This is a genomic window from Humidesulfovibrio idahonensis (genome assembly GCF_054657715.1).
The window spans coordinates 1,255,775-1,368,459 of the sequence record NZ_BAAHYE010000003.1 but is presented as its reverse complement, the minus strand read 5'-3'; the positions used below and the strand labels follow the sequence as shown (position 1 = coordinate 1,368,459).

Genomic DNA, 112,685 nt, shown 5'->3' with positions numbered 1-112,685 from the left:
CAAACGGCACCCCTTTCTAGCCCTTGACTTGACCGAACCGCTTATGTAACACACAATCTCTTTTTACGCCGGGCCAACCCGCACCGCGAAAGCGGGTCGGGGGGCTTGGACCCTTTTTGTCTGGAGCGTAGCACGTGTTCGACAGCCTTACCGATCGCCTCTCTGAAGCCTTCCGCAATCTGCGCGGTCAGGCCCGTTTGGATGAAAAGAACATCCAGGACGGCCTGCGCGAGGTGCGCCTGGCTTTGCTCGAAGCCGACGTCCACTTCAAGGTGGTCAAGGACTTCGTGGACCGTGTGCGCGAGAAGGCCCTGGGCGCGGATGTCCTGAAGAGCCTCACCCCCGGCCAGCAGGTGGTCAAGATCGTCCACGACGAGCTGGTGGAGCTGCTTGGCGGCGAACAGACGGGGCTCAACCTCAAGCACAAGCCCGTCATCATCATGATGGTTGGCCTGCAAGGCTCCGGCAAAACCACCACGGCGAGCAAGCTTGCCAATCTTTTGCGCGCCAAGCACAAGATGAAGCCGTACCTGGTCCCGGCGGACGTGTACCGCCCGGCGGCCATTGAGCAGCTGCACGTGCTGGCCAAGCAGCTGGGCGTGCCCGCCTACCCCAGCACCACGGACATGAATCCCGTGGACATTTGCGCCGACGCCCTCAAGAAGGCCGCCGAGGCCGGCTGCGACGCCGTCCTGTTCGACACGGCCGGCCGCCTGCACCTGGACGAGACCCTCATGGAGGAGCTCTCGGCCATCAAGGCGCGCTGCAAGCCGACCGAGATCCTCTTCGTCGCCGACGCCATGACCGGCCAGGACGCCGTCACCGTGGCCGAGGCCTTTGACAAGCGGCTCGACATTTCCGGCGTGGTGCTGACCAAGATGGACGGCGATGCGCGCGGCGGCGCGGCCCTGTCCATCAAGAGCGTCACGGGCAAGGCGCTCAAGTTCGTGGGCATGGGCGAAAAGCTCTCCGACCTGGAGGTTTTCCACCCGGACCGCGCGGCCCAGCGCATTCTCGGCATGGGCGACGTCATGACGCTCATCGAGAAGGCCCAGGACACCATGGAGACGGCCGAGGCTGAAAAGCTCGCGGTCAAGATGCAGCAGGCCAAGTTCGATCTGGAGGACTTCCTCACCCAGATGCGGCGCATGCGCAAGATCGGCTCCCTGGAGAGCATCCTGAAGCTCATCCCCGGCATGGGCGGCATGATGAAGAAGCTGGGCGACATGCAGGTGCCGGAGAAGGAGATCGACAAGGCCGAGGCGATCATCAACTCCATGACCAAGAAGGAGCGCCGCGAGCCCGCCATCATCGATCAGAGCCGGCGCATGCGCATCGCCAAGGGCTGCGGCATGACCGTGGGCGAGGTGAACGCGCTCATCAAGAATTTCGAGCAGATGAACAAGATGATGCAGCAGATGCTGGGCGGCGGGGGCAAGGCTCCCAAAATGCCGAAGATTCCCGGCATGCCCGCCGGCTACACCATGCCCGGAACCAAGCCGCAGCCCAAGCTTTCGGCCGGGGCGATGCAGAACGGCATGGCCCCCGGCATGGGCGGATTTCCCGGCATGGAGGGCATGGGCGGCTTTCCCGGCATGCCCGAGATGCCCGGCGGCGGAGAAGGGAAAAAGCAGCTTTCCAAGAAGACTTTGGCCGAACGCAAGAAGAAGAAGTTGAACAAGAAGCAGCGTCAAAAGCGCTGAGGCATGGGCGCGGCATTGCGCCAAAAAACGGCTTGCGGCAGCGCCGCTTGCCATTTGAACCAAAACCGAATAACAACCAATTCAGGGGGAAAGACAACATGGCTCTTACTATCCGACTGACCCGCATGGGCTCCAAAAAGCGTCCTTTCTATCGTGTGGTCGTGCTCGAGCGCGCCAGCCGCCGCGACGGCCGTCCTTTGGAGTTCCTGGGCCACTACAATCCCATGGTTGATCCCGCCGAGGTCGTCCTCGACCAGGCCAACTACGACAAGTGGATCAAGCTCGGCGCCACGCCCAGCGACACCGTCCGCACCCTCGTCGCCAAAAAAGGCGCGTAAGTCAGGTTTGCGCCCTTCGGGGCGCGCAGCGGCAGGGGTTCACAGCACGATCTCCCGCGCACATTCATTTATGGGGGTTCCGCCATGCTCAGAGACATGATCGAGTACATCGCCAAGTCGCTCGTGGACTGCCCGGACGAGGTCAAGGTCACGGAGATCGAGGGCGAGCAGACAGCCGTGCTGGAACTCAAGGTCGCCAAGGAAGACCTGGGCAAGGTCATCGGCAAGCAGGGCCGCACGGCGAGAGCCATGCGCACCCTCTTGGGCGCTGCTTCGGCCAAGGCCAAGCGGCGCGCCGTGCTCGAGATCATCGAATAGCGCCATGCCGGGCACAGCGGGTACGGACCGGCGCGGACTGGTCGCCGTGGCCCGCGTGGCCAAGGCGCACGGCATCCGCGGGGAGCTCTGCATGGACAGCCATGCCGACTCCCCGCTGTTGTTTTCTCCCGGGGCCACGCTGTACCTTGAGCCCGCCGCGCAGCCGGGCAAGGGCAAGGCCCGGCCCAGGCCCTATGTCATCACGTCCGCGCGCGACAACAACGGCCGGTTCATCGTGACACTTGAAGGCGTGGCCGACCGCAACGCGGCCGAGGCCCTGCGCGGGTTCGAGGTGCTCATCCCCGAGGCGGACCTGCCGCCGCCGGACGAGGGCGAGGAGTACCTGCACAAGCTGCTGGGCGCGCGCGTGCTGCTGGGCGACGAAACCGAGGTGGGCGTGTTCACGGCCATCCTGGAGACGCCGGGCCAGCTTACCTGGGTCATAACGGCCAAAGGCGGCGCGGAGATCCTGTTTCCCGCCGTGCCGGAGTTTTTGCTGGGGCTCGACGCCGAGGCCGGACTGATCCACATCGACCCGCCGCCGGGTTTGCTGGAGCTGTATCTGGGCGCGTTGGACAAGCCGGAAACCCCGGACGACGGCCTTGAAGAGGCGCAAGCGGACGGGGAAGCCGGGGAGCCCGTCGCAGCGCTGCCTCGTGTCAAAAAAGGCGCGAAGCGCGGCGCTCGCCGCCGCACGGGGAAATAGCCGTGCGCTTCACCGTGGTCACGCTGTTTCCAGAGTTTTTCGCCGGCCCGCTGACCTGCGCGCAGATGGCGCGCGCCCGCGAGGCCAAGCTCATTGACATAGACCTTGTGAACCCGCGGGATTTTTCGACCAACCGCCACCAGCACGTGGACGACAGGCCCTACGGCGGCGGGCCGGGCATGGTCATGATGGCCGAGCCCTTGGCCAGCGCCCTTGAGAGCGTGCGGGAGCCGGGCCGTAGAATCGTGCTCACGCCCTCTGGCGCGCCCCTGACCCAGGCCCTGGCGCGCGAGCTGGCGCAGGAGCCCGCCCTGACGCTGGTGTGCGGCCGGTACGAGGGCATCGACGAACGTTTGCTGGAGTCCGAGGGCCTTGAACCCGTGTGTGTGGGCCAGGCCGTGCTGAACGGCGGCGAGGCCGCCGCCCTGTGCCTCATGGAGGCCGTGGCGCGCCTTGTGCCGGGGTTCATGGGCAAGGAGGAGAGCGGCGACGACGAGAGCTTCTCCGACGGGCTCATCGAGTATCCGCACTACACCCGGCCCGAGTCGTACCTGGGGCGCGAGGTGCCCGAGACCCTGCGCGGCGGATCGCACGCCAAGATCGCCAAATGGCGGCGCGAGGCATCGCTGCTGCGCACCTTGACGCGGCGGCCGGAGCTCTTGCAGGAGGCGCCCCTCGGCGGCGAGGACTATAATTTTTTGCGAAACGCGGAAAAACCGGCAGCCCTTGGGCGCAGCCTGTTTCTCTGCCTTTTGCATCATCCGGTGCTCGATAAAGCGGGAAAACCTGGCACGGTTTCTTTGACAAACCTCGACATCCACGATATGTGCCGCGTTTCCCGCACATACGAATTGGCAGGGGTCCTTTTGGCCACTCCGCTCGAGGATCAGCGGGAACTGGGACAGCGCCTTTTGTCGCATTGGACAGACGGCGCCGGGGGACGCACCAACCCCGACCGGGCACAGGCTTTGCGCCTGGGGCACATGGTGACGGGGCTGGACGAGGCCGTTGAGTGGGTGACCGGGCAGGCCGGGCAAGCGCCCAAGATCGTGGCCACCTGCGCGCGGACGAGCTTTCGCCCTGCGCGGGGCCGCAAGGACCGCATGATCTCTTTCACGCCGCCAAGCACCGTGCGCGGCTGGCTGAGGGAGACTCCGGTGCTCCTGGTGCTCGGCACCGGGCATGGCCTGGCCCCGGAAGTGTTGCTGCGGGCCGACGCCATCGTCTCGCCCGTGCGTGGATTTTCGGCGTATAACCACCTTCCGGTGCGCGCCGCCGCGGCCATCCTTGTGGACAGGCTGCTGGGCGATGCGCAGTAACCCGGCGGGGATTTGCATAACGACAGTTTTCCAGAAAAGGAGTCGACATATGGACATCATGAAGCAGATTGAACGCGAACACATGCGCATGGACATGCCCGAGTTCCGCGCCGGTGACACCGTCAAGGTGCACACCCGCATCATCGAGGGCGACAAAGAGCGCATCCAGATCTTCCAGGGTGTGGTTCTGCGCGTCAGCCGCGGCACCACCGACGCCACCTTCACCGTGCGCAAGGTTTCCGACGGTGTCGGCGTGGAGCGCATCTTCCCCATGCACACCCCGTCCATCGACCGCGTGGAAGTGGTTTCGCAGGGCAAGGTCCGCCGCGCGCGCATCTACTACCTGCGCGATCTGGCCGGCAAGGCCGCTCGCGTCAAGTCCCGCCAGGCCTGGGATTAATCCTCCCGGTCCGAACATGGACAATGGCGTCCCCGGCTGGCCCGCATATCGGGTCGGCCGGGGACGTTTTCGGCTTTGCGAAAGGGGACGCGCATGACCCGACGCCCCGAACCGATGGCGCAATTCACCCTGGGTGATCTGCCCGCAGGCCCTGTGGCCGGCGTGGACGAGGCCGGGCGCGGCTGCCTGGCCGGGCCTGTGGTTGCCGCCGCCTGCATCCTGCCGGACTCCTTCGACCTGCCCGGACTGACGGACTCCAAGGCCTTGACCGCGAAAAAACGCGAGGCCCTGGCGCTGGCCATCCGCTCCCAGGCTGTGGCCTGGGCCCTGGGCCTTTCCTGGCCGGGCGAAATCGACCGCATCAATATTTTGCAGGCCAGCCTGCGCAGCATGGAGCGGGCCGTCTGCCGCCTGCGCCTTGCGCCGGCCCTGCTGCTCATCGACGGCAACCAGCCCTGCCGTGCGGCCATTCCCCAGCGCACGGTCATCGGCGGCGACGCCCTGGTTCCGGCCATCTCCGCCGCCAGCATCCTGGCCAAGACCTACCGCGACCATCTTCTCGGCGTGCTGGACCGCATGCACCCCGGCTATGGCCTGGCCATACACAAGGGCTATGGCACGGCCGTGCACATGGAGGCCTTGCAACGGCTCGGGCCTTCGCCCGCGCACCGGCTCACCTTTCGCGGCGTGCGCCCGGAAGACGGCGCGGCAACGGACAAGAAAGCGGAGCGCCAGCCGTGCCTGCCCGGCATCTTGATGTAGGACGCATAGGCGAGGACGCCGCGGCCGGCCACCTGGAGGCCAAGGGGCTGCGCGTTCTGGAGCGCAACGTCGTGCTGGGCCGCCTGGAGCTTGATCTGGTGTGCGAGGACGGCGACACGCTGGTGTTCGTGGAGGTCAAGACCCGCGCCGAGGGCTCCCTTGCGACTCCGGCCGAGGGACTCACCGCGCAGAAGCGCGGACGCCTGCTGCGCGCCGCCCAGAGTTATCTTTCCAAGCACGACCTCTGGCAACGCCCTTGCCGCTTCGATCTCGTGAGCGTGCTGTTCCGCGCGGGCAAGGTGGCCAGCCTGGAGCACGTGGAGGACGCCATGCGCGCCGACGAGCCCGTGGGCAAGCGCACCAGCGGCTGGCAGCCCTGGTAAGGCCGGTTCGCGGCTGTGCCGCTGGATGATGTTTATTCCAGCGTTCGCGCACGGCGCTTTCGTCCAGCCCCTTGTCGCATTGCGCCCTCGGAAGCCTTCACGTCTCTTTCTCTCGCCTTGCTCCGCCCCGCGGTTCGACAACGCCTATGCCGCACCTCGTCTTGGCGCATGCACTCCGCCAGCGCAATATTGCCGCGTCATCAGACACCAGGGCTCTTTGCCTCCGGTGCTTCCCTGCGCTGCCGACTTCATGCTCTGCTTCGCGAGGCTCCGGCCCTTATGGGGTATGGCAGCCCCTCGGATCAGTGTTTGCGGCTGGCGCTTGACCATGGACGCAAAAAAAGCCCGCCACGGTTTTCCGCAGCGGGCTTTTGCATGGGCTGATGTCTGTGTGAAGCTTAGGGCTTCTTCGCTTCGGCGGGCTTGGCGGCCGGAGCCGGGGCAGCGGCCGGGGCGGCGGCGTCGACCTTGGGGGCGTCGGCCTTGGCGGCCTCGGGCTTGGCCTCGGGCTTGGCGTTCAGGTCGATGGTCGTCTTGTTGATCTCTTCGATGACCTTGTTGGTGATGTCGGAGGACTCGTCGTACGAGAGGACCACGTCCTTGGCCAGAATCACGTCGACCTTGTTGTCCTTGCGGTACTTCTCAAGAATCTTGTTGAACTGGTCCTGCAGCAGGCCGACCACACGCTGCTGTTCGGCGCCCATGGTGGTCTGGTACTTGGTGACGGCCTCCTGGAAGGCGGCGGCGTTCTCCTGGGTCTGTTTGGCCTGGACCTTCTCCTGAGCGGCCTTGGCTTCGGCCTGGAGGTCGGTGCTCTTGGTGCGCAGATAGGCCATGGCTTCCTGACCGGGCTTGGACTCGCGGAAGACCTTGGCGCCGTCGACCACGACGATCTTGTTGCTGTTGTTGCAGGCGGCGAGCACGCTGACCAGGGCGGCCAGGAGCAGGAGTGCGCAGAGCTTCTTCATGGGTGCGATACCTCTTTAGAGTGTTGTGTCGGTGTTGTCCTGCGCGGCCGTTGGGGCCTTACGCAACAGGCGGTGGACAGTAACGCGCTTCTTTTGGGTTTGCAAGAGGGCCAAGGCCCCCGCGGCCCTTTATCGCGGGGTGATTTATGCGCTGCGGCGGGGATTGGCGGCAAGGTGCGGGCAGAATGACAGCGCTTGCGGGGTCAGGGCGCCGTCCGGCTGGTAGAGCACCAGGGGACGCTCCAGGGCGAGGCCCTGGCCGCCGCCCTTCACGGCCGCGATGAGCGCCAGGCGCGGGTCGCTGTCGGCCCGGCCCTGCACCGGCAGCAGGCGGCGCGTGCGCAGGCCCGCCTCGGCCAGGTCCGCCATGAGTTCCGGCAGGCGCTCGGCCAGGTGCACAAGAAAGAGCGTGCCGCCCCGGCGGAGGTTCCGGCCCGCGCAGCGGGCAAAGGCGGCAAAGCCTCCTGGCCCCTCGAAGCGCGCGCGGTCCTTGTCCGCATCCGGGCAGGCGCGGCCAGTGCCGGGAACGCGGAAGGGCGGGTTGGCCAGGGCGAAATCGAAGAGTGCGGGCGAACGGTAGTCCTGCGCATCGGCCAGCAGCGGGGCGAAGTGTCCGGCCAGGTCCAGGTCGTTTGCGTTCTGGCTCGCGGCGGCGATCATCTCCGGGCCGGTGTCTATGCCCGTGAGGCGCAGGGGCGCTTCCGGCCGCAGCAGCAAAAGCCCGATGGACGCCGCGCCGCTGCCCGTGCCCAGGTCAAGCCCGGCGAGGGGCTTGCCGGGTTTGAGCCAGCGCGCGGCAAAGGCGGCCAGCAGCAGGGTGTCCGCGCCGAAGCGGAACCCGGACCGGGGTTGCTTGAGCCCGCGCGGAAAGTGCGCGCGGCGTTGCGTCGCGTTGGCGGCGGCTTGTTGTGCGGTCATGGCCGCTGCATCGTTCACGCGGCGGTCAGACCACGTCGGCCTTAATGGGGGTGCCCATGCCCGCGGCCGAGGCGGACTGTCCGTCGATGAAGATGAGGTTCACCACCCGCGCGGCTTCTTCCACGTTGATCTGCGTGTTGTGCTGGGGCGCGGTGGAGAAGTCGGCGTTGACCGTGCGCGAGTAGTCGATGTTCATGTTCGACTCGTGGTTCTGCGGCTGGCTGATGGTGATGCTCTTGTTCTGGGAGCTGTCCAGGGTCACGCTGCGCTCGTCCACGGTGCGGGAGTTATACTCCACGCTGCGCGAGGTGCCGAAGTCCTGCGTCGTGTTTTCGTTGGTCACCTGGGTGAGCTGCATGGTGCCGGAGGCGCCGGCGGTGTTGTCCACCACGGACTTGGGGCCGGGCTTCTCGTCCGGAAAGACCACGTGCGGCAGTTCGAAAAGATTCATGTCGACCCGGCCGCTGGGCAGGGGGGCCAGGTTGGCGTCCACCTTGGTGGGGCCGGGCCACACATAGGCGGCCTGATAGCCCTGCCAGGCTTCGCTGATGAGCTTGTGGTTGAAGACGTGCACCGGGCTGTGGCTGATGTTGGGCGATGCGTGGCCATGGAAGCGTGCGGCCTGCGGGGCCTGCACGTGTCCGGCCGGGCCGCCCGCCGTGTGCCCTGCCGGGCCCGGGTTGGCGGTTTGGGCCGCCGCCCCGACGGATTGGCCGCCGCCGTGCACTTCCACCGGGGGCATGCCCGGACCGGAAGAAACCATGTAGCTGACGCCGGTGCCGCCGCCAGGCGCCACAAGGGTGCTTGGTCCGCTGAACACGCCGCCGCCGCCGCCGCCCGAAGATCCGCCGCCGCCGCCAACGGCTGTGCCGCCGCCAGCGCCGCCTGTGGTGGCGAACCCGCCGCCGCTGGAGCTTGCGCCGCCGCCGCCGCCGCTGATGCCACCTCCCCCTGCCGCCGCGCCGATGCCGCCGCCGCCCGCCGCGCCGACGCTGGCGCCTCCGCCTCCGGAAACGCCGCCGCCACCAGCGGCTCCGCTGCCGCCAGTCCCGGCGCCGCCGGGCATGAAGCTGCTTGCGCCGCCCACGGTCATTCCTGCGCCGCCGAGGATGCTGCCGCCGAAGCTGTATGCTGCGCCGCCAACCATGGCGCTGCCCGTGCCCGCGATGGACACCTGCTGGCTGCTTCCGGCCACGGAAAAGGATTGGGTCGCGGAGGGCGCCACAACGGAGCTGCCGCTTGAGGACAGGGAGACGTGGCCTCCGGGTTCGACGGTGATGTGCGCGCCCTGGTCGGTGATGGTGCGGCCGCCCGGCTCGGTAAGGACGTGACCGCCGGGTTCGGTGAGGACATGCCCGCCGGGTTCGACGGCGGAGCCGCCCACGGGGCCCACAGTGGAGCTGCCCGCCTGGCCGATCATGATGCTTCCAGCGGGCGCGGCCTCGATGTGGCCGGCTGGCCCGGCTTCAATGTGGCCCGCTGGTCCGGCGATGATGTTGTCGGTCAGTCCGTACATGGCGCTCCCCCTTGTTCGGGGTTGGGGGTTCGGCCGCGCGGCGAAAGCTCCGCAATGGTCCTCCGGCGCGTGCCGCAGACCCAGGCGCAAAGCCGAAAACCCAAGAGATGCCACATTACGCCCGGCGTTCCGATTCCGTCAAGTGGTTGCCCGCACCCCTTGCCAGGGGCCAAGCAATGCTTACCTGCAGCAAATGTCAGAAAAAGCCGCCAAGACCCCGGCCACACCCTCTGCGGATCGGGGCGTCATCCACATCGAAGGGGCCCGTCACCACAACCTCAAGAACCTGAGCCTCGACATCCCGCGCGAAAAGCTCGTGGTGGTCTGCGGGCCATCGGGCTCCGGCAAGAGCACCCTCGCCTTCGACATCGTCTATGCCGAAGGCCAGCGCCGCTACGTGGAGTCGCTCTCGGCCTACGCCCGGCAGTTCTTGCCGCAGATGGACAAGCCCCAGGTGGACAAGGTGGAGGGGCTTTCCCCGGCCATCAGCCTGGAGCAGCAGTCCACCTCGCGCAACCCGCGCTCCACCGTGGGCACGGTGACGGAGGTGTACGACTTTCTGCGCGTGTTCTTCGCCCGGCTGGGCACCTTCTTTTGTCCCAAGTGCGGCCAGGCCATCGCCGCCCAAAGCGGCGACGAGATCTTGTCCGCCATCATGGCCATGCCCGAAGGCGCGCGCATTCTGCTCTTGGCGCCCCTGGTGGAGCACCAGAAGGGCACGCACAAGGATCTCTTCGCCAAACTGCGCAAGGAGGGCTTTGCCCGCGCCCGCGTGAACGGCGAGGTCTATCCGCTGGACGAGGTGCCGGAGCTGGACAAGCTCAAGAAGCACACCATCGAGCTCGTGGTGGACCGTCTGGCCATCAAGCCCGATATCCGCCCGCGCCTGGGCGATTCCGTGGAGCTGGCCCTGCGCCAGGGCAAGGGCAGCCTCATCGTCAACGAGCACGGCAAAAAGGGCAAGGGAGCCGACCGCTTCTTCAGCACCTCCAGCACCTGCGCCACCTGCGGCATCTCCATGCCCGCGCTGGCCCCGGCGCTGTTCTCCTTCAACAGTCCCCAGGGCGCCTGCCCGGAATGCTCCGGCCTGGGCACCGTGGATTCCTTCGAATTCGACCTGCTGGCGCCGAACAAGGGCCTTTCGCTCAAAGAGGGCGGGCTTTTGCCCTGGCGCAACCCGCGGCTTTTCGCCCGGCACGAGGACGACCTGAAGCGCCTGGGCAAGCGCCACGGCTTCACCCTGGACACCCCCCTGGCCGAGTTCAGCGCCAAGGCCCGCGTGGCCCTGGTCGACGGCGACGGCGCGTGCGACTGGCCCGGCGTGGCCCCGCTGCTTGAGCAGGGCTTCTCCATGGGGCCGGTCTGGCGCGACGAGCTTTCCCGCTACCGCCAGAGCCGCCCTTGCCCGGTCTGCCAGGGGGCGCGGCTCAAGCCCGAGGTGCTGGCAGTGCGCGTGCCCGCCACGCCGGAGGGGCTGAACATCCACCAGTTCTGCTCGCTCTCCATCTCCCGCGCGCTGGACTGGCTGAACGCCCAGGATTTTTCCGGCGCGCACACGCTCATCGCCGGGCCGCTGCTCAAGGAGCTGACGCACCGCCTGGGCTTCATGAAGGGCGTGGGGCTCGATTACATCAGCCTGGGGCGCAACATGAGCACCCTCTCCGGCGGCGAGGCCCAGCGCATACGCCTGGCCAGCCAGCTGGGCTCCGGCCTGGTGGGCGTCACCTACGTGCTCGACGAGCCGTCCATAGGCCTGCACCCGCGCGACAACGAACGCCTGCTCAAGACCCTGCGCAGCCTGCAGGCCCGCGGCAACACCGTGCTGGTGGTGGAGCACGACGAACCCACCATCATGAGCGCGGACCACGTCATCGAGCTCGGTCCCGGCTCGGGCGAGCTCGGCGGCGAAATCGTGTTTCAGGGCAATGTGGACAAGCTGATGAACGAGAGCGAGTCCCTCACCGCCAAGTATCTGCGCGGCGACCTGCGCTCCTGGCGGCCGGACGAGCGCCGTCAGCCCCTGCCCATCGGCGGGCGCACCCACCTGGGCATACGCGGCGCGCGCGCCAATAATCTGAAGGGCCTCGACCTCGACATCCCCCTCGGCGTGCTCGTGTGCTTCACCGGCGTTTCCGGCTCCGGCAAAAGCTCGCTGGTGGTCGACACCCTGTACAAGCACCTCGCCCTTTCCCAGGGCATCAAGGTGGACCAGCCCGGCCCGGTGGACTCCTTTGTGGGCGCGGAGGTCATCGAAAAAATCATCGCCATCGACCAGACGCCCATCGGCCGCACGCCGCGCTCCAACCCGGCCACCTACACCAAGGCCTTTGACGAGATCCGCACCATCTTCGCGGGCTCCAAGGATGCCAAGATGCGCGGCTACCAGCCGGGCCGCTTCAGCTTCAACGTCAAGGGCGGCCGCTGCGAGGCCTGCCAGGGCGACGGCCAGGTGCGTGTGGAGATGCACTTTTTGCCCGATGTCTTCGTCACCTGCGAGGTGTGCAAGGGCATGCGCTACAACGCCCAGACCCTGGAGGTGCGCCACAAGGGCAAGAACATCGCCGAGGTGCTGGACATGACCGTGGCCGAGGCGCGGGAATTCTTCGGCGCGCACACCGCCCTCTCCCGCCGGCTGGAAGTCCTCGAACAGGTCGGCCTGTCCTATCTGCGGCTCGGCCAGCCCGCCACCACCCTTTCCGGCGGCGAGGCCCAGCGCATCAAGATCAGCCGCGAGCTGGGCAAACGCAACCTGCCCGGCGCGCTGTACATCCTCGACGAGCCCACCACGGGCCTGCACATGCACGAGGTGGGCAAGCTCATCCGCGTGCTGCACCGCCTGGTGGACAAGGGCGCCAGCGTCATCGTCATCGAGCACAACGCCGACGTGGTCCTCGCGTCCGACTACGTGTTCGACCTCGGCCCCGGCGGCGGCGAAAACGGCGGGCAGATCGTGGCTCAGGGCACGCCCGAAGAAATCATGGCCAACCCGCAGTCAGTCACCGGCAGATTCTTGGGCGACGAGGCCAAATAGCGGCCACGCGCCTGGCCTCTGTCCCTTGGTCTGGGAGCGGCGCCCCCTGCGTCCGCCGAGGGCATGATGTCCCCCCGGATCCCCTCATGGCAGTGAAAAGCCCTTGGAATGCGTTGCATTTCAAGGGCTTTTATTATGGCGTGGCTGCGGCAGAGACCGTGAAGGCAGGCCTCCCCTATACCTTTTCCGCTGTGTGTCCGGCCCGAAACTCCATGCTATGCTTGCGTCATTTGCGCCGGACACCTTGCCCGGCGCGCAAACGCAAGGAGCGCCTATGCCCATCCCATTTCTTTCATTGCGGCGCGATGCCCAAAACCCCCGAAGGGGGCGCATCGCAGAACGCACTCTGAACCTCGGCGGAGAGGCCGAAACCCGGCGCTACGCCTATGATTCCGCCGGACGCTTGGCCCGCGTCACCGATGGCTCGGGCAGCCTGCTGGAGTCCTACCAGTACGATCACGAGGGTCGCCGCCTCGCCGACATCAACCCGCAGCGTTTTCGCGGTGAGCGGCGCTACAGCTACAGCCTGGGCGACCGGCTGGGGCAGGCGGGAGGCGTCCAGTACGGCCACGACAAGGCGGGCTTCCGCAACCTGAAAATTGAGGGCGACCGCGAGACGCGCTACAAGTACGAGCCTTCTGGCTTGCTGCTGGCGGTTGACCTGCCCGACGGCAGGCGCATCGACTACGCCTACGACGCCAACGGGTTGCGGCGCGAGAAGCGCATCGACAGCCGCGTGGTCGAGACCTATCGCTGGCTCGACCCGCTGCGGCTCTCGGAATTCCACGACGGCCGCGAGTGGTGGCGGCTGGCGTACCTCAAAGGCCGGACGCCCGTTGGCGTGACCAACGGCGACGACTCGTACCTGCTGCTCGGCGACCAAGTCGGCACGCCGCTGGCCCTTGCCACAGTGGATGGCCATATTGTATAGGCGATGCAATACGACAGCTTCGGCATGCTGTTGCAGGTTCGGGGCAATGCGGTGCGCCTGCCGCTGGGCTTCGCGGGCGGACTCTTTGACGCCGACACCGGCCTGACGCGTTTTGTCTGGCGCGACTACGACGCCGACACCGGGCGCTTCACTGCCCTGGACCCTATGGGCGCAAAGGGTGGCGACAAGGACTGGTACGGCTACTGCGTCGACGATCCGGTGAACCGGGTGGATGCGTGGGGGCTGTGGTCTCTCTTCGGCTTCGGGGCCGAGGAGCAAAAATCAGGCGAAGAAAACACGGAACAGAGCAGAACCGGCTGCGACGACAATCCCTACTGCAAGGTCTATCCGTGCGATGACAACGGGACCATGCAGGGGGATTACAAGCCGATTGACATTCATCCGGGCGCCAAGCCGTTTTTGCTGGATTTTTCAGTTCCTGTCCCGAAATCATTCACTGATTTTTTGGGCATGACCAGCAAGGACGACACCAAGGAAATCCGAGTGCCCCTTCTCCCTGACCCGTTGGTGTATCCGTTTGAAAAGATTTATGAGCGGAACAAGGAGGCTCAAGGTGACGGCAAATGAACGCACAGCAAAGGCCGGTCTTCGATGAAAGAAGCCTTGTATGTCGTCGAGACGTTTTGCGCGTTCGCCATCTACAGGGCTGTCGTCGGCATCCTCGCCGCCGGTGATGCCACCGTGCTTCTTGCGGGGCAGCTGCTTTCCCTGTTGCTGACGCTCGTCCTCACGGCGTTGTCGTTGCTCGGACGGCCACTTGCCCGGCGACTCCTTGCAGCGCTCATCGTTGGGAACACGGTGTATCTTGGCTACCTCTACCCCATGACCGACGCAATCCCGGCACCACTCCTGGCGATCACCCTACTGTTCGCCATCTATCTCTGCGTGGGCGCCGTCAAACTCTGGCGCATGGCGGACGTTCAATCGCAAGGAGGAAGCCATGCGTGAGGCGTGGTTCGTTGTCGAGGCATACTGCGCAACGCACGTTCTTCTCGGCATGCTGATGCTCCGGGCGCTTCTGGAGCATCCACAGTCGGCCGCCAGGTTCCTATGCTCCCTCATGGTCACACTGTTTCTGGCTTTCCTGACCTTCAAGGGCGTACGCATTGCCAGCCGGGCGCTGGCGGCCGTGGTCGCAATCATCCCGACATCCCTTGTTTGGGTATCGTTCACCTCTTCCGGGGAATTCACCGTATACATGGCGTATGGACTGGTGATCGCGGCCTATTTCGTCATCGGATCGGTGAAGCTCTGGCGCATCATGGAGTTGCCCACGCGCTTCACCGATCCGCCGACGGAAGAGCAGGCGCACCACTGAGGCCTAAGGCAACCGCCAAATGAAAACGGGGCGGGGAGCGCACAAACTCCCCGCCCCGCCGTCGTTTTGGGACACGCCCGGCCTGGGTGTTCCATTCTTCCCTTGACCGGGGAGCGGGGGGTGGAGCCCCTGGCTTCTTCAGGCGACGCCGATGGGGAGCATGGAGATGCCTCCGGCGGCTGGGGGCTAGCCCCCCCCCGGACCCGGCGCAATGGGGAGCGGAATTGTTTCCTGAACCGAAGTGCGGAGGCGGCGTCTGTGGGTTCTCTTCCCTACTTCTCCACCCTGTCGGGCGCGAGGAGCGCGGCCAGGGCATACAGCCCCAGGGACGCGCCGAAGACGATGGTGTAGCCGAAGCTGACGGCCAGGATGTTGGCCAGGGGCGTGGCCACCACGGAGAGCGCGCCGTTGACGCTCCAGGCCCAGGGGATGAAGGCGCTGGTGGCCCCCCGGTAGGTGGAGAGCGCCAGGGGGAAGGGCATGCCCATGAAGAAGCCCAGGGGAGCGGCCACGGCGATGACCAGGGCGGCCTTGGCCGGGTCGGGCCAGGCCAGGGCGAGGTCGAGCAGGCGCGGCAGGAACAGCAGCAGGATTGCGGCGAGGGTGGCGGCGCAGGCGCAGGCGAGGCGTATGCCCGCGCGCGGCCGGGGCACGAAGCGCGAGGAAAAGGCGCTGCCCAGCCCGCTGGAGATGAGCATGGCCGAAAGCACCAGGGCGAAGGCCCGGGCCGGGTCGTTCAGGAAGAAGGTGAAGCGCTCGATGAGCACGATCTCCACGAACAGAAAGCCCAGGCCGAGGCACATGAAGTAGCCGAAGCCGGAGAGGACGCGGCTGGCGGAGATGTCGCCCAGGCCGCGCCGGCGCGCCAGGGGCAGCAGGAACACGATGAGGGCGAAGGCCGCGGCCTGGGCCAGCACGGCCACGTTGACGAGGTAGCCTATCTCCTGGCGCGGCAAAAGCTCTATGCGCGCCAAGACCTCGGGAATGCGGTCCAGGCGGATGATCTCGTGGAAGAACGGCCGGTCCTGGGTGCTGGGCGCGAGGTTGAAGAAGCGGAAGCTGGAGGAGTTGGTCTTGCCGTCGCGCAGGTAGGCCACAAGGTCGTCCATGAGGGCGTCGCGCGCGGTCCCGCTGTCTTCGCCGGCCACGGCGTCGCTGGTGACGGACTCGAAGGACACGGGCGGCAGGTCGTTGAAGACTTCCTCCTTGGTCGGGTCGATGCCGGGGAAGTAGGCCGTGTCGAAGCTGCGCTCGGCCGCGAAGGCTCGGACCGCCTTGATGTCCGCCGGGGTGAAGGGGCTGCGGCTGGCGATGATGCGCGCGGTGAAGGCGCTGCGCACGATGATGATGTGTTGCGCGGGGTCGCTGACGCCCGCGAGCAGAAGCCCGGCGCGCACGGTGGCGGCGGCCTTGAGCGCATAGACCGGCAGCTCGCTTATGCCCATGGGCAGGGAGAGCAGCCCGTTGGCGTCCAGGGCCCGCACCAGCCGGGCGATGCCCTCTGCCGTGAGCACGTACTTGTTGGCCTGGCCCTGGTCCAGGAACTCCGGCGAGATGTCGATGAGGCTGTAAGGCTTGGCGATGTTCTGCGCCAGGGCCAGGGGCGAGCCCAGCACCGGGGTGGAGGCGTGCCCGGCCGGGGCGTCGCGCCCGGCGGCGAAGGCGGCCTTGGGCACAGGCGGCAGCTTGGGCGGCGCGGCCTTGGCCGTCTTTGCAGGCGCAGGCTTGCCCTGTTTGTGTGTGGCAGTCTGATCGGGCTTGTGCGCCGGGGCCTTGCCGGGTTTGCCTTTGGCGGCCTTGGCCGGCGCGGTTTTCGCCGTGTGCGGGGCCGTGGCGGTTGCATTGCTGGCGATGGCCAGCGCCGCGTTTTCCGCCGTGGCGTTGTCGCTGGCGAGGGTTTCGCCTGTGGCGTTTTCCGCCGTGGCGTTGTCGCCCGCGACTGTGTCCAGCGGCGGGGTGTCCGTCAGGGGCAGGCGCATGGAATAGCCCGTGGGCGGCGCGCTGGGGGCGTGGGTGAGCAGCAGCTGGTGCAGCACGGGGTCGCTTTCCACCGTGTCCACCTGCCCCGCGCCAAGCTCCAGGGCCTCGCGCAGGCGGAAGCCGCCGCGCCCGCCCGCCAGCAGCACGCGCGCGGGCTTGTGCAGCAGGTAGGGCAGCGTGTCGAGCGCGGCCTTGAGGTAGCCGGTGTCGTAGGCTTCCTCGCGCGGGAGTGCGGCCAGGCGCTCGCCGTCGCGGTATAGGCCCAGGGCCGCGGGCGGTCCGCCCGCTCCCAGCAGCTCGTAGTTGTTGGAAAGATCCGCGTCGTGCCGCTCCATGTAGTTTTCCAGCAGCATGTAGTAGCCGCGCGGGCTCTTTATCTCGCGCACAAGGCGGTTGTCCTCCACGTTCATGGCGGCGGAAACGGGCTTGTACTGGCTGAAGGCGGCGTTGTTGTGCGTCACGATGACGAAGCCCGCGGCCGTGCCGACCAAGAGCGTCAAGAGCCCAAGGCCGATGCGGGTTGCGGCCTTTTTGCCCGGCAGGCTGGTGAGGGCGGCCAGGGTCAGCGGCGGCAGCAGCAAGAGCGGCGCAAGAAAGGGCGGCACATAGGCCAGGGCCGCAAGCAGCGCGGCGGCGCCCAGACCCGCGCCGATGAGATCGGCCATGTAGATCTTGGGGATGTCCTCCTGCTTGGCCAAAAACGACAGGCCCACATAGAGCCCGGAGGCGAAGAAGAAGGGGAACAGCGCGAGGTAGTATTTGCCGATGTTCAGCAGCTGCTCGGTGAAGAGCACCTCGTTCTGCAACTCCAGCGGATTGAAGGGGATGAGGCCCAGGGCGGCGTAGCCCAGGGCGCACAGCAGCATCATGGCCGTGGGCAGGGCGTGGAACAGCGCGGCCTGGCGGCGCTCGAAGCTCTTGCCGAACAGACAGAGCACCACGCCGCTGACGGAATAGCCGGCCATGGCCATGGAGATGACCCAGTAGCCGTACTCGCTCCAGTTGGTGATGGCGAAATGGCGCACGAGAAAGATCTCGAACGCGATGGAGGCGAGACAGACGAGAAATATGCCGAAATAACGCATGGAACCCCACACCGTGCCCCGGCCATGAACCGGTCCTTGAACGGCGAAAAAATATGCGCCTGCGTACCCCATCCGCGCCGGGGAGGCAAGAACGCGGCGGCGGGTTTCGGGATCAGCCGGACTTGGCGGGCAGGAAGCTCAGGCTCAGGGTGAAGGTGCTGCCCACGCCGGGCGCGCTTTGCAGCTCCAGGCTGCCGCCCATGCGCGCGGCCAGCTCGCTGGCGATGGCCAGACCGAGCCCAGCGCCCGCGTAGCTTTTGGTCAACGGGGCCTCGCCCTGCACAAAGGGCTTGAACACATGGGAGAGGACCTCCGGCGCAATGCCTATGCCCGTGTCCTTCACCTCCATGCGCAGGGTGCAGGTGGCGGCATCGCGGCAGGCCACCTGGGCGGAAAGCCGCACCCCGCCCGCGTTGGTGAACTTGACGGCGTTGTCCAGAATCTGACGCAGGATTGTGGCCAGGTGCCCGGGGTCGCCCATGAGCGGCTGCTCCAAAAGTCCCGGTGCGACGTTGAGGCCGAACTCCAGGCCCTTGTCCTGGGCCAGCGCCGCGTACACGGTCTCCAGGGGGGCCAGCACCTCCGCCAGGCGGAAGGGCCGGTGCTCGATGCGGGTCTCGCCCGCGCCAAGGGCCGCGTAGTCCAAAATGTCGTTCACCAGCCGGGTTATTTGCTGGGCCGACTGCGTGGCCCAGGCGAGGTATTCGCCGCGCTGCTCCTCGGACTTCTCCACCCGCAGCAGTTCGAGCATGCCCAGCAGGCCGTTCAGCGGCGTGCGCAGCTCGTGGCTCATGTTGGACAAGAAGGCGCTCTTGGCCTGGCTGGCGGTTTCCGCGGCCTCCTTGGCGGCGGTCAGGGCGCGCTCGGCCAGCTTGCGCTCGGTGATGTCGCGCGAGAAGCTGGCGATCTGCACGATCTCGCCCGCCTCGTTGTGCACCGGGTGCAGGCGGATGGCGTAGGTGCGGCCGTCGCGCTCCTCCTCGAAGCGCAGGGCCCGGCCCGTGCGCACCACGTCCTCGAAGCGGGAGCGGCGGCCGTCGCGCACATAGCTGGGGATGAGGTCGAGGATGTTGGCTCCGGCGAGCTCCTGCGGGGTCTTGCCGCGTCGCTGGGCCGCGCTTTCGTTCATGGCCAGCACGTGGCCGTCTGGCACCAGCAGCAGCATGCCGTCGCTGGAGGCGTTGAAGATGGCCCGCAGCCTTTCCTCGCTTTCAAAGAGCGCTCGGCGCGCGGCCTCCTGCTCCTCTTTGTGGCGCATGAGCGCAGCGGCCATGTGGTCGATGGACCCGGCCAGTTCGCCAAACTCCCCGGGCAGGCCGGCTATGCCCGTGCGCGCGCTGAAGTCGCCGGCGTCCAGGGCGCGCACGGTCTCCATGAGCCGGGCCGAGGGGCCGAGGATGCTGCGCCGCGCCCACAGGCGCGCAAGCACCAGCGCCAGGGCCACAATGCCCGCCAGGGCCGCGAGGTGCCGCGAAAGCTTGGCGCCGCTGCCGGCGTAGACCGCGTCGCGGGGGATGCCCACGCGCACGTAGCACACCTCGTCGCGGCAGATGTCCAGACGCTTCATGACGTAATAGCGGGGCACGCCGTCAAGGCCGACGCCCCAGCCGTCCATTTCCTCGTCCCCGGCGCGCACGCGGTCGGCCTGCTCCCGCGGGAGCGACGCCCCGGCGTAGCGCGGCGCCTCCGGCAGGCGGTAGAGGATGCGCCCGCTTTGCCTGGCCAGCACCAGGGTCGTTCCTGCCGGCAGGTCCGCGTCTTCAAAAATTCTGGCCACCTCGCCCACGGGCAGCTGGGCCACCACCACCAGGGAGATGCCCCCGGCAGGATCTTGCACCGGCGCGGCGTAGTTCACCAGCGTGCCGGGGCCCGGGGTGTCCTTTTCCTCGACGGAGACGCCGAGGGCGAAGCTTTGCCCGGCCAGGGCCGCCTCCAGCGCGGGGTTGACGGCCATGTTGCCGGACGCGGGCTTGGCGCTGCGCAGCACCTGTCCGTCCGGGCGCACCAGCAGCAGGTTGCTGTAATGCGGGGCCACGCGCGAAAAATGCGCCAGGGCCTCTTGGCACTCCGCGCCGGCGCAGGCGCGCACGTTCGGGTTGGCGGCCAAAAGCTCCAGGATGATGCGGGCGTTGGCGGTTTCCTGTCCGAGCGACCGGGCGACCAGGCCCGCGGCGCGCGCGGCATCGGTGACGGCGGCGGCGCGCTCCAGGGCGCGGTCGCGCACATAGCTGACCAGGGTGAGCACCAGCACGGGGGCGAGGGTGAGGGCCACAAGCCCCACGAGCATGCCGTGGAGGCTGTTGACCAGGTTGCGCCAACGGGCAAAGAGGGCTGGCATGTTACGAACCGGCGTTCGGCTTTGGGCAGCAGGCGGCCAAGAGGTCCAGGGCGGCGGCCTCCTCCAGCGGCTGCGAGAACAGGAAGCCCTGCCCGTATTCGCACTTGAGCTCGGCGAGGAACGCGCGCTGGCGCTCCGTCTCTATGCCTTCGGCCACCACGTCGAAGCCCAGGTTGTGGGCCAGGCTGACGATGGTGCGCACGATGATGAGGTTCTCGAAGGCGTCGAGGTCGGAGACGAAGCTGCGGTCGACCTTGAGGGTGTTGATGGGAAAGCGCCGCAGATAGGAAAGGGACGAATAACCGGTGCCGAAGTCGTCGATGCTGACCTTGACGCCCATTTCGCGCAGGCCGCGCAGCTTGTGCACCACGCTTTCCGGGTTCTGCATCACCAGGGTCTCGGTGATCTCCAGTTTGAGGCGCTGGGGGTCCAGGTGGTTGTCGTCCAGGGCGCGGGTGAGCTGGCGCACCAGGTCCGGCTGGGCGAACTGCTTGGCCGAGAGGTTGACGGCCATGGTGAAGTTGCCCGGCAGGTTGTAGGCCTTGGCCCAGGCCGCTGTTTTTTCGCAGCTTTCGGCAAGGGCCCATTGGCCGATGGGCACGATGAGCCCGGTCTGCTCCGCATGGGGGATGAAATCGCCGGGGGGAATGAGGCGGCCCTCCACCTGCCAGCGGATGAGCGCCTCGAACCCGGCCAGGGTGTTGTCGGCCAGGTTGAAGATGGGCTGGTAGTGCAGGCGGAACTGCTGGCGGTCCAGGGCGTGGTGCATGCTCTGGTTGACGTTCAGCGCGTACTGGGCGCGGGTGCGCATGGCCCACTTGAAGACCTTCACCTTGCCGCCGCCCAGGGCGCGCGCGTGCTCCATGGCTATGCCCGCGTCCTGCAAAAGTTCTTCGGGCTGGGCGTAGTCGGCCGGGCCAAGCACCACGCCCACGCTGGCGGTGAAGTGCAGGGCGTGGCCGTCCAGGTCCATGGGCCGCGCCAACTCTTCGCAAATGCGCCGGGCCACGCGCAGGGCCTCGCCCGGGGTTTTGAGCTCCTCCAGAATCAGGGCGAACTCGTCCGCGCCGCAGCGCGCCACGGTGTCCAGGCCGCGCGCCACGTTCTTTATCTTTTCGGCCACGGCGCGCAGGACTTTGTCTCCCGCCGCGTGGCCCAGGCTGCTGTTGATGGGCTTGAAGTTGTCCAGGTCGAGGAAGAGCACGGCGTAAAGATAGTTGAGCCGCCGCCGCGAGCGCTCCATGGACTGGTCCAGGCGGTCCATGAACAGGGCGCGGTTGGCCAGGCCGGTCAGCGGATCCTGGAAGGTGCGCTCCTGGATGGTCTCCTCGGCCTTTCTGCGCGCGGTGACGTCCTCGGCCACCAGGGCGAGCAGGCCGGGGCCCGGCACATAGGCCTGGATGCGCAGCCAGCGCTTGATGTCCGACAGATAGCTCTCGATGAGCCCGCTCTTGCCGGAGCGGACCACCTCTGCGGCGAAGTCGCGCAGGTAGCCCTCGGCGTTGGGCAGCACCTCGCCCAGGGCATGGTCCATCAGGGCCTCGCGCGGGCGGCCCAGAATCTGCTCCATGGCCGGGTTGACCTCCACGATGCGCGCATGGGGCAGGTCCATCCGCCCTTCGGCGTGGGCCAGCAGGGCAAAGCCGTTGAACATGGAGGTGAAGAGGCTCAGGTAGCGGGCGCGGCTGTCGGAAAGGGCGCGGCTTGAGGTGCGCAGCTCGTCCACGGTCTTGGCCAGCACCTCGCCCGCGCGCTGCACGGCCAAACGCTGGCGGTACATGTCCACAAAGACCTGCACCTTGTTGCGCAGTATCTCGTGCTCGAAGGGTTTGATGAGATAATCGACGGCGCCCGCCTCGTAGCCCTTGAAGACGTGGCGCTGTTCTTTGCTGATGGCGGTGATGAAGATGATGGGGATGTGCCGGGTGCGCTCGTCGGCGCGGAAACGCTCCGCCGTGGTGAAGCCGTCCAGGCCGGGCATCATGACGTCGAGCAGGATGAGGGCGAAGTCGTGTTTGGCCGCCAGTTTGAGGGCTTCGTAGCCGCTGCGCGCCGTGACGATGTTCACCCCCTCACGGCGCAAAAGCCCCGTGAGCAGCAGCAGGTTTACCTGCTCATCGTCCACCGCCAGGATGTCTATGACCTCCGGCGTGCATTCAGCTTTGCCCATTCTCGGCGTCTCCCGTTCCCCAAGCCATTTTGCGGCAAATCCAACGGCCGCACCGCCTACTCATTATTCGTAGCCGAACCCTGCGTGAATGTACAGAATCATTCGACGTCCGCTGGTTGCTTGCGTCTGTTTCTCCTTGTCTCACCTTTCCTCGTCGGCTATACTTATTTTTGCGCGAATAACTTCGTATATTATAATTCGGGAGGACTTTCGAACATGCCGCACGCCGCAACCGCTCAGGACCCGAAGGCGCCGCTGGGCAAGAAGGACATCGAGGGCGTGCTGGCGAGCGAAAGCATATCCGTTTTTTTTCAGCCTGTCGTCTCGGTCCGCGCCAAGGGCATTCTTGGCTTCGAGGCCTTCTCCCGCTCCATTAGCGAAGACGGCGCCCGCCTGGACGCCCACGACCTTTTCGGCCAGAGCTGGGACCCGGAAACACGGCTCAAGCTGTGCCGCCTGTGCCGCCGCAAGGCGCTGGAGGCCTTTCGGCCCATTTTCGAGCGCCACCAGCAAATGCTGCTGTTCCTGAACACCGACGGCGGCGCCCTTTCCGCCGCCACCAAGACCGGGCACCTGGACGCCATGAGCCAGGCCCTGGGCATTCCCCCAAAGCGCATCGTCATCGAGCTGGAGCGGCCGTATCTCACTTCGCCGCACGTGGCCCGCTTCATCGCCTATTACCGTGAGCGCGGCTTCGGCCTTTCCATAGACCTTTGCGGCGGCATGGGCGTGCCCGCGGAGGAGCTTTTCGCCTTCAAGCCCGACTTCATCAAGTTCGACCGCCCGCTGTTCACCGACGTTGACGGCCAGGAGTTCAAGCGCGACATGGTCCAGTCCCTGTGCCGCCTGGGCGAGCGCCTGGGCTGCGCGGTCATGGCCAAGAACGTGGAGTCCGAGGAGGAGGCCATCCGCCTGCTGGAATGGGGCATCAACCACCAGCAGGGCTTTTGCTACACCAAGGACAAGGACTCCGCCGAGACCGACCCCATCCGCGCCTTTCAGCAAAAGGTGGAGGACATCAACAGGCATTACCGCGAAAGGGCCCACGCCAACGTGGCGGAGCGCCGCAAGCGTTACGAGGACTTCCACAAGGTGCTGAAGAAAGTGGCCTACAAAATGGCCGACAGCCCGGCCATGGACTTTGCGCCCCTGTGCGAGCGCATGGTCGCCGCGGAGGAGAGCCTCGTGTGCGCGTATGTTCTGACGGACGACGGCGTGCAGATCACCCCGTTGTGCTTCAAGCGCACCCTGGTGGGCGACTCGCCGCTGCTCGGCGCGGAGCGCGGGCGCGGCACGGACCACGGCATCCGCGAAGACGTGCTGCACCTCAAGAGCGGCTTCGACAAGTACGTGCTGCCAGAGCGCATCTCCATCTACGCCAAGGTCAAGGTCAGCACCATCTCCGCCCGCTTCTACAACTCCGAGGGCTCGCCCTACATCCTCTGCCTGGAGTATCTTTGCGGGTAGGCCCCTTGTCTGCAGACGCGCCGGGCGAAGAGAAAGTTACCCGCCGCTCCGCACGGCGCGCCGCCGCATGGCGCACCGCCGCATGGCGCAACCTTCGCCAAACCCGTCCGCACGCCGCAACGCGCCAAGGGCCGGCCTGAAGCCCGCCCGCACCCCGACCGTGCGCGCCGCGCACCAACGGCACGGCCGAGCGGCGCATCCAGACGGCGCTGCATGAATGGGCCTGCGTCGTCGCCCCACGCGCAATGGAAAGAGCCAGCGAGTTGCCCCGCTGGCTCCATGAATACAGCTCTCGCCGGAATGATAAGACCCTACAAAGCAGAACACCTCTGGGCTGCATCACCGGCAAGGTGAACAGCGTCCTGCAACATCACAGCGAGCGCTCCCGTGGGATCCAGATGCGGAAGGTGGAGCCCAGGCCGGGCTCGCTCACCGCGCCGATGCGCCCGCCGTGCTGGTCCACCGCCTTCTTGGCGATGAACAGCCCCAGGCCCGTGCCGCGCGAGCCCTTGGTGGAGAAGAACACGCTGAACAGCCGGGCCAGGGTCTCGGGCTGCATGCCGACGCCGTTGTCCTCGATTTCGAAGAACACGCCGCTGGCGTCGGGCCTGGCGCGGAAGCTCACCACGTGCTCGGCCTTGGTCTTGTCCTCTTTGCAGGCGTCCATGGCGTTTTCCAGCACATTGACCATGGCGGCGGAGAGCACGACCTCGTCCACGGAGAAATTGCCCGCGTTCGGGTCGATCTCCACGCTGAAGACCACGCCGAGCTGCTCGGCCTTGGGCGCCACGGCCTCCGCCACCTGGAGGGCCAGGCTGGCCGCGGACATCTCGCGCAGTTGGAGCTCGCGCTTTTTGGCGTAGAACAAAATGTCGAGCACCATGCCCTTTATGCGCCCGATGAGCTCCGTGACCTTGGCCCAGCCGCTGTGCACCATGGCCTGGTCGCCGCTGCGTATGCCCGCGTTGACCTTGAACACGCCGCCGTCCAGCGCGGTGAGCAGCCCCTTGATGCCGTGGGACAGCGAGGCGATGAGCATGCCGAGGGAAGCCAGGTGGTCCTGCATGCGCGAAAGTTCGGTGATGTCCGTGGCCATCTCCATGACGCCTTCGATCTCGCCCGCGGCGTTCCGGATGGGCGCGGTCCACACCACGACGTTGACGGGCTCGCCGTTTTTGCCGCGCACGGTCAGCTCGGTCTGGTGCGACTGGCCGTCCTCAAAGGTCCGCAGGGTAGGGCAGCCGAAGCAGGGCCGCTCCGTGCCGCAGTATGCCTGGTAGCACAAGCCGCCGGTGGCCGAGCCGAACTCCTGGCGGAAGCGGCGGTTGGCGGCCTGGATGCGCAGCCCGCGGTCCTGCACGGTGATGAAGCAGGGCGCTTCGTCGAAGAGCTGCTGGTAGCGCTGGCGGGTGGTGTGCAGTTCGTCCTGCAGGCGCTGCACCTCGCCTGCCTCCACCAGAATCTCCAGCACCAGGTTCACCTGGCCGTTTGCGCTGTGGATGGGCGCGGTGTGCACGGTGACGGCGGAAAGGGTCTCCTCGGGTCCGAAGAGCCCCTCCCGGCTTTTTTGCCCCTGGCCGGTGCGCAGGGTGCGCGCCACCGGGCTGTCCAGCCCCTCGCCCGCGGCGCCCGCATAAATGGCGAAGCCCGGCTGGCCCACGCGGTCGCCCAGGCGCTCGCGGTAGAGCTGGTTCACGGAGAGCACGCGCTGGTCGCGGTCCTGAATGGACACGAGGCAGGGCAAGGCGTTGAACATGGCGAATTCGCCCGCAACCTCGCCCGCCAGTCCGCCCATGGCTTTTGTCAGGCCTTCCACGGCCTCCTGGGCGGCGCACTGGCGCTCCATCTCCACAAGCTTCTCGGCCTGTTCGTTCACCTGGAATTCCAGGTTCTCCATGTAGTTGCGCATGCGCTGGCGCAGCACGATCTTGTCTGTGGCGCGCTTGAGGGCAATCTCCAGTATCTCCGCGTTCACGGGTTTGGAGATGAAGTCGCAGGCGTCGAGCTTGAGGCCCTGCACGGCCATGTCCATGTCGCCGTGGCCGGTGACGAGGATGACCTCGGTCTCCGCGCTTTCGGCCTTGATGCGGCGCAGAAGCTCCAGCCCGTCCATGCCGGGCATGCGGATGTCGGTGAGGACGATGGGGGGCTTTTCGCGCTGAAAAACCGTCCAGGCGTCGTCGCCGCTCACGGCCTCGAGCACGGTGTAGCCCATGTCGGCCAGGGTGATGCCGACAACCTTGCGGATGCCGGGCTCGTCATCGACGAGCAGCAGGGTCTTGTCCTTCATTCCCACTCCTGGAGCGCGCCCCGTCCGGCGGACGCGGCGCATGCTCTCTGCGGGCAGAGCATACCTCGTTCCGCCCCGGAAGGGGAGGGGGGATTGAACCGCTCCGGCGGGCCGTTATGGCTTGCCGATGGCGTTTTCCACTATCGTCAGCACCTGGGCCGGGTCAAAGGGCTTGCTCACCGTGGCTATGGCCTTGCGGATGGCCAGATGGATGCCCGCCAAGCCGCTGATGACCACCACGGGCAGGTCCTTGAACTCCGGCTTTTGGCTGAACTTGCGGTAGAAACGCGGCCCCCATTCCTCGGGCATCTCCAGGTCAAGGGTCAAGAGGTCCGGGCGTTCGCGCTCCATCATCTCCAGCGCGCCCTCCCCGCCCTCGGCGGAACAGGTCTCGTAGCCGCGCTCCTTGAAGATGGACACAAGATATTCCACGATGTCCGGATCGTCGTCGACCACCATGATCTTCTTGGCCATGATTCGCCTCCTTGGGGGTTCCACATTGCTGGGCCGGGCGGACTTACCGCGCCGCGCCCTTTGTCAAAATTCGCTCCGCCTCGTCCAGCAGCAGCTTTGCCGTGGGCGGTTTCTCCACGTAGCCGTCCGGCCCGGCGACGCCGCCGTCCGGTCCGGCCTGCAGCAGCGCCAGGGAGTGCCGGAAGGTCTCGCCCTCGATGGCCGAGACCACCAGCACCTTGGTGGCGCGGAACTCCGGGTCCCGCCGCAGCCCTGTCAAAAAACGGATGCCGCCCTGATTCGGCATCATGAGATCCAGGCTCACGAGGTCGGGCTTGAACTGGCGCAGCTTTTCAAGCCCTTCCCCGCCGTCCCGCGCCATGGCCGTCTCATACCCGGCGGACTCGAACACCGCCTTGATGAACAGCCGCAGGTGCATCTCGTCATCCACCACAAGCACCCGGCCACGGGTTGCCGGGCTTTCGGCTCCCCCGGCCATGGCCGTTACTCGCCCGCGCGCGGCGCGCCGTAGGGGCTCACATCCACCTTATCAGGATGGTTCACGCTCAGTACAGGGCAAGCCGAGCGCAGCACAACCTGTTCGATGGTGCTGCCGAGCATGGCCTGCTCCGGGTCGATGTCCTTGGTGTGGTGCGCCATGACGATGAGGTCGGACTTGTTCTCACGCGCGTACTTGAGGACCTCGACATGCGGATTGCCCTCGCGCAGGGCGATGACGTAGTTGTCGAAGTCGCCCATGTTGGCCACGTACTTGTCCTGAACCTTCTTCTCCGCAAGCTTGAGCTGCTCTTCGATGTAGGCCTGGCCCGGCTCCTGTTCTCCGCCCAGGTCCACGCAGTGGAACACATGCAGGCGGCAGCCTATCTCCTTGGCCACGTTGCGTGCGAACTGGAACGCGTAGTCCGAGGGCTTGCTGAAGTCCGTGGCGACCACGATGTTGGCGAAGTACGACCAGCAGGTGACGCAGGGGCGGCTGACGATGAGCACCGGGCAGCGGGCGCTCTTGGCCACCTTCTGCATGGTGCTGCCCGCGATGAGGCGGTGGCGCATGGCGCCCACGTCCTCGGGCCGGGTGTGCGCGCCCATGACGATGAGGCTGGCGTCCTCCTTCCTGGCCTTGCGCAAAATCTCGGTGTGGGGCTCGCCCGTGGCGGTCTCGAACACGCAGGAGGGATGGTCCTTGGCGAGCTTCTCGTAGTACTGGGCCATTTCCTCCTTCACCAGGCTGACGAGGTTCTCGTCGACCGCGTCCTCCTCGCCGGTGCGCACGTCGCGGTAGGTGAGGCCGAAGCCGCGCGTGGGCAGGCCGAAGACATGGAACACATTGAGCCGCGAACGGTTCTTGCGCGAAAGCTCGAAGGCCACGCGCGCGGCGTCGTCACAAGTGGAAGAGGCCGAGGTGGCGAACAATATCTTCTCAAACATGGGGCTACCTCCTTAGTGCACACTCACGCGGTGTGCCGTGAAAAGCGAGCTGCCATAAGACACCCTCGAAAAACTCGAACAGATTGCACACGGTCTCGAACGTGAACTCCGCGATCCTGTCGCCGAAAACGACATGCTTGAGCGGCCCCAGCGCCAGCGGCGCATCCAAAAGCGCCTCCACCTGCCAGCTCTTGATCTCCAGATCGCCGCCGTCGGGCAGCACTCCCCGCAGCGTGTGGTAGATCTCCAGCCGGGCCGGGCCGGGGTGGCCGATCATCTCCACCACGCGCGAGAGCTCCAGGCGCTCCAGCCCCGGAGGAAGGCAACCGGCCTTCGGCCAGGCGTCGTACTGCGTGGCGAAGTCCTGGGCGAAGTCGTTGAGGCGGAAGAGCACGGGGTTCGCGCGCAGCATGCGCATGAAGCTCCGCAGGCAGTAGCCGGGTGCGAGGCTGACCCGCGCGCCCAGCGCCCGCAAGACGTCGTCGACGCGCGCGCCGTTCCGGTCAAGCAGACTGCCGTCTTCGTTTAGTATGACTTCGTCCATGTTACTCTACACCTCTGGAGTGGTTTCGACTGTAAAAGATGCGGATACGCTTTTAGTCTTATTTCATGCATGGATTTGCGTCAACACTACAGAGTTGAAACACGCAAAGTTTAAAATCATACTACAAAACTTTATTTTCATATGTGCCTGGTAGGATAATTATGAAGGTGCTACCCGCGTTTTCGTCGCTTGTTGCATGGATGCTCCCGCCATGGGCCTCCACGGTCTTTTTCGTGGTCATGAGGCCAAGGCCGCTGCCGCCCTCGCCCTTGGTGCTGAAGAACGCGGTGAACAGCTTGGGCCGCAGCGCCGCAGCAATGCCGGGGCCGTTGTCCTGCACGCTGTACGAAACGCCGCCGCCCGGCAGGGCCTCCACCAGCACGCGCACGCGGCCGCCCGGCTTGTCCGGCCCGTAGCCCGCGGCCGCGCAGGCGTCGATGGCGTTGCCCACGAGATTCATGAGGCAGCGGTGCAGGGCCTCCACGTCGAGCAGGGCCGTCGCGGGGTCGGCGGGCGCTTCCAGGCGCAGCTCCACCCCGGCCGCCCGGGCCTGAGGGGCCAGCAGTTCCACCACCTGCCGGGCCGGTTCCGCGGGATCGGCGGGCGCGGGCTTGAGCTCCTCCGGCTTGGCGAAACGCAGCATGTCGAGGGACAGGCTCTTGAGCTTCTGCACATTGGCCTCAAGCATCTCGAAGCCCTGCTCCAGGTAGGCTTCGCGGTCGCCCGCAAGCCCCTGGCGCAGCAAAAACAGGCTGCCCTCCAGTCCGCTGGCCATGTTCTTTATGGAATGCGACAGGCTGGCCACGGTTTGGCCCACGGCGGCCAGACGCTCCGCCGCCAGCAGCTCGCGGGTCTTCTGCTCCACCAAGAGCTCCAGGTGCTCGGTGTGCTCGCGGATGGCCCGGCGCATGGCCCGGCGCTCGCGCGCGCGGGCAAGGGCGATGTCCAGCGCGTCGTCGCGGATGGGCTTGGTGACGAAATCCGTGGCGTCGAGCTTGATGCCCTGGATGGCCAGGTCGATGTCGCCGTGGCCGGTGATGAGAATGACCTCGCAGTCCGGGTCCAGGGCCTTGAGAGCCCCAAGCAGCCCCAGGCCGTCCATGCCCGGCATCTTGATGTCCGTGAGCACCACGGGGGCCGGCTCCTGGCGGAACAGGGCCAGGGCCTCCTCGGCGTTGGCCGCCGTGCGCACGCGGTAGCCCCGGTCGGCCAGGGTGAGTCCCAGCACCCGCCGGATGCCGTCCTCGTCGTCGACCAGCAGCAGAGAGGGCGTCTCGCTCATGCCTCGGCGCCTCCTTCCCGCCGCAGCAGCGGCAGGGTGATGAGGAAACGCGTGCCCTCGCCGGGCGTGGACTCGGCGCGGATGGTGCCGCCGCAGTCCTGAATGATGCCGTAGCTGATGGAGAGGCCAAGGCCCGTGCCCTTGCCCACGCGCTTGGTGGTGAAGAAGGGCTCGAAGATCTTGTCCAGCACGCCCGGAGGGATGCCGCAGCCCGTATCGGCTATCTCCACGCACACCTTGCCGTTGGAAAGCCGCGTGGAGAGGTTGATGCGCTTCGGGGTCCTGCCCGCTTGGCCCGCTTCCTGGCCCGCCTGAACGCCGGCCCACTTGTCCTCTATGGCGTCGCGCGCGTTGATGAGCATGTTGATGAACACCTGCTCCAGCCTGCCCGCGTCGGCCATGACCAGGGGCAGGTCCGGGGCGATGTCCAGCACCACCTCTATCTCGCGCAGCTTGAGCTGCTGGCTGAAGATATCCAGGGAGCGCAGCAGAATCTCTCCCGCGTCCACGGGCTCAAGCTTCATCTCCGGCTTGCGGCCGAATTCACGCAGATGGTTGATGATCTTGCTGGCCCGGTCCACGTGGGCGTCTATCTCAAGGGTCAGCGTGGCCAAAATGTCCTTGGCCAGCTCCTCGCCGCGCTCGATCTTGCGCCGGATGAAGCTCGCCGCGGTCTTGATGACCGACAGGGGCTGGTTCAGCTCGTGGGCCATGCCCGTGGCCATTTCGCCCAGGGTGGCCATTTTGGAGGCCTGGATGAGCTGCTGTTCCGTCTCCAGGCGCTTGGTCATGTCGCTGGTGGTCACGAGCAGCACCTTCTGCCCGCTGAACTCCGAGGGCGACAGGCGCACGGTGACGAAGAGCCGGCGGCCGTCCTTGGCCAGGTTGATGACCCGGTCGTGCAGGCTCTTTTGCCGCAGCTTCAACTGATAGGCCTCGCGGTCCTCCTGCGGGAACAGCGTCAAAAAGCTCCGGCCCACGAGCTCCGCCTGCTCGAAGCCGTACACCGGCTGCACGGATTCGTTGCAGTCCAGAATGTTCAGGGTGGCGGCGTCGAGCACGAACACCGGGTTCGGGATGTTCTTGAAGATGGCGAGATACTTGCGCTCGCTGCGCTCCAGCTTGTCCTCCAGCTGCTTGCGGCTGGTGATGTCGAGACACATCTCCATGGCCGCCACCACTTCGCCCTCGGCGTTCTTGATGGGCGAGCTGGTGACCAGCCAGTGCCGCAGCGCGCCGGTGGCGTCCACGCCGGATTCCTCGCCCGTGAAGGAGCGGCCGGTCTCAAAGCTCTTTTCCACCGGGCAGTTGGGGCATTTGGAGCTGCGGCCCTTATAGGCGTGGAAGCATGTGTCGCCCGGCTTGGGCCGGAATTTGTCGCGGAACTCCTGATTGTAGCGCAAAAGCCGGAAGTTGCGGTCCTGCACGGTGATGATGCAGGGCACCAGCGAAAAGAGCGTCTGGTACTCGTCGCGCTGGCGGTTCAGCTCAATCTGCTTGTCGCTGATGCTTTTGCCCATGCGCTCGATGGTGTGCACCAGGGTGCCCATCTCGTCGGTCTGCTCAATGTCGATGCGGGTGCACTGGCCGCCCTCTGAAATGAGCTGCGCCCCGGTGATGAGCTTTCTGATGGGGCGGATGACATAGCGGCCCATGAAGATGAAGATGGCCAGCCCCATGCCGGAGAGCACGATGACTGTGAAGGCCACGCTGCGGCTTTGGAACGCCGCGATCTCCCGGTCCGTGGCCTCCAGGGAGATCACCACGTCGATGGCGCCCAGTACCTTTGTGTCTCTGGGGTGGAAGTGGCAGCCCTCGGAGCAGCCTTCCTCGTTGTGGATGGGGCTTATGATGCCCAGCTTGCGCTGGCCGTCGGCGTCGACGAAGATGCGCGTGCGGTTCGCCAGGGGCACGTCGGCCGGTGGCGGCGTGGCCTGATGGCACACGTAGCAGGCCCGGCTCTTGATGTCCGTGACGGTGTCCTTCTCCGCCGGGATGTTGGAGAACTTGATCTGCCCGGCCTTGTTGTACACGCGGATGGCCTGAATGTCTTTTTGCGACCCGATGTTGGTGATGATCTGGTTCAGGTCGTCGCGCGAGTTGATCATCATGGCGTAACGCGTGCCGAGCTTGATGGTGGTGCCCAGGCGGTCGGCCTCGGACACGACGTAGCTCATGAGCACGTCTTCCTGGTGGCTGATGGCGAAATAGGAGAGGGCGGCCACGCTGAGGGCCAGCGAAAGCCCCGCCGTGGCGATGAGCTTCAGGACCAGGCTTTTCTGGATGATGCTCCACGGGTTGCGCATGCCTTGTCCCTTGTGGATCTGTCCGACTTTGGCCGCCGGTTATTCTCCCGGCCGGAACCGCGCCCTGGCGAACGCGGCCCCGGCCGGGAATCAGAAGATCAACGCTTGTGGCACTGCCCGCAGGCCAGGGGGCCCTTGCCCTTGGCCCTGTGGCAGTCGATGCACTGCTTGTGGTAGGCGCGCGCAAGGCCGGTGCCCTTGCCCTCGGGCTTCACCTTGTGGCACTCGGCGCAGGGCGTGCCCTCGGTGGAGGCGCTCCTGTCGATCTTGCCGTTGGCGCCGCCGTGGTGGCAAACCACGCAGTCCGTCAGGCCCGCCTTTTCGTTGTGCTGGTCGTGGTTGAACTGCGCGGCCGGGCGCGTCAGCTTGCCGAAGGCCGGCGGAGCCAGGGTCTTCATGTCCTGCTGCGACAGGGCCGCCTGGGCGCAGGCCAGCACGAGCGCGAGCGTCAGCAGAAGCGGGAGTGTGCGTTTCATGGGTGGTTCCTCCTACGCTTCGGGTTTTTCCATGCACTCGTAGATGATGTCGCTCAAGAACTTCAAGTCCATGCCCAGCTTGTGCTGGTGGATGATGTCGTGCAGGCCGCCGTGGCAGTTGTGGCACGGGGTGATGACCGTCTTGACCCCGGTGGCCCGGAGCTGCTCGGCCTTGACCTGGTTGCCCTCCACGCGGACGTTCTTGAACGGGGGGCCGCAGTTGATGACGCCGCCGCCCGCGCCGCAACAGAAGTTGTGCTCCATGTTGGGGTGCATCTCGATGATGTCGCCCTCCACCAGAAAACGCGTCACCTCGCGCAGCTTTTGCTGCAGGCCGCGCCCGCGCACAATGTTGCAGGGGTCCTGAATGGTGACCGGGCCGGGGAACTTCTTGGCCAGCTTGATCTTGCCCTGCTGGATGAGCTCCCAGTAGAACTCCACGGCATGCATCACGGGCACGGGGTGGTTCTTCCAGCCCAGCCAGCGGTTGCCGGTATCGTACACGGAGCGGAAGGCGTGGCCGCACTCGCCCATGACGATGCGCTTGACCTTGAGCTTCTGGGCGCTTTCAAAGTGCCTGCGCTTGAGCCGGCCCATCATTTCAAAGTCGCCCGTGAACATGCACATGTCGGAGTTGTCCCAGCCGGGCTCCGCGGGCATGGTCCAGTCCACCCCGGCCATGTGCATGATGGCCGCGGCCTGGTAGATGAGCTGCGTGCGGAACTTGGGCTCCGGCGCGATGACCGAGTAGTAGATGTCCGCGCCCTCTTTATCGAGCGGGATGCGCAGGCCGGGGAATTCCTCCCGCGCCTCGTCCTCCTGCCACATGAGGGAGTCGGTCCACTCGTCGTCCTTGACCCACATCTGGTTCGAGGTGGCGCTGTGGCTGTGCGCCGTGTCCTGAATGTACTGCGGGGTGACGCCGAGCTTGTGGCAAATGCGCCGCACGGTGCTCATGATGTAGCCGGTGTCCACGCCGATGGGGCAATAGTGCACGCAGCGGCGGCACAGGTTGCATTCGGTGTAGGCCAGTTGGGCCATGCCGTAGATGAACTCCGGGTCGACCTTGCCGCCGGTTTTGAGCAGCACGCCCATGGTCTGGTGCACCTTGCCCGCCGGGGTGTAGCTCGGGTCTCCCGGGTGGGAGAGCGCGTAGTGGCAGGCCTCGGCGCACAGTCCGCAGCGCATGCAGGTCTCGGCGTAGGCCTTGAGCCGCGCGCCGGTTTCGCCGCTGATGACGGCGCTGACGATTTTCTCGATTTTGTCCGGGGTGAGCCGGGATACCCCGCGCCTGAGCCCCACGTCCTCGATGAGTCTGTCCGCAATGCCCATGTCGTCGTCCTCCTTGGGGCTTACCAGTCGCGCGCGTGGCGGACGCCGCCGAACTCCGAGCCCATGTAGGCGCGGGTGAAGGCGGCGAAGACCATGTGGGAGAGTCGGGTGAAGGGAATGGCCGCGAGCATGATCTCGCCGGCAACCACATGCAGGATGATCAGGAGATCATAGTCCATGGCCTGATGGTAGGCCAAAAAGCCCGTGAGAAACGGCGCCAGCACGATGATGAGCGCCAGCCAGTCCTGCCCGGTGGTGATGAAGCGCACCTCCGGCTGCACCAGTCTGCGCCCCGCGAAGTACAGGCAGGCGGCAATGACCACGAGGGTCATGATGTCGGCCACGTTGTCCGGAATGGTGAAGTAGCTGACGCCGAAGGCCTGGTCCCACAGCATGACGTGCGCCACCAGGAAGATGGGCGCAGCGAGGAGACAGATGTGGAAGGCGAAGGTGGCGATGGTGATGGCCGGGCTTTTGCGCCAGCCAAGGGCGTTGAAGGGAATGAGCCAGTTGATGATGGAGCGCAGCGAAAAGCCAAGGTCCATGTAGGCCATGGACTGGGCGTCCTTCTTTTTGGCCAGCTGGTACATGGCGTACAGGCGCCAGGCCGAGCCCAGGACAAAGATGCCCCACGCGGCCCAGGCCAGCGGCCCGGTGACGAATTCATATGCGGCGTTCATGTGTGGTCCTCCTTGGCCGGCTCAGGCTTTGGCCACTTCGGCCACGATGCGGACGAAGGAGCCCTTGTCGATGGCGCGGATGAGCAGCTTGTTGCCGTCCGGGCTGAAGGTGGGCGTGAAGATCTGGTCGAACTCGCTGGCGAAGGTGCGGCCGTCCACCACGATGGTCTGCTTCTTGCCCTTGGACACCTTGGCCGCCACGTGCCCGCCGCTGGCGCTGAGCACCGGCCGCCAGGCCATGTCCCAGGCGCCGGCCCAGGTCTGGCCGTCCACCATGATGTGCCAGTCCTTGTTGTCCGTGCAGCCCAGAGCGGCCACGCGTCCGCCCTCGCGCCCGATGACGAGGTCCGTCACCACGGGGAAGCGGATGCTCCAGGGTTTGGCGTTCACCGCCACGGTGAAGCTGCCGAACTCCGGCGCGACGATGGCCGCGATGTTCTTGCCGTCCTGGCTGATGGCCTGGTGCCAGCACTGGAAAAACTTGGGCTCCCAGATGATCTGCCCGTCCTGGGCCATGCCCCACGCGCCCTTGAGGCGCACCGGGGCCACCACCTTGCCCGTGGCCGGGTTGAAGCGCGGCTCCCATACGCAGGCGTAGTCTTCGCCCCACTTGGTGCCGTCCACGGCGATGCTGTAATCGTACAGGCTGGTGCGCACCTGCGCCGCCACCTTTGCGCCCTGGGCGTCAAAGGCCGGGGTCCAGCAGTTGACGAAGTTCTTGCCCCAGCTCTGGCCGTTCACGGCCACGCCGAACACGCCGTTCTGGAAGGCCTCCAGGTCGGCAGGCTTGAGGGACTCAAGCTGCACCACCGCGGCCGAGGCCTTGCCGTCGGCCGAGAGCACGCACTGGCTGGCGTTCTCGTACAGGGTCTCCCAGGTGACGCCGTCGATGCACAGGCCGTACTCGCCTCCGGCCTGCATGCAGGCGGCGATGACGTCGCCGTCCTCTGAAAACTGGGTGCCCCAGAGGTAGTCGAAGCTTTCCTCCCAGGCCTCGCCGTCCACGGCCAGGGTCCACATGCCGTCCTGCTGGACGATGGCCGTCAGGCGGCCATCCGGGCTGAAGCGCGGATACCAGGCTTTGTCGAAGTTCGTTTCGCCCCAGGGCTCGCCGTTGACGAGGGCCGTGACCCCGCCCTCTTCAAGGCTCGCCAGCTGGGCCACGCGCTCTCCGTCCGGAGAGGCGTAAGGCTCCTCGGTCCAGGCGCAGTTTTCCGGGCGCTCCATGGAGGCAAGGACCACACGTTGTCCTGTTTCCCAATCCCACAAGGCTGGTGGATGCATGCCGTTCCTCCCCCGCACGAAGTGCGTGCGTCTTGAAGTGCTCACAGTACAGAACTCGGGTTAAGGCAGTTCCACGCATCCATAAGTCTGGCTATGAATAGAATATTCGGCGGCACTGAGATGCGTGAAGTGCGGTTTCATCTGCAATACTGCCACAGTATTTTTTTTGTGTGAAGCATTTTTTTAAAATTATTGTTTACATACACCGAAAGTATGTATATTATATTAATTCATATTGTACTGGTGTGAGTTGAAACGGCGTTCAATATGGCGTACAGTATCAACATGAGACTGCAAGAAAGCAGAGCGATGTAGTCGTAATTTCGACAACACCCTGCCATCAAAGAACATCCGCCACGCAAGGAGGACGCCCATGCGCCTGACCACCAAGGGTCGATACGGAATGAGGCTGGTGCTGGACATTGCCCAGCATGAAAAGTACGGGCCGGTCTCCATGGCCGAAACATCCTTGCGGCAGGACATTTCCGCAAAGTATCTTGAGCGTTTGGTGGGCGAGCTGCAGCGGGCGGGCATTGTAAGGAGTTTGCGCGGCAGGGAGGGCGGGCACCTGCTGGCCGTGCCGCCGGAACAAATCACGGTGGGCGCCATCGTGCGCGTGCTCGAGGGCGAGTCGGCCCAGTTGACGTGCAGCCACAACCGCCTGTCCTGCCCGCGCTCCGTGCACTGCCTCACCCGCTCCATCTGGATCGCGGCGGACCAGGCCATGTTCGAGAAGCTCGACTCCGTCACGGTCAAGGACATCATGGACGACGGGCAGAACTGCATTTCCAAGAAGGAGCAGGAGCTGGCCCGCGGCAAGGCCGTGCCCGCCCCGGCCCCGGACCCCAGCGGACGCAGAAAGGCCGTGCGCCGCATTCTGCGCCAGCGCCTCGCCCTGGCCGGAACCGGCCGCCCGCAGAAGCCCGAGGGCGCACCGAAAAAAATCATGGTGGTCGACGACGACCCGGACATCGTCGAGTATCTCGTCACGGTGTTCCGCGAGCGCGGCTACGACACCTGCAGCGCGGGCGGCGGCATCGAGGCCACGGAGGTGCTGCTGCGCGAGAACCCGGACCTCATCACCCTGGATCTGGAGATGCCCGAGGAATGGGGGCCGCGCTTTTACCGGCGCTATGCCCGCATGCCGGAGTACAAGCACATTCCGGTCATCGTCATCAGCGGCCTGCCCGGCATCCACATGGCCATCCCCAAGGCCGTGGCCACGGTGCGCAAGCCCTTCGACCCCCAGGAAGTGCTGAAACTGGTGGAAGGGACCATCGGCGCGCCATAGGCGCCGAACACGACACGCCGCCGCGCCTTTTTCCGCACGAACCGCGCCCCGGCGCGCAAACGGCCCATTCGTCCTTTTGGCAGTCCGGAGGGCTCGCCCTCTGGCAGTATCCAGGGGGCGAGCCCTCTTTTGTCGCTGACCGCTCGCCGCGTGTTTGCCCCCTTGCCCTAGGCCTGCTCCGCGAGCAGATCGTGCAGGGCGGCGGCCGTGTCACCGGCCAGGCGGATGCATGCTTCCCAGTGCTCCTGCGGCCCCAGCGCCGCAAGCACGTCCTGGCAGCGCGTGGCCCCGGTGAGCGCCCGGAAGCGCAGGCGGAACTCCGCAGCCAGATCGGCCACGTAGGAATAGTCCCTGCCCGGTGTATCGCGTCCAAACAGGCAACCCAGGGCCAGAACGCCGCCCGCCAGCGCGCCGCACATCTCCTCCTTGCTGCGGCCCAGGCCCCCGGCAAAGGCCGTGGCCGCGCGTCCGCTCATCGCCGCGGCAAAGGACATGGCTTGTCCGTCTGCTCCTTCCGGTTGCATCCGCGTCTCCATGATGGCTGTGCATACGGCCTCGGCGCAGTTCATGCCGTGCCGCATCTTGTCCATCACCGTGTTCCGCACCTGCGCGCTGTCCACTGCGCTTTCCATGTCCGTCTCCTTGTTGTTCGCTGTGCTTTGACTTGCCATCCTTATCGGCCTACTTGATTATTGCTGGCCGAGCATCGAGTCCAACGATTGTTTTCGATGGGGTGCATCGGCAGGGCCGAACGGAGGGCGCATGGAATTGCGGGACATGAAGACCTTTGCGGAAGTGGCGCGGCTCTTGAGTTTTCAGCGGGCGGGCGCGGCGCTGCACGCGGCGCAGTCCACGGTCTCGGCGCGCATTGCTGCGCTGGAGGGCGAGCTCGGCGTGCGGTTGTTCGAGCGCACGGGCCACCGCGTGGCGCTGACGGACGTGGGCGCGGGGATGCTGGACTACGTGCGCAAGATTCTGGACCTGGAGGAGGAGGCGCGCACCTGGGCCACCAGCGAGTCCGAGGCGCGGGGCTCCCTCAGCATCCGCACGCCGGAGTATTTGTGCGCCTTCCGCATGGGCGGGGTCATCCGGCGTTTTCGCGAGCGTTTTCCCCTGATTTCCCTCGATTTCACCGCCTGCACCTACGAGAGCCTGGGCAAGAACCTGCGCCAGGGCGTGACGGACCTGGCCTTTCTGCTCACGGATTCCATCCGCGCTGCGGACCTGGTGGCCGAGGCGCTGGGCGTGGAGCGGCTGGTGCTGGTCTCCGGGCCGGAGCACCGGCTGGCCGGGGCCGCGCAGGTGGGCGCGGAGGATCTGCGCGGCGAGACGCTCGTCTTGTCCAAGGAGGACTGCGCGTACCGCCGCATTCTGGAGAACATCCTCGACGCAAACGGCATCAAGGCCGGGGCCAGGGTGGAGTTTTCCAGCGCGGCGGCTCTGTGCGGCTGCGTCTCCAACGGCGTGGGGGTGAGCCTGCTGCCGGAGCTGGCCGTGCGCGAACATCTGGCGGTCGGGCGCATCACTGCGCTGCCCTGGGCCGAGGGCGAGCTGGAGACGGCGGTGCTGATGATCCGGCACAAGGACAAGTGGCTTTCGCCGCCGCTGGCGGCGTTCATGGCCATGGCCCGGCAGGAGTTTTCAGGGGGGTGAATCCGGCAGGTGCGCGGCTCAAACGAGAAAGGCTCTTCCGGCGGTTTTGCGCGGAAGAGCCTTTCTCGTTTGCCCGGGGAGTCCAGAGGGCCCCGTGCCCTCTGGCGGGGTTCCAGGGGCGGCTCCCCTGGGTTCTCCAGGCGACGCCGACGGGGAGCATGGATATGCCTCCGACGGCCGGGGGCTGGCCGCCCCCGGGCCCGGCGAAATGGAGAGCAGGATTTTGCTGTTGACCGGAGGAGGGGCGGCGTCCCTCGTCTGTGCCTACTCAGCCTTGCCGCAGCACTTCTTGTACTTCTTGCCGCTGCCGCAGGGGCAGGGCTCGTTGCGGCCGGTTTTGGGGCCGCGCACAATGGGATCGTGGCTGCGCATGCGGCCTTCGGTGTAGTGCCACGCGCCGTCCAGGCGCTTGAAGTCGGCCAGTTCGCGGTGGTCCTGGCGCGCGCCCTGGTATTCGTAGCTGGCGGTGAAGTCCACCTGGCCGGTCAGGTCGTTTTCGCCGCCGTCTTTCACGGCATGCACGGTGAGGCCGAGCCACTTGGAGTTTTGGCTCCAGGCCTTGGCCTGCTCGGGGTCGAAGTCATGGCGCTCGTCCGGGGCAAGGGACTCGGTGAGGAATTTGATGTCGCAGACGACATAGGCGCTGTAGCGGGCGCGCATGAGCGCTTCGGCCGTGGGCGCGGGCTTGGTTCCGCTGATGATGGGCTGGCAGCATTCCTCGAAGGGGAGTTCGCTGCCGCAATGGCACTGGGTCATAAGGCACCTCTCGGTGATGGTTTCTGTGGCGGCGCACACTACGGCCTAAACCCGCGCCGGTCAACACGGCAGCCGGGGGACGCGCCGGAGCGGGATTCTGCGCCGCCCTCGTTGACAGCGGACCATCGGCGCGGGATAATCCGCGCGCACAGAACGTTACTCCGCAGGAGCGCCCCCTATGCGTCCGACCTTGAAAGTCCTTGTCTGCTTGTGTCTTGTGGCTTCGGTTTGCCCGCCGTCCAGTTCGCCGGCCATCTCCTTTGCCCAGGCGCTTACGCCCTGGGGCAGCATCTACGAGGTCGCGCGCGACGAGCGCAGCGTGGCCGAGATAACCGCGGACAAAAAGATCACCACGACCATCAAGGCCGCGCTGATGCAGAAGGACGGCAAGCTGGGGCTCGCGGTCAAGACGTACTGCTTTTTGGGCCGGGTGACGCTTTTGGGCCAGCTTTCGGACGAGGGCTTCAAATCCTTCGCCATGTCCACGGCCAAGAAGACCAGCGGCGTGCGCGGCGTGACGACCTACTGGGAAGCGCCCGGCAAGGAGGGCACGACCACCGCTGATCTGGAGATAGCGGCCAAGATCCGCACCGCGCTGGTGGCGGACAAGAACATCAGCGCCACCCAGGTCGAGTGCGAGGTGTTCGGCGGGCACGTGTATTTGCTGGGCATGGTGCGCAGCAAGCGCGACGCGGCCAAGGCCGTGGGCCACGCCAAGGGCGTGAAGGGCGTCACGTCCGTCACCTCGCTGCTTATTCCTCCCCGGAAATAACCGCCGGCGCGAGCTGCGCGTGGCGGAAGCAGTCCGTCAGATGGTCGTTCACCATGCCGGTGGACTGCATGTAGGCGTACATGATGGTCGTGCCGACGAACTTCATGCCCCGCGCCAGCAGATCTTTGGAAAGCGCGTCGCTAATGGCCGTGCGCACGGGCACCTGGGCCAGGGCGCTCCAGGCGTTCTGCACGGGCGCGCCGTCCACGAAGCGCCACAGGTAGGCGTCGAAGCTGCCGAATTCCTGCGCGATATTCAGGAATGCCCGCGCGTTGCCTATGGCCGCGGCGATCTTTTGCCGGTTGCGGATGATGCGCGCATCGGCGCGCAGGCGTTCCTGGTCGGCTTCGGTCAGGCGGGCCACCACGCCCGGCGACAGGGGGCCGCCGTCTCCGGCGCCGAAGGCTTGCCGGTAGCCCGGGCGCTTGTGCAGCACCATGCGCCAGTTGAGCCCGGCCTGGGCGCCCTCGAGCACCAGCAGCTCGAACAGGGCCGTGTCGTCGTGCAGGGGCGCGCCCCATTCCTCGTCATGATAGCGGATGTACACGGGGTCCGGCTCGGCGCTGCCCATGAGGCACCAGGGGCAGCGGGCAGGCTCCGAGGCATGCGGATGGGCGGGCATGAAGGCTCCTTTCTCTTGCGGATTTTGTGCACCTGCGGCCACGTGCGGCATGATACCAAATTCACGTTGGGGCGACAACCGCACGGGCATTGCGCAAGGACGTCGCACACGGACGCCGCAGGCAGGCCGCGCCCGCCGGCGCCATCCGGCCGCGCGGAAATTTTGTTTACAGGCGCTGTCGTTTCAGGTAAGCAGCATGCTCTTCAGGGTGCGACCCTTGTGGCTGCACCCGGCCCTTGAACGGCGTAACGGCCTTTGGACTCGGCTCATTTTGGGCCGAACGTGGCCGCAGCGGACCCCGGACGCCTCGGAACCGGGACGCGGCGGCTTACGCCCAAAGACCATAAAAAGCGCAAATACATTTGTCCGAGGGAGTGTCGTTGGAGGCAACGATGGAAAAAACCAAGAAAGTCGCAGATCAGGAAATGGACCTCAATTTTGAGGATGCCCTTGAGAACTACCTCAAGGACGATTTCGGTGACCTTGATGAAGGCACCATTGTTCCCGGCACCGTTGTCAAGATTGGCAAGGATCATGTGCTGGTTGACGTGAACTTCAAGTCCGAAGGCCAGATCGCCGTTTCGGAATTCCTCGACGCCGAGGGCAACATGACCGTGGCCGTGGGCGACAAGGTCGATGTCTTCGTGTCCAACAAGGACGAGAACGAAGGCACCATCCATCTTTCCCGCGACAAGGCCAAGCGCATGCAGCTGTTCGACCGCCTGGAGGACTCCCAGGAGAACAACGGCACCGTCACCGGCCGCATCGTCCGCCGCATCAAGGGCGGCTACACCGTCGACCTCGGCGGAGTCGAAGCCTTCCTGCCCGGTTCCCATGTGGACCTTCGCCCCGTGCCCGACATGGACGCGCTGGTGGGTCAGGACTTCGAATTCAAGATCCTCAAGATCAATCGCCGCCGCAGCAACGTCATCGTCAGCCGCCGCGTGCTCCTCGAAGAGCAGCGCAGCGAGCAGCGCGGCGCGCTTCTGGAGACCCTGGCCGAGGGCCAGGTGGTCAAGGGCAAGGTCAAGAACATCACCGAATACGGCGTGTTCATCGACCTTGGCGGCCTCGACGGTCTCCTGCATATCACCGACATGAGCTGGAAGCGCATCCGCCACCCGAAAGAAATGGTTCAGCTGGGCGACGAGCTCGATCTCAAGGTCCTGCACTTCGACCGCGAGGGCCAGAAGGTCTCCCTCGGCCTGAAGCAGCTGGTCGCCGATCCCTGGGAGAACATTGCGGGCAAGTACCCGCAGGGTTCCCGCTTCCAGGGCAAGGTCACCAACCTGGCCGACTACGGCGCGTTTGTGGAGCTTGAAGCCGGCGTCGAAGGCCTGGTGCACATCTCCGAAATGAGCTGGACCCGCAAGCTGCGTCATCCCTCGCAGATGGTGCGCGCCGGAGACGAAGTCGAAGTCATCGTGCTCGGCGTCGACCCCGACAAGAAGCGCATCAGCCTGGGCATGAAGCAGATCAAGCCGAATCCCTGGGACGTGGTGGCCGAGAAGTACCCCGAAGGCACCATCCTTGAAGGCGCCATCAAGAACATCACCGAGTTCGGCGTGTTCATCGGCATCGAGGAAGGCATCGACGGCCTGATCCACGTGTCCGACATCAGCTGGACCAAGAAGATCCGCCACCCGAGCGAAGTCTTCAAGATCGGCGACATCGTGCAGGCCAAGGTGCTCACCGTCGACAAGGAGAACGAGAAGTTCACCCTGGGCATCAAGCAGCTGTCCGAGGATCCGTGGCTGAAGGTGCCGGGCAAGTATCCCGTGGGCACCATCATCACCGGCCTGGTGACCAACATCACCGACTTCGGCCTCTTCGTCGAGGTTGAGGAAGGCATCGAAGGCCTCGTGCACGTGTCCGAGATCAGCCGCAAGAAGATCAAGAGCCCCAGCGAGCTGTTCAAGGAAGGCGTCTCCATCGAAGCCAAGGTCATCCACGTCAGCGCCGACGAGCGCCGCCTGGGCCTGTCCATCAAGCAGATCAAGGAAGAAGAAGAGCGCAAGAAGCCCAAGGAATTCCGCACCTCTGGTCCGGAAACCGGCAGCAACCTGGGCGACCTTCTCCGCGCCAAGATCGAGGACGCCGCCAGTGGCGAGGAATCCGGAAACTAAGTCTAAGTTTTCCGCGGAGCACCCGCTGCTCTTCGGAATCGTGCTGATCATATTGGCCGTGGCCCTCTTTACGGGGGCCATGGCCTTTTTCCGTGGCGTGGGCAGCGGCAAGAGCCGCCCCATGGCCGGCGACAAGATCGGCCTGTGCAAGATCGAAGGCATGATCACCGACGCCCGCGAGGTGGTGGACTTCCTGCGCGAGCTGCGCCAGGACGACTCCGTCAAGGGCGTGCTTTTGCGCATCGACTCGCCCGGCGGCTCGGTGGCTCCCTCGCAGGAGCTGTACCAGGCCGTGCAGGCCCTGGCCAAGGTCAAGCCCGTGGTCGTCAGCATGGGCACGGCGGCGGCCAGCGGAGGCTATTACGCCGCGGCCCCGGCCACGCTCATCGTGGCCAACTCCGGCACCATCACCGGCTCCATCGGCGTGCGCGCCGAGTATGTGAACGTGCAGGGCCTGCTCGACAAGCTGGGCCTCAAGACCGACCTCATGGCCAGCGGCAAGATGAAGGCCGCGGGCTCGCCCACGCAACCGCTCACACCCGAGCAGCGCGCCTATCTTCAGGCGCTCATCATGGACCTGCACCAGCAGTTCGTGAGCGACGTGGCCACGGCGCGCGGCTTGCCCGAGCCCGTTGTCGCCAAGCTGGCCGACGGCCGCGCCTACACCGGCAGGCAGGCTCTGGAGCTGAAGCTGGTGGACAAGCTGGGCGGTCAGGAGCTGGCCATGGAGACCCTGCGCGGCATGGTCAAGCTGGGCAAGGACTCCCCGGTGCTGGAAGGCCCGGAGAAGAAGCTGCCGCTTTTGCCGCGTCTCTTGGGCGCCAGCCTTTCGGGCCTTGCGCAAGGCCTGGTCAAGGGCTTGGGCGAAGAGACGGCCGGAGCTTCGGCCCAGGGCGGCCTCTCCGTGCAGTACCGGCAGTAGCCGGACCGGGCACGGCCATGCGCGACCACCATTCCCCGACACATTTCGCCGATGAGGCGCGCTTCTTCCGCTCCCCGGCCTTGCCCGGCGCGGAGCTGCTCACCGCGCGCTTCTTCCGGCACGCCTATGCGCCCCATTGGCACGAGGGCTACGTGGTGGCGGTCATCACTGCCGGAGCCGAAGGCTACCGCTACCGGGGCGAGCGCCACGTGGCCGGTCCGCTGACCCTGGCCTGCATCAACCCCGGCGAAATCCACACCGGCGAACGCGCGGCCGACGAAGGCTGGGCCTACCGCGTGTTCTATCCCTCAACAGAGATGCTGCGCGGCCTGGCCCAAAGCCTGAGCGGCGCGTCCAACGTCCTTGCCGGGAGCGGGCTGCCCCGCCTGCCCCACAGCGTGGTCAAGGACGACGCCTTGGCAAAAGCCCTGCTGCGCGCCCACGCCTTGCTGGAGCACGGCCAGGATTTGCTCGAGGCCCAGACCGCCGCGCTCTCGGCCCTTTCCGCTCTCTTGCTGCGCCACGGGCAGGAGCCCCTGCTTGCGCCGCAGTCCGCGCCGGGCAGCGCCGCCGCCCATGTGGCGGCCATGCGCGAGCGCCTCGCGGCGGACATCGCCGAACCCCTGACCCTGGACGATCTGGCTGCGTCCGTGGGGCTTTCGCCCTTCCATGCGGCGCGGCTCTTCGCCCGCGAAACCGGGCTGCCGCCCCACGCCTGGCGCAACCAGCTGCGCGTGAACCGCTCCCTGGACCTGTTGCGCCGGGGTGAAAGCGTGGCCGCAACCGCGCTGGCCTGCGGCTTTGCGGACCAAAGCCATTACACGCGGCACTTCCGCCGCTCTTTTGGCGTCGCGCCGGGCCACTGGCGCGGATAGCGCAAGATCGTACAAGCCGCGCCAGGGCGCAGGCGCTATTTCCGCCTGCATGAACACACAGTTGCAACAACCGTCCGCCGGGAGGCTTCCCTTCACCCTGGCCGGGGCTGTGGCGGGCTTTCGCGCCTGCGTGCCCGTGGCCCTTGGCGTGGGCGTGTACGGGGTGCTCTTCGGCCTTCTGGCGCGGCAAAAGGGCATGAGCTGGGTCGAGGCCCAGAGCATGAGCCTGTTCGTCTTCGCCGGAGCCAGCCAGCTCATCTCCCTTGACCTGTGGGGCCCGGACCTGCCCGTGGCGTCGCTCATCATCACCACGTTCATCGTGAACCTGCGGCACGTGCTCATGGGGGCGGCCCTCTCGCCGCAGCTGCTGCGCCTCTCGGCCGGGCAGGCCTTCGGCTCGCTGTTCTTCATGACGGACGAGTCCTGGGCCATGACCCTGGCGCGCTATGCCGACGACAAGCGCCGGGCCCTCGTTTCGGACGGGGCGTTTCTCCTCGGCGCGGGGCTGGCAGTGTTCGTGTGCTGGAACGTGTCCACGGCGCTGGGGCACGTGCTGGTGCGCGGGCTGGACGACCCGGGGCGCTACGGCCTGGACTTCGCCTTCACCGCGGTGTTCACGGCGCTTCTGGTGGGGCTGCGGCCGCGCCGCTGCGATGTCTTGCCGCTCGTCGCCGCCACCTGCGCCGCGCTTTTGACCGCGCGCTTCTGCCCGGGCAAATGGTACATTTTGGCTGGCGCGTTGGCCGGAGGGCTTATGGCCGCCTGGGGGCCCGGCTCCGCCGCCGGTCTGGCCGCGGCCGCGAAAGCGCCGGAGGTCAAGCCATGAGTTCGCTGACGCTCTCGCTCTTGACGATTCTGGGCATGACCGCGGCGACCTACGCCAGCCGCGCCGCCGGGCTCATGCTCATGAGCCGCATGAGCCCTGGACCGCGCATGCAGCGCTTCATGCGCGCCATACCCGGCGCCATCCTGGCGTCCATCGTCGCGCCCTCGGCCCTGACCGCGGGGCCGGCCGAAGCGGGGGCGGCCGTGGTCACGGCGCTGACCGCCTGGCGCTACCGCAACCTGCCCCTGGCCATGGTGGTGGGAGTGGGCGTTGTTCTCGTGCTTCGGCTGGTGATTTAGGCCCCGGCCCGGCGGGCCAGGACTCTGGAAAGGGCGTCGGCGATGTCGGTGGGCTCCAGCGGCTTGGAGATGGCTTCGTCCATGCCCGCTGCCAGGAACCCGCGCTGTTCGTCGGCCTGGGCGTAAGCCGTAAGGGCGATGACCGGAATCGCGGGATCATAGCGCGTGCCGTCGTGGGCGCGTATTCTGCGCGTGGCCTCCACACCGTCCAGCACCGGCATCTGGATGTCCATGAGCACGGCGTCGAAGGGCTGGGCCTCCATGGCGTCCAGGGCTTCCTGCCCGTTGTGCACCGCGACGACCGTGTGTCCCTGGCGGGTGAGGAATGTCGTTGCCGCCATTTGGCTGATGATGTTGTCCTCGGCCAGCAGAAGGCGCAGCGGGGGCAGGGCCGTGTTCTGCGCGGGCGCGGCCGTCACGGTCTTCTGGGTGGCGTGCCGGCGCTTTTGCGGCTCGTCCAGCACCAGGGCCAAATCGAAGCGCGTTCCCGTTCCCGGATGGCTGGCCAGGGTCACGCCGCCATCCATGAGCGCGGCCAGCTTGCGGACAATGGCCAGCCCCAGCCCCGTGCCCTGAAAGCGCTTTGTGTACACGGCCTCCACCTGGGTGAAGGGCTCGAAGACCATGGCCTGCAAATCCTCTGGAATGCCCACGCCCGTGTCCTCCACCGAGAGCAGCAGCACCGGCCGCCTGCCGGGGCGGAAGATCCCGTCCAGCTCCACGGTGACGCCGCCTGAGTCCGTGAATTTCACCGCGTTGCCCACCAGATTGAAGACGATCTGCCGGATCTTGCCCGCATCGCCCGCAAGGGCCTTGGGCAGGGCCTTGCCCGTGCGCACTTTGAACTGCAGTCCCTTGGCCCTGGCCTGCTCCTCGAACACGGCCGCGCAGGACCGCACCAGATGCGCGGGGTCGAACACCTCGGAGGAGAGTTCGAGCGTGCCGGACTCGACCTTGGAGAAGTCCAGGATGTCGTTGATGACCGAAAGCAGGCTGCGCGCGGAGAACTGCGCCTTGTCCAGATACTCGGCCTGCACGTCGTCCAGGGAGGTGGTGCGCAACAGCTCCATCATGCCGAGCACCCCGTGCAGGGGCGTGCGGATCTCGTGGCTCACGTTGGCCAAGAAGTCGCTCTTGGCGTTGTTGGCCGCTTCCGCCTGCTCCTTGGCCTGTTGCAGGTCGGTTTCGATGCGGCGCTGCTGCTCGATGGACCGGGCTTGCTGCACGTTCTTGAGCGCAAGCTCGGAGAGCTTGTCCGCCATGAGGGCCAGCGCGTCGGATATGGTGCGGAAGCGCGCCTCGTCCGTTGCGGTCGGCAAAGATTCCAGGCAGGCGCGGGTGCGTTCGGCGTCCCAGCCAGCAGCCTCCAGCGCCGTTGCCGCCGCCGCCGTGTCGAAACCCTCCAGCTTTTGGAAAATGCGCCACACGGCCAGGGGCTTGTCTCCGGCCATGATGGGCGCTTCGCCGCACAAGAGTCCGGGCACTTGGGGCCGCAGCTGAGCGGGCAGGGTCAGCGCGCAGGGGTGTGGTGCGCCGTCGCCTTCGCGGCAGAGCATGGCGCAGGGGGCGTCGAAGTTGCTGGGCCGCGTGAGGGGCGTGCCGTCTGGCGTGGTGAGCACGGAAACCACCCCGGTGGCCAGGGCGAAGGCGTCCTGCACGGCCTGGGTCTCATCCAGCTCGATGAGATCGGTGAAGTCCAGATCCAGAGGCTGAGTGGGCGGCGTGGTCACCGCGGCCAGCCTGCTTTTGATGATCTGCTCCATGCGGCGCTGTTCGGTGATGTCCGCCAGGGCCAGCACGGCCCCGTAGCCCGGCAGGGGCAGGGGCGCGGCGGTGCACTGCACGAACGAGGTGCCGCCGTCCGGCCGCTGCACGAAGACATCCATGCGCACCACGGTCTGCTCGCGCGCGGCGCGCAGGCTGGGCGCCTGGTCCGCGGTCAGGGGGCTGCCGTCCGGGTGGCGCAGGCTGAACCGGCGTTCGTCCAAGCGCTGGCGCGTGAGTTCTTGGCGGGTGTTGCCGTGCAGCTGCTCAAAGGCCTTGTTGACCTCAAGCAGCCGCGCATCCTGGTCGGTTATGCCCACGGCCACGGGCAGGTTCTCGAACATGATGCGGTATTTCTCGCGGCTTTCAAACAGCGCGGCCTCGGTCTGCTTGCGCGCGGTGATGTCCGTCAGCGTGCCCACCGTGCCCAGGGGCCGGCCCTGGGCGTCGTGGTACTGCGAGCGGCAGAGGATGACCTCACGCAGGGAGCCCGCGTGGTCGATGAGGCGGGTTTCCAGGCTTTGGCGCTGCGCGCCCAGGGGATTGCTGTCCAGCTCCGCCATCTTGAGGGCGAAGTCCGGGCGGCCGGTCTCCGTGACGAGACGGCCAAGGATTTCGTCGGCGGGCAGGCCGATGAACTCGCACATGGCCCTGTTCACCTGCACGTAGCGGCCGCGCAGGTCCGTGGCCACGATGGGCGTGGGGTTGGCGTCGAGCAGGGCGATGGTGAAGCGGTGCTGCTCCTCGCGCTCGCGCACGGCCTGGCGCAGTTCCGTCAGGTCCGTGGCCGAGGCCAGGAAGCCCGTGGGCTGGCCGTCCAGCCCGCGCATGCATATCCAGTCAAGCTTGACCTCCACGGCCTTCGCCGCGCCGCGCAGCCGCACCAGGGCCGAGCCGGAAGGGACGCCCTCGGCCTTGAGCTGGTGGGCGATGGCGTCGCGCGAGGCCTGATTCTCCGCCAGGTCGAGCACGTGTCTTTCGATCAGGGTGCCCGGCGCCGCGCCGCACATGGAGTGGCAGGCCCGGTTGGCGAAGATGATGCGCCCGCTCCGGTCCACCTCGAGCACCCCGACGCTCAGGGCCTCGACGAAGTCCTCGTAGCGCTGCCGGGTGACGCTCTGCTGGGCCTCGGCCCGGCGTCTGCCGCGTATGTTCACCCAGAGCAGGGTGATGACCGTGGCCATGAGCAGCATGAGCCCGCCCGCCAGGGCGAACCAGACCCAGTAGCGTCCCAGGGAGTCCTGCCGCTGGTTGAGCACGATGCTGCCGGGCGGCAGCTTGTTCGCGGAAAAGCCGAAGCGGGCCAGCTCGTGTCCGTCGAACAGGCCGAGCTCCGGGCTGATGCGCTGGATGGGCTGGCTTGCAACCGGCACCCCGCGCAGCAGGCGCGCGCCCATTTCGGCCATGATGCGGCCCTGGCGCTCGCCGCTGACAACGACGCCGCCCACGGCCCCCTTGCCCACAACGAAGTCCCAGGCGCAGAAGATCGGCTGCTGCGTGGCCTTGCGGATGAAGGCCAGCGACTCGTCCACGCTCATGGTCGCGCCGCTGGGGTCGCGCAGCAGGCCCATGTAAAGAATGGCCGTGTCCGAGGACAGGGTGGTGAGCCTGGCCGCAACTTCCTCAAAGGGCAGGCCGCAGAGTTCCACGGGCTCCAGCCGGCCGGCGTAGCGCGGCATGGTTTGACGGAAAAGCCGCTTGCCGGTCTCGCCGTTTTCAGAGGCGCCGGTGATGAGCACCAGCCGCCGCATGGACGGCATGAGCTTGAGCGCGGCGTCGATGGTGGCGGTAAGCTCCGTGCGCTCCACAACGCCGGTGTAGTCCCGGCGCAGCTCCAGCTGCTTGGCCTCCACCTCGCCCACGCCGCAAAAAACCACGGCCGCGCCGGGGAACAGCTCGTCGCGGTAGCGCAGCAGAAAGTCCACGGCGTTGTCGTCGCTGGCGAGAACGACCTGCGGCCGCAGGGTGGCGTACTTGGCGGCGAAGTAGGCGCGCAGCACGGGAAAGGCGCGCTCCGGGGCGATGCGCTGGGTGTCCATGTATTCCACGAACACATGGGCGTCCGGGGCAAGGCGCGCCAAAGCCTCGGCCGCGCCGCGCTGGATGTTGTCGGTCCACTGGTAGCCGGGATGGTAGGAGTGCAGCACCAGGACGCGCTGCTCCTCCGGCTGGCCCCCCGCCTTCTGCGCCGCCGCTTGCGGCAGTGGCGGTTGCTGCTGCGCGGCCGCGCTGGCGGCCAGCAGGCAAAGCAGCAGCAGGGTCAGGGCAAAGACCCTGGCGTAAAGCCGCGCCGGAAGCGTGGCCGGGCGGAAGATGCGCTGCGGATGCAAGGCCATACGGGTTCCTGGGTGCATATCCGAAACGCCAAGCGGGCGTTCACTCACCGCTATACATCCGGCCCGCGCTCCTGTCACCTCCTGCCTGAGGATTGTTCCCCCCCCGGCAGGCGAAAGCGCAGGGCGTTTAGGCCACGGGCAGGCGCACGGTAAACACGCTGCCCGTGTTCGTGGCCGTGTCCGTGGGCGAATCCACCCAGACCTCGCCGCCGTAGTTGCGGGCGATGTGCCGGCAGATGGCCAGGCCGAGGCCAGCGCTGCCGCTGCCGTCCACGCCGTTGCCGTCGGCGCGGAAGAAGCGCTCGAAAATGCGCGTCTGGTCGTCCGGGTTGATGCCGGGGCCCTGGTCGGCAAAGGTCAGGGTCACGGTCTGGCCGTCGGAGGCCGCGGCGATCTGCACCTTGGTGTTCTCCGGCGAGTACTTGATGGCGTTGTCGACGATGCTCTCGACGATCTGCAGCAGGCCGTCCGGGTCGGCCGCGGCCGCGGGCAGGTCCTTGGGCAGCGGCGCCAGAACCAGCTCCATGCCCTTGTCCTGGGCGGCGAAGGCGGCGTTCTTGAGGGCGTGGTCCATGGCCTGCTCCACACTGGCGGAAAGCTCGCCGGGGCGTTTGCCCTCGCGCTCGCTCTTGGCCAGGGCGAACATGCCGCCGATGACCTTGGCCATGTGCACGGCGTTGGCGTGGATGATCTCCAGGAACTCCTTGCGCTTGGCCTCGTCCTGCGGGGGCGAGTCGAGGAGGGTCTCGGCGTAGCCGCGGATGCTCGTGAGCGGGGTGCGCAGCTGGTGCGAGGCGTTGGCCACGAAGTCGCGCAGCACGCGCTCCACGCGCTTCTGCTCGCTGGTGTCGTGGAAGACCAGGATGACGCGGGGCCGGTACTTGTGGTCGCGGAAGGGCACCACGGTCATCTCCGCGCAGTGGCGGTCCTTGAGCTCTATCTGGCGGCTCACGCGCTCGCTGGATTCGCCCGCCATGAGGCTGTCCACGATGTTCTGGATCTCCAGGCTCATGGTGGCCTCAAGGGGGGCGCGGCCGATGAACTCCTGGGCCCGCGGGAAGATTTTGGACAGGGCCGGGTTCACGTGCAGAATGCGGCCGCCGGTGTCGAGCACCATGACGCCTTCGCTCATGCCCTCGAACATGGCCCAAAGCTCGCCGCGCTGGTTTTCAATGATCTTGACGTTCTTCTTGATCTTCTTGGCCATGCGGTTGATGGCCTCGGCCAGGGGCTGGAACTCCGCCGCGGGGTAGAAGAGTATCTTGCGCCGGTAGTCGCCGTCGCCGATGGCCTGGGCGGCCTCGGTGAACTGGGCGATGCCCGCGGTGATGGTGCGCGACAAAAGCCAGAGCAGCACCCCCGAACCCAGCAGCAGCGGCACCATGGCGGCGAACAGCGCCCAGCGCATGCGCTGCAGGTGCATGCGCACCTGCGACACGGGCGCGGCCAGTCGCAGCACGTAGTCGGGCGCGCCGTTTTGGCCGGGCAGCTTCTTGGCCATGTAGATCATGTCGCGGTCAAGGGTCACGCTGTGGCGGGTGGCTTGGCCGACCTCGCCGCTTTGCGTGGCGATGATCTCCGGCCGGGAGGAGTGGTCGTCGAGCTTGCCGATTTCGCCGAAGGGCACGGAGGTGTCGGCCACGACCTTGCCGCCTTCGATCAGGGTGATGCGCATGGCCAGGCTGTTGCCCAGGGAGTGCAGAAAGTCCTGCCGGTCGCGGGGTTCCTTGAAGGGGCTGCTGCGGTCGAGCATCCACTGCACGGTCTCCAGGCGGCCCAGGGTCTCGCGCTCGAAGTCGCGCGCGGTCTCTTCGTCCAGGGTGGCGCTATAACGCCAAAAGGCCAGGGCCAACCCGGCAATAAGCACGCCCCAACCCCACAACAACACGCGCATCTGAATGGACTGCACTCTGGGCATCATCGATCCTTGGCTCTTTTCCGCCGCTGCGGGCGGGTTGTTTCGTTGGCGAAAAGCGCGCGGGCCGCTCAGGTGGCCCGGTACGAAGCAAGGGAACTGTGGCCGACAACCCGGTTGCGGCCCTGGGTCTTGGCGGCATACATGGCCTGGTCCGCCGCCAGGATGAGGTCGGAGGTCTTTTGCCCCGGCCCGATTTGCGCCACCCCGATGCTGACGGTGATGTGCAGAGGCGCGGCCGCGGGATCGGATTCGGTCAGGTGCGGCACAAAGGGGCAGCGGGCCACGTCCTGGCGGATCTCCTCCGCGCGGGCGATGGCCGCGGCCTCGTCCAGGCCCTCGCACAGGACCACGAGCTCCTCGCCGCCGAAACGCGCGGCGTAGCCCTTGAACTGCATGGCGTGGGCCGAAAGAATGGCCGCCAGCACGCGCAGCACGCCGTCGCCCACCTGGTGGCCGAAGGTGTCGTTGACGTCCTTGAAGCGGTCCACGTCGATGAACATGAGCGACACCGGCGTGTTTGCCGCGCGGCTGCGCTCCAGCACCATGGCGAGCTGGGCGTCCAGGGCGCGCCGGCTGAAAAGTTCGGAGAGCAGGGCGTCGAAGTTCGCCGTGTGCTCCAGCTGGTTCGCGCGCTCCTGCCAGGTCCGGGCCTCGGCGCGGGCCATGGAGACCATCTCCGTGACCATGCCGCGCAGACGGTCCACCACCTGCGCGCGGGAGTCGGCGGCGCTGATGTCGCGCTCTGTCGCCGCGCCGATGCGCTGGATGCTCGACTCGCGCTCTTCCGTGCTCTGCTGGATGTCGGCGAAGACCTTGCCCATCTCCTCGTACAAAGAGGCGTAGCCCTGGCGCTCGTTGTCCAGCTGGTTGCGCAGGTCCGCCATTTTGGGATTATCGAGCAGGAAGTGCTGGATGGTCTGGACGATGTGGGTGAAGCGCTTGCGGTCCAGGGGGCGTTTGCCCATCTGTTCAAAGATCTTGGCCTGCAGCTGCGCCTTCTGCTCCTCGCTGAACAGGTCCATGGCGGAAACGAGATTCCGGGCGAAAAGCACCACGGCCAGCCAATCGGCGTCGTCGGCCACGCCGAGACGCTCCAAGACAGCCTGAACCCCGTCCAGTCCGTTATGGCCCTTATGGTCCTGTTCCGTGGTCATTTCCACCTCGCGCGGGCGTCAGTCTAGCGCAGTTCGCGGGGAATTCAAAGCGGGGAAAGGCCCCATGCATTTTTCGGCAGGCCCGGCGCAGCCCCTGGGACCGTGGGGGCGCGGCTTCGGCATGTTGCACTGCCGCCAGCATCATCTACCGTGTGCGGGCTTGTGCGTCAACGGGATTGCGGGGATTGGGCGGAACAGAGGGGCGGTATTTCGCGCCCTGTTGCCTTACGGCTTGCCGTGCCCTATGTTGCGGCCCATGATGACCGAGCCGGACACGACGCCGTTTGACGACGATTTTTTTTCGCCAAAGGACCCCGGGCTGCCGCCGCTGGACTGCCTGGGCTGCGGCTGGTGCTGCCTGGACAACCCCTGCGAGGTCTCGCACCAGGCCTTCGGCTACACGCCCCGCTGCCCGGCCCTCAAGTGGACCGGCGCGCGCTACGTGTGCGATCTGGTGATCCATCCGCTGCCGGGAATAGATTTGACGCCGCTGTTCGTGGGACAGGGCTGCTGCGCCCGGCACAACGCCTGGCGCGATGCCGTGCGCGAACGCGGGTAGGCCTCCGCCCGAAAGGGCTTCCGTCTTGTCTTTTCGCCCGCCTACTTCTTGTTCAGCACCTTGAAGGCCTGCCGGGCCAGCACCTTGTCCCGGTACAGAATCTCGATGACGTATTCGCCGGGGGCCAGGCTGCCAGGGGTGTCGAAGCTCCACACGCTGTGCTCCACCGCGCCGATGACGCGCTCGTACTGGGCCGAGCTCATGTTCATGGGCAGCTGCGTGTCCGGGTTCACCATCTGCGGGTGCCGCACCACCACGTCCACCACCACGCGTGCGCCCTTGGGCGCGCCGGAGAGCTGGTAGCGCAGGCCGATGCCCGTGCCGAGGGTCGCCTCGACCACGTTGCCGCGCCGCAAGAGCTTGAAGTCCTGGGCACGGTCCTGAATGCCGTCGGCCACGCTGAGGGAGCGGTCGCGGCTCACCACTGTGGACGAGAAAACGCCCACGGCCAGCACCTTCGCCCCGGTCACGCGCGCTTCGGGCGCGTTGCGCGCGCCTGCGGGCTGAGCGGGTTCCGGCTGCTCGGCCGGGGGCCGCGCGGCCACGGGCTCCGGGCTGCCCATGAACAGCGCCGCCGCGGCGAAGCAGCTCAATAACGTTTGTTTCATGCCGCACGCCTCCGCGTGGAAAAAACGGCTACAGGCCAAGGCTCTTCCGCAACACGTCCATGCGCAGATGCTTGGCCACCAGCTCCGCGCCCTGGTGTACCTTCACGTCGTCGCGCATCTTGTGGCGGGTCAGCAGGTTCTCCATCTTCTTCGCCACGGTGAAGGTGTCCTCGCGCACGATGATGATGCTGGTCTCCAGCACCTCGGACCGGGTCAGGATGACGTCGTTGGGATACAGGTTGCCGGTGAGCACCAGGCAGGGGCAGTCGCCCTCCAGGGCCACCAGCTGCACGTCCGCGCGGTCGCCGCCGACGATGACCGCGGCGTTCTTCTTTTTGCGGAAGTGCAGCATGAAGTTCTCCACCTGCATGGTGCCGATGAGGAACTGCGAGACCACGCGGTCGGTCTTGTGGTGCGCGCTGATGACCTTGCCGCCCAGGCGCTGGGCCAGGTCGCCCACGGTGATGGAGCCCATGAGCGGGTCCCGCGGGAGCACGCCCAAAACCGGGATGCCGCGCGCCTCCAAAAACGGGGCCAGGTGTCCGGTCACCTCGTCCACCGAGGCCGGGGGCACGTCGTTCAGCACCACGCCGGAAAGGTGCTCGCCCAGCTGTTCCTTCAACATCAGCAGCAGGTCGTAGTTCAGCTCTTTTTCAAAGCGGTCGATGACCAGGGCCTTGATGTCCAGGTGCTTGACCATGCCGATGGCGTCCACGCCGGAATATTTGCCCGAATACATGCTGCCGCTGCCCGCCACAAGCATCAGGTCGCGGCCGCGGGCCAGACTCTTGTAGGAATCGGCGATGCCGCGCAGCAGGCCGCCGTCGGCGACGCCCGCCAGCCGGCCCTCGAAGGCGTCCACCTTGAAGTCGTGGGTGACGACCACCGGGGTCATGGCCTGCGGCGTATGGGCGGGGTCGTTGGCCAGGCCCAGGGCGGCGCGCACAAAGAGCGCGTCCTCGTCGCCCAGGCCGCCCTCGGTCTCGACGGGCATGGCGCCTACGGGCTTCATGTAGCCGATGTTGAGCCCGGCTTGGCGAAAGGCCAGACCAAGCCCCACGGTGATGGTGTTCTTGCCGGAATAGCCGGAGGTGGAGCCGATGTAGAGTCCGGGCATGCGCCCTCCTTCGCGTTGCAAGTCAGAGAAAATCGCCGCCTCAAACGTGGCGCTGCGGCAGAAGCCCTTGCCCGCGCCGCCCGGATGTGTCGCCGCCGCCGTCCGCCCGCTGCGCGTTCACCGCGCGTTCACAGCGCCCTCGTCCGTTCACCCGCCGCCGCTGAAGCATGTGCCGACGGTTCAAATGCCGCTGCCTGCTGCTCTCGCCAAGTGCTCCCCCGACTGGTGCCGTGGCCTGATCGCCGTCCAGTCCCGGCGCATCCCGCCGGCCAGAGCCGGACCATGCGCCTGGCCGCTAGCCCAGGGTCAGGCGCGCCCCGGCGATGAACACGCCCTCGGGGCCGGCCAGCACGGGTGAAAATTCCGCCCCGGCCAGCCGCTCCACCCGCAGAGCCAGGCGCGAAACGCCGAGCAGCAGCCGCTCCAGCGCCGCCAGCGAAACCACGGCCCCGCCGCAGGCCCCGCGCAGCAGCGGGTAAAAGCGCATCTCGCGCAGCATCTCCCGCGCGTCCGCGGGGCTCAGGGGCGCCAGCCGGTGCGACACCTCGCCCAGAAATTCCGCTCCCACCCCGGCCAGCCCGCAGGACAAAAGCGGCCCGAACTGCGCGTCGCGGGTGAAGCCCACCACCAGCTCAAAGCCTTTTTCCGGCACCTGCCCCGCCGCCTGCACCAGGCAGCCCATGATCGGGGCGTCCGGGCGCACGCGCGCGGCGCGGTTGGTGAGGGCCAAAAACGCCCGCTGCACGGCCTCGGCGTCGCCCAGGCGGGAAAAGCGCGCCGCGTCGCCCTTGAAGACCGGCGCAGGTCCGGCGTCGCGCGTGGCCAAGCGCAGGCTCACGGGCAGGCCCAGTTCTCCGGCCAGGCGCACGGCCTCCGCGCCGGTGCGCGCCAGCCCTGTGGAGAGCACGGGCAGCCCGGCCGCGTGGGCCACTTCCAGCGCGGCCACGCCGCCCAACTCCAGCAATCCCTGGCCATGGGCCGCCGCCACGATGGCTCCGGCCTCGTCGTCCCAGGGGGCGTTCTGGGGGTTTCTGGCCTCGCTGGAACGCGGAGGCGGAGCCGGGCGCTCCAGGCGGCTGTGCTGTGTGTACAGGGCGCTGAGCGCGGCCACCGCGGCTTCGGGGAAATCATAGCAGGGAATGCCCGCGGCCAAAAGGGCCTCGCGTCCCGGCCGCACGGCCTCGCCGCCCAGAAAGCAGGCCGCGAAGGGTTTGCCGCGCGGGTTCTTGTGCGCCGCAACCTCGATGACGGCCTGGGCCGTGGCCAGGGGCCGCGCGGGGGAAGTCGGCGTCAGCAGCACCAGCAGGCTCGAAATGTGCGGGTCGGCCACGAGGATCTCCAGGGCCGCGCGGTAGCGCTCCGGTCCGGCGTCGCCCAGCAGGTCAACGGGATTGTACAGCGAGGCGAAGCCCGGCAGGGCGGCGGTCAGGGCCGCCAGGGTGCGGGAGCCGGGGCGCGGCAGGGTGAGCGCGCTTGCGGCGCAGGCGTCCGCGGCGAGAATGCCCGGCCCGCCCGCGTTGGTCACCACGGCCAGCCCCGGCCCGGCCGGAAGCGGCTGGGCGGAGAAGACCTGCGCCAGGGAGAAGAGGTCGGCCATCTCCTCCACCTGGATGATGCCCGCCTGACGAAAGGCCGCGCGGTACGCCGCGGGCGAGCCCGAGGCCGAGCCCGTGTGCGCGGACACGGCGCGCGCCCCGGCCGCGGTGGCTCCGGCCTTGAGCAGCAGCACGGGCTTTTTCGCCGCCACGGCGCGGGCGGTGGCCAAAAATTCCCGGCCGTCCTCCACGCTTTCGCAATAGCCCAAAATGACGCGGGTTTCCGGATCGTTGCCCAGGGCGCGCAGCACGTCGGCCTCGTTCAGCCGGGCCTTGTTGCCCAGGCTTATGAACTTGGCGAAGCCCAGGCCCAGGCTTATGGCCCAGTCCAGAACGCACACGCACATGGCCCCGGACTGGGAGAAGAAGGAGATGCCGCCCGGTTTGGGGTGTCCGGCGGCGAAGCTGACGTTCAGATTGCAGGCGGTGTTGATGAGGCCCAGGGAGTTTGGTCCCAGCAGCAGCATGCCCGAGGCCTGCGCCAGCCGGGTGAGCTCCTGCTCGGCCAAAAAACCCTGCCTGCCCGTCTCGCGGAAGCCCGCCGCAAGCACTATGGCCGCGCGCACGCCGCGTTTGGCCAGGGCCTTGATCTCCGGCAGGGCCTGCTCGCGCGGCAGGCACACCACGGCCAGATCCACGCCCTGGGGCAGCTCCGCCGAGGAGGCCAGGGGCGCAAGGCCTTGGACTTGCTCGCCTGCGCTGGCGGCGGCGGGATTGACGGGATGGACGACGCCCCTGTACCCTGCGGCCAGCAAATTGGACAAAACCATGCCGCCGACCTTGGCCCGGCTGCGCGAGGCTCCCACCACGGCCACCGAGGCGGGGGTGAAAAGCGGGGCGAGGGGGCGGTGGTCAGACATTGCAGCGGCCTTCCGGGGGACTTGATGGACGAGAATTTCAAGACAGTACAGGAAATCATCCACTATCGTTTCAGCCAAGTCAAGCTGCTGGAGTTGGCGCTGACGCACAGCTCCTGGGCCAACGAGCAGGCCCGGCCCGACATGAGCAACGAGCGTTTGGAGTTTTTGGGCGACGCGGTGCTGGAGCTTTGCGTCAGCGAGGAAGCCTACCGGCGGTTTCCCGACTCCGACGAGGGCCTGCTGACCAAGCAGCGCTCCCGGCTGGTCAAAACCAGCACCCTGGCCAGCGTGGCGCGCGGCATCGGGCTCGACCGGCACATGCTGCTCGGCCGGGGCGAGGAAGCCCAGGGCGGCCGCACCCGCGACAGTTTATTGGCGGACGCCCTTGAGGCGCTTTTCGGCGCGGTGTTTCTTGACGGCGGCTTTTTGGCCTCGCGCGATTTGGTGCTGGGCCTGCTTGAGCCCCTGTGGCCCGCCTCGCCCACGCTCCCCGGCGGCAAGGACTGCAAGAGCCGCTTGCAGGAGCTGACCCAGGAGACCCACCGCGAGCGCCCGGTGTATGCGCTGGTGGAGTCAAGCGGCCCGGAGCACCACAAGATCTTCGAAGTGGAGGTGCTTTTGCCGGACGGGCAGCGCTTCCGCGCCACGGGGCCCAGCCTGAAGAAGGCCGAGCAGGCCGCCGCCCAAAGCGCCATAAGCAGCCTTGCGCAGCAAAAGATCTAAGCAGCCGCCAGACAAATCAAAACGGACCGGTGGGAAAATCCTGCCGGTCCGTTCTGCTTGGGGGGCGTTGAAAAACGGCGCCAGGGCCGTGCCGGGCTATCCCTGAATGAGCTGCAGGGCCATCTTGGGCAGGCTGTTGGCCTGGGCCAGCATGGCGACCGCGGACTGGGCCTTGATCTGCTCAAGGGAGTAGTTCGTCATCTCGGTGGCGACGTCCACGTCGGAGATGCGCGATTCAGAGGACTGCAGGTTTTCCGCCTGGATGGAAAGGTTGGTGATGGTGTTTTCCAGGCGGTTCTGCATGGCGCCCAGGGCGGCGCGGATCTTGTCCTTGGAGACGATGGCCTTGTTGATGCAGTCAAGGGCGAGCTGGGCCATTTCCTGGGTGGAGATGGTCTTGCCGGCGGTGCCCGTGGAGAGGTGGCCGAGGCCCAGGGCCGAGGCGGTCACGCAACCCACGTTGATGTAGTAGTAGTCTTCCGCGGAGTCGTTGCCGGAGCCGAAGTGGATCTTGAGCGCGCCCGTGGACTCGATGCCCCTTCCGTTGTGGCTGGCGGCATCACCGGAGAGGTGGCCGTTCAACAGATGGATGCCGTTGAAGTCCGTGGCGTTGGCGATACGTGTTATTTCAGAGCACATCGCCTGGTATTCGGAGTCGATCATGAGCCGCTGGTCGGAGCTGTACGTGCCGGTACTGGCCTGCATGGCCAGTTCCTTGAGGCGGATCAGCTTCTCGTCGATGACGCCGAGGGCGCCGTCGGCGGTTTGGATCATGGAAATGGCGTCGTTGGCGTTGCGCACGCCCTGGTTCAGGCTCTGGATGTCCGCGCGCATGAGTTCGCGGATGGCCAAGCCGGCGGCGTCGTCCGCCGCGGTGTTGACGCGCAGGCCCGAAGACAGCCGCTGGGTGGAAGTGGACAGGTTCCCGTAGGCGCTGTTCAAATTCCGTGATGCGTTCATCGCCATCAAGTTGTGATTGATCACCAAAGACATGACGTAAACCTCCTTGTTCGAAAAAACATTCCCTTTTGCGGCCTCGGATGCACAGGCGGTGCCAACATGGAAATTTTGTTTTATTCGTGAAGGTTATGCGTCAACAGATAGTCTAGAATTGTTTTGGATGTCCCCGCGGGCAGAGAAAAACATGCCGGGCGTCAGGTCCTTGTCGGGCAGGGAACGAGCTTTTACGCAGTGACTGCGTCTCGACACGTTCCCTTCTCTGTCTTATAAAGTGCAGAGCAGGAAAAAGGCTTTCTTTTCATCACCCCAGAAACAGGTTGTTTGCCCATGGCCGGCGCGCCCAAGTTTGATCAGGATCTTCGGGAATTTCTGGAGCCGTTGGCCGGCATGCTGGTCATGTTGTGCGACGACCCGCTTTTCGTGCGGGCGTTGCGAACCGCCATATTCAAGACCCTCGCGGTCAAGACGGACTGCCTGGAAATACACTCGGACCCGGCCCAGGCCCTGAAGAGCATCCGCAACAACCTGGCCCGCAAGGTTCCGGTGCTCGTTTTGGTCGACAGGCTTCTGCGCGGCAAGCCCACCCTGGAGTTTCTGCGCGCCGTGAAGACCACCTTTCCCGAGGTCAAGCTTCTGGTCATGACCCAGGAGACGACCAAGGGCGAGCTTTCGCAGCTCTACGAACTCGGCGTGGACAGCATGCTGACCAAGCCCGTGAGCATAGACACCCTGGTGGAAAAAATGGCCGGAGCCATCAAGCCCCAGGGCAAGATCAGCCAGCTGGTGCAGGAGGCCAAGCGCCACCTGGACCTGGGCGAGACCAAAAAGGTCATGGAGATCAGCCAGGAGATCCTGAAGCTCAAGGCCAAGAGCCCCGTGGCGCTCATGCTCATCGGCGACGCGCTGCTCAAGGAGGGACGCCGGGACGATGCCATCCAGGCCTACGAGGGCGCCCATGAGGGCGCCAAGCTGTACCTTGAGCCGCTGAAGAAGCTGGCCGATGTCCACCGCGGCGTGGACGAGGACTCGTATCTGCGCTTCATGCGCCGGCTCGACTCCATCAGCCCGCTGAACACGGAGCGCAAGTGCGAGATCGGCAAGGTCTACGCGCGCAAGCACGACCACGAGCGCGCCGACAGCTATTTCACCGCGGCCATAGAGAACGCCCGGCGCGAGGCCATGAATCAAGTGGACCGCATCGTGACGGACATCGCCGAGGCCGTGGCCGAAAGCGCCCCGCAATTGGCGGAGAAGTATTACGTGCAGCTTCTGGACATGAAGGGCGACAACCTGACCCCGGACGACATGGCCACCTTCAACCGGCTGGGCATTGCGCTCCGGCGGCAGGGCAAGTGGCGCGAGGCGGTGGATAACTACAAGAAGGCGCTCTCCGTGGTTTCCACCGACGAGCGCGTGCTGTACAACATGGGTCTGGCCTATGCCGACGGCCAACTGCATCGCATGGCCGTGGGCGTGTTCGAGCAGGTGCAGCGCCTGAACCCGAATTTTTGCCGCACCGCGCCCGTGGTGGCCTACAACATGGGCAGCGCCTACGCCATGAGCAAGGATCTAGACATGGCCAAGCATTTTTTGGGCATAGCCCTGGAGCTTGATCCCCAGCACCAGGCCTCCCTGCGGATGCTTGGCAAGCTTGCTTCGCTACAGTTGTAAGGGCCGCTAAAAGCGCACCAGGCGCAGAAAGCCCAGCACGAAGCCGATGGCGCCGAGATCGCCGTTATAATTGGCCAAAGCCATGGCTGTGAAGAAACTCCAGAGAAACACGACGGCTCTGCCGCCGGCCAAAAGTGCCAGCAGGCCGGAGACCAGGCTCAGCCCCCCCCATATGCCGTGCAGCTGGCCGAAGAGCAGCCCCTGGCGCAGCGCGCCGAGCAGGGCGTTGCCTTCCTCGCCGCTGACCGGGGTGTCCACCACGTAGATGCGGAAATAGAAGCTGGCCGCGTAGGTCAGCACGAAAAGGATGGCGGTGAGGACGGCATTGCGCGACACTGAGTACCTCTCTGGGGATGAAGGACACGCCGTGCATGCCGCGATTCGCCCCCAAGAGTCAAGCCCCGGCGGCCTGCTTCCGGTCCGGGGCGCTGATCGCCGCGCCCCTTTCCGGCCGCCGCGCTCCGCATTCCCGCCTGGGCCACCGAACCCGAAGGACGTGCCATGCGCCGAGTCTCTCCGCCACCCAGCCGCCTTTTTCCTCGTGGCTTCGCAGCCATAAGCCTTCGAGACCTGGCCCGGTTCCAGAGCCGAGGGCGAACGCCGCTCCGGGGCGGACTTCTGGTTCTGCTGCTTTGTCTGGCAGGCCTTGCCGCCCTGGCCTGCGCCCGCCCCGGCGCTGCGCCGGCCAATGCGCCTTCTCCGGCACCTTCGTCCGCATCGCCTTCCCCCGCGTCGCCTTCCCTCACATCGCCACCGGCCGCATCTTCTCCTGTCCCGTCTGTCACTGCGGCCTCTCCGGCCGCGCCGCTTTCGGCGGACGCCCTGGCCCGGGCTCTGGCGCTTTTGCAGGAAGGCCCGGACCAGGACCCGCAGGCCGCTCTTGAGCTGCTGCCCCCGGCTCTGGCCGAGCCGCATGCAGCCGCGCCGGATGCCGCCGCGTCGGACGCGGCCGCGTCGCGCATGCGTGTTGCGGCCTTGGCGCGCGTGCGGGCCCTGCGCCTGCTGGGGCGCTTCGAGGAGGCCGTGGCCGGGGTCAACCGCCTGATTCTGCGCGCCCCGCGCTCGCCCAACCTGTTTGTGGAGCGCGGCCGCGTTTTGTACGCCATGGGCGCCAGCGACCGCGCCCTGGAGGACTGCGACGCGGCCCTGAGCCTGGATCCCGGCAATCTGGAGGCGCTGCTGGCCCAGGGCGACATGCTCTTCGCCCTGGAGCGGCCCGCCGCGGCCGAGGCCAGCTATGCCCGCGCCATCATGGCCGCGCCGGAAAATCCCCTGGGCTACATCAACCGGGGAGTAACGCGCGACGAACAGGGCCGCTTCGCCGAGGCCATCGCCGACTTCGACCGCGCCATCGCGTTGGATCCCGGTTCGGCCACGGCCTACGCCAACAGGGGCGTTTCGCGCTCCCAGACAGGAGACGCGGCCGGCATGTGCGCCGACTACCGGCGGGCCTGCGCCCTGGGCGCCTGCCGCCGCTTGGACGACGCGCGGCTCATGGGCTATTGCGGGCAGCCGCGTTAGGCGAAAACACGGTTGACAAAAGCGCGGAGACGGGTTCTTACTTGTCCGTTTTCGCTGTGGTCAACCGTGCCCTCCACCCCACCGGCCAGGAGGACGCAAGCCTTCCAAGGACGGAACATGCGGCTCACCCTGCGCGAGGCGGCGGCCTCCCTCAACTGCACCGAGAAGACCGTGCTGCGCTGGATCGCGCAGGCCGGACTCCCTACCGTGCGCCTGGGCGGGCTGTACCATTTCAACCGCGCCGAGCTCATGGAGTGGGCCATTCACCACAATATCGGGTCCACGGCCCTTTCCTGCGAGCTGGAGCCCGAGCCCGACGCGGACTGCGAGCGCGTTTCGGCCCTGGCCGGAGCCCTGCGCGCGGGCGGCGTGCTCGCGGGCGGCCAGGGCGAAACCCTGGCCCAGGTGCTCACCGCCGCCGTGGCGCGGCTGATGCCCGAGGCCCAACACGACGAGCGCGACCTGGTGCTGTCCATGCTGCTGGCGCGGGAGTCCACGGGCGTCACCGCCATCGGCGGCGGCATCCTCGTGCCCCATGTGCGCGCGCCGCTCATTTTGGGCGATGGCCCGCGCATCCTGCTGGCCTATCCGTCCACCCCCCTGCTCGAAGCCGCCGTGCCCACGCCGGACCAGCAGCCCATCCAGGCCGTTTTCGTCCTGGCCTCGCCCACGGTGCGCGCGCACCTGGCCCTGCTGGCCCTGCTGGCCGCGGCCTTGCGCGATGCGGACTTCCGCCAGGCCGTGCTTTCCCGCGCGCCCGAACATGCCCTTTTGCTGGCCGCGGCCGCCGCGGAGCACGCCTACCAGCCCGCGGCCAAGGGCATGGGGAGGCGCAGCGCATGATCTTCTTCGCCGCCTGTCTGGCCACCTTTCTGCTGGGCGCAGTGCTCTCGCTGCTGCCGCGCTCCTTCCGCGCCGCAAGCGTCCTCGGTTCGGGCATGGCCGTGCTGGGCTGCCTGCTGGGACTCGTCCCGGCCGTGCAGGCCCTCGTCGCGCCGCAGGACTGGGTGCTGGCCCTGGCCTGGCCGCCGCCCTGGGGCCTGGGCCGCTTGGCCATCGACGGCATTTCGGCCCTGTTTTTGACGCCCGCCCTGGTGCTCATCGCCCTGGGCGCGGTGTACGGCCGGGGCTACCTGGCGGAGACGGAAGGCCGCAAGAAGGCCGGGCCGCCCTGGTTCTTCTACAACATCCTGGCCGCGGCCATCACCGGCGTGTTCACCGCGCGCGATCCCTTCCTGCTGCTGCTGTGCTGGGAGGCCATGGCCCTGTCCTCCTACTTCCTGGTCTGCCTGGAGGACGACGACGGGGCCGTGCGCCGCGCCGCGCGCATCTATCTCGTGGCCTCGCACCTGGGCGCGGCGTTTCTGTTGGTGCTCTGCCTGCTTCCCGGCGCCACCTGGCCGCCTGCGCAGGGCGTTGCCGCCGGGCTTTTCGTCGGCTTTTCCGGAGAGGGCGCGGCAACTCTTGCCGTGGGGGCCGTGCCTGCGGGCGCGCTGTTCCTGCTGGCCCTCGTGGGCTTCGGCTCCAAGGCCGGCCTCGCGCCCTTCGGCGTCTGGCTGCCGGAGGCGCACCCCGCCGCGCCCAGCCATGTGTCCGCCGTGTTGTCCGGCGTCATGATCAAGACCGGCGTGTACGGCATTTTGCGCGTGCTTTTGGCCCTCAACCCCGAGCCCTGGTGGGGCTGGACCCTGGTGGCCATGGGCGGCGTCACGGCGGTGCTCGGCGTGGCCGGGGCCCTGGGGCAGAGCGAACTCAAGCGCCTGCTGGCCTGGTCGAGCATGGAGAACGCCGGGCTGATGCTCATGGGCCTGGGGCTGGGAGCCCTTGGCCGGGCCATGGGCGCGCCCCTGGTGGCGGCCCTGGGCTTTGGCGCGGCCCTTGTCCATGTGGTGAACCACGGCGTGTTCAAGTCGCTGCTGTTTTTCTGCGCGGGCAGCGTGCTGCACGGCACGGGCGAACGCCGCATGGACCAGTTGGGCGGCGTGCTGGGACGCATGCCCGTCACGGGCGCGACCTTCTTGGTGGCGGCGCTGGGCATTTGCGGCCTGCCGCCCATGGGCGGCTTCGCCTCGGAGCTGGTGTTGGGCCTGTGCGCCATCAAGGGCCTGCTGCTGCCCGTGTCCGGCCTGGATATTCCGAGCCTGGGCGTGCTGGCGGCGCTGGTGCTGTGCGCGGGCATGGCCGCGGCGGTGTTCGTGGGCGCCTTCGGCACTGTTTTTCTCGGCGCGGCGCGCAGCCAGGCCGCGACCCAGGCCCACGAGTCGCCCCGGGCCATGCGCGCGCCAATGATCGTTCTGGCCGTGCTGGCCCCGCTGCTGGGCCTTGGCGCGGCGCTGGTGCTCCAGACCGCGCTGCTGGCCCTGGAGCCCGCCCTGCCCGGCGCCGTGGTCCTGGGTGCGCCCACGGTGGAGGCGCTTTGGACGGCGGCCATGGTCTTCGGCCTTTTGCTGGCGCTTTTCGGCGGGCTGTTTGTTTTGCGGCGGGCCTTGCTGCGCGGGCGCGATGTGCGCACCGGCCCCACCTGGGACTGCGGCTATGCCGCGCCCACCGCGCGCATCCAGTACACCTATTCGTCCTTTGCCCAGCCCCTGGCCGACATGTTCCAGGCGCTCACCGGGCGCACGGGCAGCACCACGCGCCCCTGGGGCTTGTTCCCGGCGCGCGCGGGCTACGTGGCTGAGACGCAGGACCGCATCCTGCAAGGCTTCCTGGGGCTGTTCGGGTTCATCAACGCCAAGCTCGAGGCCATGCACCGGCTCCAGCAGGGACAGGTGCACGTGTACGTGCTCTACATCGCGGCCACGCTGGTGGCGCTGCTCGCCTGGGGGCTGTGGTGAGCCCGGCCGTGCACATGGACGCGCTTTGGCGCATCGTTGCCGGGCTTGTGCTGTGCCCGCTGCTCTTCGGCTGCATCAACCGCGTGAAGGCGAAGTTCGCGGGACGCCAAGGCCAGCCGCTGCTGCAAACCTATTACGACCTGGCCAAACTGCTGGGCAAGGGCGCGGTTTACAGCGCCACCACCTCCTGGGTGTTCCCCCTGGGGCCCATGCTGGGCCTGGCCTGCATTCTGGCCGCCCTGACCTTGGCGCCCCTCGGCGGCCAGCCGGGGCTGTTCTCCTTTGAGGGCGACCTGTTCCTCTTTGCCGGGCTGCTGTCTTTGGGGCGCTTCGCCACCGCAGCCGCCGCCCTGGACACGGGCTCCAGCTTCGAGGGCATGGGCGCCAGCCGCGAAATGCAGTTCGCCGTGCCCGCAGAGCTGGCCCAGGTATTGGGGCTGGCCGCCCTGGCCCAGGCCACGGGAACCTATTCCCTGTCCGAAATGCTGGCCCGGCTGGACATGGCCCACTGGGTGGCCGCGGGGCCGGTGCTGGCGCTTACCGCCACCGCTCTTTTCCTGGTGCTCCTGGCCGAGACCTGCCGCATTCCGGTGGACGACCCGAACACGCACCTGGAGCTGACCATGATCCATGAGGTCATGGTGCTCGACCACTCCGGGCCGGACTTCGCCTTCATCCTGTACGGGCAGGGGGTCAAGCTGTGGACCCTGGGAGCTGTGCTGACCGGGCTCATCATTCCCGCGCGCGGCGACGCCCTGCTGGATCCTGCCCTTGGGGCGCTGGGCATCTTCGGCCTGGCCGTGGCCATCGGCATCGGCGAGTCGAGCATGGCGCGGCTGCGGCTGTTGCTGGTGCCCCGGCTGCTGGTGGGCGCAACGGCCCTTTCCGGCCTGGCCCTCATACTGTTGCTGAGGTAGCGGACATGATCTCGCTTGTGGAATTCATACTTGTCGGCCTGGTGCTGACGAACCTGGTGCTTCTGGGCACCAGCCGCATCGGCCTGTGCATCCGCATGGTGGCCTTCCAGGGCGTGGGCCTGGCGCTGTTGCCGCTGTTGGGCCACGGCGAGTTCGAGCTCACCTCCCTGGCCATTTCCGGCGCAACGGCGCTGCTCAAGGGCTGGATCTTTCCCGCGCTGCTGTTCCGCTCCCTGGAGAGCGCCCATGTGCGCGCCGAGGTGGAGCCCTATGTCGGCTACTCCAATTCCCTGCTCTTCGGCGTGGCGGCCCTGGGCGTCTCGGTTTGGCTGGGCGGACGCATGCCCGTGCCCGGCCCCGGCGTGCCGCAGCTGCTCACTCCCGTGGCCTTCTTCACCATTCTGGTGGGGCTCTTCGGCATCGTGACCCGGCGCAAGGCCGTGAGCCAGGTGGTGAGCTACCTGGTGCTGGAGAACGGCATCTTCGCCTTCGGGGCCGTGGCCCTGCGCAAGGCCCAGCTGCTGGTGGAGATGGGCATTCTGCTCGACGTGTTCGTGGCCGTGTTCGTCATGGGCATCGCCATCTTCCGCATCAACCGGGAATTCGACCACATCGACGCCGACCGGCTGGCGTCGCTCAAGGAGTAGGGCGGATGCCAGCCAGATGGACCATCCTTGCGCCCGCGGCGGCGGGAGCCGCGGCCTTCGTCATACCCGACGACCGGACGCGGCGCGGGCTGCTTGCGGCCACGGGCGTGGCGCACCTGGCGCTGACCCTGCTGGCCTTCCGCGTGCCGGCCCGGTCCTGGTTTGAAGGCGCGCTTTTGCTGGACGACGCCGGACGCCTCTTTCTGCTCATCACCAGCCTGCTGTTCTTGGCCGCGGCCTTCTACACCGTGGGCTACCTGCGGCGCGAGACCACGGGCCGCAGGCAGGACATGGTCGAGGGGCGGCTGTTCTCCAACTCGCCCGAGGCGCGCTTCACCGGCTGCCTGCTGCTGTTCCTTTCGGCCTTGAGCTTCGTGTGCATGGCGCAGAACCTGGGCCTGCTGTGGGTCGGCGTGGAGGCCACGACCCTGGCCTCGGCTCCGCTCATCTATTTTCACCGCCACCACCGCTCCCTCGAGGCCACCTGGAAGTACCTGCTGTTGTGCTCGGTGGGCATCGCCCTGGCGCTTTTCGGCACCTACATGCTGGCCCTGGCCGGCGGCGGCGAGGTCTCCCTCGGCCTGCCCGCGCTCATGGCGGCTGGCCCCACGCTGAACCCCGTGCTGCTCAAGGCGGCCTTCGTGTTTCTGCTGGTGGGCTATGGCACCAAGATGGGGCTTGCGCCCATGCACACCTGGCTGCCCGATGTGTACAGCGAGTCGCCCTCGGTGGTGGCGCTCATGTCCACCTGCCTGCTGAACGTCTCGTTTCTGGCCATCCTGCGCGTGCGGCAGGTGCTTGCCGCCGCGGGCCAGGCCGAGTTCGGCAACGACCTGCTGGTGTTCCTGGGCCTGACGAGCATGGCCTGGGCTGCCGTGTTTTTGCTGCGCCAAACGGACTACAAGCGCCTGCTGGCCTATTCCAGCGTGGAGCACATGGGCATTCTGGCCTTTGGCGCGGGCATCGGCGGCATGGGCATGTTCGGCAGCCTGATGCATCTTTTCGCCCACGGCGTGGCCAAGGGGGCCATGTTCCTCCTGGCGGGCAACATTCTGGCCGCATACAAGACCAAGGACGTTGCCGGGGTGCGCGGGCTGGTTCGGGCGCTGCCCTATTCCGGTCCGCTGTGGGTTGCGGGCCTGCTGGCCCTCACCGGCATGCCGCCCTTCGGCGCCTTCGTGAGCGAGCTGTCCATCCTGCGCGCCGCCCTGGCCGGGGAGCGCTACATCCTGGCGGGCATCTTCCTGCTGCTTTTGGCCGTGGCCTTCATCGGCATCACCACGGCGGGCATGCGCATGGCCCAGGGCCAGCCCGGGTCCAATTTGACGGAGGCCGGCAAGCCCGTCGCCACCATCCGCGAGTCCTGGAGCGCCTGCCTGCCGCCCCTGGGGCTGATTTTGGCCGCGGTGCTGCTGGGCCTGTTCTACCCCGCGCCCCTGGCCGAGGTCATGGCCGCCGCGTCTCGCGTCACCGGAGGATTTTAAGCCGTGCGCAACGCCCAGGCCGTGCCCATCCGCGAAATTCCGTACCTCCCGGCGGAGGAGTTCTGCACCGAGGTGCTGGAGGCCGTGCTGCACGAGGCCCGGCTCTCGGCCCTGTTCTGCGCGCCCGTGGCCGGAGAGCTGCGGCTCTTCGCCATTTTGGCCGAGGACCGCCTGGGCGTGCTGCACGCCCTTTCTGCCCCGGCTGGGCAGGCCTATCCCTCCCTGACGCCGGACTGCCCGCAGGCCCATCTTTTCGAACGCGAGATCTGGGAGACCTGGGGCGTGACGCCCCTTGGCCACCCCTGGCTCAAGCCCGTGCGCTTCCCCAAGCGCGACCCCCAGGGCGGCGCCATACCCGGCCCGGACATCGGCCTGGCGCGGTTCATGGAGGCCCAGGGCGAGGCCACCCACGAGGTGGCCGTGGGCCCGGTGCACGCGGGCATCATCGAGCCCGGGCACTTCCGCTTCTTGTGCCACGGCGAGGACGTGCTGCACCTGGAAATCTCCCTAGGCTACCAGCACCGGGGCCTGGAACGCGCCCTGCTCAACGCCCCGGGCGGCGGTCCCGGGCCGCGCTTCCTGCAGCACATGCAGACCATCGCCGGAGATACGACCATCGGCCACGCCACGGCGGCCTGCCAGAACCTGGAGGCCTTGTCCGGCTGCCGGGTGCCGGCGGGCGCGCTGACGCTCCGGGCCATTGCCCTTGAGCTGGAGCGCCTGGCCAACCACGCGGGCGACCTGGGCGCCCTGGCCATGGACATGGGCTACCTGCCCACCTCGTCCTTTCTCGGGCGCATCCGCGGCGATTTCTTGAATATGACGGCCAAGCTGTGCGGCAGCCGCTTCGGGCGCGGACTGGTGGCTCCCGGCGGCACGCGCTTCGATCTGGACCGGGCGCGGGCCGAGGCCGTGCTGGCGCATCTGGCCCAGGTGTTCCCCCAGGCCGTGGAGTCCGTGGAGTTGTTGTGGAGCACGCCCTCGGTGGTTTCGCGCATGGAGGGCACGGGCGTGGTCTCGCGCGTGGACGCCCTGGCGCTGGGACTGGTGGGCGTGGCCGCGCGCGCCTGCGATGTGGAGATAGACGTGCGCCAGGACTACCCCGTGGGCGCGTATGCCTTTTCTCACGTGCCCGTGGCCGTGGCCCAGGGCGGCGACGTGGCGGGCCGGGCCTTTGTGCGCCACCTGGAGCTGCTGCACTCCGAGAAATTCCTGACCGAACACCTGACGCACCTGCCCGCCTGCTCCGGCGCGTGCGGGGGCTTCTCCGCCCCGGTGGGCAACCTGGCTCCGGAGCATTTGGCCGTGAGCCTGGTGGAGGGCTGGCGCGGCGAAATTTGCCACGTGGCGCTGACGGACGAAACCGGGCGCTTTGCGGCGTACAAGGTGGTGGATCCCAGCTTCCACAACTGGGCCGGGCTTTCCATGGCCCTGCGCAACCAGCAGATTTCGGACTTCCCCATCTGCAACAAGAGCTTCAGCCTGTCCTACTGCGGACACGACCTGTAAGGAGGGCGCATGATCCAGCATATCTTCGCCCGCCTGCGTCAGGGCCGCCGCACCGTGAACTATCCCAAGGTCATGCCCGAGCTGCCGGACCGCTACCCTGGGCGGCCCGAGGTGGACCCCAAGGCCTGCGACGGCTGCGGGGCCTGCGCGGGCGCGTGCCCCACGGGAGCCATAACCCTGGACGGCGGCCTGTGCCTGGATCTGGGCCGCTGCCTGTTCTGCACGGACTGCGCGGCCGCCTGCTCCAAGGGCGCCATCCGCTTCACGGGCGACTTCCGCATGGCCGCCGGCCGCCGCGAGGATCTCTTCCTGCGCGGCCAGCCCTATCAGCTGGCCCAGGCCGTGGAGCCCGCGCGCCGCAAGCTTTTTGAGAATTCCCTGCGGCTAAGGCAGGTGAGCGCCGGAGGCTGCGCCGCCTGCGAGCTGGACACCAACGTGCTGGGCACCCTGGTTTTCGACCTGGGGCGCTTCGGCATCCAGTTCGTGGCTTCGCCGCGCCACTCCGACGGGCTGCTCGTCACCGGGCCGGTGACGGAGAACATGCGCCTGGGCCTGGAAAAGACCTGGGCCGCCGCGCCGGAGCCCCGCGTGGGCATCGCCGTGGGGGCCTGCGCCATCTCCGGCGGGCCGTACGCCGGGCACGAGGAAGCGCACGACGGCTGCGCCGGGTTCATTCCGGTGGATTTGTTCGTGCCGGGCTGCGCGCCGCACCCCTGGACGATTCTGGACGGGCTGTTGCGGCTTCTGGGCCGCGCGGAGCGGGGCTAGCTTTCCGGAGAGGCTACTGTTCCGGTTGTTCCGGCGTTTGCGGCGGTCCGGACGCGGGCAGGCGCAGGATGACGCTGGTGAAGGCCGGTTCGTCCGTGCGCAGGGCGATGGAGCCGCCCAGGGTGTGCACCATGAGCCGCGCGGAATAGGTGCCGAGCCCGGTGCCGTGGGTCTTGCCCCAGGTGGCGTACTTCTCGAAAAACCGCTCGCGGACCTCGGCGGGCACTTCCCCCTTGTTGCGCAGGGTCACCACGGCGTCCGCGCCGTCCATGGCCAGGTTCACGGCGACCTCCTCACCCTCGGGCGAGGCCTCGGCCGCGTTCTTGAGCAGGTTCGAAACCACGGCGTCGAGCAGCCTGCGCTCGCCGCGCACGTAAAACGGCCCGGCCGGGCAGTCGGAGCGCACAGTCAGGCGCAGGCCCTTGCCTTCCACCAGCGTGCGCAGCTCCATGCGCAGGGCGTCCACCACGGCGCAAAGGTCCACGGCCTGGAGCTGCGGAACGAAGGCGCCCACCTCCATGGCGTGCAGGTCCAGGGACAGGGAAATGAGCTCCTGCATGCGCCGCGTCAGGGCGCGCACCTCGCAGAGGACCTGGGTCTGCTCCGCGTTGAGCGGGCCTAAAAGCTCCAGCAGCTCCATGGCGTTCTGCACCGAGCCGATGGGGCTCTTCAGGTCGTGGCGCACCACGCTCTCCACGTCGTCGCGCAGGGCCTCGGCCTTTTTGCGCTCGCTGATGTCGCCCAGGACGCCCAGGTAGCCGCTGAAGCGGTTGGCCGCGTCGGTCATGGGCCGTATGCGGCAGGACATCCAACGCCCCGCGCCCTTGGCGTCCATGAGCCGCAGCTCGCAGTCCACATCGCGCTTGCGCGCCAGGGCGTCGCTCCAGGTGGCCAAAAAAACGTCGCGGTCCTGGGGCAGAATGCGCTCCAGCCAGCCCTTTCCGGCCAGGGCCTCAAAGGGCATGCCGGTCTGGCGCAGCATGCGCTCGTTGGCAAAGGTCAGGCTCCCGGCCATGTCGGTTTCGAACACGCCCACGGGCGCCTGCCGGATGAGCCCGGCCAGACGGCGTTCGCTTTGCCGCAGGGCCAGCTCCGAGCTGCGCTGGGCGGTGACGTCGCGTCCCATGCTGACCACGCCCAGGCAGCGGCCCTCGGAGTCAATCACAGCGGTCTTGACCACGCTGATCCAATACTCCTTGCCGGGGGGCAGCATGCGCTGGGTGAAGCTGACGGGCTCGCGCGTTTCGCGGGCCAGGGAGCTGGTGGAAAGCTGGATGCGCAGCTCATCCTGGGAGAAGGCCTGCGACAGGGGCTTGTCGAGCAGCTCCTTGCGCGTGCGGCCCACATGCGTGCAAAAGGTCTGGTTCAGCTCGCGCAGCACGTCGTTTTCGTCGGTGACGAAGATGCTGTCCTGGGCGGACTGGAGCATGGCGCGCAGCAGGCCCTCGCTCTTGCGCAGGGCGGCTTCGGCCAGGCGGCGCTTGGTTATGTCGCGGCTGATGGAGACCACGCCCAGGCACTCGCCCGTGGCGTCGTACACCGGGGATTTGTGGACGCTCAGGTAGCGCGGCCCGTCGGGTCCGTCCTGGGTCAGCTCGTAGGTGACCGGGCTGCGCACGCTCATGATGCGCCGGTCCATCTTGACGTGGCGGTTGGCGGCCCGTCGGTCGAAGAACTCCTTGCCGGGACGGCCAAGCACGTCCTCGCAGGGCAGGCCCACCAGACGGCAGAAGGCGGGATTGGCCTCGCGGTACAGGCCGTTGGCGTCGCGGAAGCCGATTCCGTCGCCCGCGGAATCGAGAATGGCGCGCAAAAGGCCCTCGCGCTGGCGCAGCGAACGCTCGGCCACCTTGCGCGGGGTTATGTCGTGGCCGATGAAGAACAGGCAGCGGCGGCCGTCCTTGAGGGTGAGGGGCGCCGCGTCCAGCTCCACGTCGCGCACCTGGCCGTCCTTGAGCTTGTGGCGGCTGGCGTAACGCGCGGCGCCGCCCTCGATGAGCCTTCCCAGCAGCTCCTGCAAACGCTCCTGCGGCAGCAGGCTTATGTCCGTGGGGGAAAGCGCGCCCACATCCTCCGGGTCGTACCCGTAGAATTCGCAGGCCGCCGGGTTGGCGCTGATGATGTGGCCGGTCGCGGGGTCGATGAGGAACATGACCGCCCGGCTCGATTCGAAGGCGGCGCGGAAAAGGCTGTCGTGCGCAAGCGCCTTGGCCTTGCGTGCAACGGGCGTCTGCTTGTCCGGTGTGCTCATTGCAGTCCTTGGGGGGACGATTACAGTGCGCTACCTATGGTGAAGTCACATAGTGGGAGAGAAGTAAGCTCCTTTCATTATCTATCCACTTTTCTGCAGGCTTGCGCAATAGAAAAACTCACCGGAGGGCACGTCCGGCGGGGTTGTCCACGAGGACGCGAGGGCGGCCTCCGGCCGGGAGGCCAGCAGGCGCGCCACCTGGCGCTGGTTTTCCTCGGGCGAGAGGGTGCAGGTGAGGTAATGCAGGGTGCCGCCGGGAGCCAGGGCGGTGAAGGCCTCGTCGAGCATCTTGGCCTGCAGGGCCGTAAGGGCGGTGATGTCGTCCTCGGTGCGCTTCCATTTGATGTCCGGCCGGCGGGACAGGGTGCCCAGGCCGGTGCAGGGCGCGTCGAGCAGGATGGTGGCGGGCGCGGCGGAAAGGGGCGGGGGCACGTCGGCGCGGGCGCGGAAGGGCAGAAGCCGCCCGGACTCGATGGCCGGAGCCAGCTCGCGCGCCAGGGCGCGCAGGCGGCCCATGTGCGTGTCGCTGGCGAGCACGGGCGAGAGCCCGGCCTCCAGCAAGAGCCGGGTCTTGCCGCCCCGGCCGGAGCAGGCGTCCCACACCGGGGTCTTGAAGCGCTGCGGCGAGAGCGCGGCCAGGGCCTGGCGCGCGGCAAAGCCCTGGCGGTAGAGCGCGGCGCGTTCCTCCGGGGCAAGGGCCAGCTCTTCGGTCAGGGTGTCCAGGCCGGTGCCGGGCTGGAAGACGATGCCCAAGCCCTGGCGGCCCAGGCAGGCGGGATGCGCCCCCAACCGGCGCGAGAGCGCCAGCGCGGGCTCCTGGCCCAGGGCCTCGGCGTCCACGGCCAGGCCCATGGCGGGCGGCCGGGCCTGGGCCTTCAAGAAGCGCGCGGCGTCGGCCTTGGGGTATTCCTTGAGCCACATGCGCACGATCCAGTCCGGGCAGGAGTAATAGCGCGAGAGCACCTCGGCCTCGTCCTTGGCGCCGTCCTTGTAGGGGCCCACGGTGCGGGCGTCCTCGGCCATGTCGGCCACGCGGCGCAGCACGGCGTTGAACAGGCCGGAAAGGTGCGCCTTGGTGTAGGTCTTGGCCCAGTCCACGGCCCAGTTGACGCTGGCGTAAACGGGCACGCGGTCCAGATGGACGATCTCGTGCGCGGCCAGGCCCAGGGCGAGCATGGCCTCCGCGGGCAGCTTGCGCGCGGGGTCGAGAAAGCGCGAAAGCAGCGCGTCGAGCCGGCCCTTGAGGCGGCAATAGCCGTACACGAGCTCGGTGACGAGCCCAGCGTCGCGGTCGGACAAGGGATCGGCCTTGAGCGCGGTGTCGAGGGCGGCCTGCAGGTCGCGGCCCTCGATGAGGCAGGCGCAAAGACAATCAAGGGCGGCGGCGCGGGCCGCTGGCAGCTGCGACATGGGCCGGTCCTAGCGCCTGCGCCTGCGGCCGCCGCTTCCGCCGTCGCGGCGGGGTTCGCGGGGGCGCTCCTCCTGCTGGGGCGGCTGGGGGCGCTTGCCCTCGGGCTGGGGCGGGGCGGTGTGCATGGCCTTCTGGTAGGCTTCGTCCAGCAGGAGCGAAAGCAGCAGCACCTGGTCGTCGTCCTGGCTCATGGTCTTGACCACGTCCACGTAGCGGCGCATGCGCTCCTGCTCCAGGCTGTCCTTGGCGCGCCACTTGGCTTCCAGAACGGTCGTCAGGCGCTGGGCCACATTGGCGGCCACATCGGCGTCGGTGGGCAGCTCGCGGTGCTGCAGCTGGATGTTGTACTGCCGGGCGATGCGCATGAGCTCCATCTTCTGCATCACGTCCACAAGGGAGATGACCGTGCCCGCGGCGCCTGCGCGGCCCGTGCGGCCCGCGCGGTGGATGTAGCTCTCCGGGTTTTCCGGCGGGGAGTACAGGATGACGTGGGAAAGGCCGGGGATGTCGATGCCGCGTCCGGCCACGTCGGTGGCGATCAAAAAGCGCAGCTGGCCCGCGCGCACGCTGGTGAGCACCTGGTCGCGGCGCGACTGGGTCAGGTCGGCGGAGAGCTCGTCGGCATTGTAGCCGAAGCGCCCCAGCACCGCCGTCAGGTAGTGCACGTCGGACTTGGTGTTGCAGAAGATGATGGCGCTCTCGGGCGACTCCATCTCGATGATGCGCATGAGGCAGCGGTCCTTGCCCATGGACGGGACCTCGTAATACGCGTGGGTCATGTCCGCTATGTGCACCTGCCCCTCGGAAAGGGAGAGCCGGCCCGGATCTGTCAAGAATTCCTGGGCCAGGCGCAGCACCTGCTGCGGGAAGGTGGCCGAGAACATGGCCGCGTGGATGCGCTTGCGCGGCGGCAGGTAGCGCTGGATGTCCTTCATGTCCGGGTAGAAGCCGATGGAGAGCATGCGGTCGGCTTCGTCGAAGATGAGCGTGGAAAGCTCCGAGAGCGAGAGCGAGCGCTTGAGCAGGTGGTCGAGCACGCGGCCCGGGGTGCCCACCACGATCTGCGCGCCGCGCTTGAAGGCCTCCAGCTGCGCGCCGTAGCCCACGCCGCCGTAAACGGCCACGCACTCGATGCCCGTGCCCGCGAACAGGGTCGCCGCGTCGCTTGCCACCTGCTGGGCCAGCTCGCGCGTGGGCACCAGGATGAGCGCCTGGGTGGAGGTGTGCGCGGTTTTGAGGCGGCCCAAGAGCGGCAGCAGGAAGGCCCCGGTTTTGCCGGAGCCTGTGCGCGCCTGGACCATGATGTCGCGTCCGGCCAGCATGTAGGGCAGGGCCTGCTGCTGCACGGGCATGAGTCCCGGCCAGCCCGCGCGGGCGCAGGCCTCCTGCATCACGGCGGGCAGATCGGAAAGCTGCACCTGGGGCAGGGCGTCTTCAGGGGCTATTTCGCCCACGGCTTCGGGCTTGGGGGCGTTCTTGGACTGCTCGGCGTAGAGCAGGGCCTTTTGCACCTGGGTAAGGCCGGGCACCTGCACCATGATTTTCTCGGCCTGTTTCTCGGGCTGGGCGTCCGTTTGCCCGGCGCCGGGCGTTTCGCTGTCGTGATCGGTCATGTCTGGTTAATCTCCCGCGCGCTTTGCGCCGAACCCCAGCGGGGCATCGGACTGCGCGCCCTGTTCTTTGTGATCGAATTTCTTGCCCCCGCGCACGCCGTCCACCACGGCCAGGGCCGAGGCCACGAGGCCGGAGACATCGGCCACGTTGGCCGGAACGATGAGCGTGTTGTTGGTTCTGGCAAGGTTGCCGAACTCGGCGATGTACTTTTCGGCCAGGCGCACGCGCGCGGCGTCCATGCCCTCGGGCCCGGCAAGGGCCTCGGCCACGCGGCGGATGCCCTCGGCCGTGGCGCTGGCCACGATTTCGATCTCGCTGGCGTGGCCCGCGGCCTCGTTGATGCGCTTCTGCTTTTCGCCCTCGGAGACGTTGATGGCCTGCTGGCGCTGGCCCTCGGCCATGTTGATGCGCGCCTGGCGTTCGCCTTCGCTTCGGGCGATTTCGGCGCGCTTTTCGCGCTCGGCCTTCACCTGCAGCTCCATGGCGGCCATGATGCTTGCCGGGGGATTGATGTCCTTGATTTCGTAGCGCAGCACTTTGACGCCCCAGCCCGTGGCCGCCTCGTCCACGGCGGTGATGACCTGGTGGTTGATGGCCTCGCGCGTTTCAAAGGTGCGGTCCAGCTCGATTTTGCCGATGGCCGAGCGCAGGGACGTTTGCGAAAGCTGGATGGCCGCCTGGTAGTAGTTGGCGATGCCGTAGCAGGAGAGCATGGCGTCGCGCACTTCCAGGTAGATGAGGCCGTCGATGGAGACGGAGACGTTGTCCTTGGTGATGCAGACCTGGGGCGGAATCTCCAGCACCTCTTCCTTCATGGAGCGCTTGTAGGCCACGCGGTCGATGAAGGGGATGAGGATGTGGAAGCCCGCGCCGAGGGTGGTGGAGTACCGGCCGAGCCGCTCCACGATGAACTCCGACTTCTGGGGCACCACCACGGCGGTTTTGGCGAAGACGATGACGGCCAGCAAGGCCAGAATGATCAGAATGATGACGTTGCCGTCCAGCATGCGATTCCCCTACATTCCGCCGCGTTCCGCGTCCGCCCTTGCGGGCCGGACCTCGTAGGCGCCGGAGTCGTTCTTCGCCAGGCCGATGATGACCACACTTTCGCCTTCGCCGATGTCGTCCTGCGCTTCCGCGCGCCAAAAGCTGCCGCGGAACTTGATCTCGCCCTGCCTGCCCGGACCCATGGCCCGCGTGGCCACGGCGGTCTTGCCGGCGCCGATGTCCTCGAGCCCGGCGGCGTCTTCCTCGGCCATGCGGGTGCGGCCCCGGAACACGCGCAGGAACATGCGCCGCAAGAGCGCCAGCCCCGCCAGCGAGGCCGCCAGGAAGACCACGAACTGGGCCCCGGCGCCAAGGTTCAGGGCAAAGGCGGCCAGCGCCGCGGCAAAGGCTCCCAGGGCGAAAAAGAGCAGCACGAAGCCGGGCAGCATGAGCTCCGCCAGCAGCAGGGCCACTCCCGCCAGAAACCAAAGCACGTGCGCCGACAAGAAGCCTTCCATAAAACCCTCCACGCTCTCATGAGGCTGATACGCCATTGCCGCACGCACGGCAAGGGCCGCAACGTCTGCGGTCTCCCCCTGCGGGGGGCTGCGCCAGCCCCTGCATGGGGCGCGCGTGGGGGGCGCATGCCCGCGCTACGTATGCGCAAAAAACCGCAGCCGCGAGTCTTGCCAAGCCGGCCCCCTTTCGGCTAAAGCGCCCTGTTCGTTGCGTCGATAAGACGCATGACAGGAGTTACAGCCATGAGCCGCCACATCATCGACGCCCTGAAGCACCGCCTGAACCCCCTGCACCTGTACTGCAGGCTGTGCGACCTGGGCCTGCCCGCCAGCCTGGCCCGGAGCCTTTCCTCCGGGTACGAGCGCATGGTCTACCGGCCCATCGCCGACTAGGCCCGCCTTTCTCCCGCGCCGCGCGCCGGGGTCGCTTCTTCCGCCGCGCCGTCCAGCGCTCTCCCGCCGCCTTCCTCGCGCCACCGGCGCTCCCGTTTTCTTGCCGCGTCCCTTTCGCCGCCGCGCGCCGGGGGGGCCGCCTTCGTTGCGCCGTCCAGCGCCTTCCGCTCTGCCTTGTGCCCCCCGCGCTCCCGTTCTTTTGCCGCATCCCTTCCTTGCACAACGGCCACCGCTTTCCCGGTTTCTTGACAGAACCGCACCCGAAGGCGATTATCCTGCGAGCCGCGCCCGTGACGTTCTGGTCTTTCGGCGCGCCATTTCCCACCGCCGGAGGATTCCATGACCACTGCCGACGAGAGCAAGGCCGCTTTTGCCAGCGCGCCCGCCTGCCCCACCGAGATTCCCCGCGACCTGGCCCGCGAGGCCGAGCGCGCCCGCATGATCATCGAGACCCTGCCCTACATCCGCGAATTCGCCGGGCAGACCGTGGTCATCAAATACGGCGGCAACGCCATGATCGACGAAACCCTGAAGCAGAGCTTCGCGCGCTCCGTGGTGCTGCTCAAGTACGTTGGGGTCAATCCCATCATCGTGCACGGCGGCGGCCCGCAGATCGGCAAGATGCTCAAGGCGCTGAACATCGAGAGCCACTTCCGCCAGGGCCTGCGCGTGACGGACGACGCCACCATGGACGTGGTGGAGATGGTGCTGGTGGGCAAGGTCAACAAAGAGATCGTGAACCTGATCAACCTGGCCGGGGGCCGGGCGGTGGGGCTTTCCGGCAAGGACGGCATGCTCATCCGCGCGGAGAAGAAGGAGCTGGCCATCAGCAGCGACGACGCCCCCACGGAGATCATCGACCTGGGCAAGGTGGGCGAGGTGACGGCCATAGAGACCGGGGTGCTCAAGTCCCTCATGGGCATCGGCATCATTCCGGTCATCGCGCCGGTGGGCGTGGACGACGAGGGCAACACCTACAACATCAACGCCGACTCCGTGGCCGGGGCCGTGGCCGGGGCCATGCGCGCCAAGCGCCTGCACCTCTTGACCGACGTGGCCGGCGTGCTCGACCGCGACAAGCGCCTCATTCCCAGCATGACCAGCACTCAGGCCTTCCAGGCCATAGAGTGCGGCGTGGTGGTGGGCGGCATGATCCCCAAGCTGCAATGCTGCCTGGAGGCCATCATGGCGGGCGTGGAAAAGGTCCACATCATCGACGGCCGCGTGGAGAACTGCGTGCTGCTCGAACTCTTCACCAACTGCGGCATCGGCACGGAGATCACCCGCTAGGGCGCACCCTCAGAACGCCTGCCCGGGCACGGCGATCCGGGCCAAGCCGTTTGCCCGGCGCGCGTCTCGTGGACCAACGCGGATGTTCGGTGCAGAGGCCCGGCGTGAAAGCCCGGCGCGGCCCCGGCTTCCTCCCTGTTTCTCCTGCGGTTTTTTCTCGACGCGCAGGCGAGGACGGACGTGGCGTCCTTTTGCCTCGACATGATGAAATAAACAGCAACGGGCGGTCCCTCGAACGCGAGGGGCCGCCCGTTTTTCTTGCCCCAGTCCGTTGTTACGCGGCAGCCCCGACGTGTTGCGCCTCTTCCTCGTCCATGCCCTGCGCGCTGTCCGCATCCTCGCGGATGTGCACGACGATGCCGCTCAGGCTCCGGGCCTGGTCCGCCAGCTCGGCCACGGCCCGGGCGGATTCGTCCATGGCCAGGCTGGTCTGCCCGCTGATGGCGCGCATGTCCTCCACGGCGCCGCTCACCTCGCGCCCGGCCTCGGCCTGGTGGCGCGTGGCCCCGGCAATGGCCCGTATCTCTTCCGAGGCCTGTGAGGTCAGGGTCACGATCTCGTTCAAGGCCGAGGCCGAGGCGTCGGCCTGGGCGGTGGCGTCGTTCACGGCGCGGCCCGCCAGGTCCACCTGTTCCAGGCTGCTCCTGGTTTCGGTCTGTATGCCGCGTATGGCCTGGTCCACCTGCTTGGTGGCGGCCTGGGTCTTCTCGGCCAGCTTGCGCACCTCGTCGGCCACCACGGCGAAGCCCCGGCCCGCGTCGCCCGCGCGCGCGGCCTCGATGGCCGCGTTGAGCGCCAGCAGGTTCGTCTGGTCGGCAATGTCGTCGATGACCGTGATGATGCGGCCGATGTCCTCGCTGCGGGCGCGCAGGGCGTCCATGCTGCTGCGCAGGGCCTCGGCGCGGTCCTGCACGGCGGAGACCACCCGGGCCACCTGGGCCACGGTCTGCTCGCCCTGGCTGGCGCGGTCGCGGGCGGATTCGGCGGTCTCGGCGGCGCGGGCCGCGCCTGTTTCGGCTCCGGCCACGGCCTCCAGCAGCCGCTCGATGGCTCCGGCCGTGCGGTCGGACAGGCGCGACTGCTCCTCCGCGCCCCGGGCCGACTGCTCCACCTGGGCGGAAAGCTGCTGGGACGACGCGCCCAGGCGGTCCACCACCTCGGCCATGCGGCCGGCGGCCAGGCGCATGCCCTCCCGGCGGGAGAGCTCGGCCTTGAGGCCGGCCTCCTTGGCCGCGGCCACGGCGAGCCGGGCGCGCTCGGCCTCGTTCTCCGCATCCAGGCGGCACTCTCCGGCCAGGGCGATCTCCTTTTGCAGCGTTTTGACCATGCTGCCCAGGGCCAGGGCCATCTTGCCCAGCTCGTCGCGGCGGTCCACGGCCAGCTCCGCGGCCAGGTCGCCCGCGGCCACGCGCTCGGCAAAGGCCAGGGTCTTTTTCAGCGGGCGGTTGATGTTCGCGGTGACCAGCGCGCCAAAGGCCAGCGAGGTGAGCACGGCCAGAACGGCGGCCGCCAGCAGGGTCAGCTGGTCCTTTCTGGCCTGTGGCAGGGCCTGGCCCACAAAGGCCTGCGTGCCCGCGCGCTCCTGCTCCAGCAAGACGTCGAGGGCGGCCTCCACGCGGCCCATGGCCTCGCGCGCCTCGCGCATGGAAAGGGCCATGGCGCCGAAGCGCATGTCCGAATCCAGGAACTCCAGCACCTTTCTGTGGCGGGCTCCCCAAGCCTCCCAGGCCTCCTTGAACTCCAGCCACGCAGGATCCTCGGCCTCTGCCTTGCCGCCGGGGCCGGGCAGCGCCTCGAAGGCGGCCATGGCCGCTGCGGCCTGAACCCATGACTTCTCCAGGCTTTCCTTTTGGCGTTGCAGCAGCGCCGGGTTTTCCTGCGTCTCGGGGATGAGCCGGGTGCGCTCCGCCTTTTGGATGGCGGTGAGGGCGTTGCGCAGGGTCAGCAGATGGCTTTGCGCGGGCAGGCGGCGCTGGGCCGTCGCGGTCAGGGCGTCCTCCGTGCGGCGGATGCCCATGTAGCCCACAACGGCTATGGCCAGGGTGATGATGGAGGCGGCGGCGAGCCCCAGGGTGATTTTGCCCCAGACCGGGATGTTGCGCATGGCGTGGCTCCTGTTGGGCAAGGTTTGCGGAACGGTTGGATCCGAAACCCCGGCCTACCCTCTGGCGGCGAACGCATGGTGTGCGCAGGGTGAACAGCGTGTGACAGTTTGGCGTCGCGTACGCCCTTGCGCACTGCGTAATTGCGGCGTTATGCTGTCCGCAAAATCCTGGCCGCGCTTTCTGGAGGTTTGCCATGTCCGAAGACAACGCATTGCCCGCCAACACCCCTGGTCCGCTTCTGGCCATGTCCGATGCGTACTGGAAGTCCTGCACCCTGCACGCCGCCGTGGAGCTGGACGTGTTCACGCCTCTGGCCGCGGCCCCGGCCACGGCCGCGCAGCTGGCCAAGCGCATGGGGGTGGACGAGCGCGCCCTGGGCATGCTGCTGGGCGCCTTGCGCGCCATGGGGCTGCTGCTGCGCGTGGGCGAGGCCTTCGCCCTTGTTCCGGCCGCGGCGGCGTATTTGGTGCGCACCGCGCCGGACTATAAGGGGCACATCATTCTGCACCACAAGCATTTGGTGGAGTCCTTCGGCCTATTGGACGAGGCCGTGCGCACGGGCAAAAGCGTGCGCGGCGGTCCGCAGCGCACCGAGGCCGAACGCGAGGCCTTCCTGCTCGGCATGTTCAACAACGCCATGGGCGTCGCCCCGCGCCTGGCCCCAAGGCTGGATGCCCTGCTGCGCGCGGCGGGGCTGCCGGGCATGGCCGGGCGCGCGCGTCTGCTCGACCTGGGCGGCGGGCCCGGCACCTACGCCATTCACTTCTGCCTGGCGCACCCCGGCCTTGTGGCCAGCGTGTTCGACCTGCCCGAGACCCGGCCCTTTGCCGAGGCCACGGCCGCCCGCTTCGGCCTGTCTTATGCCCCGGGCGATCCGGCGGGCCGCCTGCGCTTCGTGCCGGGCGACTACACCGCCGAGCCCGTGCCCGCAGGGTTCGATGCGGCCTGGCTCTCGCACATTCTGCATGGCGAGTCTCCGGCCGTTGCGGCGGACGTGGTGCGCAAGGCCGCGCAGGGCTTGAACCCCGGCGGGCTCTTGCTGGTGCAGGAGTTTTTGCTTGATGACAGCCTGGACGGCCCGGAGTTCCCGGCGCTGTTCTCGCTCAACATGCTGCTGGGCACGCCAGGCGGGCAGGCCTACTCCGGCGGGCAGGTGCGCGAGATGCTCGCCGCGGCCGGGCTCAAGAACATCGCGCGGCTTGATTTCGCCGGCCCGAACAGCGCCGGAGTCATTGCCGGGCGCAAGGCCTGAGCGCAGGCGAAAGCCTGGCGGGGGAAAAGGGGCGCGGCCAGCCTGCGCGAGGCTGCCCAAGCCTTGGGCTCAGGAGGCAAGCCGGGGCCGCCAGGGCAGCTTGCTCCGGCCGGGGCAGGCGCGCAAAACGGTGCGGCGCGGCCCCTGTTTCCAGGAGACCGCGCCGCGGTGGAGGGAGATAAAGAGGGGTTGCTACTTGGCGGCGGCGTCGGAGGCTTCGGTCTTCTCAGCCTTGGCCTTCTTGGGGGCCTTCTTCACAGCCTTCTTGGGGGCCTTTTTCTCGACCTTCTTGTCGGCGGCGACGTCGGCTTTGGCTTCGGTCTTGGCCGGAGCGGCGGCGGTGTCGGCGGCCGGAGCGGCGGCGAAGGCGGGAACGGCGAGGGACAGCATCAGGATGGCGGCGGCGAACTTCTTCATGGCGAGCTCCTTAAAATCTGGTTGAGGGTGTGCGGAAGTTGGGGTTTGTATTGGGCTACTGCTTGGGCGCGTCGGGCGCCGGGGCAGCGGTCTGCTTGTCGTGCTTCTCGCGGGCGATGCCGTCGCTCAGGCGGTCGGCCTTCTTGTTCAGGCGGGCGCGCTCCTGCCTGGTCACCTTGCCGTCGGCCTTGGCGCGGTCTTCGGCCTGCTCAAGCTTGGCCTTGCGCTTTTCCAGACGGGCGGCTTCCTTCTCGTTCAAGGCGCCGGTGGCCTTGCCCTGCTCGATGCGCTTTTCCATGCGGGCTTCGCGTTTGTCGAGGCCCGGGGTATCGGTGCCCTGCGCAAAGGCGGGAGCAGCCAGAGAAAGCACCAGGGCGGCGGCGGCGAACTTCTTAAGCATGATCGAACTCCTTGGAGTGTCCATCAGTTGAAGGTTGCTGTTCAGGGCCGGTTGCGTTCGTTCATCCCTGCGCCTTGCGACGCATGCCACCAAGAGAGCATGTGCCGTGCCAAACGCTAACACTGCCGATTCATTACTATTATATTTTGAGCGCCAAAGGGGGCGCGCGCCAAACGAGCAAAGATTGCGCGCTTTTGTCCACATGCGCGCAAACCTGCGCCACAAGACGCGCCGGAGTTTCAACGCAATGTGGTGCGGACCGGCACGTCAGAGAGGGCGCCAAGCCAACCGTCCGGCCAACAGGTGAGGGCCAGCCAAGAAGACGGCCGCTCAAAGGGATGAAGGGGGGCTGTGAAAAGCGGCTCCGCTCCTTCGGGGCGAAGCCGCGCAGGGCCTTGTGCGGGGGCGCGACGAGGAAATGACCGGTCACGCGCGGGTGCGCTCTTTGCCCGCTGCTGTCCGACGGTATGCCGGGCAGGGGGCACTTGCCGCGCCATGGGAAGGGGGGGCGCGGCCTCGGCGCGAGGCGGGCGGCGCTTGCGCGTCCGTCCCGCCTTATGCGCGGCCTGGGCTAGCCGTACAGAACCTCGCCTTCCAGCTGGCTGCCGTCGGGCACTCTGGCCTGCTTGCGGGCGCGGTTGATGACGCGGGTGACGCCGCTGATGCGCACGTTTTTGCCGAAGCGCACGTCGCCATGCACCTCCAGCCGTTCGCAGTTGATGAGCGAGGGCGCGCCCTTGGGGAAGCGCTCCTGGAACATGTCGATCTTCTTGTAGAACTTTTGATCCAGGGCGATGCTCGGCATGGCCGTGGTGCGCGCCGGGTTCTGCTCAATGGTTTCGAGCTTGGTGCGCAGGAAGCAGTCGCTCATGACCAGCAGCAGGTCCTGGGTGGTCTTGACCGGGGCGAAGCGCGAGCGCGGCACAAGCACGGCCCGGGCGTTTTCGAAGGCGCTGATGGCCGAGCCCATGGCCGTCTCCACCTGCAGCACCGCCGGGGACTCCGGGTCGCGCGGGTCCAGGGTCTTGGGGTTCAGGATGAGGTCAAGCGGCATCATCAGGTTCTCCACGAAGACCCGCTCCAGCACGTTCAGGTCCACCCACAGGGAGTTGGTGTTGAAGTAGCGGTACTTGTCGATGTCGGCAAAGCTCTCCAGCTCGTTTTCGGGGCACTGGGCCAGCTCGCGCAGCATCAGCCGGTTCGAGCCGTTGAGTTTTGCCAGGTGCCCGCCCTTGCGGTCCAGGTGGGTGCGCCGGGCCACTTCCATGAGGAAGGGCAGCTTTTCTTTGGCGATGTAGCCGAGCAGGCGCGAGTCCATGACCGCGCCCAGGTTGTCGGAGTTGGAGATGAAGGCGTAGCGGTAGCCGCGCTTGAGCAGCTTGTCCAACAGGCCCGAGGTGACCAGCGCGGTGTACACGTCGCCGTGGCCGGGCGGGTTCCATTCCAGCTCCGGGTTCTCCGGGCAGTCCGCGGGCGAGAGGTCCGACTCCAGAATCTTGGGGTACATGTGCTGCACAAAGGCCAGCGGGATGCCCGTGTCGCCGTTGTCCAGCCCCTCCACCTTGAGCATGGTGTCGCGGTGGGTTTTGAAGCTGTTCATGAAGATGAGCGGCAGGGGTGATTTGTACTTTTTGCGCAGCACCTTGGCCTGGCGCAGAATGATGTCGAGGAAGGTATGGCCGTCCTTCACGGGGATGAGGCTCTTGGCCCGCTCGAGCCCCATGCTGGTACCCAGGCCGCCGTTGAGCTTGATGACCACGGTATGCGACAGCGCCTCGCGCCCGGCGTCGGAATACGCCTCCAGGTCGGCGTAGGCGGGCACCTCGCCGTCCTGCAGGGGCGAAATGTCCGCGTCGCCGGTTTTGCCCTGCGCGCCCTGCATTATCTGCGTGTAATAGCACTTGAACACGTTGATGACGATGGAGGGGATGCGGCGCTCCTCCATCTTGAGGGCGAAGGGCTTGAACATGGTGTGGACGGCGGGGTCTTGTGCCGTGAGGCAGCTGATCTTCATTGGCGCTCCGTGCGGGGGCCGTGGGCCCGGTCTGGGTTTTACCAGCATTTTGAGTATATGGGGAAAATTGGTGGAATTGCAAGCCGGGGTGCCTGCCCGCCTGGGGCGAAATGGCTGCGGGGCGCAAAAAGGCCCGGCGCGGAAAACATCCGGCCGGGCCTTGGCTAGGGGTGGAGGGAAGCGGCTAGGAGAGCAGGCCGGTGGTGGCCGTGCCGCCCGAAACGCTGGCCACCAGGGCGTCGAGCACCGAAAGGGTGCCGAAGCCGGTGACGAGCAGGATGATGTCGCCGCTCGCGAGGTTGTATTCCTCAACGGCGCGGTTGAAGTAGCCGCTGGCGCTCACGGTGCCGACGGCGTCGGCCGTGCGGTAGAGGAAGAGCTGCTGCCCGGGCACGCCGCCCATCAGGCGCATGGTGGTGGAATCGAAGCTCATGGCGTCTCCTTGCTTGGGGTTCGTGTTGCGGTGGTGGCTGGACCCTTGCGGCGGTTAGGCCGAAAGGCTGGCGTCGTCGTCGCAGTCGATCTCGATCACGCCGTCGTCATCGATGAGCACGGCGCCGGCGGAAAGCAGGTGGTCCACCAGGTGGGCGGCCTTTTCAGGCACCCAGTCGGTGAAGACCTTGACCTCCTGGCCCTCGGCCAGGCCCAGGGCGCTGCGGTGGTACAGGAAGCACTTGCGCGTGCCGGAGCTCATGGGCAGGCCGGTGTGGAACATCCAGGTGATGCCGAGCCAGGTGCGGCTCTCCGTGCCCTTGAGCCAGGGGTAGCGGTCGCCGGCGAAGTCGGCGCTCTTGAACTCGCTGATGTCGAGCAGCTCGTTCCACTGGTGCGCGCCCACCACGGCGAAGCGGTTGCCGTCGTCGGGCACGTCGCTGGCGTTCAGCATGCCGAAGGCCTGCAGGATCTTGCCCTTGGTGAGGCCGGTGCCGGCCTCGGCCACCACGTTGCTGGCCTGGGCCAGCTTGGTCACGATGAGCTCGTCGACCTTGCGGCCCAGGGCGTAGGCCCCGGCGTTGGCCACCACAAGGCGCTCGTCGGTGTTGGTCTTGAGTTCGTCCAGCTGGTCCACGTAGTCCGCGCCGTACCAGTCCTCCAGGGTGGCGGTGACGGTGGAGTGGGCGACGTTCATGAGGGGCACGTTGCCGTGGCGGGTCTTCTTGCCGGCCGAGCCCTTGCCGTTCTTCTGAAACACGGCGGTGGCGCCGACGACGCCGGTCTTGAGGCGCACGGTGCCGCGCAGCTTGCTGCCGCGCTGCTGATAGGCCTCGTGCACGTCGGCCACGTACTGGGCGATGAAGGAATTGCTGATGCTCATGGACATGAGGTGGTGCCTCCAGAGGTGAAAGGTTCTGGGGGGCCGGGTGTCTCATGCGCCGCGGGCTTTCGAGGTGGCCGGACGTTTCGCGCCGGGCTCGGGCTCCGCGGCCCTGGGGCCGGGCGCGGGCCTCCAGCAGGCCCGCTTGAAGCGCAAGTATAGCCCCGGTTTTCGGCGCGGATGAAAATCACCGGTTTTTGGCCGGTAAAAAGACGAAATTAGCGGGTTGACAGGGGCGCGCGGGGAGAGACGCCCTTTGAGGCACAGGTTCTTGGCGGTGGGCCGCGGAGCAGCAGCGGCCCACCGCCTGGCCGACGCCTGGCCGACGCCGGGGCGACGCCGAGCCGACGCCGTGGCCCAGGACTACCTGGAGCACCTGCCCAGTCCGCAAGCCATCGGCTCCGCCTTGGGCAGCCGGGATGCCGTGCGGTTCATCCGGCCCTTTGTGGCCGCCTAGCCTTTCTTTTTACTTTTGTGTTCGGCCGCGTTCTGCGGCCCGGCTATGCCGTCAGGCGGCGCCACAGCCGTCCGGTCTCGTAGCGCAGGCGGTGGCTCGGGGCCAGCCCGCGGCGCAGCGAGGGCGTCACGGTGCTGTCGTACTGGCGGCGGAGGGCGGCCGGGCTTTCGTAGCGCCCGGCTGTCTTGGGCGCGGCGAGGATGCGTTGCACCACGGCCACGGTCTGGTCGTAGGCGTCGCGGGTGCGGTCCAGGCGCACGTGGGCCTGGGCCGCGGCGTAGTCCTCGTGGCGGAAATGCGGCAGGGGTCCCTGGAGCAGGGGCGGCAGTTCGCTCTCGGCCGCGAGGATGCGCGCGCAGGAGGCGACCATGTCGCTTTGGGGCTTGGTGAGGCCGAGATGCGTGGTTGCAGGCAGCAGCACCGAGGGCTTTTCCCAAAAGGGCATCTCCAGGCAGGTGGCCGAGGTGCGCATGATGGCCAGGTCGCAGAAGCGATAGGCCCAGGTGCTGTCCGGCTCCTCCACGGCGCAGGCGTTCCAGAGCGCGTCCGAGGTCGTGCCCAGCCCCCAGGTGTCGGTGCCGTGCTTCTTGAAGGCGTATTCCCAGGGGTGCAGCTTCACCGCCACGTTGAGCCCGGCGTCCGCGGCGGCGCGCAGCACCTGCCCGTAGGTCGGGTGGCGCACGTCCGCGCTGTTCGGCAGCCACAGGCAAAGGGGGCGCCCGGGGTCGAAGCCGTACTTGGCGCAGAACGCCCCGCGCGAGGCGAACCCGCCGTGCAGCGTGTTCACCGTGGGCTCGAAGAAGATGTTCCCCGTGAAGTGGATGCCCGTGGCCTCGAGGAACTGGCGCGACTCGCCGGTGTGGTGGTACTCAAGCTCATAGAACAGGGTCAGCGGATGCTGCAGGAGCAGGTGCTCCGCGCCGTGGCAGGTGAAGTCGCCCAGGAGCGTGGCCATTTGGGCCGTGATGATGCCGCGCGCGCGCGCGCCGGCGATGATCCCCGGCAGATCGGGATCGTGGTGCGAATCGGTGATGAGCAGCCGGGCGTTTGTGGCTTGCGCCCTTTGCAGCGCCTCGGTCCGGGGCAGAAAGCGGATGTCGCGCGCGGCCAGCTCCGGCAGCAGCGCCTCGGGCACGTCCACGCCCATTTTGAGCCCAAGGGGCGCGCCGGTGGCGATGACCACCTCGCAGGCGAGGCCCGCCCCGGCCAGGCGCTCGTGCAGGGTGAGCAGCTTGTGGAACCCGCCCCCGTGGACGTTGAGCCAGAGGATGAAGACATCAAGCGTTTTCATGAGCACCTTTTGGGCCAAGGGAAGGGCGGAGCACAGGCGCGGCGCAACGGCCCCCGCGCGGCGTGACGTCAGATCCCCGCGCCGCCATCTGCCTCAGCCCTTGCGGCAAAGCCCCAGCACCTGCCGCTCCACGGCCCAGCGGATGATTTTTTGCCCCGTGGCCTGGGCCAGGGCCCGGGCGGCCGGGGTGGAGAGCACGCGCCAGCACAGGTCGGCGAAGGTTTTGGCCAGGCCGCCTTCCCAAAGACGCTCGTGGTGGCAAAAAAGCTCGGCCCGGGCGTCGGCGAAGCCGTGCATGACGAAAAGATGCCGCAGGGACTTGGGCACGTACGGGTGCACGTGGGTGGGGTCCTCATAAAAAACAGGCACGTTGGAGGCGAAGTCCGGCGTGAGCACGATGAGCGTTCCGCCCGGCTTGAGCACGCGTTTGCACTCGGCCAGCATCATGGTGGGGTCCATGACGTGCTCCAGCACGCTCTTCAAGAACACGGCGTCGTAGAGCCCCTCCGGGCAGGGCCAGGCGCTGCCGAAGATATCCGCCTGGCGCACGCTGACGCCGGGATGCTCGCAGCTTGCGCCCTCGGCCAAATCCAGGCCTTCGCACAGCAGGCCGCGCCGGGCGAAGGCCGCCAGCATTTCGCCCCGGCCGCAGCCTGCGTCGAGCAGGCGCATGCCCGGGGCCAGGCCGGCCAGCTCCATGAGCCGCCGGGCCAGGTGGTCCGGGTAGGTGCTCTTTTCGCGCTGGCCGTCGGCATACACCACCTTGAGGTAGTCGCGGCTGGCCTGGTTCGTCTCCGGCCGGTTGGGGGCGTCGCTCATGTCGTCTCCGTCCCTTGCCTACAGGCCCTGCAGGCCGGGGGTCTGCAGGCCGTGGTAGTCCCAGCACACCTTGCACAGCTCGAAGCGGTCGTACTCGCCCTTGGCCAGGTGTTCGCGGTAGAAGGCCAGCTTCTCGGCCTTCCAGATCTCGGCCAGGGGCGTCTTGCGCACGTCGCCCACAAGCATGGCGCCGTCAAAGTCGCGGCAGCAGGCCGAAACCCGGCCGTCCCAGTACACGGAGAGCTTGTCGAAGACCTCCGGGCACTGCGGGTGCTTGCGCACCAGCTGCTCCTCGCCCTTCATGTGGCTCAGGGCCGCGCGCTCCTGCTCGGAGAGCTTGGCCTTGGAGATGTCGAAGCGCTCCAGCTCGGTGCGGCCCACGGTGATCTTGTCCGTGAAGGCCGAGACCCGCTCGCGGAAGGCCGCCACAAGCTCCGGGCCTTCGTAGGTGATGGTGGTGGAGACGTGGATGTACGGATAGGCCGCCTCGCCGCGGACGTCGTGCAGCAGCTTCACCTTGGCCATGAGCTCTTCAAAGTAGTCCGTGTTGCGCATTTCGCGGTAGCTTTTGCCGTCCACGCCCTGGAAGGAGAACTTCATGGACTGCACGCCCGCCTGCACCAGCCGGCGCATGTCGGCCTCGCCGATGCGGCTGCCGTTGGTGTTGAAGTGCACCAGCAGCCCGCGCGCAACCGCCCGCTCCATCCAGTCCAGCCACTTGGGGTGCAGGGTGGGCTCGCCCCAGAGGATGAAGCGCAGGGGCGTCTTGTGCTGGGCCGCCTGGTCCAGTACGCTTTCGAACACCTCGTCGCTCATGATGCCCTTTGGGCGCACCTGCACGCTGGTGCCCACCGGGCACATGAGGCAGTGGAAGTTGCAGGTGTTGGTCAGCTCCACGTCGATGACGCGCGGAAAATCGCCGAGGTTTCGCAGCTTGTCCGCCGGGGCGATGGTGTTGATGGCCCGGTAGTACGGGTCGAAGGGATTCGTGCGCGGATTCGTGCCGGTCATTGCGTTATTCCTGTCCTGCCGGGCCGATGCGCCGGGTCTTGTTCAGCAGATATTTGGGCCCAAGGTATTCGGCCATCTTGCGCAGGGTCATGTTGCGGTTCTTGCTTTTGAACTGCGCCAGGCGCTTTTGCAAAAAGTCCTCCTGCTCCGGCGGCAGGTAGAACTCCACGCGGTGCGGGCCGCCGCCGGGCGCAAGCTCGCCGGTCATGCCGCCCTCCACCCAGGAGAGCACGTCGCAGTCGAAGCCGAGGGTGCGCGAACGCACCAGATGCGGCTCGCACACGCCGTGCTCGTCGGGCGGGCCGTCCTCCAGGTCGAAGCGCAGGGCGCTCTGAAAAGCCAGCACGTCGCGGCAGGCGGTGAGGAACGCCGCGCGGCGCGGCACGTTCAGTTCCTCGGCCAAGCGGGTGGAAAGCCCCAGCAGAAACGCCCCGAACTCCTGATGGCAGCCCAGCAGGATCTCGAAGGTGTACTGCATGTTCAGCTTGCCGTAGTCGCCCCGGCCCAGCCGGTCGAAGTGCTCGGGCTTGCGCCAGTAGTCGTAAAGGGCCTGGGCCGAATCGAAGTTCTCCAGGTCGTGGTCGGCGTCGAAGGCGCGGCGCATGCGCGCCACGGCGTCGTCCTCCGGGCCGTGGGCGAGCTTCTTGGTCTCCTCGCCCACGCGGCGCATGAGCTCCACCGGGTGCAGGCCGTGCTCCTTCCAGAAGCAGAGGAACACGCGGTACCACTCCTTGCTCCACATGAACTGGAAGAGAAAATGCAGAAAGCGGAAGGCCCGGAGCTCGTCCACCGGCATGGTGGGCGTGGCCAGCACCACCTCCTGGCCCTCCATGACGGTTTCGCCGTCGTAGATGCCCCAGGCGTTGTCGTGCAGGCGGTAGCCCGTCTTGGTCACGTAGTCGCGCCGGTACTCGGCGGAGTCCATGCGCGTGCCGGGCAGAAGGTGCAGGTTGTAGTTGTTGATCTCAAACCCTTCGTCCATGAGCACGCGGTTGGCGTCCAGGTGCGTTTGCGCGGTCTCGTGGGGCAGGCCCAAAATCAGCTCGGTGAACAGCGGAGCCTTGAGTTCGCGCAGGATGGGCGTGATCTCGCTCAAGGGCAGGTTCTTGCGGCCAATGGCCTCCAGGCTCTTTTTGTTGTGCGACTGGAAGCTTGCGCCCACGCTGGCGATGCCGCCGAACTCCCGCGCCACCCGGGCGATGCGCGGCGGGTTGCTCTTGTCCCACTGCACGTTGACGAACTGGGGGAAGCCGTACTTCTCGTGCGCTTGGCGGATGGCCCGGGCGATTTCCGCATCGCGTTCAAGGATGCCGAAGTTGGCGTCGCAGGTCATCATGGTGCCGTACTTGGTGCAGTGCGAGCCGATGTAGTCCACCTCGGCCAGCACGCGTTCCATGCTGAAGCGGGTGAGCTTGCTGCTGCCGATGCCCCAGGCGCAGTAGGCGCAGCGGTAGGGGCAGGAGCGGTTGGTCTCGATGAGCGGGAGGTAGGGTTCCTCGAAAAAGGGATCCATGAGCCCGGTGAGGTAGGGCGAGGGGATCTCGTCCAGGTCGGCGAAGCCGGGCAGCGCCGGGGAGACGCGCACCGCGCCGGCCGCGCGCAGGTCGTTCACCAGGCAGCCCTCCACCGGGGCTGCGCGCAGGCGCGCCACATCGCGGCCGCAGGACTCGAAGGCCGCGAGCAGCGCGGCAAAGGGGCGTTCGCCCTGGTTCAGGGTATAGGCGTCCACCTCTGGCAGGCGGGAGAAGAACTCGCGCGCGCCCGCCTCGTTGGCGTTCAGGTCGGTGAACACAGGTCCGCCGCCCGTGACCAGCACGTTCGGGTTGGCCGCGCGGGCAATGCGCGCCGCCAGGCCGCCCAGGTTCTGGTTCCACACGTAGAACGAAAGGCCGAGCACGTCGGGCGGGCTTGTGCGCAGAGCCGGCAGCAAGTCCTCCGGCCGCTTGAACAGCCTAAGCTCAATGTCCGGAAACTGCTTTTTGGCGTACCCGCCCACGAACCCCAGATTGATGGGGATCGTCCAGACGCTCACTTTTTCCCAGGTGTGGACAAGGTCGGCGAGATAGACGCGCAGTGGACGCAAACGGAACTCCTTACCTTTCGCGTGGGAGCCGGGCCAGGCGGATCAGGCGTGGCCGGGCCCGATTGGGCCGGGTTGAGACGGATTGGGTCGGGTCGGCCCGAAAGACTAAAAAAATCCCCTATTGCCCTGGCAATGTCAAGCCGGGCCGGGCGCAACGGACGCCAAGGCCCCGCGCCCTTGCCGCCGCGTCTGCCGCCGCCCGGGCGTCCCGCGCTCCCCGCGCCGCGCACCGGCGGACGTCCTGTCGGCATTCTCCGTTTCTCCACCGCGCAAAGGATCTGGCGGGCCCTGCCCGCACCAGCGCCGCGTTCTTGCCACTGGCGTGGAAGGGCGGTATTGCCGCCCCATGCGGCATGCGTCACCCCTTCCCCCCTTCGGCCAAACCCCGGCCCCGGTGGACTTGTCCTGGCCCTTGCGGCCGGGCATGCCCCTGTTCCCCGGCGACCCGCCCCTGGAGCTCGTGCCCATGGGCCGTCTGGAGACCCACGGCTTCCTCTCGCATCAGACGCGGCTGCCTGGACACTGCGGCACCCACGTGGACGCGCCCTGCCATGTGCTGGCGGGCGGGGCGACATTGGCCGACCTGCCCCTGGCGCGCTTCGCCGGGTCGGGCGCGCTGCTTGATCTGCGCGGCCGCGCGGGTCTGGCCGTCACCGCCGCGGACCTTGCGCCGCACCTGGAAGAGCTGCGGGCCGAGGCCCCGGCCTTCATCCTGCTGCGCACCGGCGACGAGGAGCGCTTCGGCCAGCCGGACTATTACACCAAGGGCGCGCACCTGACGCCTGCGGCGGCCGCGCTGCTGGCGGAGCTGCGCGTTTCGGACCAGGGGCTTTCCGGCGTCGGGCTCGACGCGGGCTCTGCCGATCCCTATGAATCCGATCCCTTGGACGAGGTTTTTCTGCCCGCGCACAAGGCCCTGCTCGGGGCCGGGGTGCTCATCGTGGAGAACCTGCGCAACCTTGCGGCCCTGCCCGCGCGCGGGTTCCAGTTCTTCTGCGCGCCGGTGCTGGGGCTCGACGGCTCGCCCGTGCGCGCCTTGGCGCTTGTGGGACCGGAGGCGGCATGAGCCTGCCCCAGGGGCAGAAGGCGGGCTTGGCCGTGTACGCCAAGCTGGTGGGCAGCATGGCCCTGTGGGGCGCCACCTGGGTCTCCGGGCGCATCGTGGCCCAGCAGATGTCGCCGTTTCCCGCCGCGTTTCTGCGCTTCCTGTTCGCCTCGGCCTTTCTCTACGTGCTGCTCTGCCGCGAGGCCGCCCAGCGCGGCGGCGGCTGGCCCAGGCTGGACCGCGCGCTTCTGCCCGGCGTGGCCTTTCTCGCCCTCACCGGCGTGTTTCTGTACAACGCCCTGTTTTTTTCCGGCCTGGCGCGCATCCAGGCGGGCCGCGCGGCCATGATCGTGGCCTGCGTGCCCTCGGCCGTGGCCCTGTATTCCGCGCTGGTGCTGCGCGCGCCCACGGGCGCGGTGAAGTCCCTCGGCATCGCCCTCTCGCTTTTCGGCGTGGCGGTCATCCTCTCCGGCGGCGATCCGCGCACGCTCTTCACCCATGGGGCCAGCCTGGGCGATGTGCTCATCCTGGGCTGCCTCGTCACCTGGGCCGCGTACACCATCGCCGGGGGCAGCGTCATGCGCCGCGCCACGCCGCTTTCGGCCGTGGGCTGGTCGTGCATTTTGGGCTGCGCCATGCTGCTGCCGCCCGCCCTGGGCACGGGGCTCGCCACGCAGACCCTGGACGCCAGCTGGTTCATTTGGGGCAACCTCGTCTTTTTGGGAGTGGGCGCCACCGGGCTGGCCTTCACCTGGTATTACGACGGCATTCTGGCCCTGGGCGCGGCCCGAGCCAGCGTGTTCCTCAACCTCGTGCCCGTGTTCGCCACCATTCTGGGCAGCCTGTTGCTGGGCGAGGACGCGGGCCACGCGCTGGTGCTCGGCGGCGGCATGGTGCTTTTCGGCGTGATTCTGGCCAACCGGCCAGCTCATCGGCCAGCTCATCGGCCGGGCAAGGGCGCGGCGGCGAAAGGCACGGAAAGCTAGCGTCCTTCCCCCCGTCTACTCGCCCCGCTGGCTCGGCCTGTTGACAGCCTCCCATCAACTCGGCTCGCTGGCTTGGCCCGTTGACTCGTTCAGCCCCGCCGGGCACACTCGGCTCCATGACGCTCCTCGGACTCGACCTCGAAGGCCAGGTCATCCGCCCCCCGGCGGAGGCCGAAAGCCTGCTGCTGCAAGTGACCCTCGGCTGCTCGCACAACCGTTGCGCCTTTTGCCCGGCCTACAAGGGCAAGCGCTTTGGCTTCAAGGACCCGGAGCGCGTGCGCGCCGCCATCGGCCACGCCGCCGCCAACCTGCCGGAGCTGCGCCGCGTGTTCCTCTGCGACGGCGACGCGCTCATCCTGCCCCAGCAACGCCTGGAGTCCATCCTGGGCGACATCCGCCAGCGCCTGCCCTGGGTCACGCGCGTCAACGCCTACGCCAACGCCAAGGCCCTGGCCCGCAAGACCGACGCCGAGCTTGTCCGCCTGCGCCAGGCGGGCCTCGGCACCGTGTACCTGGGGCTGGAGTCCGGGCTGGACGAGGTGCTCGCCGCCATGGGCAAATGGGGCGGCGTGGACGAGCATCTGCGCCAGGCCGCCCGCGCCAAGGCCGCCGGGCTCAAGCTTTCCGTCACCGTGCTTTTGGGTCTGGCCGGACGCGGCGGGCCGGGTTCCCCGGCCGAGGCCCACGCCCGCGCCACGGGCCGCGCCCTTTCCGCCATGGACCCGGAGCAGGCCTCGGCCCTGGCCCTCATGGTCGCGCCCGGCACCCCCCTTTATGAACGTCGGCAGCGCGGCGAATTCTTGCCCCAGGACGACGCGGGCCTGCTGCGCGAACTTCACTGGCTGCTGGAAGAGACGCACCTGGGCCGGGGCCTGTTCTTCTCCAACCACGCCTCCAATCCCCTGCGCCTGCGTTTGCGCCTGCCGCGCGACAAGGAAGCCGGGCTCGCCGCCGTGCGCGCCGCCTTGGCCGGAGATGCGCCTGTGGTGCCCCAGGCCTACCGGCGGCTGTAAAGGGAGGGGGAGAGGAGAGAAAGACGGGGAGGAGACGGGCAGGGGCGGCGCTTGGAATAAGACGCGCGCAAAGGCGCATGTCGGCTTCGGCGCCGGCCGAACGCGCGCGGTCTGCCCGGCGCAATGCCTGCCCCTCAGTCCGTCTCGTATTCGGCGGAGTCCAGCAGAATGGTCACCGGCCCCCAGTTGACGAAATCCAGGTGCATTTCCGCGCCGAACACGCCCTGGGCGAACACGCCGGGGCACTGGCTGGCAAGATCCGCGGCCAGCCGGTCGTACAGGGTGCGCGCCAGCTCCGGCGGCGCGGCGCTGGAAAAGGACGGGCGGCGGCCCCGGCGCGTTTCGGCGTAGAGCGTGAACTGCGACACGAGCAGAAGCCCGCCGCCGGTCTCGCGCAGGCTTACGTTCAGCTTGCCGCCGGCGTCGGGGAAGACGCGCAGGTCGAGCACCTTGGCGCACAGGGCGGACCACAGGCGCGAGGCGGGCAGCTCCGGGCCGTCGGCCTTGCCGAACCCGGCCAGCACCAGCAGCCCCTGGCCTATCTGCCCCACGCGGGCGCCCTCCACCGTCACCGAGGCCCGCGTGACGCGCTGGAGCAGCAGGCGCACGCCTAGTCCTCGAAGTACGTTGCGCGCGAGGTGCCCTTCTCGGACACGCTGACGCTTTTGAGCCGGGCCTGGGGCGCAAGCGCCGCCAGCCGGTCCTTGAGGTCCAGGTAGATGTGCCGGGCGATGTTCTCGCTCGACGGATTGCGCTGGGCAAAGGCGGGCAGGTCGTTCAGGTGCGCGTGGTCCAGGGCGTCCACAGCCTCCCGGGTCAGGCGCTTCAAGTCGCCAAAGTCCACCAAGATCTCCACCGCGGGGTCGAGCCGCTCGCCCTCCACCTCGACGCTGACGCCGAAATTGTGGCCGTGCAGGTGCTCGCACTTGCCGTTGTAGTTGCGAAGCTGGTGCGAGGCGCAAAAGGCCTCGTCGATGTTGAGCCGCCATTTTCCGGCCATGGGTCCTCCGTGTGGCTTGCCGTGCCCGGTGCGGGCCGTGCTTGGATATTGGCGCTGGGCCGGGTTTTGTCAACCACGCTGGGCCGCCCCGGCGCCACCGGCCGCGTGCCTCCTCCTCCTTCTTCCATCCGCAGCCCCCGGGCGGAAGTCCATTTGCGGAATTTTCGCGCCGTATCGTCCGGGCGATAGAACGCGCCGGGCATCTGCTTCATAGCAAGGCCACAAAAGACGCGATCCCGCAGCTGGCGGAAAGGAAGTGCGATGGAGACAACCCAAGCAAAAACGGCGGCGCCCCGGGCGTACGCAAACGGAGAGGAGCAAACCTGTTCCGGCATCCTCGGCTATGTGAGCGAAAATTTGACCATGTGCGGCAAGAGCCCCCGCACGGTCTGGACCGGGTTCATCGCGGCCTGGGTGTTGTTCGTGCTCATCTACGCCGTGCTGCCCTGCCCGCAGGGGCTGAGCCGGGAGGGCATGTCCGTGCTGGCCGTGGTGGTCTGGGCCAGCGTCATGTGGGTGGCGGAGGCCATGCCCGTGGGCATCACCGGGCTTTCCGTGCCGACCCTGCTGATATTGACCCACGGCCTGCCCTGGAAGGAGGGCAAGCCGCCCATGGGCCAGGCCTTCAACGGCTTCACCACCCATGAGGTGTGGCTGTGCCTGTTCGCCTTCTTTCTGGGGGCCATGCTGCAGATCCTCAAGATGGACAAGCGCATCGCCCTGTCCATTCTGGACCGGCTCAAGGCCACCAACGTGGGCCGGATCATCTGGGGCATGTTCTTCGTCAACATCGTGCTGGCGTTCTTGATTCCCGCGGCCAACGCGCGCGCCGCCACGCTCATGCCCGTCATCCAGGGCATCACCAAGCTCCTGGGCGAGACCGAGCGCGAGCGCGAGGCCAAGAAGGCCATCGTCATCCAGTCCATGGTCTACGGCTGCATGATCTGCGGCGTGTTCATCCTCACCGCGCACATGCCGAACCTCATCATGACCGGCATCTTCGACAAGAACGGCTTCAAGAACATCGGCTACTTCCAGTGGGCGCTGCTCCAGTTTCCGTATCTCGGCATGTTCGTGCTCACCCAGTGGTGGGTGCGCTACCACTTCAAGACCAAGGGCGTCACCATCGGCGGCGGGCACGAGGAGATCAAGCGCCAGCACCAGGCCCTGGGGCCCATGACCCGGCCGGAATGGACGCTCTTGGGCATTTTCGGGCTCATCACCGTGCTGTTCATGACCGGCAAGGGCAGCCCGCTTGAGCTGCATTCCTTCCAGCTCGGCATCGTGGGCCTCATCGGCATGATGATCCTGTTCATTCCCGGCCTGTTCCCCTTCAAGTGGAAGGCCGTGCAGGAGCGCACCATCTGGGGCACCTTCCTGCTTTTGGGCGGCGCGCTGACCATGACCAGCGCCATGACCTCCTCCGGCCTGGCCGGCTGGCTGGCGGACAACATCCACGGCTTCGTCACCGGCATGGTCTGGTGGCAGGTGCTGCTCTCTCTCATGGTGGGCACGCACATCATCCGCATCGGCATGCTCTCCAACGTGGCGGCGGTGGCCATGCTCGCGCCGGTCATCTTCGCCATGGCCCCCCGGCTGGGGCTGCATCCCGTGTCCTTCACGCTGCTCGTGTGCGACACGGACACCTACGCCTACCTGCTGCCCACCCAGATCACGGCGGCGGTCATCGCCTACGGCACGGACACCTTCTCCACTGCGGACTACGCCAAGGTGGGCTGGATGTGCATCCTCATCGCCATCGCCTACGGCATTCTCATCATGGCCCCGTGGTACGCGCTGCTGGGCCTGCCGGTGTGGGACCCCACCGCGCCCTGGCCGTTCTGATGCGGCCGCGGCGACAACCAACAACAGCAAGCATGACTCAAGGAGGACACCATGGCGAATAGACCGGGCGGAAGCCGCGCGCAGACCATGCCGAAGACCCTGGCCGAGGTGCAGGTGGAGGTTGTGGACTGCGATATTCTGATCATCGGCGGCGGCAACGCGGGCTGCTTCGTGGCCACGGAGGCCGCGCTGAAGGATCCGAGCCTCAAGATCGTCATCATGGAAAAGGCCGAGATCATGCGCTCCGGCGCGTGCTCTGCTGGCATGGACGCCCTGAACACCTACATCCCCGAGGGCAAGACCCCGGAGGATCTGGTGCGCTGGAGCCGCGCCCAGGTGGGCGGCGGGCCGCTACGCGAGGACCTGGCCCTCTCCAACGCCCGTGAGCTCAACGAGTCCATCGACGACCTGGAGCGCTGGGGCCTGCCCATTTTGCGCGACGAGGACGGCAAGATCCACTACCGGGGCAAGTGGGACATCTCCATCCACGGCGAGCAGCTCAAGCCCATCATGGCCGAAAAAGCCATCGAGGCCGGAGCCGAGGTGTACAACCGCGTGGCCGGCACCGGGCTCTTGATGGACAAGGGCCGCTGCGTGGGCGCCACCGGCCTGAACGTGCGCACCGGCGTGTTCCACGTCTTCCGCGCCAAGTCGACCATCGTCTCCACCGGCGGCGCGGGCACGCTGTACAAGTCCTACACGGCCGACTCCACCGACTCCGGCGCGCAGATCTGGATGTGCCCCTATTGCGTGGGCTCCGGCTACGCCATGGGCTTCCGCCAGGGCGCGGAGCTCTCGAGCCTGGAGCAGCGCTGGGTGGCCACGCGCACCAAGGACTTCTGCGGCCCGGTGGACACCATCTCCGTGGGCTACAAGGCGCCCATCATCAACTGCAAGGACGAGAAGGTCATGAGCCGCTACGCCCACCTTGGCGGCGACGCGGCCCCCCGGTACATCCGCGCCAACGCGCCCATGGAGGAGTGGCTGGCCGGACGCGGGCCCTGCTACTGCGACACGCGGGGCATGGCCCCGGACACGGTGCAGGCCATGATGACCGACTACCTGAACGAGCGGCCGAGCTTCGTGCTCTTTTTGGCCAGCAGGGGCCAGGACGTGACCAAGGAGCCCATCGAGATCTACGGCTCCGACCCGTACATCATGGGCGGCCACACCATGGGCGGCTTCTGGGTCGAAATGGACCGCATGACCACGGTGCCGGGGCTTTTCGCCGCGGGCGAGACCGCCGGCGGCAACCCCAACAAGTTCGTGGGCGGCTGCGCGGCCGAGGGCAAGCTGGCCGCGCGCGGGGCCATAGCCTACATGAAGCAGGCCGAAGCCCTGCCCCCCCAGAACTCCCGCGAGCTGGCCGAGCAGATCGAGGCGGAGAAGGCCCGCGTGTTCGCTCCGCTGCTGCGCGGCGCGGACTATGACGGCGTTTCCCCGCGCGAGATGAAGGACCGCCTGCAGCGGCTCATGGACGAGTACGCGGGCGGCACCAGCCAGTTCTACCGCACCAACGAGGAGCGCCTGGACTACGCGCTCAAGCACATCGCCATGCTGCAGAGCCAGTTCCGGCACCTCAAGGCCGCGGACCTGCACGAGCTGATGGAGGCCAACGAGACCATGGACCGCGTGGACGTCTCCGAGGCCGTGGTGCACCACCTGAAGGCCCGCAAGGAGACCCGCTGGGCCGGCTGGCAGACCAGAAGCGACTACCCGGAGCGCGACGACGTGAACTTCGACTGCTTCGTGGAGACCCGCCGCGACCCGGAGACAGGCGTGGTGACGGCCTTCACCCGCCCCTACGAGCAGCTCGTGCCCGGTGACCGTCAGAAGGCCTAGCCCCAACATCCAAGGAGGAACACCATGCCACCAAGAGTGCTGCCCAATAAATGCAACGGCTGCCCGGACCGGGCCGAGACGCGCTGCGAGGAGGCCTGCCCCGGCGACCTCATGGCCCTGGACCCCGCCACGGGCAAGGCCTTTTGCCGGGCCACCCGCGACTGCTGGGACTGCATGTCCTGCACCAAGGTCTGCCCCTGCGGCGCCATCGAAACGCGCATGCCCTACCAGCTGGGCTACCACAAGGCCTCGCTCCGGCCCATTATGGCCAAGAACCGCATCATCTGGAAATGCGTGGACATCAACGGCCAGGAAACGACCTATGAATACGCAAACCGGCTTGCGCCCAGGACCGACTTGCCCTGATCGACCTGCGCGGACTATAGAACCCTTGGACCAGAGCCTGGCGACGTGCGAGCGTTGCCGGGCTCCGGCCATTGGGGGGCGCATGGATCATTTCTGGCACCTTGGGGCCGAGGATTTCTTCACCGGGCTCGAGGACGAGCGCACGGCCTTTCTGGCCCTGGCCCGGCGGCGCGAGCTGCGCAAGGACGACCCGGTTTTTGCCGAGGGCGAGCCCGGCCGCTCGTGTTTTTATCTGGAGCGCGGCCTGGTGCGCATCTTCAGCCAGTCGCGCCGGGGGCGCGAGCCCATCTTCTTTCTGCGCCGCTCCGGCGAGATCTTCGGCCTGGCCGAGGTGCTTGATTGCCAGCCGCGCCGCGCCGCCGCCCAGGCCCTGCTGCCGGGCGTGCTCCACGAGGTGGGCAAGGAGGCCTTTGAAAGTTTTCTGGCCAGCCACCCGCGCGCGTCGCAAAAAATCATCCGCATTCTGGGCCGCAGGCTCAGGCACTTGAGCGAACAGGTGGAGGGCCTGGCCTCCTGCGACGTGGACACGCGCATGGCCCGGCTGCTGCTCACCCTGAGCGCGGACGCCCTGGCCGCCAGCGCAAGGCGCACCGGCCCCGGCGGCGCCACCGGCCCCGCGGAACCCGTGGAGGTGCCCCTGCGTCTGACCCAGGAGCAAATGGCCGCCATGACCGGCTCCTGCCAGCAGACCGTCTGCCAGTTCCTCAAGAAGTTCCAGGAAGAAGGCCTCATCGGCATGCGCGGCCGGGCCATCATCCTGCTCGACACCGCGGCCCTGGTGCAGCGGGCGGGCGGCTAGACCGGGCTAACGCGCGTCCAGCCGGGCGGGCGGCCGCAAGGGGCGGGCCGCGCGCTGCGCCCGGGGCTTGCGCAAATTCCCGCAGGCGTTGACTTCCCCAGGCCAGTGGCTACTTCTACGGGATACCCCGGGAGGGCTCCATGAACCTTGACTCGTTTCCCGCCGCCACCTTTGCCGGTGGGTGCTTTTGGTGCCTCGAGGCAGATTTTCTGCACCTGCCGGGCATTTTGTCCGTCACCTCCGGCTACACCGGCGGCGATGAGCCCAACCCGACCTACGATGACGTCTGCACGGGCGATACCGGCCACTACGAGGCCGTGCAGGCGCGCTTCGACCCGGATCTTGTGAGCTACCGCGCCCTGGCGGACTGGTTTTTGCGGCGCATAGACCCCACCAACGACGGCGGCCAGTTCTGCGACCACGGCGCGCAATACCGCACGGCCATGTTCTTCCACGATGAAGACCAGGAGCGCGAGGCCGCCGCGGCCATTGCGGAGCTGGAGGACCTGCGGCTCTTGCCCCGGCCCGTGGCGACGGAAGTCTTGCCCGCCGGGCCGTTCTACAAGGCCGAGGCCCACCACCAGGGCTACAGCAGGACCAACGCCCGGCGCTACCAGCTCTACCGCATGGGCTGCGGCCGCGATGCCACCCTGGCGCGGCTGTGGGGCAAGGAGTCGGCGGATCCGCTCTTCGGCTATGCGCCGCGTCTGGCCAAGGCCACCCCGCCAGAGGCCGAGCTTCGTCGGCTGCTCTCGCCGGAGGCCTATCACATCCTGCGCGAGGACGGCACCGAGCCGCCTTTCAAGAACGCCTATTTCGACGAGCACCGCCCCGGCATCTATGTGGACGCGGTGAACGGCGCGCCGCTCTTCTCCTCGCTGGACAAGTACGATTCCGGCACGGGCTGGCCGAGCTTCACCCGCCCGCTCATGCCCGGCAACATCGTCACCCGCACGGACAGAAAGCTGCTCATGCCCCGCACCGAGGCCCGCGCCTGGCATTCCGGCAGCCACCTGGGCCATGTGTTCGACGACGGCCCCCGCGAGCGCGGCGGCCAGCGCTGGTGCCTCAATTCCGCGGCCCTGCGCTTCATCCCCCTGGGGGAACTGGCCGAGGCGGGGTACGGCCGCTACGCCGGGTTGTTCACCCCCCGGTAAAACACCCGCAGGACCAGAACCGCCGCTCACCGCGCGCGTGCGGCCATTCCCCGGATTTGCGTTGCGCCTTGACCGGGCGGGGCGCATGCCGGTGTCATGGACAGCCACGCCGACACCCTCGCCGCCACAACGCCCGGCCCGCAGAATCCTGCTCCGGGCGCCGCCTCCGTGCTGCTGTCCACGGGCTCGCTGTTCCATCTGCCCCTGCCCGCCATAGCGCGCATCGCCGCCGGCGCGGGCTTTGCCGGGCTCGACCTGGTCATGGGCTCGGCCAAGATCGCGCCGGGCCAGGCCGTGGACCAGGCCCACGCCCTGTGCCCGGTGCGCGTGGTGCATGCGCCCTTCCGCAACTGGAGCGCCTGGGGCGGGCACATGAACGCCTGGCGCGCCGCAGTGGCCCTTGCCGCCAGCCTTGCCGCCAGCCGGGGCCGCGACCAATGCGGCGACCAACGCGGCGGGCACAGCGACGGCCAAGGCGAAGGGCGCAGCGACGGGCAAGGCGGCCCTTGGCCGCACATCACCCTGCACCCGCCCGCGGGCACCCTGCAGGACGCCATCCAGACCCGCTGGTTCGCCCGCGCCGTGGACCTGCCCCGGCTTCTGGACGCCCCGCCGGGCCTTGGCCTCTCCCTGGAAAATCTGCCCTGGGCGCACGGCGCCGGGGGCCTGTTCGGGCGCGATCCCCTGGCCCAGCTGCTGGCGGAATGCCAGGGCAAAAACCTGGGCCTGACCCTGGACGTCTGCCATCTGGGCGTCTCCGGCCGGGACGTGCTGGCCGATTTGGCGCGGGTGCCCGCCGGGCTCATCCGGCACGTGCATTTTTCCGATGCCGCCGGGTTTGCCGAACACCTGCCGCCGGGCGCGGGCGAACTGCCCCTGGGACCGTTTTTGGCGCGCCTGGGCGCGGGCGGCTATGCGGGCACAGTGAGCCTGGAGCTGGACCCGGCGCATCTGCCGGAGGACGAGGCCGGACAGGTGCGGGAGCTGGCGCGTCTGCGCGGCGGCATGGAGCGCGCCCTTGCCGGAGACGCGCCGCCCGAGTGGTCCGGCCGGGAGCGGAGCGGCCGCGCCCAGGGCATGGCCGCCCTGGGCTGACCCCGCCTCATCCGCGCCACGGGCCCGCCCCACGCGAAACGCGTCTTGCCCACAGGGCGCATCCGGGCTACAGCAAGCGGGACGCGATCCATCCCTTCACCCCACGCCAAGGAGCGCCCCATGCGCCAGAATCTGCTGGGCGGCCCGGCCCAATTCCCCGGCTCCTCCGCCAACGCCACAGGCTCCACCATCGCCGGGCGCCTGCCCGAGGCCGACCGCTACGCCCACGGCGGCAACATCTGGAAAATGGCGGAGCGCGCGGGCGTGCGGCCCGAGGACCTCGTGGACTTTTCGGCGAACATCAATCCCCTCGGCCCGCCCCCCTGGCTGGCGGAGACCGTGGCCGACGCCCTTGCGCAGGTGGCGCACTACCCGGACCCGGAGGCCGGCGATCTGACCCTGGCCGCCTGCGAACTCTACAAGGTGTGGCCCACCCAGGCCCTGGCCGGGAACGGCGCTTCCGAGCTTTTGCCCGCCATCTGCCGGCTGGCCGCGCGGCAGGGGCTCACCCGCGCCATCATCCCCGTGCCCGCCTATGTGGACATCGACCGCTGCTGCCGCATGGCCGGGCTCGCGGTGGAGACGCTCACCTGCACCGCGCAAAGGGGCTTCGCTCCCGACCTGGAAGCCCTGGCCGGGCTGCTGGCCGCTCCGGCCCTGGTGCTCTTGACCAGCCCGAACAACCCCACGGGCGTGTGCGTTCCGGCCCGGCACGTGCGCGACCTGGCCCGCGCCTTCCCGCAGAGCCTGTTCGTGGTGGACGAGAGCTTCGCGGACTTCGTGCCCGGCATCGACAACGAAAGCGGCGAGGCGGGCGGCAACGGCCGCTTGGTGCGCCAGCGGCCGGACAATGTCATCGTGCTGGTCTCGCTGACGAAATTTTACGCCGTGCCCGGTCTGCGCCTGGGGTTGTGCTTCGCCGCGCCGGAGAACGCCCAGCGCCTCAAACGCAGCCTGCCCTCGTGGAACGTGGGCACCCTGGCCCAAAAGGTCGGGGCGCGCTGCCTGCGCGATCTGGACTACCGTGACCGCACCATCCGCGAGGTGGCGAGCCTGCGCGAGGCCCTGGTCAAAGACCTGCGCGAGATTCCCGGCCTGCGCGTGTTTCCGGGCCAAGCCAATTTTCTGCTGTGCCGGCTGGACCGCGTGGGCATGAGCGCCCAGCCGCTCTTCGAGCGCCTGCTCGCCGAAGGGCTGGCCATCCGCCTGTGCAGGAACTTCGAAGGCCTGGACGACAGCTACTTCCGCATCGCCGTGCGCACGCGTGAGGAAAACGCCCGGCTGGTGGACGCCCTGGCCCGCTTCTCCGGCATCGTCAAGGCTCCGGCCGCGATCATAAAGCACAAGGTCCCGGCCCTCATGGTCCAGGGCACCTGCTCCAGCGCGGGCAAAAGCGTGCTGGCCGCAGGGCTTTGCCGCATCCTGCTGGAGGACGGCTTCGATGTGGCGCCCTTCAAGGCGCAGAACATGTCCAACAACTCCGCCGTTACGCCCGACAACCGCGAGATCGGCCGCGCCCAGGCCACCCAGGCCCAGGCCTGCCGCCTGACGCCCGACGCGCGCATGAACCCGGTGCTGCTCAAGCCCACGGGCGACACCGGCTCGCAGGTGCTGGTGCTGGGCCGCCCGGTGGGCAACATGAACGTGCAGGAGTACCACGCCTACAAGCCGGAAGCCTGGCGCGCCGTGACCCAGGCCTACGACTCCCTGGCCGCCGGACATCAGGTCATGGTGCTGGAGGGCGCGGGCTCGCCCGCCGAGGTGAACCTGAAGGACCACGACATCGTGAACATGAAGATGGCGCGGCACGCCGGGGCCAAGGTGCTGCTGGTGGGCGACATCGACCGGGGCGGGGTGTTCGCCGCGCTCTCCGGCACCTTCGACATCCTGGACGAGGCCGAGCGGGCGCTGGTCATAGGCCATGTGCTGAACAAGTTCCGGGGCGACGCCAGCATCCTCGGCCCCGCGCTCGATTTTCTGTACCGCCGCACCGGCCGCCCGGTGCTGGGCGTGGTGCCCTGGCTGCCCGCCCTCGCCCTGCCCGAGGAAGACTCCGTGGGCCTGGGCAACACCGCCACCGGCCAGCAGCCCAAGCGGGATGACGCCCTGGACATCGCCGTCATCGTGCCGCAGCGCATCGCCAACTTCAACGACCTGGACCCGCTGGCCGCGGAGCCCGATGTGCGCCTGCGCCTGGTGACGACCGCCCTGGAGCTGGGCGCGCCCGACGCCGTCATTCTGCCCGGCAGCAAGAACACCATTGAGGACATGCGCTTTCTGCGCGGGGCAGGCTTTGCCGCGGCTTTGCGCGCCCTGCCCGCGTCCACGCGCGTCGTGGGCATCTGCGCCGGGCTGCAGATGCTGGGCGCCCGCGTGGACGATCCCCTGAGCATGGAGTCCACGCAGAAGTCCGGGGAGGGCTTCGGCCTTTTGCCGCTGGCGACCGAGCTGAAGCGCGAAAAGACCCTCACCCGCGTCACCGTGCGCGACCCGCGCACCGGGCACGACGTTTCCGGCTACGAGATCCACCACGGCGAAACCCTGCTGGACGCCGCGTCCGCCGAGGCCGCCATCCCTCTGCTCGTCGATGCCTCGGGCCGGGCGCTGGCCTTTGGCCTGGACGACGCCGCACTCGCCGGCGGCGGCTTTCCGCGCGTGTGGGGCACGTATCTGCACGGCGTGTTCGACGAGGACGGCTTCCGCCGCGCGTTCCTCGACAGCCTGCGCACGGCCAAGGGGCTTGCCTCGCTCGGCGCGCCGCAGACCCGCTTCGGCCTGGAGCCCGCCCTGGAACGCCTGGCCGCGAGCCTGCGCAAGCATTTGGACATGGGCCGCGTGTACCAGGCCCTGGGCCTGCAAAAGCCCGGCGGCCTGCTGACGTAGCGGGCGGTGTGGAGGGATCCGCAGTTTTCCCTCGCCCTCACCCTCGCCTTGCCATCGACGCTGGCCGCTCGTGGAGGATCCGCCTCGAGGTTTTGCCTCTCCCGCGCGCACTTCTTGCCATCTCAAACGAAAAGGCTCTTCCAGCGGCTTTGCGCGGAAGAGCCTTTTCGTTTGTCCGGGGAGTCCAGAGGGCCCCGTGCCCTCTGGCGGGGTTCCAGGGGCGGCGCCCCTGGGCTCTCGGCGGCGCCTCTGGGCTCGCCATGCGGCGCCCCTGGGCTCGCCATGCGGTGCCGCTGGATTCTCCAGGCGACGCCGACGGGCAGCAAGGAGATGCCTCCGGCGGCCGGGGGCTGGCCGCCCCCGGACCCGGCGAAATGGGGAGCCGGGTTGCGCTCTTGGCCGTGGTGCAGGGCGGCGGCCCCGTCTCTTGCGTTATTTCTCCAGCAGCACAGTCTCCAGCACGTCATGGTGCAGCACGTGCGTGTCCGGCACGATGCGGTAGCGCTCGTCGCCGGGGTAGAGCACGGCCTTGCCGGCCTGCTCGTCGGTTTCCGCCCCGGCGAAGACGCGGGCGTGGGCCATGGACCGCCACCAGGTGAGCAGCGTGAACTCCACGGTCTGCGCGTCCGTCCTTCTGGTCATTATCTGGTGGCCGAGGTAGCCGGGCAGCACCTTGGCCTCATCCACGCCAGTGGCCCGCAGGTGGACGAGGAAGCCCTCGGCCGTGTCCTGCGGGCACAGACATTTCCATTCGCGTGCGATCATTGCTTTCTGCCCTCTGGTCCTACTTCTTGATGGTGTTGGGGTGATGGGCGTCGGTGTCCATGCGCACCTTGTGGCACATGGAGCAGTTGCCTTGTGCGCCCAGGGGCCGCGCCAGCTTTTGGTACTGCAGGGGCTGGATGGCGTCGCGGTTCTTGCCGTAGGGGTTGACGGACGGATAGAGCGCGTGCTGCGGGCCGTGGCAGGCCGGGCAGGAGAGCGCGCCCATCTCGTCCAGGCGGGTGCGGAAGCGCTGTGTCGCGTCCTTGGTCCAGTGGCCGAAGGCCTGGCTGGGGTCGGGCGAGCCGAAGTCCTTGTGGCAGGCCAGGCAGTCCGGGGTCTGCACCCAGGCCGTGCGCGGCGGAATGGACGCCTTGTCCATGATCTGCGGGGTGATCTGGCTGATGAGCCGCTTGGCCCCGCGCTTGTTGGTCTCGGCCTCGCGCTTGAGCAGGCCCAGGGCGTGGTCTTCCAGGGGGCCGTGGCAGTTGGTGCAGTCCAGACCCATCTGCGCATGCAGACCGCGCTGGAAGCGCGTGCCGCCATCGGCGCGGCTGGGGTGGCAGCGGGCGCAGGCTTCGGCGCCCTGGCCCTTCAAGGTGTTGGCGTGGAAGCCGTGCAGCGCGGCGGAGACCGAGAGCAGGTCGCTTTTGCCGTCCTTGCCGGTGAGCGGGTCGCCATGGCAGCTGGTGCACTGCACGGTCTTGCCGCCGCGGGCCTGGCTGGCCAGGGCGGTGCGGTTCAGGCGGTCGTGGATGCGCAGGATGTTCATGCCGGTTTCGCCGCTGATGTTGCCCTTGCCGTCGCCGCCGCCATGGCAGTTGGCGCAGGCCACTTCGTCGGACACGGGCAGGGCCACGCGCGTGGTGCCGAGCAGGGCCTTGGTGGCGCTGTCCACGGCGGTTATGGTCGCCAGCGGGTAGGGGTTCAGCGCGCCGCCGGGCTTGCGGGGAGCGACGGTGATGGTGCTGCGGAACCAGTCGGCCCCTTCCAGGGGCTTCATGGCCCCGGCGCCGGCGTTGTCCTCAATGCTGTAGGAGAGCTCCACGCCGTCGGTGGTCTTGCCGGGGCTTTCGCCGCGCTTGATGAGCTGGGCGTTGAGCTCCAGGCTGGGCGGCCGCAGGCTGAAGGCCCCCTGGGACTCCACCACCATGTGCATGCCGAGGTCCGGCCAGGCCAGCAGCACATATTCCGCGGTCTTGGGATCGAAGGCCGGAATCTCCGACTCCTTTTCCGAAAGGGCGACGGAGGTCTGGGGCGCATCCTTGCGGCCGCCCAGCACCTCGGAAACATAGGCGGCCAGGGCTTCCTTCTCGGCCTGGTTGCCCACAAAGGGGGGCATGGCCGGATTGACCCGGCTGATGGCCCCGAGCAGGGCGATCATGCCGTTCTCGGTGAGGTTGGCGGCCCAGGGCTTGATGTTGTTCATGGGCCCGCCGATGGAGTGGCAGCTGGCGCACTGGTGCTGATAGAGCTCCGCCCCGGCCTGAAGCTTGTTCTCGGGCGTCACCTCGCGGATGCGCGCCCATTTGGCCGTGGCCAGGTAGCCTTGGGCGCTTGTGGCTTCCTCCGTGCCAACGCGGATGCCGTTGGAATAGGTGTGGCTGTAGATGAGGAAGGGCTTGCGCGCGGCCTCGCGGATGAATTCGAAGCTGCCGATGATGCCCCAGCCCGTGAGCAATATGGCCAGGGCCAGCGGGAAGCGGATGCGCCCGGGCATCTTGACGGCCAGAACCAGCGCGCCAAGGGCGGCCGCGCCGGCAAAGGCCTGGAAGACCTTGAGGAACCAGCTGATGCGCGCGGAGCGCAGCAGGACCATCTCCTGCTGGGCCTGGGGCAGGGCGTGGATGTACCACCAGCCCGCGGCCAGGCACACGAGCAGGGGCAGGATGGTCCAGGCCGCGGCCAGGCGCACCATGCGCTCGCGGGCGTTGGCGGTGCCGTTTTCTTCGGGGATGCGCGTGGCCGTGACAAAGCCGAAGAGCCCGGCCAGGGAAAGGGCTATGGCCGTGCGCAGCACCAGCTGCGGCCAGAAGGTCGGGTTGAAGAAGCCGTCCCAGAAGTGGCGCGTGGTGATCCATGCCCCCGGGGTGAGCATGAAGCCGATGATGCCGTTGATGGTGAACAGCGAGAGCCAGGCGAAGAGGAAGTACAGCCAGCCCAGGCGCAGGTGGTCCTTGGCCTCCATGCGGTCGAAACCGTAATAATACAGCAGCAGGGCCACTATCTCGCCCAGGAAGAAGACCCACTCGGTGGCGAAGCCGTACACGAAGACCTTGAGGAGCGTGCTGGTGGCCTGGGGCGACAAGAGTCCGATGATGAACCAGATGCCCACGCCGGTAACGCCGCCCGCAACCATGGTGATGAGCAGGAAGAAGCGCGTGTGCTTTTTGACATGGGCCAGCAGAACCGGGCTGTTCTGTTTGCGGGCGTAGAGTTCGGAGAGGACGAGATAGAGCCCGCCGCCCACGGCGAAGTGGGCCAAAAACACGTGGAAGGTGCCGATGAGCGCGATCCAGAAGCCGCCGGCCAGATTGGTGAGGTGCCAGATGGGATATTCCATGGCCTAGCCCCTCCCCGCTCGGCCCGGGGCCGATTTTGCATAAAGCTTGAGCATGTAGGCGATGGCCAGCAGGCCAAGAACAAGCGCGGCCACGAACATGACCAGGGGTGAGGTCTCGGCCGCAACGGGCAGGCTTGCGGGGGTGAAGTAGGGCGCGAGGGTGATGAGCCGCACCTGCCCGCGCGTGACGGCCATGCAGGCAATGGTCGCCAGGGCCAGCGCGATGGTCGGCGTGGGGCGCTTCTGCATGGCCGTCATGAGCGCGCCCAGCCCCAGCAGGATGCTTGCGCCCAGAAGGCCGGTGGCGAGCGGATCGCCGCCCATGAAGGCCAGCTTGACCGGCTGCGGCAGCGAGACGAACACCCAGCCGCCGACCAGAATCTGCAGCATGGTGATGCGCGAGAACCAGGCCAGCCCGTGGGCGGTCCAGTCCGGGCGGCGCTTCTTCTGTCCCAGCAGGGCGGCGTACAGCCCGGCGATGGCGGGCGCGGCCAGCATCATGTGCGCGTAGCGCGACCACATGGTGGGGTCGGCCACATTGAGCAGGCTGCCCCCGGGCGTGCCGAAGTAGGCCAGCCAGGCCGTGGGCCGCAGCATCAGGGTCATGTTGTTGGCGAGCAGAAAGCCCGTGTACAGCAGGAACAGCAGGGAAAGCCCCAGGGCCAGGCCCGCAAGGCCCGGCGAGGACTCGGATTTTCCGTCGTGCACATAGAGCGCGTAGTAGCCGAGGATGATCGCCAGGATGGCCGAGAGCCACCATCCGGCCATGAGCACGGAGCTGGTGTACAAAAACTGCCCGTACAGCACCTGCACAAAGAGCAGCGGCGCAACGCCCAGGTTCACGGTCAGGGCCAGAAAGGTCGGCGCGCGGTGGCCCAGCTCTCGGGCCAGGTCTTTGTGCCGCCCGGTGACGCGGCTGGCAAAGGCGATGACCGCCGAGCCGACGGCGAGGTTCATGAACACGATATGCGCCACAAAGGTGAGCAGAAGCAGCGCCTCGAACCAGCCCCACGGGGAGGGGATGGCCTCGGCTGCCGGAATGAGCTGGGCCGGATCCATGTGCATTCTCCTTGACGGATGTCTATGATGCGGGAATACACCGACCAGAGCGCGCGCGCAACGGAATACGCACATATGCGTGTTCTTGTTTTCATCAAAATCGTGCCGCCGCGGCCAATGCGCACCACGGGAATCGCGACCACAGGGACAACACCTTATGGATACTGTCATTTTGCTTGATGTGGGCAACACCAACGTCAAAATCGGCCTGGCGCGCCCAGGGCAGGGGCTTTTATCCACTTACGCCCTGCCCACGGGACAGGCCGGCGGGTTGGACACTCCGGACGCCTGGGGCCTCAAGCTCCTCGACATCTGCCGCGTGGAGAACATTCTGCCCGGCCAGGTGACGGACTTCGTGGCCTCCTCGGTGGTGCCGCCCATGAACCCGGTTTTGTGCCGCGCGGCCAAGCGCTTTTTCGACCGCTCGGTGCATTTTGTCCCCGGCGAAGGCCCGGGCGGCATCCCCCTGCCCATAGAGAACCGCTACGCCCGGCCCGCAGAGGTCGGCGCGGACAGGCTGGTGACGGCCTATGCCGCCCGCCAGCTCTCCGACGCCCCGGCCCTGCTCGTGGTGGACTTCGGCACCGCCACGACCTTTGACTGCGTTGCGGGCGAGGCCTACCTGGGCGGGCTCATCTGCCCCGGCGTGCTGTCCTCGGCCCGGGCGCTGGCCACGGGCACGGCCAAGCTGCCGCACATCACCCTGGAGATAGCCCCCCCGCGCGAAGACGGCGGGCTGGACATCGGGGTGAGCACCTCGCAAAGCCTCAACCTCGGCCTCATCTACGGCTTTGCCGCCATGGTGGAGGGCCTGGCCGCGCGCCTGGCCAAAACCCTGCTGCCCGGCCGCGAGGACGAGGTCCGGCTCTTCGCCACGGGCGGTTTCGCCACGCGCATAGCCGGCGTGTGCCCGGCCATCCACGAGGTGCGCGAGGACCTGCTGCTGGAGGGCCTGTGGCGCGCGCATCTGCACGCCCGCTAAGCCGCGCCGCCTGAGCTTTTGCCTGTTCCGCCCGCGAATCGTCACGGGAGAGTATTTGAACCCGTGACAAAAATGGTGTACCAAGGCACATTGGTCATTACGCCATGAACCACGGTTCGAAAAAAACCAAGGAGCACATATGAGCACCATCATCGCTGTCTGGGCCCGCGAAATTCTGGATTCCCGAGGCAATCCCACCGTCGAGGTCGAGGTCACCTACGAGTCCGGAGCTTCGGGCCGCGCCGCGGTGCCCTCCGGCGCTTCCACCGGCAGCCGCGAGGCCCTGGAGCTGCGCGACGGCGACAAGAAACGCTTCGGCGGCAAGGGCGTCACCAACGCCGTGAACAACATCCGCGAAGAAATCGCCAACGCCATCGTCGGCATGGACGGCCTGCGCCAGGTCGCCCTCGACAACTCGCTCATCGACCTGGACGGCACGGATAACAAGGGCCGCCTGGGCGCCAACGCCATCCTGGGCGTCTCCATGGCCAACGCCCGCGCTGCGGCCAACTTCCTGGGCATTCCGCTGTACCAGTACCTGGGCGGCGTCAACGCCAAGCTTTTGCCCGTGCCCATGATGAACATCATCAACGGCGGCGCGCACGCCCCGAACAACCTGGACATCCAGGAGTTCATGATCCTGCCGCTGGGCGCGGAGACCTTCGCCGACGCCCTGCGCATGGGCGCGGAGACCTTCCACCAGCTGAAGGACATTCTGGCCCAGGACGGCCACGTGACCAGCGTGGGCGACGAGGGCGGCTTCGCCCCCAACCTCAAAAGCCACGCCGAGGCCCTGGAGTACATC

95 protein-coding genes and 2 pseudogenes (1 of these 97 cut by a window edge) are annotated in these 112,685 nt (G+C 67.5%); 49 read left to right on the top strand and 48 right to left on the bottom strand.

The window, feature by feature from the left end; all coding sequences use genetic code 11:
- Positions 1-134: 134 nt before the first annotated feature.
- From ffh to ACYQ4W_RS12430, 8 genes are all read left to right on the top strand, one after another.
- Positions 135-1,703, top strand: a complete 1,569-nt coding sequence (ffh, locus tag ACYQ4W_RS12465) for a signal recognition particle protein (protein ID WP_459857128.1) — start codon at positions 135-137, stop codon at positions 1,701-1,703.
- Positions 1,704-1,801: 98 nt separating this feature from the next.
- Positions 1,802-2,041: a 30S ribosomal protein S16 gene (gene rpsP, locus ACYQ4W_RS12460; RefSeq protein WP_459857126.1), complete on the top strand. Its 240-nt coding sequence runs from the start codon at positions 1,802-1,804 to the stop codon at positions 2,039-2,041.
- 84 nt (positions 2,042-2,125) lie between these two features.
- Positions 2,126-2,359, top strand: a complete 234-nt coding sequence (locus tag ACYQ4W_RS12455; RefSeq protein WP_459857124.1) for a KH domain-containing protein — start codon at positions 2,126-2,128, stop codon at positions 2,357-2,359.
- Positions 2,360-2,363: 4 nt separating this feature from the next.
- Entirely contained in the window at positions 2,364-3,065 is a 702-nt protein-coding gene (rimM, locus tag ACYQ4W_RS12450; RefSeq protein ID WP_459857122.1) for a ribosome maturation factor RimM, read from the top strand.
- A 2-nt stretch (positions 3,066-3,067) separates the two neighbouring features.
- Positions 3,068-4,384: a tRNA (guanosine(37)-N1)-methyltransferase TrmD gene (gene trmD, locus ACYQ4W_RS12445; RefSeq protein ID WP_459857120.1), complete on the top strand. Its 1,317-nt coding sequence runs from the start codon at positions 3,068-3,070 to the stop codon at positions 4,382-4,384.
- A gap of 49 nt (positions 4,385-4,433) precedes the next feature.
- Positions 4,434-4,784 (top strand): 50S ribosomal protein L19, encoded by a 351-nt coding sequence (gene rplS / locus ACYQ4W_RS12440; RefSeq protein ID WP_459857118.1) that lies wholly within the window; start codon positions 4,434-4,436, stop codon positions 4,782-4,784.
- Positions 4,785-4,877: 93 nt separating this feature from the next.
- Positions 4,878-5,546 (top strand): ribonuclease HII, encoded by a 669-nt coding sequence (locus ACYQ4W_RS12435; RefSeq protein WP_459857116.1) that lies wholly within the window; start codon positions 4,878-4,880, stop codon positions 5,544-5,546.
- Entirely contained in the window at positions 5,522-5,929 is a 408-nt protein-coding gene (locus ACYQ4W_RS12430) for a YraN family protein (RefSeq protein ID WP_459857114.1), read from the top strand. Before ACYQ4W_RS12435 ends, ACYQ4W_RS12430 begins: the two co-directional genes overlap by 25 nt.
- Before the next feature lie 398 nt (positions 5,930-6,327).
- Here ACYQ4W_RS12430 and ACYQ4W_RS12425 read toward each other — a convergent pair whose 3' ends face one another.
- The 3 genes from ACYQ4W_RS12425 to ACYQ4W_RS12415 form a co-directional block, all read right to left on the bottom strand.
- Positions 6,328-6,897, bottom strand: a complete 570-nt coding sequence (locus ACYQ4W_RS12425; protein ID WP_459857112.1) for an OmpH/Skp family outer membrane protein — start codon at positions 6,895-6,897, stop codon at positions 6,328-6,330.
- 144 nt (positions 6,898-7,041) lie between these two features.
- Positions 7,042-7,815, bottom strand: a complete 774-nt coding sequence (locus ACYQ4W_RS12420) for a tRNA1(Val) (adenine(37)-N6)-methyltransferase (protein WP_459857110.1) — start codon at positions 7,813-7,815, stop codon at positions 7,042-7,044.
- Positions 7,816-7,840: 25 nt separating this feature from the next.
- Positions 7,841-9,331, bottom strand: coding sequence for a hypothetical protein (locus ACYQ4W_RS12415; protein WP_459857108.1), 1,491 nt, complete (start codon positions 9,329-9,331; stop codon positions 7,841-7,843).
- A 193-nt stretch (positions 9,332-9,524) separates the two neighbouring features.
- Between ACYQ4W_RS12415 and uvrA the strand changes: the two genes are divergently transcribed.
- From uvrA to ACYQ4W_RS12390, 4 genes and pseudogenes are all read left to right on the top strand, one after another.
- On the top strand, positions 9,525-12,362 hold the full coding sequence (uvrA, locus tag ACYQ4W_RS12410; RefSeq protein ID WP_459857106.1) for an excinuclease ABC subunit UvrA: 2,838 nt from the start codon (positions 9,525-9,527) through the stop codon (positions 12,360-12,362).
- A gap of 217 nt (positions 12,363-12,579) precedes the next feature.
- Positions 12,580-13,881: pseudogene (locus ACYQ4W_RS15665) on the top strand (RHS repeat domain-containing protein).
- A gap of 24 nt (positions 13,882-13,905) precedes the next feature.
- Positions 13,906-14,262 (top strand): hypothetical protein, encoded by a 357-nt coding sequence (locus tag ACYQ4W_RS12395; protein ID WP_459857099.1) that lies wholly within the window; start codon positions 13,906-13,908, stop codon positions 14,260-14,262.
- A complete protein-coding gene (locus tag ACYQ4W_RS12390) occupies positions 14,255-14,632 on the top strand; it encodes a hypothetical protein (protein WP_459857096.1) in 378 nt (125 codons plus the stop codon). The genes ACYQ4W_RS12395 and ACYQ4W_RS12390 overlap by 8 nt, the downstream gene beginning before the upstream one ends.
- Before the next feature lie 272 nt (positions 14,633-14,904).
- Here the strand turns inward: ACYQ4W_RS12390 and ACYQ4W_RS12385 are convergent, their stop codons facing one another.
- The 3 genes from ACYQ4W_RS12385 to ACYQ4W_RS12375 all read right to left on the bottom strand — a co-directional run bounded on the left by ACYQ4W_RS12385 (position 14,905) and on the right by ACYQ4W_RS12375 (position 22,205).
- Positions 14,905-17,697: a hypothetical protein gene (locus ACYQ4W_RS12385; RefSeq protein WP_459857094.1), complete on the bottom strand. Its 2,793-nt coding sequence runs from the start codon at positions 17,695-17,697 to the stop codon at positions 14,905-14,907.
- Between the two features lie 112 nt (positions 17,698-17,809).
- Positions 17,810-20,035: a HAMP domain-containing sensor histidine kinase gene (locus tag ACYQ4W_RS12380; RefSeq protein WP_459857092.1), complete on the bottom strand. Its 2,226-nt coding sequence runs from the start codon at positions 20,033-20,035 to the stop codon at positions 17,810-17,812.
- 1 nt (position 20,036) lies between these two features.
- Positions 20,037-22,205 (bottom strand): EAL domain-containing response regulator, encoded by a 2,169-nt coding sequence (locus ACYQ4W_RS12375; protein ID WP_459857090.1) that lies wholly within the window; start codon positions 22,203-22,205, stop codon positions 20,037-20,039.
- Between the two features lie 216 nt (positions 22,206-22,421).
- Between ACYQ4W_RS12375 and ACYQ4W_RS12370 the strand changes: the two genes are divergently transcribed.
- The gene (locus ACYQ4W_RS12370; RefSeq protein ID WP_459857088.1) at positions 22,422-23,672 is read left to right on the top strand and encodes an EAL domain-containing protein; all 1,251 of its coding nucleotides are present in this window, start codon (positions 22,422-22,424) and stop codon (positions 23,670-23,672) included.
- 370 nt (positions 23,673-24,042) lie between these two features.
- Here the strand turns inward: ACYQ4W_RS12370 and ACYQ4W_RS12365 are convergent, their stop codons facing one another.
- From ACYQ4W_RS12365 to tmcD, 11 genes are all read right to left on the bottom strand, one after another.
- Positions 24,043-25,962, bottom strand: a complete 1,920-nt coding sequence (locus ACYQ4W_RS12365) for a hybrid sensor histidine kinase/response regulator (protein ID WP_459857086.1) — start codon at positions 25,960-25,962, stop codon at positions 24,043-24,045.
- A 114-nt stretch (positions 25,963-26,076) separates the two neighbouring features.
- Positions 26,077-26,436: a DVU0259 family response regulator domain-containing protein gene (gene divK / locus ACYQ4W_RS12360; protein WP_459857083.1), complete on the bottom strand. Its 360-nt coding sequence runs from the start codon at positions 26,434-26,436 to the stop codon at positions 26,077-26,079.
- Between the two features lie 43 nt (positions 26,437-26,479).
- The gene (locus ACYQ4W_RS12355; protein ID WP_459857081.1) at positions 26,480-26,914 is read right to left on the bottom strand and encodes a response regulator; all 435 of its coding nucleotides are present in this window, start codon (positions 26,912-26,914) and stop codon (positions 26,480-26,482) included.
- Between the two features lie 5 nt (positions 26,915-26,919).
- Entirely contained in the window at positions 26,920-27,861 is a 942-nt protein-coding gene (locus tag ACYQ4W_RS12350; RefSeq protein WP_459857078.1) for a universal stress protein, read from the bottom strand.
- Between the two features lie 4 nt (positions 27,862-27,865).
- Entirely contained in the window at positions 27,866-28,405 is a 540-nt protein-coding gene (locus tag ACYQ4W_RS12345; RefSeq protein WP_459857076.1) for a hypothetical protein, read from the bottom strand.
- 121 nt (positions 28,406-28,526) lie between these two features.
- Complete coding sequence (locus ACYQ4W_RS12340) at positions 28,527-29,687, bottom strand: sensor histidine kinase (protein WP_459857074.1); 1,161 nt, start codon at positions 29,685-29,687, stop codon at positions 28,527-28,529.
- Entirely contained in the window at positions 29,684-31,993 is a 2,310-nt protein-coding gene (locus tag ACYQ4W_RS12335; protein WP_459857072.1) for an ATP-binding protein, read from the bottom strand. The genes ACYQ4W_RS12340 and ACYQ4W_RS12335 overlap by 4 nt, the downstream gene beginning before the upstream one ends.
- A gap of 98 nt (positions 31,994-32,091) precedes the next feature.
- Positions 32,092-32,469, bottom strand: a complete 378-nt coding sequence (gene tmcA, locus ACYQ4W_RS12330) for an acidic tetraheme cytochrome c3 TmcA (RefSeq protein WP_459857070.1) — start codon at positions 32,467-32,469, stop codon at positions 32,092-32,094.
- A gap of 12 nt (positions 32,470-32,481) precedes the next feature.
- A complete protein-coding gene (gene tmcB / locus ACYQ4W_RS12325) occupies positions 32,482-33,801 on the bottom strand; it encodes an electron transfer complex ferredoxin TmcB (RefSeq protein ID WP_459857068.1) in 1,320 nt (439 codons plus the stop codon).
- A gap of 20 nt (positions 33,802-33,821) precedes the next feature.
- Positions 33,822-34,481, bottom strand: a complete 660-nt coding sequence (gene tmcC, locus ACYQ4W_RS12320) for a TmcC family electron transfer complex membrane anchor subunit (RefSeq protein ID WP_459857065.1) — start codon at positions 34,479-34,481, stop codon at positions 33,822-33,824.
- A gap of 21 nt (positions 34,482-34,502) precedes the next feature.
- Entirely contained in the window at positions 34,503-35,765 is a 1,263-nt protein-coding gene (tmcD, locus tag ACYQ4W_RS12315; protein ID WP_459857062.1) for an electron transfer complex subunit TmcD, read from the bottom strand.
- A 373-nt stretch (positions 35,766-36,138) separates the two neighbouring features.
- Here tmcD and ACYQ4W_RS12310 point away from each other — a divergent pair.
- Positions 36,139-36,525, top strand: a pseudogene (locus ACYQ4W_RS12310) (RrF2 family transcriptional regulator); the annotation flags it as partial.
- 186 nt (positions 36,526-36,711) lie between these two features.
- On the top strand, positions 36,712-37,056 hold the full coding sequence (divK, locus tag ACYQ4W_RS12305) for a DVU0259 family response regulator domain-containing protein (protein ID WP_459858549.1): 345 nt from the start codon (positions 36,712-36,714) through the stop codon (positions 37,054-37,056).
- A gap of 167 nt (positions 37,057-37,223) precedes the next feature.
- Here divK (ACYQ4W_RS12305) and ACYQ4W_RS12300 read toward each other — a convergent pair whose 3' ends face one another.
- Positions 37,224-37,688: a C-GCAxxG-C-C family protein gene (locus ACYQ4W_RS12300; RefSeq protein ID WP_459857059.1), complete on the bottom strand. Its 465-nt coding sequence runs from the start codon at positions 37,686-37,688 to the stop codon at positions 37,224-37,226.
- A gap of 130 nt (positions 37,689-37,818) precedes the next feature.
- Between ACYQ4W_RS12300 and ACYQ4W_RS12295 the strand changes: the two genes are divergently transcribed.
- Positions 37,819-38,709: a LysR family transcriptional regulator gene (locus tag ACYQ4W_RS12295; protein WP_459857056.1), complete on the top strand. Its 891-nt coding sequence runs from the start codon at positions 37,819-37,821 to the stop codon at positions 38,707-38,709.
- Between the two features lie 264 nt (positions 38,710-38,973).
- Here ACYQ4W_RS12295 and ACYQ4W_RS12290 read toward each other — a convergent pair whose 3' ends face one another.
- The gene (locus ACYQ4W_RS12290) at positions 38,974-39,465 is read right to left on the bottom strand and encodes a YchJ family protein (RefSeq protein WP_459857054.1); all 492 of its coding nucleotides are present in this window, start codon (positions 39,463-39,465) and stop codon (positions 38,974-38,976) included.
- A gap of 178 nt (positions 39,466-39,643) precedes the next feature.
- Between ACYQ4W_RS12290 and ACYQ4W_RS12285 the strand changes: the two genes are divergently transcribed.
- Positions 39,644-40,237 carry a BON domain-containing protein gene (locus tag ACYQ4W_RS12285; protein WP_459857052.1) on the top strand — a complete coding sequence of 198 codons (594 nt, stop codon included), beginning with the start codon at positions 39,644-39,646 and terminating at the stop codon, positions 40,235-40,237.
- Here the strand turns inward: ACYQ4W_RS12285 and ACYQ4W_RS12280 are convergent.
- Complete coding sequence (locus ACYQ4W_RS12280; protein ID WP_459857050.1) at positions 40,218-40,859, bottom strand: DNA-3-methyladenine glycosylase I; 642 nt, start codon at positions 40,857-40,859, stop codon at positions 40,218-40,220. The genes ACYQ4W_RS12285 and ACYQ4W_RS12280 overlap by 20 nt on opposite strands.
- Before the next feature lie 392 nt (positions 40,860-41,251).
- Between ACYQ4W_RS12280 and ACYQ4W_RS12275 the strand changes: the two genes are divergently transcribed.
- The 5 genes from ACYQ4W_RS12275 to ACYQ4W_RS12255 are packed head-to-tail and all read left to right on the top strand — an operon-like array spanning position 41,252 to position 45,907.
- Positions 41,252-42,985 carry a 30S ribosomal protein S1 gene (locus tag ACYQ4W_RS12275; protein ID WP_459857047.1) on the top strand — a complete coding sequence of 578 codons (1,734 nt, stop codon included), beginning with the start codon at positions 41,252-41,254 and terminating at the stop codon, positions 42,983-42,985.
- A 40-nt stretch (positions 42,986-43,025) separates the two neighbouring features.
- On the top strand, positions 43,026-43,907 hold the full coding sequence (gene sppA / locus ACYQ4W_RS12270; RefSeq protein WP_459857045.1) for a signal peptide peptidase SppA: 882 nt from the start codon (positions 43,026-43,028) through the stop codon (positions 43,905-43,907).
- Between the two features lie 17 nt (positions 43,908-43,924).
- Positions 43,925-44,782: an AraC family transcriptional regulator gene (locus ACYQ4W_RS12265; RefSeq protein ID WP_459857043.1), complete on the top strand. Its 858-nt coding sequence runs from the start codon at positions 43,925-43,927 to the stop codon at positions 44,780-44,782.
- Positions 44,783-44,831: 49 nt separating this feature from the next.
- The gene (locus ACYQ4W_RS12260; protein WP_459857040.1) at positions 44,832-45,608 is read left to right on the top strand and encodes an AzlC family ABC transporter permease; all 777 of its coding nucleotides are present in this window, start codon (positions 44,832-44,834) and stop codon (positions 45,606-45,608) included.
- Positions 45,605-45,907 (top strand): AzlD family protein, encoded by a 303-nt coding sequence (locus ACYQ4W_RS12255; protein ID WP_459857037.1) that lies wholly within the window; start codon positions 45,605-45,607, stop codon positions 45,905-45,907. The genes ACYQ4W_RS12260 and ACYQ4W_RS12255 overlap by 4 nt, the downstream gene beginning before the upstream one ends.
- Here the strand turns inward: ACYQ4W_RS12255 and ACYQ4W_RS12250 are convergent.
- The 3 genes from ACYQ4W_RS12250 to ACYQ4W_RS12240 form a co-directional block, all read right to left on the bottom strand.
- Positions 45,904-50,007 carry a PAS domain S-box protein gene (locus tag ACYQ4W_RS12250; RefSeq protein WP_459857034.1) on the bottom strand — a complete coding sequence of 1,368 codons (4,104 nt, stop codon included), beginning with the start codon at positions 50,005-50,007 and terminating at the stop codon, positions 45,904-45,906. The genes ACYQ4W_RS12255 and ACYQ4W_RS12250 overlap by 4 nt on opposite strands.
- 127 nt (positions 50,008-50,134) lie before the next feature.
- Positions 50,135-51,925 (bottom strand): HAMP domain-containing sensor histidine kinase, encoded by a 1,791-nt coding sequence (locus ACYQ4W_RS12245; protein ID WP_459857030.1) that lies wholly within the window; start codon positions 51,923-51,925, stop codon positions 50,135-50,137.
- A gap of 68 nt (positions 51,926-51,993) precedes the next feature.
- A complete protein-coding gene (locus ACYQ4W_RS12240) occupies positions 51,994-53,079 on the bottom strand; it encodes a GGDEF domain-containing protein (protein ID WP_459857027.1) in 1,086 nt (361 codons plus the stop codon).
- Between the two features lie 256 nt (positions 53,080-53,335).
- On the opposite strand from ACYQ4W_RS12240, the gene ACYQ4W_RS12235 reads away from it, so the two are divergent.
- A complete protein-coding gene (locus tag ACYQ4W_RS12235; RefSeq protein WP_459857024.1) occupies positions 53,336-53,638 on the top strand; it encodes a hypothetical protein in 303 nt (100 codons plus the stop codon).
- Between the two features lie 41 nt (positions 53,639-53,679).
- Here ACYQ4W_RS12235 and ACYQ4W_RS12230 read toward each other — a convergent pair whose 3' ends face one another.
- The 3 genes from ACYQ4W_RS12230 to ACYQ4W_RS12220 all read right to left on the bottom strand — a co-directional run bounded on the left by ACYQ4W_RS12230 (position 53,680) and on the right by ACYQ4W_RS12220 (position 57,818).
- Positions 53,680-54,246 (bottom strand): DUF3859 domain-containing protein, encoded by a 567-nt coding sequence (locus ACYQ4W_RS12230; RefSeq protein WP_459857022.1) that lies wholly within the window; start codon positions 54,244-54,246, stop codon positions 53,680-53,682.
- A 28-nt stretch (positions 54,247-54,274) separates the two neighbouring features.
- Positions 54,275-55,363 (bottom strand): phosphotransacetylase family protein, encoded by a 1,089-nt coding sequence (locus ACYQ4W_RS12225; RefSeq protein WP_459857019.1) that lies wholly within the window; start codon positions 55,361-55,363, stop codon positions 54,275-54,277.
- A gap of 295 nt (positions 55,364-55,658) precedes the next feature.
- Positions 55,659-57,818: an acetate--CoA ligase family protein gene (locus ACYQ4W_RS12220; RefSeq protein WP_459857017.1), complete on the bottom strand. Its 2,160-nt coding sequence runs from the start codon at positions 57,816-57,818 to the stop codon at positions 55,659-55,661.
- Positions 57,819-57,842: 24 nt separating this feature from the next.
- On the opposite strand from ACYQ4W_RS12220, the gene rnc reads away from it, so the two are divergent.
- Positions 57,843-58,541: a ribonuclease III gene (gene rnc, locus ACYQ4W_RS12215; protein WP_459857015.1), complete on the top strand. Its 699-nt coding sequence runs from the start codon at positions 57,843-57,845 to the stop codon at positions 58,539-58,541.
- Positions 58,542-58,637: 96 nt separating this feature from the next.
- On the opposite strand, the gene ACYQ4W_RS12210 is transcribed toward rnc, so the two are convergent.
- Positions 58,638-59,534 carry a flagellin N-terminal helical domain-containing protein gene (locus ACYQ4W_RS12210; RefSeq protein ID WP_459857012.1) on the bottom strand — a complete coding sequence of 299 codons (897 nt, stop codon included), beginning with the start codon at positions 59,532-59,534 and terminating at the stop codon, positions 58,638-58,640.
- A 294-nt stretch (positions 59,535-59,828) separates the two neighbouring features.
- On the opposite strand from ACYQ4W_RS12210, the gene ACYQ4W_RS12205 reads away from it, so the two are divergent.
- Positions 59,829-61,172 carry a tetratricopeptide repeat protein gene (locus ACYQ4W_RS12205; protein ID WP_459857009.1) on the top strand — a complete coding sequence of 448 codons (1,344 nt, stop codon included), beginning with the start codon at positions 59,829-59,831 and terminating at the stop codon, positions 61,170-61,172.
- A 6-nt stretch (positions 61,173-61,178) separates the two neighbouring features.
- Here ACYQ4W_RS12205 and ACYQ4W_RS12200 read toward each other — a convergent pair whose 3' ends face one another.
- Positions 61,179-61,508, bottom strand: a complete 330-nt coding sequence (locus ACYQ4W_RS12200; RefSeq protein ID WP_459857006.1) for a hypothetical protein — start codon at positions 61,506-61,508, stop codon at positions 61,179-61,181.
- Between the two features lie 507 nt (positions 61,509-62,015).
- Between ACYQ4W_RS12200 and ACYQ4W_RS12195 the strand changes: the two genes are divergently transcribed.
- From ACYQ4W_RS12195 to ACYQ4W_RS12160, 8 genes are all read left to right on the top strand, one after another.
- Positions 62,016-62,693: a tetratricopeptide repeat protein gene (locus ACYQ4W_RS12195; protein WP_459857003.1), complete on the top strand. Its 678-nt coding sequence runs from the start codon at positions 62,016-62,018 to the stop codon at positions 62,691-62,693.
- A gap of 117 nt (positions 62,694-62,810) precedes the next feature.
- The gene (locus ACYQ4W_RS12190; RefSeq protein ID WP_459857000.1) at positions 62,811-63,536 is read left to right on the top strand and encodes a PTS sugar transporter subunit IIA; all 726 of its coding nucleotides are present in this window, start codon (positions 62,811-62,813) and stop codon (positions 63,534-63,536) included.
- Complete coding sequence (locus ACYQ4W_RS12185; RefSeq protein ID WP_459856997.1) at positions 63,533-65,530, top strand: proton-conducting transporter transmembrane domain-containing protein; 1,998 nt, start codon at positions 63,533-63,535, stop codon at positions 65,528-65,530. The genes ACYQ4W_RS12190 and ACYQ4W_RS12185 overlap by 4 nt, the downstream gene beginning before the upstream one ends.
- Positions 65,527-66,447, top strand: a complete 921-nt coding sequence (locus tag ACYQ4W_RS12180) for a respiratory chain complex I subunit 1 family protein (protein ID WP_459856994.1) — start codon at positions 65,527-65,529, stop codon at positions 66,445-66,447. Before ACYQ4W_RS12185 ends, ACYQ4W_RS12180 begins: the two co-directional genes overlap by 4 nt.
- A gap of 5 nt (positions 66,448-66,452) precedes the next feature.
- Positions 66,453-67,094 carry an NADH-quinone oxidoreductase subunit K gene (locus ACYQ4W_RS12175; RefSeq protein WP_459856991.1) on the top strand — a complete coding sequence of 214 codons (642 nt, stop codon included), beginning with the start codon at positions 66,453-66,455 and terminating at the stop codon, positions 67,092-67,094.
- Positions 67,095-67,099: 5 nt separating this feature from the next.
- A complete protein-coding gene (locus ACYQ4W_RS12170; RefSeq protein ID WP_459856988.1) occupies positions 67,100-68,578 on the top strand; it encodes a proton-conducting transporter transmembrane domain-containing protein in 1,479 nt (492 codons plus the stop codon).
- A 3-nt stretch (positions 68,579-68,581) separates the two neighbouring features.
- Complete coding sequence (locus ACYQ4W_RS12165; protein ID WP_459856986.1) at positions 68,582-70,087, top strand: hydrogenase large subunit; 1,506 nt, start codon at positions 68,582-68,584, stop codon at positions 70,085-70,087.
- Between the two features lie 9 nt (positions 70,088-70,096).
- Positions 70,097-70,855: an NADH-quinone oxidoreductase subunit B family protein gene (locus tag ACYQ4W_RS12160; RefSeq protein ID WP_459856983.1), complete on the top strand. Its 759-nt coding sequence runs from the start codon at positions 70,097-70,099 to the stop codon at positions 70,853-70,855.
- Positions 70,856-70,868: 13 nt separating this feature from the next.
- Here the strand turns inward: ACYQ4W_RS12160 and ACYQ4W_RS12155 are convergent, their stop codons facing one another.
- The 5 genes from ACYQ4W_RS12155 to ACYQ4W_RS12135 form a co-directional block, all read right to left on the bottom strand.
- On the bottom strand, positions 70,869-73,106 hold the full coding sequence (locus ACYQ4W_RS12155) for a PAS domain-containing sensor histidine kinase (RefSeq protein ID WP_459856980.1): 2,238 nt from the start codon (positions 73,104-73,106) through the stop codon (positions 70,869-70,871).
- A gap of 81 nt (positions 73,107-73,187) precedes the next feature.
- On the bottom strand, positions 73,188-74,516 hold the full coding sequence (locus ACYQ4W_RS12150; protein ID WP_459856977.1) for a transcription antitermination factor NusB: 1,329 nt from the start codon (positions 74,514-74,516) through the stop codon (positions 73,188-73,190).
- A gap of 9 nt (positions 74,517-74,525) precedes the next feature.
- The gene (locus tag ACYQ4W_RS12145; RefSeq protein WP_459856974.1) at positions 74,526-76,130 is read right to left on the bottom strand and encodes a DEAD/DEAH box helicase; all 1,605 of its coding nucleotides are present in this window, start codon (positions 76,128-76,130) and stop codon (positions 74,526-74,528) included.
- A gap of 6 nt (positions 76,131-76,136) precedes the next feature.
- Positions 76,137-77,138: an SPFH domain-containing protein gene (locus ACYQ4W_RS12140; RefSeq protein WP_459856972.1), complete on the bottom strand. Its 1,002-nt coding sequence runs from the start codon at positions 77,136-77,138 to the stop codon at positions 76,137-76,139.
- A 9-nt stretch (positions 77,139-77,147) separates the two neighbouring features.
- Positions 77,148-77,636 carry an NfeD family protein gene (locus ACYQ4W_RS12135; RefSeq protein ID WP_459856969.1) on the bottom strand — a complete coding sequence of 163 codons (489 nt, stop codon included), beginning with the start codon at positions 77,634-77,636 and terminating at the stop codon, positions 77,148-77,150.
- Between the two features lie 243 nt (positions 77,637-77,879).
- Between ACYQ4W_RS12135 and ACYQ4W_RS12130 the strand changes: the two genes are divergently transcribed.
- Both ACYQ4W_RS12130 and argB read left to right on the top strand, forming a co-directional pair.
- Positions 77,880-78,029: a hypothetical protein gene (locus ACYQ4W_RS12130; RefSeq protein ID WP_459856967.1), complete on the top strand. Its 150-nt coding sequence runs from the start codon at positions 77,880-77,882 to the stop codon at positions 78,027-78,029.
- Between the two features lie 438 nt (positions 78,030-78,467).
- Complete coding sequence (argB, locus tag ACYQ4W_RS12125) at positions 78,468-79,319, top strand: acetylglutamate kinase (protein WP_459858547.1); 852 nt, start codon at positions 78,468-78,470, stop codon at positions 79,317-79,319.
- Positions 79,320-79,593: 274 nt separating this feature from the next.
- Here the strand turns inward: argB and ACYQ4W_RS12120 are convergent, their stop codons facing one another.
- Positions 79,594-81,423, bottom strand: a complete 1,830-nt coding sequence (locus tag ACYQ4W_RS12120) for a methyl-accepting chemotaxis protein (RefSeq protein ID WP_459856965.1) — start codon at positions 81,421-81,423, stop codon at positions 79,594-79,596.
- A gap of 194 nt (positions 81,424-81,617) precedes the next feature.
- Between ACYQ4W_RS12120 and ACYQ4W_RS12115 the strand changes: the two genes are divergently transcribed.
- Entirely contained in the window at positions 81,618-82,676 is a 1,059-nt protein-coding gene (locus ACYQ4W_RS12115) for a methyltransferase (protein ID WP_459856962.1), read from the top strand.
- A 192-nt stretch (positions 82,677-82,868) separates the two neighbouring features.
- Here ACYQ4W_RS12115 and ACYQ4W_RS12110 read toward each other — a convergent pair whose 3' ends face one another.
- From ACYQ4W_RS12110 to ACYQ4W_RS12090, 5 genes are all read right to left on the bottom strand, one after another.
- Complete coding sequence (locus ACYQ4W_RS12110) at positions 82,869-83,093, bottom strand: hypothetical protein (protein WP_459856959.1); 225 nt, start codon at positions 83,091-83,093, stop codon at positions 82,869-82,871.
- 55 nt (positions 83,094-83,148) lie between these two features.
- A complete protein-coding gene (locus ACYQ4W_RS12105) occupies positions 83,149-83,493 on the bottom strand; it encodes a hypothetical protein (RefSeq protein WP_459856957.1) in 345 nt (114 codons plus the stop codon).
- Positions 83,494-84,064: 571 nt separating this feature from the next.
- Positions 84,065-85,507, bottom strand: coding sequence for a UTP--glucose-1-phosphate uridylyltransferase (locus tag ACYQ4W_RS12100; protein ID WP_459856954.1), 1,443 nt, complete (start codon positions 85,505-85,507; stop codon positions 84,065-84,067).
- Between the two features lie 184 nt (positions 85,508-85,691).
- Positions 85,692-85,940 (bottom strand): hypothetical protein, encoded by a 249-nt coding sequence (locus ACYQ4W_RS12095; RefSeq protein WP_459856952.1) that lies wholly within the window; start codon positions 85,938-85,940, stop codon positions 85,692-85,694.
- A 54-nt stretch (positions 85,941-85,994) separates the two neighbouring features.
- Positions 85,995-86,828: a phage capsid protein gene (locus ACYQ4W_RS12090; RefSeq protein WP_459856950.1), complete on the bottom strand. Its 834-nt coding sequence runs from the start codon at positions 86,826-86,828 to the stop codon at positions 85,995-85,997.
- Positions 86,829-87,078: 250 nt separating this feature from the next.
- On the opposite strand from ACYQ4W_RS12090, the gene ACYQ4W_RS12085 reads away from it, so the two are divergent.
- Positions 87,079-87,279: a hypothetical protein gene (locus ACYQ4W_RS12085; protein WP_459856948.1), complete on the top strand. Its 201-nt coding sequence runs from the start codon at positions 87,079-87,081 to the stop codon at positions 87,277-87,279.
- Between the two features lie 43 nt (positions 87,280-87,322).
- On the opposite strand, the gene ACYQ4W_RS12080 is transcribed toward ACYQ4W_RS12085, so the two are convergent.
- The 4 genes from ACYQ4W_RS12080 to ACYQ4W_RS12065 form a co-directional block, all read right to left on the bottom strand.
- Positions 87,323-88,570 carry a hypothetical protein gene (locus ACYQ4W_RS12080; protein ID WP_459856945.1) on the bottom strand — a complete coding sequence of 416 codons (1,248 nt, stop codon included), beginning with the start codon at positions 88,568-88,570 and terminating at the stop codon, positions 87,323-87,325.
- A gap of 93 nt (positions 88,571-88,663) precedes the next feature.
- Positions 88,664-89,389 (bottom strand): class I SAM-dependent methyltransferase, encoded by a 726-nt coding sequence (locus ACYQ4W_RS12075; protein ID WP_459856943.1) that lies wholly within the window; start codon positions 89,387-89,389, stop codon positions 88,664-88,666.
- An 18-nt stretch (positions 89,390-89,407) separates the two neighbouring features.
- Complete coding sequence (locus ACYQ4W_RS12070) at positions 89,408-90,400, bottom strand: radical SAM/SPASM domain-containing protein (RefSeq protein WP_459856941.1); 993 nt, start codon at positions 90,398-90,400, stop codon at positions 89,408-89,410.
- A gap of 4 nt (positions 90,401-90,404) precedes the next feature.
- Complete coding sequence (locus ACYQ4W_RS12065) at positions 90,405-92,483, bottom strand: B12-binding domain-containing radical SAM protein (protein WP_459856938.1); 2,079 nt, start codon at positions 92,481-92,483, stop codon at positions 90,405-90,407.
- A gap of 346 nt (positions 92,484-92,829) precedes the next feature.
- On the opposite strand from ACYQ4W_RS12065, the gene ACYQ4W_RS12060 reads away from it, so the two are divergent.
- From ACYQ4W_RS12060 to ACYQ4W_RS12050, 3 genes are all read left to right on the top strand, one after another.
- Positions 92,830-93,549 (top strand): cyclase family protein, encoded by a 720-nt coding sequence (locus ACYQ4W_RS12060; RefSeq protein WP_459856936.1) that lies wholly within the window; start codon positions 92,830-92,832, stop codon positions 93,547-93,549.
- Positions 93,546-94,514: a DMT family transporter gene (locus tag ACYQ4W_RS12055; protein ID WP_459856934.1), complete on the top strand. Its 969-nt coding sequence runs from the start codon at positions 93,546-93,548 to the stop codon at positions 94,512-94,514. Before ACYQ4W_RS12060 ends, ACYQ4W_RS12055 begins: the two co-directional genes overlap by 4 nt.
- Positions 94,515-94,630: 116 nt before the next feature.
- Complete coding sequence (locus tag ACYQ4W_RS12050; RefSeq protein WP_459856931.1) at positions 94,631-95,527, top strand: radical SAM protein; 897 nt, start codon at positions 94,631-94,633, stop codon at positions 95,525-95,527.
- A gap of 134 nt (positions 95,528-95,661) precedes the next feature.
- Here the strand turns inward: ACYQ4W_RS12050 and dtd are convergent, their stop codons facing one another.
- Both dtd and queD read right to left on the bottom strand, forming a co-directional pair.
- Positions 95,662-96,135 (bottom strand): D-aminoacyl-tRNA deacylase, encoded by a 474-nt coding sequence (dtd, locus tag ACYQ4W_RS12045; RefSeq protein WP_459856928.1) that lies wholly within the window; start codon positions 96,133-96,135, stop codon positions 95,662-95,664.
- A 2-nt stretch (positions 96,136-96,137) separates the two neighbouring features.
- On the bottom strand, positions 96,138-96,527 hold the full coding sequence (gene queD, locus ACYQ4W_RS12040) for a 6-carboxytetrahydropterin synthase QueD (protein WP_459856925.1): 390 nt from the start codon (positions 96,525-96,527) through the stop codon (positions 96,138-96,140).
- A gap of 363 nt (positions 96,528-96,890) precedes the next feature.
- Here queD and ACYQ4W_RS12035 point away from each other — a divergent pair, with 363 nt between their 5' ends.
- The 7 genes from ACYQ4W_RS12035 to ACYQ4W_RS12005 all read left to right on the top strand — a co-directional run bounded on the left by ACYQ4W_RS12035 (position 96,891) and on the right by ACYQ4W_RS12005 (position 106,514).
- Positions 96,891-98,372 (top strand): SLC13 family permease, encoded by a 1,482-nt coding sequence (locus ACYQ4W_RS12035; protein WP_459858545.1) that lies wholly within the window; start codon positions 96,891-96,893, stop codon positions 98,370-98,372.
- Positions 98,373-98,459: 87 nt separating this feature from the next.
- Positions 98,460-100,214, top strand: a complete 1,755-nt coding sequence (locus ACYQ4W_RS12030) for an FAD-binding protein (protein ID WP_459858542.1) — start codon at positions 98,460-98,462, stop codon at positions 100,212-100,214.
- A 24-nt stretch (positions 100,215-100,238) separates the two neighbouring features.
- Positions 100,239-100,580: a 4Fe-4S dicluster domain-containing protein gene (locus tag ACYQ4W_RS12025; RefSeq protein ID WP_459856922.1), complete on the top strand. Its 342-nt coding sequence runs from the start codon at positions 100,239-100,241 to the stop codon at positions 100,578-100,580.
- Between the two features lie 82 nt (positions 100,581-100,662).
- Complete coding sequence (locus ACYQ4W_RS12020; RefSeq protein WP_459856919.1) at positions 100,663-101,379, top strand: Crp/Fnr family transcriptional regulator; 717 nt, start codon at positions 100,663-100,665, stop codon at positions 101,377-101,379.
- Between the two features lie 140 nt (positions 101,380-101,519).
- Positions 101,520-102,536: a peptide-methionine (S)-S-oxide reductase MsrA gene (msrA, locus tag ACYQ4W_RS12015; protein ID WP_459856916.1), complete on the top strand. Its 1,017-nt coding sequence runs from the start codon at positions 101,520-101,522 to the stop codon at positions 102,534-102,536.
- Between the two features lie 96 nt (positions 102,537-102,632).
- Positions 102,633-103,631 (top strand): sugar phosphate isomerase/epimerase family protein, encoded by a 999-nt coding sequence (locus ACYQ4W_RS12010; RefSeq protein WP_459856914.1) that lies wholly within the window; start codon positions 102,633-102,635, stop codon positions 103,629-103,631.
- Between the two features lie 120 nt (positions 103,632-103,751).
- Entirely contained in the window at positions 103,752-106,514 is a 2,763-nt protein-coding gene (locus tag ACYQ4W_RS12005; protein ID WP_459856911.1) for a cobyric acid synthase, read from the top strand.
- Between the two features lie 432 nt (positions 106,515-106,946).
- On the opposite strand, the gene ACYQ4W_RS12000 is transcribed toward ACYQ4W_RS12005, so the two are convergent.
- Genes ACYQ4W_RS12000 through ACYQ4W_RS11990 form a run of 3 tightly spaced genes read right to left on the bottom strand, consistent with a single transcriptional unit; the run spans position 106,947 to position 110,898 of the window.
- Entirely contained in the window at positions 106,947-107,279 is a 333-nt protein-coding gene (locus tag ACYQ4W_RS12000; protein ID WP_459856908.1) for an antibiotic biosynthesis monooxygenase, read from the bottom strand.
- Between the two features lie 19 nt (positions 107,280-107,298).
- Complete coding sequence (locus tag ACYQ4W_RS11995) at positions 107,299-109,839, bottom strand: cytochrome ubiquinol oxidase subunit I (RefSeq protein WP_459856906.1); 2,541 nt, start codon at positions 109,837-109,839, stop codon at positions 107,299-107,301.
- Positions 109,840-109,842: 3 nt separating this feature from the next.
- Complete coding sequence (locus ACYQ4W_RS11990) at positions 109,843-110,898, bottom strand: hypothetical protein (RefSeq protein WP_459856903.1); 1,056 nt, start codon at positions 110,896-110,898, stop codon at positions 109,843-109,845.
- 157 nt (positions 110,899-111,055) lie between these two features.
- On the opposite strand from ACYQ4W_RS11990, the gene ACYQ4W_RS11985 reads away from it, so the two are divergent.
- Together ACYQ4W_RS11985 and eno are read left to right on the top strand one after the other, a co-directional pair.
- A complete protein-coding gene (locus ACYQ4W_RS11985; RefSeq protein ID WP_459856900.1) occupies positions 111,056-111,880 on the top strand; it encodes a type III pantothenate kinase in 825 nt (274 codons plus the stop codon).
- 139 nt (positions 111,881-112,019) lie between these two features.
- On the top strand, positions 112,020-112,685 hold the 5' portion of the coding sequence (gene eno, locus ACYQ4W_RS11980) for a phosphopyruvate hydratase (protein WP_459856897.1). Its footprint extends 642 nt past the window's final position; the window shows 666 of its 1,308 coding nt (coding positions 1-666); the start codon lies at positions 112,020-112,022; the stop codon falls past the right edge of the window.

Excerpts from the sequence above, each read along its gene's own strand:
- ACYQ4W_RS12415 (WP_459857108.1), bottom strand. The coding sequence starts at position 9,331 with ATGTACGGACTGACCGACAACATCATCGCCGGACCAGCGGGCCACATT.
- ACYQ4W_RS12105 (WP_459856957.1), bottom strand. The coding sequence starts at position 83,493 with ATGCTTAAGAAGTTCGCCGCCGCCGCCCTGGTGCTTTCTCTGGCTGCT.
- ACYQ4W_RS12070 (WP_459856941.1), bottom strand. The coding sequence starts at position 90,400 with ATGACCGGCACGAATCCGCGCACGAATCCCTTCGACCCGTACTACCGG.
- rpsP (WP_459857126.1), top strand. The coding sequence starts at position 1,802 with ATGGCTCTTACTATCCGACTGACCCGCATGGGCTCCAAAAAGCGTCCT.
- ACYQ4W_RS12175 (WP_459856991.1), top strand. The coding sequence starts at position 66,453 with ATGATCTCGCTTGTGGAATTCATACTTGTCGGCCTGGTGCTGACGAAC.
- ACYQ4W_RS11985 (WP_459856900.1), top strand. The coding sequence starts at position 111,056 with ATGGATACTGTCATTTTGCTTGATGTGGGCAACACCAACGTCAAAATC.
- uvrA (WP_459857106.1), top strand. The coding sequence starts at position 9,525 with ATGTCAGAAAAAGCCGCCAAGACCCCGGCCACACCCTCTGCGGATCGG.
- ACYQ4W_RS12160 (WP_459856983.1), top strand. The coding sequence starts at position 70,097 with ATGATCCAGCATATCTTCGCCCGCCTGCGTCAGGGCCGCCGCACCGTG.
- ACYQ4W_RS12435 (WP_459857116.1), top strand. The coding sequence starts at position 4,878 with ATGACCCGACGCCCCGAACCGATGGCGCAATTCACCCTGGGTGATCTG.
- ACYQ4W_RS12285 (WP_459857052.1), top strand. The coding sequence starts at position 39,644 with ATGCGTCCGACCTTGAAAGTCCTTGTCTGCTTGTGTCTTGTGGCTTCG.
- ACYQ4W_RS12100 (WP_459856954.1), bottom strand. The coding sequence starts at position 85,507 with ATGAAGATCAGCTGCCTCACGGCACAAGACCCCGCCGTCCACACCATG.
- ACYQ4W_RS12235 (WP_459857024.1), top strand. The coding sequence starts at position 53,336 with ATGATGACCGAGCCGGACACGACGCCGTTTGACGACGATTTTTTTTCG.
- ACYQ4W_RS12250 (WP_459857034.1), bottom strand. The coding sequence starts at position 50,007 with ATGGCCTTGCATCCGCAGCGCATCTTCCGCCCGGCCACGCTTCCGGCG.
- ACYQ4W_RS12135 (WP_459856969.1), bottom strand. The coding sequence starts at position 77,636 with ATGGAAGGCTTCTTGTCGGCGCACGTGCTTTGGTTTCTGGCGGGAGTG.
- ACYQ4W_RS12240 (WP_459857027.1), bottom strand. The coding sequence starts at position 53,079 with ATGACCACGGAACAGGACCATAAGGGCCATAACGGACTGGACGGGGTT.
- ACYQ4W_RS12350 (WP_459857078.1), bottom strand. The coding sequence starts at position 27,861 with ATGTTTGAGAAGATATTGTTCGCCACCTCGGCCTCTTCCACTTGTGAC.
- ACYQ4W_RS12385 (WP_459857094.1), bottom strand. The coding sequence starts at position 17,697 with ATGCGTTATTTCGGCATATTTCTCGTCTGTCTCGCCTCCATCGCGTTC.
- tmcC (WP_459857065.1), bottom strand. The coding sequence starts at position 34,481 with ATGAACGCCGCATATGAATTCGTCACCGGGCCGCTGGCCTGGGCCGCG.
- ACYQ4W_RS12030 (WP_459858542.1), top strand. The coding sequence starts at position 98,460 with ATGCCGAAGACCCTGGCCGAGGTGCAGGTGGAGGTTGTGGACTGCGAT.
- ACYQ4W_RS12115 (WP_459856962.1), top strand. The coding sequence starts at position 81,618 with ATGTCCGAAGACAACGCATTGCCCGCCAACACCCCTGGTCCGCTTCTG.
- argB (WP_459858547.1), top strand. The coding sequence starts at position 78,468 with ATGATCATCGAGACCCTGCCCTACATCCGCGAATTCGCCGGGCAGACC.
- ACYQ4W_RS12080 (WP_459856945.1), bottom strand. The coding sequence starts at position 88,570 with ATGAAAACGCTTGATGTCTTCATCCTCTGGCTCAACGTCCACGGGGGC.
- ACYQ4W_RS12025 (WP_459856922.1), top strand. The coding sequence starts at position 100,239 with ATGCCACCAAGAGTGCTGCCCAATAAATGCAACGGCTGCCCGGACCGG.
- ACYQ4W_RS12170 (WP_459856988.1), top strand. The coding sequence starts at position 67,100 with ATGCCAGCCAGATGGACCATCCTTGCGCCCGCGGCGGCGGGAGCCGCG.
- ACYQ4W_RS12275 (WP_459857047.1), top strand. The coding sequence starts at position 41,252 with ATGGAAAAAACCAAGAAAGTCGCAGATCAGGAAATGGACCTCAATTTT.
- ACYQ4W_RS12395 (WP_459857099.1), top strand. The coding sequence starts at position 13,906 with ATGAAAGAAGCCTTGTATGTCGTCGAGACGTTTTGCGCGTTCGCCATC.
- ACYQ4W_RS12335 (WP_459857072.1), bottom strand. The coding sequence starts at position 31,993 with ATGCGCAACCCGTGGAGCATCATCCAGAAAAGCCTGGTCCTGAAGCTC.
- ACYQ4W_RS12255 (WP_459857037.1), top strand. The coding sequence starts at position 45,605 with ATGAGTTCGCTGACGCTCTCGCTCTTGACGATTCTGGGCATGACCGCG.
- ACYQ4W_RS12230 (WP_459857022.1), bottom strand. The coding sequence starts at position 54,246 with ATGAAACAAACGTTATTGAGCTGCTTCGCCGCGGCGGCGCTGTTCATG.
- ACYQ4W_RS12245 (WP_459857030.1), bottom strand. The coding sequence starts at position 51,925 with ATGCCCAGAGTGCAGTCCATTCAGATGCGCGTGTTGTTGTGGGGTTGG.
- ACYQ4W_RS12455 (WP_459857124.1), top strand. The coding sequence starts at position 2,126 with ATGCTCAGAGACATGATCGAGTACATCGCCAAGTCGCTCGTGGACTGC.
- divK (WP_459857083.1), bottom strand. The coding sequence starts at position 26,436 with ATGGCCAAGAAGATCATGGTGGTCGACGACGATCCGGACATCGTGGAA.
- ACYQ4W_RS12145 (WP_459856974.1), bottom strand. The coding sequence starts at position 76,130 with ATGACCGATCACGACAGCGAAACGCCCGGCGCCGGGCAAACGGACGCC.
- rimM (WP_459857122.1), top strand. The coding sequence starts at position 2,364 with ATGCCGGGCACAGCGGGTACGGACCGGCGCGGACTGGTCGCCGTGGCC.
- queD (WP_459856925.1), bottom strand. The coding sequence starts at position 96,527 with ATGGCCGGAAAATGGCGGCTCAACATCGACGAGGCCTTTTGCGCCTCG.
- ACYQ4W_RS12000 (WP_459856908.1), bottom strand. The coding sequence starts at position 107,279 with ATGATCGCACGCGAATGGAAATGTCTGTGCCCGCAGGACACGGCCGAG.
- rnc (WP_459857015.1), top strand. The coding sequence starts at position 57,843 with ATGGACGAGAATTTCAAGACAGTACAGGAAATCATCCACTATCGTTTC.
- ACYQ4W_RS11990 (WP_459856903.1), bottom strand. The coding sequence starts at position 110,898 with ATGGATCCGGCCCAGCTCATTCCGGCAGCCGAGGCCATCCCCTCCCCG.
- ACYQ4W_RS12280 (WP_459857050.1), bottom strand. The coding sequence starts at position 40,859 with ATGCCCGCCCATCCGCATGCCTCGGAGCCTGCCCGCTGCCCCTGGTGC.
- ACYQ4W_RS12005 (WP_459856911.1), top strand. The coding sequence starts at position 103,752 with ATGCGCCAGAATCTGCTGGGCGGCCCGGCCCAATTCCCCGGCTCCTCC.
- ACYQ4W_RS12010 (WP_459856914.1), top strand. The coding sequence starts at position 102,633 with ATGGACAGCCACGCCGACACCCTCGCCGCCACAACGCCCGGCCCGCAG.
- ACYQ4W_RS12375 (WP_459857090.1), bottom strand. The coding sequence starts at position 22,205 with ATGGGCAAAGCTGAATGCACGCCGGAGGTCATAGACATCCTGGCGGTG.
- ACYQ4W_RS12265 (WP_459857043.1), top strand. The coding sequence starts at position 43,925 with ATGCGCGACCACCATTCCCCGACACATTTCGCCGATGAGGCGCGCTTC.
- ACYQ4W_RS12205 (WP_459857009.1), top strand. The coding sequence starts at position 59,829 with ATGGCCGGCGCGCCCAAGTTTGATCAGGATCTTCGGGAATTTCTGGAG.
- tmcB (WP_459857068.1), bottom strand. The coding sequence starts at position 33,801 with ATGGGCATTGCGGACAGACTCATCGAGGACGTGGGGCTCAGGCGCGGG.
- ACYQ4W_RS12185 (WP_459856997.1), top strand. The coding sequence starts at position 63,533 with ATGATCTTCTTCGCCGCCTGTCTGGCCACCTTTCTGCTGGGCGCAGTG.
- ACYQ4W_RS12380 (WP_459857092.1), bottom strand. The coding sequence starts at position 20,035 with ATGCCAGCCCTCTTTGCCCGTTGGCGCAACCTGGTCAACAGCCTCCAC.
- ACYQ4W_RS12210 (WP_459857012.1), bottom strand. The coding sequence starts at position 59,534 with ATGTCTTTGGTGATCAATCACAACTTGATGGCGATGAACGCATCACGG.
- ACYQ4W_RS12260 (WP_459857040.1), top strand. The coding sequence starts at position 44,832 with ATGAACACACAGTTGCAACAACCGTCCGCCGGGAGGCTTCCCTTCACC.
- ACYQ4W_RS12390 (WP_459857096.1), top strand. The coding sequence starts at position 14,255 with ATGCGTGAGGCGTGGTTCGTTGTCGAGGCATACTGCGCAACGCACGTT.
- ACYQ4W_RS12060 (WP_459856936.1), top strand. The coding sequence starts at position 92,830 with ATGCGGCATGCGTCACCCCTTCCCCCCTTCGGCCAAACCCCGGCCCCG.
- tmcD (WP_459857062.1), bottom strand. The coding sequence starts at position 35,765 with ATGCATCCACCAGCCTTGTGGGATTGGGAAACAGGACAACGTGTGGTC.
- ACYQ4W_RS12220 (WP_459857017.1), bottom strand. The coding sequence starts at position 57,818 with ATGTCTGACCACCGCCCCCTCGCCCCGCTTTTCACCCCCGCCTCGGTG.
- ACYQ4W_RS12110 (WP_459856959.1), bottom strand. The coding sequence starts at position 83,093 with ATGAAGAAGTTCGCCGCCGCCATCCTGATGCTGTCCCTCGCCGTTCCC.
- ACYQ4W_RS12345 (WP_459857076.1), bottom strand. The coding sequence starts at position 28,405 with ATGGACGAAGTCATACTAAACGAAGACGGCAGTCTGCTTGACCGGAAC.
- ACYQ4W_RS12225 (WP_459857019.1), bottom strand. The coding sequence starts at position 55,363 with ATGCCCGGACTCTACATCGGCTCCACCTCCGGCTATTCCGGCAAGAAC.
- ACYQ4W_RS12120 (WP_459856965.1), bottom strand. The coding sequence starts at position 81,423 with ATGCGCAACATCCCGGTCTGGGGCAAAATCACCCTGGGGCTCGCCGCC.
- ACYQ4W_RS12420 (WP_459857110.1), bottom strand. The coding sequence starts at position 7,815 with ATGACCGCACAACAAGCCGCCGCCAACGCGACGCAACGCCGCGCGCAC.
- ACYQ4W_RS12020 (WP_459856919.1), top strand. The coding sequence starts at position 100,663 with ATGGATCATTTCTGGCACCTTGGGGCCGAGGATTTCTTCACCGGGCTC.
- tmcA (WP_459857070.1), bottom strand. The coding sequence starts at position 32,469 with ATGAAACGCACACTCCCGCTTCTGCTGACGCTCGCGCTCGTGCTGGCC.
- ACYQ4W_RS12370 (WP_459857088.1), top strand. The coding sequence starts at position 22,422 with ATGCCGCACGCCGCAACCGCTCAGGACCCGAAGGCGCCGCTGGGCAAG.
- rplS (WP_459857118.1), top strand. The coding sequence starts at position 4,434 with ATGGACATCATGAAGCAGATTGAACGCGAACACATGCGCATGGACATG.
- ACYQ4W_RS12365 (WP_459857086.1), bottom strand. The coding sequence starts at position 25,962 with ATGAAGGACAAGACCCTGCTGCTCGTCGATGACGAGCCCGGCATCCGC.
- ACYQ4W_RS12155 (WP_459856980.1), bottom strand. The coding sequence starts at position 73,106 with ATGAGCACACCGGACAAGCAGACGCCCGTTGCACGCAAGGCCAAGGCG.
- ACYQ4W_RS11995 (WP_459856906.1), bottom strand. The coding sequence starts at position 109,839 with ATGGAATATCCCATCTGGCACCTCACCAATCTGGCCGGCGGCTTCTGG.
- ACYQ4W_RS12075 (WP_459856943.1), bottom strand. The coding sequence starts at position 89,389 with ATGAGCGACGCCCCCAACCGGCCGGAGACGAACCAGGCCAGCCGCGAC.
- ACYQ4W_RS12130 (WP_459856967.1), top strand. The coding sequence starts at position 77,880 with ATGAGCCGCCACATCATCGACGCCCTGAAGCACCGCCTGAACCCCCTG.
- ACYQ4W_RS12295 (WP_459857056.1), top strand. The coding sequence starts at position 37,819 with ATGGAATTGCGGGACATGAAGACCTTTGCGGAAGTGGCGCGGCTCTTG.
- ACYQ4W_RS12050 (WP_459856931.1), top strand. The coding sequence starts at position 94,631 with ATGACGCTCCTCGGACTCGACCTCGAAGGCCAGGTCATCCGCCCCCCG.
- msrA (WP_459856916.1), top strand. The coding sequence starts at position 101,520 with ATGAACCTTGACTCGTTTCCCGCCGCCACCTTTGCCGGTGGGTGCTTT.
- ACYQ4W_RS12095 (WP_459856952.1), bottom strand. The coding sequence starts at position 85,940 with ATGAGCTTCGATTCCACCACCATGCGCCTGATGGGCGGCGTGCCCGGG.
- ACYQ4W_RS12090 (WP_459856950.1), bottom strand. The coding sequence starts at position 86,828 with ATGTCCATGAGCATCAGCAATTCCTTCATCGCCCAGTACGTGGCCGAC.
- divK (WP_459858549.1), top strand. The coding sequence starts at position 36,712 with ATGGTGGTCGACGACGACCCGGACATCGTCGAGTATCTCGTCACGGTG.
- ACYQ4W_RS12035 (WP_459858545.1), top strand. The coding sequence starts at position 96,891 with ATGTGCGGCAAGAGCCCCCGCACGGTCTGGACCGGGTTCATCGCGGCC.
- ACYQ4W_RS12150 (WP_459856977.1), bottom strand. The coding sequence starts at position 74,516 with ATGTCGCAGCTGCCAGCGGCCCGCGCCGCCGCCCTTGATTGTCTTTGC.
- ACYQ4W_RS12055 (WP_459856934.1), top strand. The coding sequence starts at position 93,546 with ATGAGCCTGCCCCAGGGGCAGAAGGCGGGCTTGGCCGTGTACGCCAAG.
- ACYQ4W_RS12290 (WP_459857054.1), bottom strand. The coding sequence starts at position 39,465 with ATGACCCAGTGCCATTGCGGCAGCGAACTCCCCTTCGAGGAATGCTGC.
- ACYQ4W_RS12355 (WP_459857081.1), bottom strand. The coding sequence starts at position 26,914 with ATGGCCGGGGGAGCCGAAAGCCCGGCAACCCGTGGCCGGGTGCTTGTG.
- ACYQ4W_RS12425 (WP_459857112.1), bottom strand. The coding sequence starts at position 6,897 with ATGAAGAAGCTCTGCGCACTCCTGCTCCTGGCCGCCCTGGTCAGCGTG.
- ACYQ4W_RS12190 (WP_459857000.1), top strand. The coding sequence starts at position 62,811 with ATGCGGCTCACCCTGCGCGAGGCGGCGGCCTCCCTCAACTGCACCGAG.
- ACYQ4W_RS12340 (WP_459857074.1), bottom strand. The coding sequence starts at position 29,687 with ATGAGCGAGACGCCCTCTCTGCTGCTGGTCGACGACGAGGACGGCATC.
- ACYQ4W_RS12300 (WP_459857059.1), bottom strand. The coding sequence starts at position 37,688 with ATGGAAAGCGCAGTGGACAGCGCGCAGGTGCGGAACACGGTGATGGAC.
- ACYQ4W_RS12140 (WP_459856972.1), bottom strand. The coding sequence starts at position 77,138 with ATGCTGGACGGCAACGTCATCATTCTGATCATTCTGGCCTTGCTGGCC.